At 72.6% G+C, this 113,509-nt stretch carries 103 protein-coding genes, 1 pseudogene and 1 riboswitch (2 of these 105 running past the window's edge); of the genes and pseudogenes, 60 read left to right on the top strand and 44 right to left on the bottom strand.

The window, feature by feature from the left end; translation table 11 throughout:
- A protein-coding gene (gene pyrF, locus OG514_RS37455) for an orotidine-5'-phosphate decarboxylase (RefSeq protein ID WP_266902628.1) crosses the window boundary here: on the top strand, positions 1-484 show its 3' portion. 212 nt of this gene lie to the left of the window's left edge; only the last 484 of its 696 coding nucleotides appear in the window; its start codon lies beyond the left edge, outside the window; its stop codon occupies positions 482-484.
- Between the two features lie 21 nt (positions 485-505).
- On the opposite strand, the gene OG514_RS37460 is transcribed toward pyrF, so the two are convergent.
- The 4 genes from OG514_RS37460 to OG514_RS37475 all read right to left on the bottom strand — a co-directional run bounded on the left by OG514_RS37460 (position 506) and on the right by OG514_RS37475 (position 5,622).
- Entirely contained in the window at positions 506-1,627 is a 1,122-nt protein-coding gene (locus tag OG514_RS37460; RefSeq protein ID WP_323181690.1) for an IS630 family transposase, read from the bottom strand.
- Positions 1,628-1,713: 86 nt separating this feature from the next.
- Complete coding sequence (locus OG514_RS37465; protein ID WP_266902632.1) at positions 1,714-3,783, bottom strand: iron ABC transporter permease; 2,070 nt, start codon at positions 3,781-3,783, stop codon at positions 1,714-1,716.
- 4 nt (positions 3,784-3,787) lie between these two features.
- Positions 3,788-4,765: an iron-siderophore ABC transporter substrate-binding protein gene (locus tag OG514_RS37470; protein WP_266902634.1), complete on the bottom strand. Its 978-nt coding sequence runs from the start codon at positions 4,763-4,765 to the stop codon at positions 3,788-3,790.
- Positions 4,762-5,622 (bottom strand): ABC transporter ATP-binding protein, encoded by an 861-nt coding sequence (locus OG514_RS37475; protein ID WP_266902636.1) that lies wholly within the window; start codon positions 5,620-5,622, stop codon positions 4,762-4,764. Before OG514_RS37475 ends, OG514_RS37470 begins: the two co-directional genes overlap by 4 nt.
- A 433-nt stretch (positions 5,623-6,055) precedes the next feature.
- Here OG514_RS37475 and OG514_RS37480 point away from each other — a divergent pair, with 433 nt between their 5' ends.
- The 5 genes from OG514_RS37480 to OG514_RS37500 all read left to right on the top strand — a co-directional run bounded on the left by OG514_RS37480 (position 6,056) and on the right by OG514_RS37500 (position 11,116).
- Positions 6,056-6,928, top strand: coding sequence for an ABC transporter permease (locus tag OG514_RS37480; protein WP_266902638.1), 873 nt, complete (start codon positions 6,056-6,058; stop codon positions 6,926-6,928).
- Positions 6,901-7,632 carry an ABC transporter ATP-binding protein gene (locus OG514_RS37485; protein ID WP_266902640.1) on the top strand — a complete coding sequence of 244 codons (732 nt, stop codon included), beginning with the start codon at positions 6,901-6,903 and terminating at the stop codon, positions 7,630-7,632. Before OG514_RS37480 ends, OG514_RS37485 begins: the two co-directional genes overlap by 28 nt.
- 34 nt (positions 7,633-7,666) lie before the next feature.
- On the top strand, positions 7,667-8,701 hold the full coding sequence (locus OG514_RS37490) for an ABC transporter substrate-binding protein (protein WP_266902642.1): 1,035 nt from the start codon (positions 7,667-7,669) through the stop codon (positions 8,699-8,701).
- On the top strand, positions 8,698-9,909 hold the full coding sequence (locus OG514_RS37495) for an LLM class flavin-dependent oxidoreductase (protein WP_266902644.1): 1,212 nt from the start codon (positions 8,698-8,700) through the stop codon (positions 9,907-9,909). The genes OG514_RS37490 and OG514_RS37495 overlap by 4 nt, the downstream gene beginning before the upstream one ends.
- A 100-nt stretch (positions 9,910-10,009) precedes the next feature.
- Positions 10,010-11,116, top strand: coding sequence for an NAD(P)-binding domain-containing protein (locus OG514_RS37500; RefSeq protein WP_266902646.1), 1,107 nt, complete (start codon positions 10,010-10,012; stop codon positions 11,114-11,116).
- 6 nt (positions 11,117-11,122) lie between these two features.
- Here OG514_RS37500 and mltG read toward each other — a convergent pair whose 3' ends face one another.
- A complete protein-coding gene (mltG, locus tag OG514_RS37505) occupies positions 11,123-12,019 on the bottom strand; it encodes an endolytic transglycosylase MltG (protein WP_266902648.1) in 897 nt (298 codons plus the stop codon).
- Between the two features lie 306 nt (positions 12,020-12,325).
- Positions 12,326-14,194, bottom strand: coding sequence for an ABC transporter ATP-binding protein (locus tag OG514_RS37510; protein ID WP_266902650.1), 1,869 nt, complete (start codon positions 14,192-14,194; stop codon positions 12,326-12,328).
- A 90-nt stretch (positions 14,195-14,284) separates the two neighbouring features.
- Between OG514_RS37510 and OG514_RS37515 the strand changes: the two genes are divergently transcribed.
- From OG514_RS37515 to OG514_RS37525, 3 genes are all read left to right on the top strand, one after another.
- Positions 14,285-14,767 (top strand): MarR family winged helix-turn-helix transcriptional regulator, encoded by a 483-nt coding sequence (locus OG514_RS37515; protein WP_266902652.1) that lies wholly within the window; start codon positions 14,285-14,287, stop codon positions 14,765-14,767.
- A 39-nt stretch (positions 14,768-14,806) separates the two neighbouring features.
- Positions 14,807-17,731 (top strand): FAD-binding and (Fe-S)-binding domain-containing protein, encoded by a 2,925-nt coding sequence (locus OG514_RS37520; RefSeq protein WP_266902654.1) that lies wholly within the window; start codon positions 14,807-14,809, stop codon positions 17,729-17,731.
- A 225-nt stretch (positions 17,732-17,956) separates the two neighbouring features.
- Complete coding sequence (locus OG514_RS37525) at positions 17,957-19,363, top strand: Gfo/Idh/MocA family protein (RefSeq protein ID WP_266902656.1); 1,407 nt, start codon at positions 17,957-17,959, stop codon at positions 19,361-19,363.
- Between the two features lie 51 nt (positions 19,364-19,414).
- Here OG514_RS37525 and OG514_RS37530 read toward each other — a convergent pair whose 3' ends face one another.
- Positions 19,415-21,031: a peptide-N4-asparagine amidase gene (locus OG514_RS37530; protein ID WP_266902658.1), complete on the bottom strand. Its 1,617-nt coding sequence runs from the start codon at positions 21,029-21,031 to the stop codon at positions 19,415-19,417.
- A 307-nt stretch (positions 21,032-21,338) separates the two neighbouring features.
- On the opposite strand from OG514_RS37530, the gene OG514_RS37535 reads away from it, so the two are divergent.
- The gene (locus OG514_RS37535) at positions 21,339-23,189 is read left to right on the top strand and encodes an ABC transporter ATP-binding protein (RefSeq protein ID WP_266902660.1); all 1,851 of its coding nucleotides are present in this window, start codon (positions 21,339-21,341) and stop codon (positions 23,187-23,189) included.
- Positions 23,186-24,967 carry an ABC transporter ATP-binding protein gene (locus tag OG514_RS37540; protein WP_266902662.1) on the top strand — a complete coding sequence of 594 codons (1,782 nt, stop codon included), beginning with the start codon at positions 23,186-23,188 and terminating at the stop codon, positions 24,965-24,967. The genes OG514_RS37535 and OG514_RS37540 overlap by 4 nt, the downstream gene beginning before the upstream one ends.
- Positions 24,968-25,049: 82 nt before the next feature.
- Here OG514_RS37540 and OG514_RS37545 read toward each other — a convergent pair whose 3' ends face one another.
- Entirely contained in the window at positions 25,050-25,757 is a 708-nt protein-coding gene (locus OG514_RS37545; RefSeq protein WP_266902664.1) for an NAD(P)-dependent oxidoreductase, read from the bottom strand.
- Positions 25,758-25,880: 123 nt separating this feature from the next.
- On the opposite strand from OG514_RS37545, the gene OG514_RS37550 reads away from it, so the two are divergent.
- Positions 25,881-26,636, top strand: a complete 756-nt coding sequence (locus OG514_RS37550) for a TetR/AcrR family transcriptional regulator (protein WP_266902666.1) — start codon at positions 25,881-25,883, stop codon at positions 26,634-26,636.
- A gap of 28 nt (positions 26,637-26,664) precedes the next feature.
- On the opposite strand, the gene OG514_RS37555 is transcribed toward OG514_RS37550, so the two are convergent.
- A complete protein-coding gene (locus tag OG514_RS37555; RefSeq protein WP_266902668.1) occupies positions 26,665-27,705 on the bottom strand; it encodes a hypothetical protein in 1,041 nt (346 codons plus the stop codon).
- A gap of 23 nt (positions 27,706-27,728) precedes the next feature.
- A complete protein-coding gene (locus OG514_RS37560; protein ID WP_266902670.1) occupies positions 27,729-28,520 on the bottom strand; it encodes a metal-dependent hydrolase in 792 nt (263 codons plus the stop codon).
- Positions 28,521-28,590: 70 nt separating this feature from the next.
- Here OG514_RS37560 and OG514_RS37565 point away from each other — a divergent pair, with 70 nt between their 5' ends.
- Both OG514_RS37565 and OG514_RS37570 read left to right on the top strand, forming a co-directional pair.
- On the top strand, positions 28,591-31,164 hold the full coding sequence (locus OG514_RS37565) for an RNA helicase (RefSeq protein ID WP_266902672.1): 2,574 nt from the start codon (positions 28,591-28,593) through the stop codon (positions 31,162-31,164).
- 14 nt (positions 31,165-31,178) lie between these two features.
- Positions 31,179-32,042 (top strand): acyl-CoA thioesterase II, encoded by an 864-nt coding sequence (locus OG514_RS37570; protein ID WP_266902674.1) that lies wholly within the window; start codon positions 31,179-31,181, stop codon positions 32,040-32,042.
- A gap of 76 nt (positions 32,043-32,118) precedes the next feature.
- Here the strand turns inward: OG514_RS37570 and OG514_RS37575 are convergent, their stop codons facing one another.
- The gene (locus tag OG514_RS37575) at positions 32,119-33,189 is read right to left on the bottom strand and encodes an RNA ligase (ATP) (RefSeq protein ID WP_266902676.1); all 1,071 of its coding nucleotides are present in this window, start codon (positions 33,187-33,189) and stop codon (positions 32,119-32,121) included.
- Between the two features lie 145 nt (positions 33,190-33,334).
- Between OG514_RS37575 and OG514_RS37580 the strand changes: the two genes are divergently transcribed.
- Entirely contained in the window at positions 33,335-34,078 is a 744-nt protein-coding gene (locus OG514_RS37580; protein ID WP_266902678.1) for a hypothetical protein, read from the top strand.
- On the opposite strand, the gene OG514_RS37585 is transcribed toward OG514_RS37580, so the two are convergent.
- Positions 34,067-34,294 (bottom strand): DUF6011 domain-containing protein, encoded by a 228-nt coding sequence (locus tag OG514_RS37585; protein WP_266902680.1) that lies wholly within the window; start codon positions 34,292-34,294, stop codon positions 34,067-34,069. The genes OG514_RS37580 and OG514_RS37585 overlap by 12 nt on opposite strands.
- Before the next feature lie 36 nt (positions 34,295-34,330).
- Between OG514_RS37585 and OG514_RS37590 the strand changes: the two genes are divergently transcribed.
- Together OG514_RS37590 and OG514_RS37595 are read left to right on the top strand one after the other, a co-directional pair.
- A complete protein-coding gene (locus OG514_RS37590) occupies positions 34,331-34,813 on the top strand; it encodes a glutathione peroxidase (protein ID WP_266902682.1) in 483 nt (160 codons plus the stop codon).
- Positions 34,806-35,594, top strand: a complete 789-nt coding sequence (locus OG514_RS37595) for a putative protein N(5)-glutamine methyltransferase (RefSeq protein WP_266902684.1) — start codon at positions 34,806-34,808, stop codon at positions 35,592-35,594. The genes OG514_RS37590 and OG514_RS37595 overlap by 8 nt, the downstream gene beginning before the upstream one ends.
- A 12-nt stretch (positions 35,595-35,606) precedes the next feature.
- On the opposite strand, the gene OG514_RS37600 is transcribed toward OG514_RS37595, so the two are convergent.
- The gene (locus OG514_RS37600; protein ID WP_266902686.1) at positions 35,607-37,004 is read right to left on the bottom strand and encodes a cytochrome P450; all 1,398 of its coding nucleotides are present in this window, start codon (positions 37,002-37,004) and stop codon (positions 35,607-35,609) included.
- A gap of 143 nt (positions 37,005-37,147) precedes the next feature.
- On the opposite strand from OG514_RS37600, the gene OG514_RS37605 reads away from it, so the two are divergent.
- Together OG514_RS37605 and OG514_RS37610 are read left to right on the top strand one after the other, a co-directional pair.
- Positions 37,148-37,615: a VOC family protein gene (locus OG514_RS37605; protein WP_266902688.1), complete on the top strand. Its 468-nt coding sequence runs from the start codon at positions 37,148-37,150 to the stop codon at positions 37,613-37,615.
- Between the two features lie 82 nt (positions 37,616-37,697).
- Positions 37,698-38,369: a DNA alkylation repair protein gene (locus OG514_RS37610; protein WP_266902690.1), complete on the top strand. Its 672-nt coding sequence runs from the start codon at positions 37,698-37,700 to the stop codon at positions 38,367-38,369.
- A gap of 76 nt (positions 38,370-38,445) precedes the next feature.
- On the opposite strand, the gene OG514_RS37615 is transcribed toward OG514_RS37610, so the two are convergent.
- A complete protein-coding gene (locus tag OG514_RS37615) occupies positions 38,446-39,663 on the bottom strand; it encodes an acyl-CoA dehydrogenase family protein (protein WP_266902692.1) in 1,218 nt (405 codons plus the stop codon).
- A 163-nt stretch (positions 39,664-39,826) separates the two neighbouring features.
- Here OG514_RS37615 and OG514_RS37620 point away from each other — a divergent pair, with 163 nt between their 5' ends.
- Positions 39,827-40,474 (top strand): TetR family transcriptional regulator, encoded by a 648-nt coding sequence (locus OG514_RS37620; protein ID WP_266902694.1) that lies wholly within the window; start codon positions 39,827-39,829, stop codon positions 40,472-40,474.
- A gap of 39 nt (positions 40,475-40,513) precedes the next feature.
- Here OG514_RS37620 and def read toward each other — a convergent pair whose 3' ends face one another.
- Positions 40,514-41,074, bottom strand: coding sequence for a peptide deformylase (def, locus tag OG514_RS37625; protein WP_266902696.1), 561 nt, complete (start codon positions 41,072-41,074; stop codon positions 40,514-40,516).
- Positions 41,075-41,200: 126 nt separating this feature from the next.
- Between def and OG514_RS37630 the strand changes: the two genes are divergently transcribed.
- The 5 genes from OG514_RS37630 (at position 41,201) to OG514_RS37650 (ending at position 45,841) form a co-directional block, all read left to right on the top strand.
- Positions 41,201-42,448: a MurT ligase domain-containing protein gene (locus OG514_RS37630; RefSeq protein ID WP_266902698.1), complete on the top strand. Its 1,248-nt coding sequence runs from the start codon at positions 41,201-41,203 to the stop codon at positions 42,446-42,448.
- 19 nt (positions 42,449-42,467) lie between these two features.
- Entirely contained in the window at positions 42,468-43,196 is a 729-nt protein-coding gene (locus OG514_RS37635) for a type 1 glutamine amidotransferase (protein WP_189803859.1), read from the top strand.
- A gap of 170 nt (positions 43,197-43,366) precedes the next feature.
- Complete coding sequence (locus OG514_RS37640) at positions 43,367-44,392, top strand: 6-phosphofructokinase (RefSeq protein ID WP_266902701.1); 1,026 nt, start codon at positions 43,367-43,369, stop codon at positions 44,390-44,392.
- A gap of 103 nt (positions 44,393-44,495) precedes the next feature.
- Complete coding sequence (locus tag OG514_RS37645; protein ID WP_266902703.1) at positions 44,496-45,446, top strand: cytochrome c oxidase assembly protein; 951 nt, start codon at positions 44,496-44,498, stop codon at positions 45,444-45,446.
- A gap of 182 nt (positions 45,447-45,628) precedes the next feature.
- Positions 45,629-45,841 carry a hypothetical protein gene (locus tag OG514_RS37650; protein WP_266902705.1) on the top strand — a complete coding sequence of 71 codons (213 nt, stop codon included), beginning with the start codon at positions 45,629-45,631 and terminating at the stop codon, positions 45,839-45,841.
- Positions 45,842-46,024: 183 nt separating this feature from the next.
- Here the strand turns inward: OG514_RS37650 and OG514_RS37655 are convergent, their stop codons facing one another.
- Together OG514_RS37655 and OG514_RS37660 are read right to left on the bottom strand one after the other, a co-directional pair.
- Positions 46,025-47,821 carry a SpoIIE family protein phosphatase gene (locus OG514_RS37655; RefSeq protein ID WP_266902707.1) on the bottom strand — a complete coding sequence of 599 codons (1,797 nt, stop codon included), beginning with the start codon at positions 47,819-47,821 and terminating at the stop codon, positions 46,025-46,027.
- A gap of 112 nt (positions 47,822-47,933) precedes the next feature.
- Positions 47,934-48,965 (bottom strand): DUF3048 domain-containing protein, encoded by a 1,032-nt coding sequence (locus OG514_RS37660; protein WP_266902709.1) that lies wholly within the window; start codon positions 48,963-48,965, stop codon positions 47,934-47,936.
- Between the two features lie 79 nt (positions 48,966-49,044).
- Between OG514_RS37660 and OG514_RS37665 the strand changes: the two genes are divergently transcribed.
- Both OG514_RS37665 and OG514_RS37670 read left to right on the top strand, forming a co-directional pair.
- Positions 49,045-49,734, top strand: a complete 690-nt coding sequence (locus OG514_RS37665; RefSeq protein WP_266903085.1) for a 1-acyl-sn-glycerol-3-phosphate acyltransferase — start codon at positions 49,045-49,047, stop codon at positions 49,732-49,734.
- 100 nt (positions 49,735-49,834) lie between these two features.
- A complete protein-coding gene (locus OG514_RS37670; protein WP_266902711.1) occupies positions 49,835-50,872 on the top strand; it encodes an NAD(P)-dependent oxidoreductase in 1,038 nt (345 codons plus the stop codon).
- A gap of 52 nt (positions 50,873-50,924) precedes the next feature.
- Here OG514_RS37670 and OG514_RS37675 read toward each other — a convergent pair whose 3' ends face one another.
- The 8 genes from OG514_RS37675 to OG514_RS37710 form a co-directional block, all read right to left on the bottom strand.
- Positions 50,925-52,505 (bottom strand): alpha/beta hydrolase, encoded by a 1,581-nt coding sequence (locus OG514_RS37675; protein WP_266902713.1) that lies wholly within the window; start codon positions 52,503-52,505, stop codon positions 50,925-50,927.
- A 179-nt stretch (positions 52,506-52,684) separates the two neighbouring features.
- Positions 52,685-53,428: an urease accessory protein UreD gene (locus OG514_RS37680; RefSeq protein ID WP_266902715.1), complete on the bottom strand. Its 744-nt coding sequence runs from the start codon at positions 53,426-53,428 to the stop codon at positions 52,685-52,687.
- On the bottom strand, positions 53,425-54,102 hold the full coding sequence (gene ureG, locus OG514_RS37685; RefSeq protein ID WP_266902717.1) for an urease accessory protein UreG: 678 nt from the start codon (positions 54,100-54,102) through the stop codon (positions 53,425-53,427). Before ureG ends, OG514_RS37680 begins: the two co-directional genes overlap by 4 nt.
- Before the next feature lie 19 nt (positions 54,103-54,121).
- Positions 54,122-54,787 (bottom strand): urease accessory protein UreF, encoded by a 666-nt coding sequence (locus OG514_RS37690; RefSeq protein ID WP_266902719.1) that lies wholly within the window; start codon positions 54,785-54,787, stop codon positions 54,122-54,124.
- The gene (locus OG514_RS37695; RefSeq protein WP_266902721.1) at positions 54,787-56,508 is read right to left on the bottom strand and encodes an urease subunit alpha; all 1,722 of its coding nucleotides are present in this window, start codon (positions 56,506-56,508) and stop codon (positions 54,787-54,789) included. Before OG514_RS37695 ends, OG514_RS37690 begins: the two co-directional genes overlap by 1 nt.
- Positions 56,501-56,884, bottom strand: a complete 384-nt coding sequence (locus OG514_RS37700; protein ID WP_266902723.1) for an urease subunit beta — start codon at positions 56,882-56,884, stop codon at positions 56,501-56,503. Before OG514_RS37700 ends, OG514_RS37695 begins: the two co-directional genes overlap by 8 nt.
- A 13-nt stretch (positions 56,885-56,897) precedes the next feature.
- On the bottom strand, positions 56,898-57,200 hold the full coding sequence (locus OG514_RS37705; RefSeq protein WP_266902725.1) for an urease subunit gamma: 303 nt from the start codon (positions 57,198-57,200) through the stop codon (positions 56,898-56,900).
- 181 nt (positions 57,201-57,381) lie between these two features.
- Positions 57,382-57,999, bottom strand: coding sequence for a TetR/AcrR family transcriptional regulator (locus OG514_RS37710; RefSeq protein ID WP_266902727.1), 618 nt, complete (start codon positions 57,997-57,999; stop codon positions 57,382-57,384).
- A gap of 105 nt (positions 58,000-58,104) precedes the next feature.
- On the opposite strand from OG514_RS37710, the gene OG514_RS37715 reads away from it, so the two are divergent.
- Positions 58,105-59,112 carry an ABC transporter permease gene (locus OG514_RS37715; protein ID WP_266902729.1) on the top strand — a complete coding sequence of 336 codons (1,008 nt, stop codon included), beginning with the start codon at positions 58,105-58,107 and terminating at the stop codon, positions 59,110-59,112.
- Between the two features lie 147 nt (positions 59,113-59,259).
- On the opposite strand, the gene OG514_RS37720 is transcribed toward OG514_RS37715, so the two are convergent.
- Positions 59,260-59,538: a type II toxin-antitoxin system Phd/YefM family antitoxin gene (locus tag OG514_RS37720; RefSeq protein WP_266902731.1), complete on the bottom strand. Its 279-nt coding sequence runs from the start codon at positions 59,536-59,538 to the stop codon at positions 59,260-59,262.
- Between the two features lie 58 nt (positions 59,539-59,596).
- Here OG514_RS37720 and OG514_RS37725 point away from each other — a divergent pair, with 58 nt between their 5' ends.
- The 3 genes from OG514_RS37725 (at position 59,597) to OG514_RS37735 (ending at position 61,534) form a co-directional block, all read left to right on the top strand.
- The gene (locus OG514_RS37725; RefSeq protein ID WP_266902733.1) at positions 59,597-60,220 is read left to right on the top strand and encodes an ATP-dependent Clp protease proteolytic subunit; all 624 of its coding nucleotides are present in this window, start codon (positions 59,597-59,599) and stop codon (positions 60,218-60,220) included.
- A gap of 7 nt (positions 60,221-60,227) precedes the next feature.
- On the top strand, positions 60,228-60,533 hold the full coding sequence (locus OG514_RS37730; RefSeq protein ID WP_266902735.1) for a hypothetical protein: 306 nt from the start codon (positions 60,228-60,230) through the stop codon (positions 60,531-60,533).
- Between the two features lie 390 nt (positions 60,534-60,923).
- Positions 60,924-61,055: riboswitch (cyclic di-AMP (ydaO/yuaA leader) on the top strand.
- A 2-nt stretch (positions 61,056-61,057) separates the two neighbouring features.
- Positions 61,058-61,534 carry a C40 family peptidase gene (locus OG514_RS37735; RefSeq protein WP_266902737.1) on the top strand — a complete coding sequence of 159 codons (477 nt, stop codon included), beginning with the start codon at positions 61,058-61,060 and terminating at the stop codon, positions 61,532-61,534.
- Between the two features lie 141 nt (positions 61,535-61,675).
- Here OG514_RS37735 and OG514_RS37740 read toward each other — a convergent pair whose 3' ends face one another.
- Positions 61,676-62,113: an ATP-binding protein gene (locus tag OG514_RS37740; protein ID WP_266902739.1), complete on the bottom strand. Its 438-nt coding sequence runs from the start codon at positions 62,111-62,113 to the stop codon at positions 61,676-61,678.
- Positions 62,114-62,275: 162 nt separating this feature from the next.
- Complete coding sequence (locus OG514_RS37745; protein WP_266902741.1) at positions 62,276-63,463, bottom strand: 8-amino-7-oxononanoate synthase; 1,188 nt, start codon at positions 63,461-63,463, stop codon at positions 62,276-62,278.
- Positions 63,464-63,606: 143 nt separating this feature from the next.
- On the opposite strand from OG514_RS37745, the gene bioB reads away from it, so the two are divergent.
- From bioB to mug, 11 genes are all read left to right on the top strand, one after another.
- Positions 63,607-64,821, top strand: coding sequence for a biotin synthase BioB (bioB, locus tag OG514_RS37750; RefSeq protein ID WP_266902743.1), 1,215 nt, complete (start codon positions 63,607-63,609; stop codon positions 64,819-64,821).
- Between the two features lie 5 nt (positions 64,822-64,826).
- On the top strand, positions 64,827-66,107 hold the full coding sequence (locus OG514_RS37755; protein WP_266903087.1) for an adenosylmethionine--8-amino-7-oxononanoate transaminase: 1,281 nt from the start codon (positions 64,827-64,829) through the stop codon (positions 66,105-66,107).
- 20 nt (positions 66,108-66,127) lie between these two features.
- On the top strand, positions 66,128-66,862 hold the full coding sequence (bioD, locus tag OG514_RS37760; RefSeq protein WP_266902745.1) for a dethiobiotin synthase: 735 nt from the start codon (positions 66,128-66,130) through the stop codon (positions 66,860-66,862).
- Positions 66,863-66,923: 61 nt separating this feature from the next.
- On the top strand, positions 66,924-67,268 hold the full coding sequence (locus tag OG514_RS37765; RefSeq protein ID WP_266902747.1) for a VOC family protein: 345 nt from the start codon (positions 66,924-66,926) through the stop codon (positions 67,266-67,268).
- Positions 67,269-67,278: 10 nt separating this feature from the next.
- The gene (locus OG514_RS37770) at positions 67,279-67,944 is read left to right on the top strand and encodes a class I SAM-dependent methyltransferase (RefSeq protein WP_266902749.1); all 666 of its coding nucleotides are present in this window, start codon (positions 67,279-67,281) and stop codon (positions 67,942-67,944) included.
- 74 nt (positions 67,945-68,018) lie between these two features.
- Complete coding sequence (locus tag OG514_RS37775; RefSeq protein WP_266902751.1) at positions 68,019-68,444, top strand: GNAT family N-acetyltransferase; 426 nt, start codon at positions 68,019-68,021, stop codon at positions 68,442-68,444.
- Between the two features lie 246 nt (positions 68,445-68,690).
- Positions 68,691-70,034: a hemolysin family protein gene (locus OG514_RS37780; protein WP_266902753.1), complete on the top strand. Its 1,344-nt coding sequence runs from the start codon at positions 68,691-68,693 to the stop codon at positions 70,032-70,034.
- Positions 70,031-71,050, top strand: a complete 1,020-nt coding sequence (locus OG514_RS37785; RefSeq protein ID WP_266902755.1) for a hemolysin family protein — start codon at positions 70,031-70,033, stop codon at positions 71,048-71,050. Before OG514_RS37780 ends, OG514_RS37785 begins: the two co-directional genes overlap by 4 nt.
- 108 nt (positions 71,051-71,158) lie before the next feature.
- A complete protein-coding gene (locus OG514_RS37790; protein WP_266902757.1) occupies positions 71,159-71,941 on the top strand; it encodes an SGNH/GDSL hydrolase family protein in 783 nt (260 codons plus the stop codon).
- 108 nt (positions 71,942-72,049) lie between these two features.
- Entirely contained in the window at positions 72,050-73,492 is a 1,443-nt protein-coding gene (gene purB / locus OG514_RS37795) for an adenylosuccinate lyase (RefSeq protein WP_266902759.1), read from the top strand.
- 62 nt (positions 73,493-73,554) lie between these two features.
- Positions 73,555-74,046, top strand: a complete 492-nt coding sequence (gene mug, locus OG514_RS37800) for a G/U mismatch-specific DNA glycosylase (protein ID WP_266902761.1) — start codon at positions 73,555-73,557, stop codon at positions 74,044-74,046.
- A 30-nt stretch (positions 74,047-74,076) separates the two neighbouring features.
- Here the strand turns inward: mug and OG514_RS37805 are convergent, their stop codons facing one another.
- Complete coding sequence (locus tag OG514_RS37805; RefSeq protein WP_266902763.1) at positions 74,077-74,493, bottom strand: hypothetical protein; 417 nt, start codon at positions 74,491-74,493, stop codon at positions 74,077-74,079.
- Positions 74,494-74,667: 174 nt separating this feature from the next.
- Here OG514_RS37805 and OG514_RS37810 point away from each other — a divergent pair, with 174 nt between their 5' ends.
- Positions 74,668-75,825: an ROK family transcriptional regulator gene (locus OG514_RS37810; protein ID WP_266902765.1), complete on the top strand. Its 1,158-nt coding sequence runs from the start codon at positions 74,668-74,670 to the stop codon at positions 75,823-75,825.
- 65 nt (positions 75,826-75,890) lie between these two features.
- Here the strand turns inward: OG514_RS37810 and OG514_RS37815 are convergent, their stop codons facing one another.
- Both OG514_RS37815 and OG514_RS37820 read right to left on the bottom strand, forming a co-directional pair.
- Positions 75,891-76,631 carry a GntR family transcriptional regulator gene (locus OG514_RS37815; RefSeq protein WP_266902767.1) on the bottom strand — a complete coding sequence of 247 codons (741 nt, stop codon included), beginning with the start codon at positions 76,629-76,631 and terminating at the stop codon, positions 75,891-75,893.
- Between the two features lie 282 nt (positions 76,632-76,913).
- On the bottom strand, positions 76,914-77,807 hold the full coding sequence (locus OG514_RS37820) for an RNA polymerase sigma-70 factor (protein WP_266903089.1): 894 nt from the start codon (positions 77,805-77,807) through the stop codon (positions 76,914-76,916).
- 131 nt (positions 77,808-77,938) lie between these two features.
- Between OG514_RS37820 and OG514_RS37825 the strand changes: the two genes are divergently transcribed.
- The gene (locus tag OG514_RS37825) at positions 77,939-78,772 is read left to right on the top strand and encodes an alpha/beta fold hydrolase (RefSeq protein ID WP_266902769.1); all 834 of its coding nucleotides are present in this window, start codon (positions 77,939-77,941) and stop codon (positions 78,770-78,772) included.
- A gap of 480 nt (positions 78,773-79,252) precedes the next feature.
- On the opposite strand, the pseudogene OG514_RS39435 reads toward OG514_RS37825, so the two are convergent.
- A pseudogene (locus OG514_RS39435) lies at positions 79,253-79,657 on the bottom strand (EamA family transporter); the annotation flags it as partial.
- A 197-nt stretch (positions 79,658-79,854) separates the two neighbouring features.
- Positions 79,855-80,820 carry a helix-turn-helix domain-containing protein gene (locus OG514_RS37835; RefSeq protein WP_266902771.1) on the bottom strand — a complete coding sequence of 322 codons (966 nt, stop codon included), beginning with the start codon at positions 80,818-80,820 and terminating at the stop codon, positions 79,855-79,857.
- A 109-nt stretch (positions 80,821-80,929) separates the two neighbouring features.
- Between OG514_RS37835 and OG514_RS37840 the strand changes: the two genes are divergently transcribed.
- Complete coding sequence (locus OG514_RS37840; protein ID WP_266902773.1) at positions 80,930-81,961, top strand: trans-acting enoyl reductase family protein; 1,032 nt, start codon at positions 80,930-80,932, stop codon at positions 81,959-81,961.
- Positions 81,962-81,982: 21 nt separating this feature from the next.
- Here the strand turns inward: OG514_RS37840 and OG514_RS37845 are convergent, their stop codons facing one another.
- Positions 81,983-83,143 carry a pentapeptide repeat-containing protein gene (locus OG514_RS37845; RefSeq protein ID WP_266902775.1) on the bottom strand — a complete coding sequence of 387 codons (1,161 nt, stop codon included), beginning with the start codon at positions 83,141-83,143 and terminating at the stop codon, positions 81,983-81,985.
- 300 nt (positions 83,144-83,443) lie between these two features.
- On the opposite strand from OG514_RS37845, the gene OG514_RS37850 reads away from it, so the two are divergent.
- From OG514_RS37850 to OG514_RS37870, 5 genes are all read left to right on the top strand, one after another.
- Positions 83,444-84,997: a PLP-dependent aminotransferase family protein gene (locus OG514_RS37850; protein ID WP_266902777.1), complete on the top strand. Its 1,554-nt coding sequence runs from the start codon at positions 83,444-83,446 to the stop codon at positions 84,995-84,997.
- 172 nt (positions 84,998-85,169) lie between these two features.
- A complete protein-coding gene (locus OG514_RS37855) occupies positions 85,170-86,762 on the top strand; it encodes an alkaline phosphatase (protein WP_266902779.1) in 1,593 nt (530 codons plus the stop codon).
- 104 nt (positions 86,763-86,866) lie between these two features.
- Complete coding sequence (locus OG514_RS37860) at positions 86,867-88,288, top strand: SWIM zinc finger family protein (protein WP_266902781.1); 1,422 nt, start codon at positions 86,867-86,869, stop codon at positions 88,286-88,288.
- Between the two features lie 59 nt (positions 88,289-88,347).
- On the top strand, positions 88,348-90,990 hold the full coding sequence (locus tag OG514_RS37865; protein ID WP_266902783.1) for a DUF6493 family protein: 2,643 nt from the start codon (positions 88,348-88,350) through the stop codon (positions 90,988-90,990).
- 88 nt (positions 90,991-91,078) lie between these two features.
- Positions 91,079-92,518 carry a GNAT family N-acetyltransferase gene (locus tag OG514_RS37870; protein WP_266902785.1) on the top strand — a complete coding sequence of 480 codons (1,440 nt, stop codon included), beginning with the start codon at positions 91,079-91,081 and terminating at the stop codon, positions 92,516-92,518.
- Here the strand turns inward: OG514_RS37870 and OG514_RS37875 are convergent.
- Positions 92,430-93,656 carry a PLP-dependent aspartate aminotransferase family protein gene (locus tag OG514_RS37875; protein ID WP_266902787.1) on the bottom strand — a complete coding sequence of 409 codons (1,227 nt, stop codon included), beginning with the start codon at positions 93,654-93,656 and terminating at the stop codon, positions 92,430-92,432. The two genes, OG514_RS37870 and OG514_RS37875, sit on opposite strands and share 89 nt — an antisense overlap.
- 59 nt (positions 93,657-93,715) lie before the next feature.
- Between OG514_RS37875 and OG514_RS37880 the strand changes: the two genes are divergently transcribed.
- The 3 genes from OG514_RS37880 to OG514_RS37890 all read left to right on the top strand — a co-directional run bounded on the left by OG514_RS37880 (position 93,716) and on the right by OG514_RS37890 (position 96,486).
- Positions 93,716-94,213, top strand: a complete 498-nt coding sequence (locus tag OG514_RS37880; protein WP_266902789.1) for an Lrp/AsnC family transcriptional regulator — start codon at positions 93,716-93,718, stop codon at positions 94,211-94,213.
- Positions 94,214-94,262: 49 nt separating this feature from the next.
- On the top strand, positions 94,263-95,966 hold the full coding sequence (locus OG514_RS37885) for a DUF885 domain-containing protein (RefSeq protein ID WP_266902791.1): 1,704 nt from the start codon (positions 94,263-94,265) through the stop codon (positions 95,964-95,966).
- 70 nt (positions 95,967-96,036) lie between these two features.
- Complete coding sequence (locus OG514_RS37890) at positions 96,037-96,486, top strand: Lrp/AsnC family transcriptional regulator (protein WP_266902793.1); 450 nt, start codon at positions 96,037-96,039, stop codon at positions 96,484-96,486.
- A 49-nt stretch (positions 96,487-96,535) separates the two neighbouring features.
- On the opposite strand, the gene OG514_RS37895 is transcribed toward OG514_RS37890, so the two are convergent.
- The 4 genes from OG514_RS37895 to OG514_RS37910 all read right to left on the bottom strand — a co-directional run bounded on the left by OG514_RS37895 (position 96,536) and on the right by OG514_RS37910 (position 103,169).
- Positions 96,536-99,574, bottom strand: coding sequence for an SMC family ATPase (locus OG514_RS37895; RefSeq protein WP_266902795.1), 3,039 nt, complete (start codon positions 99,572-99,574; stop codon positions 96,536-96,538).
- Positions 99,571-100,749 (bottom strand): exonuclease SbcCD subunit D, encoded by a 1,179-nt coding sequence (locus OG514_RS37900; protein ID WP_266902797.1) that lies wholly within the window; start codon positions 100,747-100,749, stop codon positions 99,571-99,573. The genes OG514_RS37895 and OG514_RS37900 overlap by 4 nt, the downstream gene beginning before the upstream one ends.
- 217 nt (positions 100,750-100,966) lie before the next feature.
- The gene (locus OG514_RS37905) at positions 100,967-101,593 is read right to left on the bottom strand and encodes a YigZ family protein (RefSeq protein WP_266902799.1); all 627 of its coding nucleotides are present in this window, start codon (positions 101,591-101,593) and stop codon (positions 100,967-100,969) included.
- A gap of 55 nt (positions 101,594-101,648) precedes the next feature.
- Positions 101,649-103,169 carry a CdaR family transcriptional regulator gene (locus OG514_RS37910; RefSeq protein ID WP_266902801.1) on the bottom strand — a complete coding sequence of 507 codons (1,521 nt, stop codon included), beginning with the start codon at positions 103,167-103,169 and terminating at the stop codon, positions 101,649-101,651.
- 186 nt (positions 103,170-103,355) lie between these two features.
- On the opposite strand from OG514_RS37910, the gene OG514_RS37915 reads away from it, so the two are divergent.
- From OG514_RS37915 to OG514_RS37925, 3 genes are all read left to right on the top strand, one after another.
- Entirely contained in the window at positions 103,356-104,867 is a 1,512-nt protein-coding gene (locus tag OG514_RS37915) for a long-chain fatty acid--CoA ligase (RefSeq protein ID WP_266902803.1), read from the top strand.
- A gap of 49 nt (positions 104,868-104,916) precedes the next feature.
- Complete coding sequence (locus OG514_RS37920) at positions 104,917-106,392, top strand: carboxylesterase/lipase family protein (protein ID WP_266902805.1); 1,476 nt, start codon at positions 104,917-104,919, stop codon at positions 106,390-106,392.
- Between the two features lie 79 nt (positions 106,393-106,471).
- Positions 106,472-106,912 (top strand): CoA-binding protein, encoded by a 441-nt coding sequence (locus OG514_RS37925; RefSeq protein ID WP_266902807.1) that lies wholly within the window; start codon positions 106,472-106,474, stop codon positions 106,910-106,912.
- A 16-nt stretch (positions 106,913-106,928) separates the two neighbouring features.
- Here OG514_RS37925 and OG514_RS37930 read toward each other — a convergent pair whose 3' ends face one another.
- Entirely contained in the window at positions 106,929-107,492 is a 564-nt protein-coding gene (locus OG514_RS37930; protein ID WP_266902809.1) for a YbaK/EbsC family protein, read from the bottom strand.
- A 132-nt stretch (positions 107,493-107,624) separates the two neighbouring features.
- Positions 107,625-108,197 carry a helix-turn-helix domain-containing protein gene (locus OG514_RS37935; protein WP_266902811.1) on the bottom strand — a complete coding sequence of 191 codons (573 nt, stop codon included), beginning with the start codon at positions 108,195-108,197 and terminating at the stop codon, positions 107,625-107,627.
- Positions 108,198-108,301: 104 nt separating this feature from the next.
- Here OG514_RS37935 and OG514_RS37940 point away from each other — a divergent pair, with 104 nt between their 5' ends.
- On the top strand, positions 108,302-109,165 hold the full coding sequence (locus OG514_RS37940; protein ID WP_266902813.1) for a DMT family transporter: 864 nt from the start codon (positions 108,302-108,304) through the stop codon (positions 109,163-109,165).
- 72 nt (positions 109,166-109,237) lie between these two features.
- On the opposite strand, the gene OG514_RS37945 is transcribed toward OG514_RS37940, so the two are convergent.
- Positions 109,238-109,984 (bottom strand): acyltransferase, encoded by a 747-nt coding sequence (locus OG514_RS37945; RefSeq protein ID WP_266902816.1) that lies wholly within the window; start codon positions 109,982-109,984, stop codon positions 109,238-109,240.
- 131 nt (positions 109,985-110,115) lie between these two features.
- Between OG514_RS37945 and OG514_RS37950 the strand changes: the two genes are divergently transcribed.
- The gene (locus OG514_RS37950; protein WP_266902818.1) at positions 110,116-110,643 is read left to right on the top strand and encodes a gamma carbonic anhydrase family protein; all 528 of its coding nucleotides are present in this window, start codon (positions 110,116-110,118) and stop codon (positions 110,641-110,643) included.
- A gap of 80 nt (positions 110,644-110,723) precedes the next feature.
- On the opposite strand, the gene OG514_RS37955 is transcribed toward OG514_RS37950, so the two are convergent.
- Both OG514_RS37955 and OG514_RS37960 read right to left on the bottom strand, forming a co-directional pair.
- A complete protein-coding gene (locus OG514_RS37955; protein WP_266903091.1) occupies positions 110,724-111,377 on the bottom strand; it encodes a DedA family protein in 654 nt (217 codons plus the stop codon).
- Positions 111,378-111,584: 207 nt separating this feature from the next.
- Positions 111,585-112,022 carry a DUF4442 domain-containing protein gene (locus tag OG514_RS37960; protein WP_266903093.1) on the bottom strand — a complete coding sequence of 146 codons (438 nt, stop codon included), beginning with the start codon at positions 112,020-112,022 and terminating at the stop codon, positions 111,585-111,587.
- A gap of 122 nt (positions 112,023-112,144) precedes the next feature.
- Between OG514_RS37960 and OG514_RS37965 the strand changes: the two genes are divergently transcribed.
- Together OG514_RS37965 and OG514_RS37970 are read left to right on the top strand one after the other, a co-directional pair.
- Positions 112,145-113,320, top strand: coding sequence for a hypothetical protein (locus OG514_RS37965; RefSeq protein WP_266902820.1), 1,176 nt, complete (start codon positions 112,145-112,147; stop codon positions 113,318-113,320).
- Between the two features lie 160 nt (positions 113,321-113,480).
- On the top strand, positions 113,481-113,509 hold the start of the coding sequence (locus OG514_RS37970; protein WP_266902822.1) for an MFS transporter. 1,315 nt of this gene lie beyond the right edge of the window; only the first 29 of its 1,344 coding nucleotides appear in the window; its start codon is at positions 113,481-113,483; its stop codon lies off the right edge, out of view.

The raw sequence follows: 113,509 nt of genomic DNA on the forward strand, positions 1-113,509 counted from the left end.
TGCCGGGGCAGTTCGCGCCGCGGGAGCATTGGGCGTGTCCATGGTCACCGTGCACGGCATGGGCGGCATCAGCATCATGTCCGCCGCGGTCGACGCTGCCCGCGACTTCCCCGGACTGCGCATCCTTGCCTTGACCGTGGTCACCAGCATGACCGACGCGGATCTTACTGACATCGGTGTCGGCGGTACGGTGGACGAGCAGGTGCTCCGGCTGGCCCGCCTCGCGCAGAAGGCCGGCTGCCACGGCGTGATCGCCTCGCCGCAGGACGTTGCGGCCTTGCGCAGCACCCTGGGCCCCGACGCCCTGATCGTCACTCCGGGAGTCGCGCTGCCTGGTGAATCCCCGGCCGAGCACGCCCGTCCCGGGACACCACGTGCGGCGATCACCGCTGGGGCCTCGCACGTCGTCGTCGGCCGGACGGTCACTCGTGCCGCTGACCCGACGGCCGCATTCCGTCTCGTCCGGGCGAGTCTGGCTCCGTAGCAGACGCGCCCCGACCAGGGGTCAGACAAGCGCGGGGAGGGAGCGGCCGCCCCAGCGGATGCCCCTCTCGCTGCGTATACGAGCGCGCTCCTTCCGCTGGGCGGCGAGGACGTCCGGGTGACGCGCATTCTTGTTGCGCCAGCGCAGGTAGGCGTGCAGAGCCCGGGTCTGGACGGTGTGGTTGCGGTGGTTGGAGTTCGCGACGGTGAACTGTCGCAACGGCCCGAAGTGGGCCTCGATCGGGTTGGCCCAGGACGCGTAGGTCGGGGTGAAGCACAGCTCGACCCGGTTCTTCCTGGCCCAGCGCCGGATGGTCTCGCCCTTGTGAGCGGACAGGTTGTCCAGGAGGACGTAGATCGGGGCGCCGTCAGGGCGGGCCGCGCGGATCGACCTGAGCGCGGCCAGGGTGTTCGAGGCACCCTTCTTGCGACGGTTGACGCCCCACAGGGTGTCGTCGCCGATTGAGTAGCAGCCGTGGAAGTACCGGACGCCGTGAGTGCGGTGGTAGGTCGCCGGGTGTCGCTCAGGGCGACCGGCAGGGGCCCAGCCCGATCCGGCGGTCGGGCGGATGCCGAGCGGGCCGAACTCGTCGAACGCGAAGACGCGGCCGGGAAAGCGGTCCAGGACGTGCTCGATTCGGTCGAGCTTGGTGTCACGGTCGGGGTCCGGGGACTCCTTCCAGGTCTTGGTGCGTTGGAAGGTGACGCCGCGGCGGGCGAGCAGGGCTCGTAACGCCTCACGGCCGATCCGGATGACGCGGCCGTGCACTTTGCGCAGGTAGGCGGCGAGTTTGCGGATGGACCAGCGGGTGAAGGGCTGGCCGAGTTTGGTCGGACGGGTGGTGGCCGTCTGGACGACGAAGTCCTCGTCGTCAGGACTGAGAAGGCGGGGACGGCCTCCCGCCCATTGAGGGTCCAGGCATGCCAGGCCGATCTCGTTGAACCGGTGGATCACGTCGCGGACGGTGTCCTCCGCGGCCTGGACCAGTTGCGCGATCACAGGGACCCCGTTCCCACCGGCCGAGGCCAGCAGCATCATCGCGCGCCGGTACCGCACCGAACTGGTGCTGCCCCGGCGCACGATCCGCTGCAGCTTCTGCCCCTCCTGGTCGGTCAACCTGCGCACACAGACAGGCTCAGCCACCACACCCCCAGCGATCGGACGGACGGACGTCACCGCACATCCAACCGCCACGACCACCAACCCGGCGAACCTTCCCGGTCAAAGCACTAGCCGCGACGGCTCCGTACCAGGAGGTAGAGGAAGTACGGCGTGCCGATCACCGCCGTCATCAGGCCCGCGCCGAGCTGGGCAGGGGCGATCACCGTGCGGCCGACGAGGTCGGCGACGCAGACGAGGACTGCGCCGATGAGGACGGCGACCGGCACCACGCGCGCGTGCTGTCGGCCGACCAGGGCGCGGGCCGCGTGGGGTGCGACGAGGCCCACGAAGCCGATCGTGCCGGCGGCGGCGACGGCGGTGGCGCTGAGGAGGACGGCGAGGGCGAGGAAGCCGAGGCGGCCGCGGCCCAGGTTCAGGCCGAGGAGGCGCGGGGTGTCCTCGTCGAGCGACACCAGGTCGAGTTCGGTGCGCCGGGCTGCCGCGACGACCACGCCCACGGCGAGGACCGCCGCGAGGGGCACGACGTCGGGCAGGGTCCGCCCGTACGTGGAGCCCGAGAGCCAGGTCAGCGCCTTGATCGCGTTGAACGGGTCGGTGAGGATGATGAGCAGGCTGATCAGGGCCGATGCGCCGGTCGCGACGCCGAAGCCGACCAGGACGAGCCGGTTCTGCCGGAAGCCGTCCTTCGCGGCGAGCCCGAAGACGAGGACGGAGCTCGCGGCGGCACCCGCGAAGGCGGCGCCCGCCACACCCCACGACCCCGCCATCGGCACGGTCGTGACCAGGAGGACCGCGCCGAGCGCGGCTCCGCCGGAGACGCCCAGGATGCCGGGTTCGGCGAGGGGGTTGCGGGTCACGGCCTGGACGAGGGTGCCGGCCAATGCCAGGGCGGCTCCCGCCAGGAGCGCGGCGAGCACGCGGGGCACGCGTGTGTCGAGGACGAAGGCGGTGGTCCGGCCTGCCCGTCCCTGCGCCCAGTTCAGGACGTCGCCGAGCAACAGCTTGGCGTCGCCGAGGAGCAGGGCCGCGATCACCACGCCGACGAGGACGACGACCAGGACGGCGGTGGTGGTGAGGAAGACGCCCCGGCTGCGGATCCGCAGCCGGTCGGTCTCGGCTGCCGCCGCCGTGTCCCGGGTCCGGGTGGCCATGACGACGAGGAAGAGCGCGCCGACGAGGCTCGTCACGACTCCGGTCGGGACGGCGACGGCCACGTCCGAGGGGACGAGGACGCGCAGGACCACGTCGGAGCCGAGGACCAGGGCCGCGCCGGTGAGGCCCGCGAGGGGCAGGCTGCCCCGGGTGCGGGTGAAGCCGCGGAAGCGTCGGGCGAGCGGCCGGACGAGCGCGGGCGCGCACAGGCCGACGAAGCCGATGGGTCCGGCGAGGGTGACCGCGGCCGTGGAGAGCAGGGCGGCGAGCACCACGGCCGTGAGCCGGGTGGCGCGGACGGGGACGCCGAGCCCACGGGCGGCGTCGTCGCCGAGGGCGAGGGCGTCGATCCGGCGGGCGAGGAGCAGCAGTCCGACGAGTCCGACGACGGCGACCGGCAGCATCTGGAGGACGCCGTCGAAGCCGTTCTGGGCGATGCTGCCCTGGTTCCAGTGGTAGATGCCGTCGGTCTGCTGGGGGAACAGCAGGAGCAGGCCCTCGGTGACGGCGGTGAGGCCGAGGGTGAGGGCGCTGCCCGCGAGGACGAGCCGGACGGTGCCGGTGCCGAGGCCGGAGAGGCCGAGGACGACGGCGGCCGCGGCGAGCCCGCCGACGAACGCGAGGCCGGAGGAGGCGAGCAGGGGCAGCGAGACCCCGGTGACGGAGGCGAGCCCGAGGACGAAGTAGGAGCCCGCGTTGACCGAGAGGGTGTCCGGCGAGGCGAGGACGTTGCGGCTGACGGCCTGGAGGGCGGCGCCCGCCATGCCGAGGACGGCGCCGACGAGCAGGCCCGCGGCCATCCGCGGCAGCCGGGAGGCGACGACGACGGACGCGTCGGCCGGGTCGGCCCGGCCGGTGAGCGCCTTCCACACCTCCGGGGCGCCGACCGCGGCCGTGCCCTGGGTGATGTCCACGACCGCGAGTGCGATGACGAGAAGGAGGAGGGCGGCCGTCACCGGGGCCGCGCCCGGCCGGGACGTGGCCGTCGGCGGACGGGTGGCGGGGGTGGTTGCGGTGACGGCCATGGTGTTACTTCGTCAGGGCGGCGACGACGGAGTCGACGTACTTGTTCATCGAACCGGGACCGCCGAACATCCAGACGCCGTCGGGCAGACGGTGGACGTTGCCCTTCTTGACGAACGGCAGGGAGGTCCACACCTTGTCCTTGGCGAGGACACCCGCGAACGGGTTGCTGGAGGCGTCGCCGTCGTTGCCGATGTAGGCGAACTGCACGTCACCGATCTTGGTGAGGCCCTCGACGTCGGTGGCGCCGAGGCCGTAGGCCGGGTCGCCCTTGACCGTCCAGGCGTTCTTCAGGCCGAGCTTCTCGTTGACGGCGCCGATGAGCGAGCCGCTGGTGTAGGGGCGGATCGAGACCTGGTTGGAGACGACGTATCCGTCGGCGAAGGCGTACTTCGCGCCGGCCAGCTTCGCGTCGGCCAGGGCCTTCCTGCCCTCGTCGAGCTTCGCCTCGAACTGATTCTTGAGCTCCGTGGCCTTGTCGGTGGTGCCGGTGGCCTTGGCGATCAGGTCGAGGTTCTCGGTCATCCGGCCGATCGGGTCGGCGGCGTCGGCGGCCTTCACCTCGAGGACCGGGGCGATCTTGCGCAGCTGCTTGACGGCGGCCGGCGGCAGGTCGGAGGTCGCGAGGATGAGGTCGGGCTTGAGGGCCGCGACGGTCTCCATGCTCGGCTCGCCGCGGGTGCCGATGTCCTTGGGCTCGTTCTTCAGCGGGATGGCCGTGTCCCAGGTCTTGTAGCCCTTGACGTCGGAGACGCCCACCGGGTCGACGCCGAGCTCGATGAGGTGCTCGACGACGTTCCACTCGGTGCCGACGACCTTCTTGGCGGGGCCGTCGAGCTCCACCTTGGTGCCCGTGGCATCGGTGAGGGTGATGCGCTCGGCGGTCTTCTTCGCGTCGTCGGCGGCGGGCTCGGTGGTGCCGCAGGCGGTGAGGGTGAGGGCCGCGGTGGTGGCGACCGCCGTGGTGAGGAGGAGGCGTCTCATGAGGTGGTGCTGAGCCTTTCGCTTCGCGAGTGGTGCCGACCTATCGCACGGGTGCGCAGCCGGCCGGTGAGGGGATCGGTGTCGACCTCGATGCGGATGCCGTACGTGTCGGTCAGCCGTTCGGGCGTCAGGACGTCCGAGGGGCTGCCGTCGGCGACTACGCGTCCCGTGTCGAGCAGGACGATCCGGTCGGCGACGGCCGCCGCCTGGTCGAGGTCGTGGAGGACGGCGCCGACGGCGATGCCGTGGTCGTCCGCCAGGTCACGCATGAGGTCGAGGAGTTCGACCTGGTAGCGCAGGTCGAGGTAGGTGGTGGGCTCGTCGAGCAGCAGGACGCCCGTCTGCTGGGCGAGGCAGCCGGCGAGCCAGACGCGCTGGAGCTGTCCTCCGGAGAGGTGCTCGGCGCCGCGCCCGGCGAGTTCGGTGACGCCCGTCATGCCGAGCGCGCGGTCCACCGCGGCCCGGCCGTCCGGGTCGGCCTTGCCCCAGCGTCCCCGGTAGGGGTAGCGGCCGAACTCGACCACGTCCCGCACGGTCAGACCACTGGGGGTGGGGCGTCCCTGGGTGAGCAGCGCGACATGGCGCGAGAACTCACGGTGGCTCAGCGCGAGGCCGTCGGTGGCGCCGTCGAGGAGGAGCGTGGCGGTCCGCGGCTGCTGGAGCCGTGCGAGGGTGCGGAGCAGCGTCGACTTGCCGCTGCCGTTGGGCCCCACGAGGACGGTCACTTCGCCGGGGCGCAGCGTCATGGAGGCGTCGTGGACGACATCGACGCCTTCGTACGCCACGGTGACACCCGTAGCCGAGAGTTCATGACCGTGGGGACGGGGAGTCGCGGCGGTCTCTTCACCTGCTTGCACGTCGCAGAGGTTAGCCTAACCTTAGTGATTGGCAAAAGAGGGCCCCGCGAGCCGGGCGCAAGACGGATTCAGGCCAAGCCGACACCCTGCCTCGCTCCGCCACTTCGAGTCCGACGCACGTCCACGCTCCGAGACACCGTTGACCCGGCGCGCGGCCACCGCTACCTTCGCGCCATGTTGCGTACAGCCCTGCTCACCACGCGCGGTCACATCGACCTGCTGCGGGTGGCCTCCGCCGCGTGTCGCCGCGGCTGCTGACGCCCTTTCACGTCTTCGACGCCCTTTCGCCTTTCCGACGCCGCGTGCCCGCATGCTCGGGCGCGCGCCGTACCGGTACCCCCGCTGACGCTCTGACCGCCGTGTGCCCGCGCTCGCCCCGCGGCGCCCACGGTCACTGACGCGCACCCACGCCTCCCCTCCCCGGAGTCCCGCCATGACGGTCGGTCATGCCCCACCCCCTTCCCTGCCCCATCCCCCGCCCGACATATCGCCTTTGCCCGATGCCGAGTCCCTGACTCCCGACGGCGGGCGCGGTCGCGGCCCCGCCGTTCCCCGCTGGCTGCGCCGCACCGTGGGGCCCCTCCTGCTCCTCGCCCTCTGGCAGACCCTCAGTACGACGGGAGCACTGCCGGCCGACGCGCTCGCCTCGCCGGGGACGATCGCCCGCGCCGGTGGTGAGCTGATCGGCGACGGGACCCTGCCGACCGCGATGGGCGTCTCCCTGCGGCGCGTCGCCGCGGGACTGGTCATCGGCGGATTCGTCGGCACCGCGCTCGCCCTGCTGTCCGGTCTCTCCCGGCTCGGCGAGGACCTCGTCGACGCACCCGTGCAGATGCTGCGGACCGTGCCCTGGGTGGGCCTGATCCCGCTCCTCATCATCTGGCTGGGCATCGGGGAGGCACCCAAGGTGGCGCTCATCGCGCTCGGCGTCGCCTTCCACCTCTATCTGAACGTGTACGCCGGAATCCGCGGCGTCGACGCCCAACTCGTCGAGGCGGGACAGTCCTTGGGGCTCGGACGCTGGGGTCTCGTCCGGCACGTCGTGCTGCCGGGGGCGCTGCCCGGGGCCATGACCGGGCTGCGCTACTCCCTCGCCACGGCCTGGCTGGCGCTGGTCTTCGGCGAGTCCATCAACGCCGACGCAGGCATCGGCTTCCTCATGAACCAGGCGCGGGAGTTCTTCCGCACGGACGTGATCGTCGTCTGCCTGGTCGTCTACGCCTTCCTCGGGCTCCTCGCCGACTCCGTCGTCCGCACTCTCGAAAGGCTGCTGCTGCAATGGCGACCGACCTTCACCGGGCAGTGACCGTCCAGGGTCTCACCCGCTCCTTCGACGGACGTCCGGTCGTCGACGGGCTCGATCTGACCCTGGGCGCCGGGCAGTTCACCGCCCTGCTCGGCCACAGCGGCTGCGGCAAGTCCACCCTCCTCCGGGTCCTCGCGGGGCTCGACCGGGAGATCTCCGGCACCGTCCTCGTCCCTCGCCGCCGCGCCGTCGCCTTCCAGGCACCGCGTCTCATGCCGTGGAAGCGGGTCTGGCGCAATGTGCTCCTGGGGCTGCCCGGGAAGCCGGGCCGGGCGGTCGCGGAGCAGGCCCTGGCGGAAGTCGGGCTCGGCCACCGCTCGGGTGCCTGGCCGAAGACCCTCTCCGGCGGCGAGGCCCAACGGGCCTCCCTCGCACGCGCCTTGGTAAGGGACCCGGATCTGCTGCTGCTCGACGAACCGTTCGGCGCGCTCGACGCGCTGACCCGGATCAAGGCCCAGCGGCTCGTGGCCGAGCTGTGGCAGCGGCGCGGCTGCACGGTCCTGCTCGTCACCCACGACGTGGACGAGGCGCTGCTGCTCGCCGACCGCGCGCTCGTCATGCGGGACGGCGTCATCGCGTACGACACCGCCGTCGACCTGGACCGGCCCCGCTCCCCCGGCGATCCCGCACTGGCCGCGCTCCGCACCCGCCTGCTCGCCGAACTCGGGGTCGAAGAAGCCGAGTTCGCCGGACAGCCGACCTGACCCGCGCCACCCCCTGCCTCCAGGAGAGATATCCGTGAAGTCCTTCCGTCTGTCCACCGCGGCACTGCTCGTGCCGCTCGCGCTCCTCGCCTCAGCCTGCTCCGGCGCCTCGGCGGCCGGCCAGTCCTCGAACACGGACGGCAAGGGCTCCCTCGTCCTGAACGTCGGCGACCAGAAGGGCGGCGCCGAAGCCCTGCTACGGGCCGCCGGTGAGCTGGACGACCTCCCGTACCGGATCACCTGGTCGACCTTCACCTCAGGCCCACCCCTTCTCGAAGCGGTGAACGCCGAGGCCGTCGACATCGGTTCCGTCGGCAACACCCCGCCCGTCTTCGCCGCGGGCGCCGACTCGAAGATCACCGTGGTCTCCGCGACGCACGGCGACTCGGCGGGCGAGGCGATCCTCGTCGCCAAGGACTCGCCGCTGCGCTCCGTGGGTGACCTGAAGGGGAAGAAGGTGGCCGTCGCCCAGGGAAGCTCCGCCCACTTCCAGCTGATCGCCTCGCTCGGGAAGGCCGGACTGAAGCCGTCCGACGTCCAGGTGACCCTGCTCCAGCCGGCCGACGCCCTCGCCGCGTTCACCAGCGGCAAGGTGGAGGCGTGGGCGGCCTGGGACCCGTACACCTCGCAGGTCCTGCTGAGCGGCAAGGGCCGGATCCTGGCCGACGGGCGAGGGCTGGTCAACGGCCTCGGCTTCCAGGTCGCCGCCCCCTCGGCGCTCGCCGACCCCGCGAAGTCGAAGGCCATCGGCGACTTCGTCGAACGCTTCAGGCGCGCCCAGGGCTGGGTGTTCGGCCACCCCGAGGCATGGGCGACGGTCTGGGCGAAGGAGACCGGACTGCCGTACGAGGTCGCCCTCGCCGCCGTGAAGCGCAGCAACGGCACCCGGATCCCGGTCGCCGTCGACGACGCGGCGATCGCCTCCGAGCAGAAGATCGCCGACACCTTCGCCGCCCTCGGGCTCATCCCCCGCACGTTCCGCTTCGCCGACTACGTCGACACCCGCTTCAACAAGGACCTGCCGCCGTCCACCACCCCGGCGCGCAGCTACGGAAAGGCCTCCTCATGACCGTCCATCTGCACTGGTTCCTGCCGACCGGCGGCGACGGCCGGACCCTCGTCGACCGGCACGCCTACACGGACGGCGGGATCACCCGCGACCGCGCCGTGTCCGGGGTGCGCGCGCCCGACGTCGACTATCTGATCCAGATCGCCAAGGCGGCCGAGCAGTTGGGGTTCGAGGCCGTACTGACCCCGACCGGGACGTGGTGCGAGGACGCCTGGCTCACCACGGTCGCGCTCGCGCAGCACACCGAACGGCTCAAGTTCCTGGTGGCGTTCCGGCCGGGGGTGATCTCGCCGGTCCTCGCGGCCCAGATGGCGTCCACGTACCAGCGGATCACCCGCGGCCGGCTCCTCCTCAACGTGGTGACCGGCGGCGACTCCGCCGAGCAGCGCCGCTTCGGCGACCACCTGGACCACGACCGCCGGTACGCGCGCACGGCCGAGTTCCTGTCGGTCGTGCGGGGCGCCTGGAGCGGCCGGCCGTTCGACTACGAGGGAGAGCACTTCCGCATCGAGGGCGGTCTCACCGCGCTGCCGCCGGACCCGCTGCCCGAGATCTTCTTCGGCGGCTCGTCCGCCGCGGCCGGTCCGGTCGCGGCGGAGCACGCTGACGTCTATCTGACCTGGGGCGAGCCTCCGTGGCAGGTCAAGGAGAAGATCGACTGGATCCGGGGCCTCGCCGAGGAGCGGGGCCGGACGGTCCGCTTCGGGGTCCGGCTGCACACCATCTCCCGGGACTCCGCGCGCGAGGCCTGGGCGACGGCCGACCGACTGCTCTCCGATCTCGACGCCGAGACGGTCGCCGCCGCGCAGCGGGTCCTCGGCCGGAGCGAGTCGGTGGGCCAGCAGCGGATGCTCGCCCTGCACGAGGGCGGCTCCCTCGGCCGCGACCGGCTGGAGATCTCGCCGAACCTGTGGGCCGGGGTGGGGCTCGTCCGGGGCGGGGCGGGCACGGCGCTCGTCGGCAGCCACGCCGAGGTCGCGGACCGGATCGAGGAGTACCACGACCTGGGAGTGGAGCACTTCGTCCTGTCCGGCTACCCGCACCTGGAGGAGGCGTACTGGTTCGGCGAGGGCGTGCGGCCGGAGCTGGCGGCGCGCGGCCTGCTGCCGTCCGTCCTGCCGTCGCCGCTGCTCGGCGTCCCGGCGGCGAACGGCCGCCCGGCCTCGGCTCCGGGAGGCGCGCCGCTGCTGGTGTCCGGCGGGCGGTAGGCCCCAGGGCACAGAAGCCGGGGCGGGGCGCGGGAAGATCCGCGCCCCCACCTCGGTTGGTAGAACCGTGAACGATTACGGGGTCGAAGAAGCCGGGACCGTGACAGTGGCGGAGGGGCCGACGTCGGTGGACGTCGTCGTCATCGGCGCCGGACAGGCGGGGCTCTCGGCCGCCTTCCACCTGCGCCGCGCGGGCCTTGAGCCCGACCGGGACTTCGTCGCCCTCGACCACGCCCCGCGGCCGGGCGGCGCCTGGCAGTTCCGCTGGCCCTCGCTCACGTACGGCAAGGTCCACGGGATGCACGCGCTGCCCGGTATGGAGCTGACCGGCGCCGACCCCGCCCGCCCGTCCTCCGAGGTGATCGGCGCGTACTTCGACACGTACGAGCAGACCTTCGACCTGCGGATCCACCGCCCCGTCGACGTCACCACCGTCCGGGAGGGGGACGACGGGCGGCTCCTGGTCGAGACCTCCGAGGGCGCGTACGCCACTCGTGCCCTGATCAACGCCACCGGCACCTGGGACCGCCCCTTCTGGCCGCGCTATCCGGGCCAGGAGACGTTCCGGGGGCTCCAGCTGCACACCGCCGGATACCCCGGCCCGGAGGCGTTCGCCGGGAAGCGGGTCCTCGTCGTCGGCGGCGGGGCCTCCGGCACCCAGCACCTCATGGAGATCGCGGACGTCGCCGCCGAGACGTTCTGGGTGACCCGGCGCGAGCCGGTGTTCCGCGAGGGCCCCTTCGGGGAGGCGGAGGGCCGGGCGGCCGTCGCACTCGTCGAGGAGCGCGTACGGCAGGGGCTGCCCCCGAAGAGCGTCGTCTCGGTCACCGGACTCCCGCTCAACGACGCGATCCGCGCGGCACGCGCGCGCGGGATCCTGGACCGCCTGCCGATGTTCGACCGGATCACCCCGACCGGGGTGGCCTGGGACGACGGCCGCCCCACCCACGTGGCCGTGGACGTGATCCTCTGGGCCACCGGTTTCCGGGCGGCGATCGACCATCTGACCCCGCTGCGGCTGCGCGAGCCGGGTGGCGGGATCCGGGTCGAGGGCACGCGCGCGCTCCGGGACGAACGAGTCCACCTCGTCGGTTACGGTCCCTCGGCGTCGACGATCGGCGCCAACCGGGCCGGGCGGGCGGCGGTCTCGGACATCCGGCGTCTGCTGCGCCGCTCGCCGGCCGACGCGGTGACCGCCCCGGTGTGACGGGACTCAGCTCTTCTCGGCGCCCCGGTTGGCGTTGAACTCGGCCACGTTCTCCTGGTGGGCCGCGTAGTCGGCGGTGAAGCGGGTGTCTCCCGGGGCCACCGTGACGAAGTAGAGCCAGTCGCCGTCCGCCGGCCGGATCACCGCGTCCACGGCCTGGTCCCCCGGGTTGCCGATGGGTGTCGGCGGCAGACCCTTCCGCTCGTAGGTGTTGTACGGGCTCTTGATCCGCGTGTCCTCGAACGTCGTGTCCACGGTGCTGCGGCCGAGCGCGTAGTTGAGGGTCGAGTCCATCTGGAGGGCCATGCCCCGGGCGAGCCGGTTGTGGACGACCCGGGCGACCTTGGCCATGTCCTCCGGATTGTCGGCCTCGGCCTGGACGATGCTGGCCGCGATCACCGTCTCGTACACGCTCATGCCGTGCGCCTTCGCCCCCTCGACGATCCGCGCGGCCCCGAAGCGCTTGCCGGCCGTGTCGACCATGAAGCGGAGCAGCCCGTCGGGGGTGGTGGCATGGAGCACGGGATACGTCGCCGGGAAGAGGTAGCCCTCGGGGTTGCCCCCGGCCTCCGCGGGCAACGGGAGGGCGGTGGCGGATGCGGTCGCCGTCTTCCGTGCCGTGCCTTCGGGCAGTCCGAGCGCCCGGTCGAAGGCCGTGTAGACCTGACCGGCCCGCCAGCCCTCGGGAACGAGCAGCGGCCTGGGCTGTTCGACGGCCGGTTCGTCCCGCGTCAGGAGCAGCGGGAGGGTGATCGCCGCGGCCACCGCGACGACGGCCCCGAGCAGCAGCGCGAAGCGCCCGCGACGGGTGAGCCGGGGACGGCGGCGGGACGGCCGGAGGCCCCGAGGAAGGGAGGGGCGGCGGCGTGGGGGTGCGTACGGGGACGGCGGCCGGTACGTCATGGCCGCACGCTAACCCGCCGCGCAGGGGAATCCCGGGAACCCGCGCACGCGGCGGCGCCGCCGGTCCCCTGGGACGGGGAACCGACGGCGCCGGGGCACTGCGATCGTCAGACGAGCCAGCCCAGGAAGTGGACGACGCCGGCGAGCAGGTTGGTGATGACGTTCATGGTGGTGCTTCTCCTCGTACAGGTACATCAGTGGGACTGACGCTTCAGTGGGACCGCGCGGTCACGGTCTGCAGCCCGTCGATCGCGCACCGCAATCATCCGACGCCGTAGGGGAGCTGAGCAACGAATCCCGGCACGATCACACGTTCTGGGGAACAACCGATCCCACGTTCGCCTGTTCGGCCTTGGTGGTGAGGTCCACGACCCTCCTGGCGTCGCGGCGGACCAGGGCCGCGTACTTCCCGTCCCGGGCGAGCAGCTCGTCGTGCGTGCCGCGCTCCGCGATCCGGCCCGCCTCCAGGACGACGATCTGGTCGGCGTCACGGACGGTGGAGAGCCGGTGGGCGATGGTGATCGTCGTGCGGCCCGCCGACAGGGCGTCGATGGCCTGCTGCACGGCGTGCTCCGTACGGGTGTCGAGGGCGCTGGTGGCCTCGTCGAGGATCAGTACGGGCGGGTCACGCAGGATGGTGCGGGCGATGGCGAGGCGCTGCTTCTCACCGCCCGAGAAGCGGTAGCCACGCTCGCCGACCAGGGTGTCGTACCCCTCGGGCAGCGAGGCGATGTGCTCGTGGATCTGGGCGGCGCGGGCGGCGGCCTCGATCTCCTCGTCGGTGGCGTCCGGCTTGGCGAAGCGGAGGTTGTCGGCGACGGAGGCGTGGAAGAGGTACGTCTCCTGGGAGACGACGCCGACCGCGCGGGCGAGGGTGTCGAAGTCCAGGTCGCGGACGTCGACCCCGTCGAGGGTGACGCGGCCGCCGGTGACGTCGTACAGCCGGGGCACCAGGTAACTGAGGGTCGACTTGCCGGAGCCGGTGGGGCCGACGACGGCCAGGCTGCCCCCGGCGGGGACGGTCAGCTCGACGGTGTCGAGGGTCGGGCGGCCCGCGCCCTCGGGGTCGTAGTGGAAGTCGACCTTCTCGAAGGCGACCTCACCGCGCACCTCGCGGAGCCGGACGGGCTCGGCGGGCTCGGTGATGTCCACGGGCAGGTCGAGGTACTCGAAGATGCGCTGGAAGAGCGCGAGGGACGTCTGCATCTGCACGCCGGTGGAGAGCAGGCTGACGGCGGGCCGGAAGAGGCCCTGCTGGAGCGAGACGAACGCGACGAGGGTGCCGAGCGAGATCGCGGCCCCGCCGGAGCCCAGGGCGATGCCGGCGGCCCAGTAGATCAGGGCGGGCATGGCGGCCATGACGATGCCGATGGTGGACATCCGCCACCGTCCGGCCATGGAGGAGCGCACTTCGAGGTCGACGAGGCGCTCGGACTCCTCGGCGAAGGACTTCGTCAGGGAGTCGGCGCGGCCCATGGTGCGGCCGAGCAGGATGCCGCTGACCGAGAGGGACTCGGTGACGGTCGCGGCCATGGCGGCCATCTGCTTCTGGCGCTGGGTGGTGATCCGCTTGCGCTCGCGGCCGACGCGCCGGCTGATCCAGACGAAGACCGGCAGCAGGAGCAGCGAGACGAGGGTGAGGCGCCAGTCGAGGGCGAGCATGGCGACGACCGTCGCGACGACGGCGGTGAGGTTGGAGACCAGGGAGGTGGCCGTGGAGGTCACGGTCGCCTGCATGCCGCCGATGTCGTTGGCGATGCGGGACTGGACCTCGCCGGTACGCGTGCGCGTGAAGAACGCGAGGGGCATCCGCTGGAGCTGCTCGTAGACCCCGGTGCGCAGGTCGTGCATGACGCGCTGGCCGACGGTGGTGGAGATCAGGGTCTGGAGCACGCCGAAGACGCTGGTCAGCACGGCGGTGGCGATCATGCCGAGGGCGAGCAGGCTGAGCAGCCCGGTGCGGCCCTGGGGGATCGCGGTGTCGAGGATCTCCTTGAGCAGAAAGGGTGAGGCGACCGTGACGAGCGAGGCGGCGCCGACCAGGAGGCCGACGAGCACCAGGCGGGCGCGGTAGGGGCGGAAGAGCCGCAGGATGCGCCGCAGCTGCGCGGGCTCCTTCGGCTGCGAGGAGTCGCGGGGCGGGGGCGTCCAGTCGGACTGGTCGTGGGGGCGCATGGGCTCCTTCGAGGGTTCGGCGATGTCGATGAGAGCTTAGCTCATTGTTACCTATGCTCACAATGAACCAGGTCCTGATATTGTTCCCGCATGAGCACCTCCGCCGTCCCGACCGGCCCCGGCGGCCGTTCGGGGGAACTCGACGCCGACGGCCTCCTCGCCGAGCAGCTGCTGCGCCTCACCCGGCGGCTGCACCGCATCCAGAAACGCCACCTGGAGCCGGTCGGCATCACGCCCGCCCAGTCCAGGCTGCTCCGCACGGTCGCGCACTTCGGCGAGCCGCCCCGGATGGCCGACCTCGCGGCCCGGCTGGAGGTCGTCCCGCGCGCGGTGACCAGTCTCGTCGACGGCCTGGAGGCCGGCGACCGGGTGCGCAGGGTGCCCGATCCGAGCAACCGCCGGGTCGTGCGGATCGAGCTCACCGACGTGGGCCGCGCCACGCTGCGAGAGCTGCGCAGCGCGCGCCGGGCGGCCGCAGAGGACATCCTTGCTCCATTGACCGCCGCACAGCGCGAGGTGCTCGGGGGTCTGCTGACCGCCCTGGTCGACCCCGGCCCGGAGGGCGGCTGCTGACCCCTCGGGCACGGGGACGCGCCGAAGGGGAGCCGTGACATGCCGTTGTTCGAGCCGAACCCGCAGGCCCTTCGCCCCGGTACGAAGCGGAGTCCGGCCCCGGACCGCGTGCCGGAGCTCCAGGCGCGGGGAACGCCGAAGCGGCTGCGCCAGGAGCTCACCGAGCTCCTGGGTCCGGAGAAGGTCCTCTCCACGATCTCGGACCTCGTCCGGTACGCCTCCGACGCCAGCCCCTACCGCTTCGTCCCGCAGGTCGTCGTGGTCGCCGAGGACATCGACGACATCTCCACGATCCTGTCGTACGCGCACGGCAAGGGCCGCGAGGTGGTCTTCCGGGCCGCCGGGACCAGTCTCAACGGACAGGCCCAGGGCGAGGACATCCTGGTCGACGTGCGCCGCCACTGGGCGGGCGTCGAGGTCCTGGACGGCGGCGCGCGCGCCCGGATCCGTCCCGGCACCACCGTCGTACGGGCCAACGCCGCGCTCGCCCCGCACGGGCGGGTCCTGGGTCCCGATCCGGCCAGCGCCATCGCCTGCACGATCGGCGGAGTCGTCGCCAACAACGCCTCGGGCATGACGGCCGGGACGACGAGGAACTCGTACCGGACGGTCTCCTCGCTCACCTTCGTGCTGCCCAGCGGGACCGTGGTCGACACCGCCGACCCGGCCGCCGACGAGGAGCTGGCGCACGCCGAGCCCCGGCTCTGCGCCGAGCTGATGGAGCTCAGGGCGGAGATCGAGGCGGACACCGAGCTGACCGACCGGATCCGCGCCAAGTACGCCATCAAGAACACCAACGGCTACCGGCTCGACGCCTTCCTCGACGGCGACACCCCGGTGAAGATCCTGCGCGGCCTCATGGTCGGCTCCGAGGGCACCTTCGGTTTCATCTCCGAGGTCGTCTTCGACACGCTGCCGCTGGACCGCCAGGTGTCCTCGGCGCTGCTCTTCTTCCCCTCGCTGCCGGCGGCGGCGGAAGCGGTGCCCCTGTTCAACGGGGCGGGTGCGCTCGCCGTGGAGCTGATGGACGGCAACACGCTGCGGGCCTCGGTGAGCGTGGCCGGCGTCCCCGCCGACTGGGCGGAGCTGCCCAAGGAGACGGCGGCGCTCCTGGTCGAGTTCCGGGCCCCGGACACGGTGGCCCTCGACGCGTACGAGGGGGCCGCGCAGGAGGTCCTCGCGGGGCTCGACCTGGTGGCCCCGGTGGCCTCCGTGGAGAACGCGTTCACCCGCGACCCGAAGAGGATCTCCGGCTACTGGAAGGCCCGCAAGGCCTTCGTGACGGCGGTCGGCGGCTCGCGCCCCTCCGGGACGACCCTGATCACCGAGGACTTCGCGGTGCCCCCGGCCCGGCTCGCGGAGGCCTGCGCGGCGCTGCTCGACCTGCAGGCCCGGCACGGCTTCGACGCGGCCGTGGCCGGTCACGCGGCCCACGGCAACCTCCACTTCCTCCTCGCCTTCGACGCGGGCGACCCCACCGACGTTGAGCGGTACGCGGGCTTCATGGACGAGTTCTGCAAACTGACCGTGGAGCGCTTCGACGGCTCCCTGAAGGCGGAGCACGCCACCGGCCGCAACATCGCGCCGTTCCTGGAGCTGGAGTGGGGGACGAAGGCGACCGAGCTGATGTGGCGGGTCAAGGAGGCCATCGACCCCGACGGGGTGCTGGCCCCGCGGATCGTCCTGGACCGCGACCCGCACGCCCATCTGCGGGGACTGAAGACGATTCCCACGGTGGAGCGGATCGCCGATCCCTGCATCGAGTGCGGTTTCTGCGAACCGACCTGTCCCAGCCACGACCTGACGACCACTCCGCGCCAGCGGATCGTGCTGCGCCGGGAGATGATGCGGCAGAGCGACGGCTCCCCGGTCGAGGCCCGGCTCCTGGAGTCGTACGGCTACGACGCCGTCGACACCTGCGCGGGCGACTCCACCTGCAAGCTGGCCTGTCCGGTCGGGATCGACACGGGCGCCCTGATGAAGGAGTTCCGGCACGAGCGGCACACCTCGCGCGAGGAGCGGATCGCCGCCCTGGCCGCGAAGAACTTCCGGGCGGCCGAGGCGTCCGCGCGGCTCGCGGTCGCCGCGGCGGACCGGATCGGCGACCGGGTCCTGGCCTCGGTGACGGGCCTGGCACGCCGGGCGGTCAGCACCGACCTCGTACCGGAATGGCTGCCGGAGATCCCCGGCGCGGCAGCACGGCGGCTGCCCCGCACCCACCGCCCCGCGGCGGCCGCCGTCTACTACCCGGCCTGTGTGAACCGGATCTTCGGCAATCCGGACGGCGAGCGGGGCCCCTCGCTCCCGGAGGCCGTGGTCGCCGTGTCCGCGCGCGCGGGGAAGCCGGTGTGGATCCCGGACGACGTGGCCGGAACGTGCTGCGCGACGATCTGGCACTCCAAGGGGTACGAGCGCGGCAACGAGGTGATGGCGAACCGGATCGTCGAGGCGGCCTGGGGCTGGACCGCGGGCGGGACGCTGCCGCTGGTCGTGGACGCCTCCTCGTGCACGCTCGGCATCGCGCACGAGGTCGTGCCGTATCTGACGGAGGAAAACCGGGCACTGCACGCCGAGATGAGGGTGGTCGACTCGCTGGTGTGGGCGGCGGACGAGCTGCTCCCCCGGCTCGACGTACGCCGCCGGGTCGGCTCCGCCGTGGTCCATCCGACGTGCTCGATGCGCCACCTGGGCGACGAGGACAAGCTGACGGAACTCGCGCGGGCCTGCGCCGACGAGGTCGTCGTCCCGGCCGACGCGGGCTGCTGCGCCTTCGCGGGCGACCGGGGCATGCTGCACCCGGAGCTGACGGCCGCGGCGACGGCCCGTGAGGCGGCCGAGGTGACGGCCCGCCCGTTCGACGCGCACTTCTCGGCCAACCGGATGTGCGAGATCGGGATGGACCGAGCGACGGGCCGGAGCTACGGGTCGGTGCTCCTGGCTCTGGAGCACGCGACACGGCCCTGACGCCTTTCGTGTTCCTGACGGCCCCTCACCCCTTGTGGTGAGGGGCCCTTCGTACGTTCGAGTGAGGGTCGGCGCCCGGTACGGCTCGACGCGAGATCCGGAACAGTAAAGTCCAACTACCCGTCGCAAGAGTCCTATCAGCATCCTTGCGCACCATCGGCCACCGGGGTCAGGGTCCTGTGCGGGATTCATGAAACAGCCGTGCCCACAGCTCCGGGAGGTTCCATGAACGAGCAGTCACCGCACGACCCGAGCCGCCGCACCGTCCTCAGGACCACCGCCACCGTGGCAGGGGCGGGACTCGGCATCGGCGCCCTCGGCGTCCCGGCCGCCGAGGCGGCGACCCCGGCGGCCGGGGTCGCGGCCGCGGCCGCGCCGAAACGCCTCGGAGCCACCATGGCCGGGGTCCCCTTCGGCGTCCGCTCCACCGTCCGGGTCGGCATCGTCGGCTTCGGCAACCGGGGCGCCAGCATGATCGGCCACTTCCTGTCGCACCCCTGGGTCCGGGTGAACGCCGTCTGCGATCCCGTGCGCGAGAAGGCCGAACGGGCCGCGGCTCAGGTCGTCGCCGCCGGGCAGCCCGCGCCCGCCGTCTACGCGAACGGCGAGAACGACTACGAGAAGCTCTGTGCCCGCACCGACCTCGACCTCGTGTACGTGGCCACCCCCTGGGAGACCCACTTCCCGATCGCCCGCGCGGCGATGCTGAACGGCAAGCACGTCGGCGTGGAGTGTCCGGTCGCGATGCGGCTCGACGAACTGTGGGAGCTCGTCGACCTGTCGGAGCAGACCCGTCGCCACTGCATGCAACTGGAGAACTGCTGCTACGGCCGGAACGAGATGCGGGTGCTCCGGATGGCGCACGCCGGCAAGTTCGGCACGCTGCTGCACGGCGCGGGGGCGTACAACCACGACCTGCGCGGCCTGATGTTCTCCCCGACGTACTACGAGGGCCCCTGGCGGCGCCTCTGGCACACGCAGCTGAAGGGCGACCTCTATCCCAACCACGGCTTCGGTCCCGTCGCCAACTACATGGACGTCAACCGGGGCGACCGGGCGGTGAGCATCAGCAGCTTCGGCACACCGGCGCTCGGCCTCGCCGAGTACCGCGCGGAGCACATGCCGACCGGCGACCCCAGCTGGAAGGAGTCGTACATCGGGAGCGACCGGACGATCAGCCTGGTCCAGACGGCCAAGGGCCGGGTCATCCGCCTGGAGCACGACGTCTCCACCCCGCACCCGTACAGCAGGATCAACAGCCTGGGCGGCACCCGTGGCGTCTTCGAGGACTACCCGGCCCGAATCTATCTGGAGCCGGACCACAAGGACGACCAGTGGGCCGACTTCTCGGCGTACGCGGCCGAGTTCGACCACTGGCTCTGGAAGGAGCACGCCAATCCGCCGGGCGGTCACGGCGGCATGGACTACATCATGATCTACCGCCTGATGCAGTGCATGCGGCTCGGTCTCGTGCCGGACTTCGACGTGTACGACGCCGCGACCTGGACGGCGCCGGTGCCGCTGAGCCACGCGTCGATCAAGGCGCAGGGCGCGCCTCAGGAGATCCCCGACTTCACGCGCGGCGAGTGGCGCAAGGCCCGCTCGGGCGTGGACTCGGCGAAGCCGGCCTGACGGACGAGGTGCCCGGCCCCTCTGTACGGGGCCGGGCACCGCCGTGTTCGGTCAGCAGCGCCGAAGGTCCCGGGTGACCGTGCCCTGAACGGTCGTCAGGCTCCGGTCGTGGCAGCCCTCGGAGCCGTACAGCCGGTAGCGCTCGTTCGTGGTGCCGACCGCGTGCCGCTGGTCACGCGGGACACCGGTGGTGTACGTCGCGTCCCCGGTGTACGTGTCGTCGAGCCGCGACCAGGAGAGCCGCCGTCCGTCGCGCAGGACGCTGGTGTCGGCGCGGTCCCCGAGGGTGAGGACGGTCCGCAGCCGGTCGCCCGCGCCGATCGTCGTCTCGCCGTCCATCGTGTACGTCCGGTCGGCGCGGGTGACGGTCCGGCCGCTGGTCACGGTCTCCCGGTCGGTCCAGCGCGCGGTGAACGCGTCCGGGTTCTCCCCCTCGCCCCAGCGGTGCGCGGAGCTGTGGGCGACGGTCCGGTCGACGGTGGTGGTGACCCGTCCGTGCGAGGTGTTCAGGTGTCCGGCGACGGTCAGGCGGTGCCCGGCGTCGGTGTCGAGCCGGTGGAGGGAGTCCGCGGTGGCCGCCGTGTAGACGGAGGAGTTGCGCGGGGCGGTCTCCTCGTGGCGGTCGAGTCCGCCGGTGACGACCCGGCTGCCCTCGTCCTGCCAGAGCAGCACGTTGGTGGGGGTGGACCAGCCCGCCTGCCCGGCCGGGACCCCGGCGACGGTGACCTCCACGCGGTGGGCGCGGCCGTCGTTGAGGACGGCGGCGAACGGGGTCAGGTCGTAGAGGATCGGCTGGACGTCGAAGGCGCGCGGTCCGGGGGTGACGTACCAGAGGAAGGGGTTGGACCAGCCGCCGGTCCAGACCGTGGGGAAGGGCGCGGCGATGCCCGCGAGGCGTCCGTCGACGGAGACCCGGACCTCACGGTGCGGTCCTTCGCCGGCCCGGCAGGAGTAGGGGGCGGCCTCGGGGACGGAGAGGTACCAGTACTCCTCGCAGCCGCCGCCGGAACCGGTGGCGTACACCTCGGCGAGGACGCGTTCGGTGTTGCGCGGGGTGGTGAGGGTGGAGCCGGTGAGCGGGATCACCCGGTCGGGCGTACCGGCGGCGGGCTTCACCCGGCCCTGGGCGGTGTGGAAGGTGAGGGTGACGCGGACGTCGAGGACGCCGGTGTACGTCTCGTTCACGACATTGCCGATGAGCATCTCGACGGCGCCCGGGCGGCTGAGGGTGTCGCGGTAGCGGGTGACGTCCTTCTCCACCGACCAGGTGATGCCGTCGGGCGAGGGCTGGGGCGTGGAGGTGCGGAGGATCTCGACGCCGCCGACGGCGAGGTACCCGAGACGGTCGTACTGGCGGCCCTTCACGTTTCCTTCGAGGCGCAGGACGACCTTGTTCCAGCGGGTGCCGCACTCCTTCGGCGGGGCGTAACTCCCCTGGTAGGGGGTGAAGTCGCGGAACTGGGCGGCGGCCAGGGCCACCTCGCAGCTGCGGGTGCCGGGGGTCTCGACGGGTGGGGCGGCGGTGACCGGGTCGTGCCAGTCGGAGGTGAACTCGGCCGGCGGCGTCGGGCCGTTCGGATCCTCGGCGGCGGCCGGGTGGGCGGTGAGGAGCGCGCCCGCGGCGAGGACCAGACCGCTGAGCATGCTCATGATCTTGAGTGATCTCATGGGGCTGGAGTGAAGCGCGCTCGGTGCCGTGCGGTCCAGAGGACGATGAGCGGACATGGCGCGATCTGTTCCCTCGTGGGGAAAATCGATTGCCGCCCCCGGGCGAAAAAGCGAACCTTGCACGGTTTCCCCCTGCCGTCGCACCCGCTCGCCGTCACACACGCCTGCCTTCGCGCATCCCCGCCTTCACACCCCCCGCGTTCGCACATCCCCGCCTTCACTCCTTTTTTCCGCCGTCGCACGCCCTCGCCGTCGCACACCCCCGGCGCGCGTTCCCCCAGACAAGACCCGGAGACCCTGGGACGCCATGCAGATTCGAGATCTTCCCTACGCCGACCCCGGGGTCCCCGATGTCCGCTCGGGCACCCGGTTCCTCGTCTGGCTCGGCCGACAACAGCTCGGCGGGCAGGTGAAGTCCATGCTGTGGGGGCTCCTGCACCACCTGGGCATCGCCGGACTCCCGATCGGCATCGGCATCGCCGTACAGTCGGTCGTGGACCGCGACGGCGGGCGACTCGCGCTCGCCGGAGGCCTGCTCGTGGTCCTCGGCGCCGCGATCTCGGCCGGTGACGTGATGCTGCACCGCACCGCCGTCACCAACTGGATCACCGCGGCCGCCCGGGTGCAGCAGCTCCTGGCCCGCAAGACCGCCGAACTGGGCTCGGTCCTCACCCGACGGGTCGCCGCGGGCGAGGTCGTCGCCGTCTCCACCGGAGACGTCGAGAAGATCGGCTGGTTCGTCGAGGCCCTGTCGCGGTTCGCCGCGGGCGCCGTCGTGCTCGTCGTCATCTGTGTGGGCCTCGTCGTCTACCAGCCCGCCCTGGGCGTCGTCGTGGCCGTCGGCATCCCGATCCTGGCCCTGGCCGTCCTGCCGCTCCTCCCCCGCGCGACCCGCCGGGCGGACATCCAGCGCGAGAAGGCGGGCAAAGCCACCGAGCTGGCCTCCGACACCGTCGCGGGACTCCGCGTGCTGCGCGGCATCGGCGGCGAGGAGCTGTTCCTCGGCCGCTACCGCGCCGCCTCCCAGGAGGTCCGCAAGGCCGCCGTCCGCAGCGCGCGGATGTGGGCGATGATCTCCGCGATCCAGGTCGTGCTGCCCGGCATCCTGCTCATCGTCGTCGTGGCGTACGGGGCGCGGCTCGCGTTCGACGGGCGGATCACCGTCGGCGAACTGGTCACCGTCTACAGCGCGGTGGCCCTCACCTACCACCCGCTGCGCAACTTCGAGGAGATCGCCATGGCCTTCTCCTTCTCCCGGCCGTCCGCGAAGCGGGCCGCCCGGGTCCTCGGCCTCGCCCGTACGACCACCACCGCCGCGGACGCGGACCGGGACGAGGACCGCAAGGCCACCGGTGACCTGTACGACCCGCTGTCCGGGCTGCGGGCTCCGGCGGGGCTCTTCACCGCGGTCGTCTGCGGAGACCCGGACCTGGCCGGGCGGCTCGCCGACCGGCTCGGCGGCCACCCGGCCGAACCGGGCGAGGACCACACCTCGGTCCTCCTCGGCGGAGTCCCCCTGGACGAACTGCCGCTGGGGTCCGCCCGTACGGCCGTCCTCGTCCAGGACAAGGACCCGGTCCTGCTCTCGGGCACGCTCAGCGAGCTGCTCGACGTGCCCCGCTCCGGCGAGGTGCCGCCGGATCGGGCCCTGGCCGCCGCCCGGTGCGAGGACGTCCTCGACGCGCTCGCCCAGGCGTCCGTGGACACCGACGGCGATCCGATGCGCACCCGGATCACCGAGCGGGGCAGGTCGCTCTCGGGCGGCCAGCGCCAGCGGCTCGCCCTCGCCCGGTCCCTGGTGACCGATCCGGAGGTGCTCGTCCTCGACGAGCCCACCTCGGCGGTCGACGCGCACACCGAGGCCCGGGTCGCCGCGGGCATCCGCGAACTGCGCGAGGCGAGGACCACCGTGGTGCTCGCCTCCTCACCGCTGCTGCTGGACCGCGCCGACCGGGTCGTCCTGATCGACGAAGGCCAGGCGGTCGCCGTCGGCACCCACCGCGAGCTGCTCGCCCGGGAGCCCCGCTACCGCGCGGTCGTCACCCGCGAGACCGACGAGGAGATCGCCGCGGCGGCGCCCCGGGGCGGCACGGCCGCAGCGGTGGACGACGTCGAAGCCGTCGGCGAACTCGAAGCACTGGAAGGGGAATCGGCATGATCGGCCTGGCGCCACCGGAGTACGACCCGGCGGCCCCGACGACGGCGACGACACTGCCCGTCGCCGCCAACGCAACCGTCCGCACCTATGTACGCGAGCTGCTGAGCCGCCACCGCCGGGCGTTCGCGCTGCTCATCGGGGTGAACGCGGTCGCCGTGATCGCCTCGATGGCCGGCCCGTACCTCCTCGGTTCGCTGGTGGACGAGCTGGCCACGGGCGCGCGTGAGCTCCATCTGGAGCGCACGGTCGTGCTGTTCGCGGTCGCGCTGCTCGTCCAGACCACATTCGTGCGGCTCGTCCGGCTGCGCGGGGCGATGCTCGGCGAGGAGATGCTCGCCGATCTGCGGGAGGACTTCCTCGTCCGCGCGGTCGGCCTGCCGCCCGGCGTGCTCGAACGGGCCGGCACGGGTGACCTGCTGTCCCGCATCACCACGGACGTCGACCGGCTCTCCAACGCGATGCGCGAGGCCGTGCCCCAGCTGGCCATCGGCGTCGTGTGGGCCGGTCTGCTGCTCGGCGGCCTCGCGGTCACGGCGCCGCCGCTGGCGCTCGCCGCGCTGCTCGCGGCGCCGCTTCTCGTCGTGGGCTCCCGGTGGTACTTCCGGCGGGCGCCGGCCGCGTACCGCTCGGAGTCCGCGGGGTACGCGGCGGTGGCCGCCGCCCTCGCCGAGACGGTCGACGCGGGCCGCACGGTCGAGGCGCACCGCCTCGGCGGCCGCCGGATCGCCCTGTCGAACCGGCGCATCTCGGAATGGGTCGCATGGGAGAGGTACACCCTCTTCCTGCGCTCGGTGCTCTTCCCCGTCGTCAACATCACCCATACGACGGTCCTCTGTTCCGTGCTGCTGCTCGGCGGGGTGTTCGTGCTCCAGGGCTGGATCGACGTCGGTCAGCTGACGACGGGCGCCCTGCTCGCGCAGATGCTGGTGGACCCGATCGGGATCGTGCTCCGCTGGTACGACGAACTCCAGGTCGCGCAGGTGTCGCTGGCCCGGCTCGTCGGTGTCCGTGACATCGAGCCGGACGCGGGCGACAAGGAGGTGCGGCCGGAGGGCCGGGCCGTCCGGGCGGATGAGGTCCGGTTCGGCTACCGCGAGGGCGTCGACGTGCTGCACGAGGTGTCCCTGAAGGTGGCGCCCGGCACCCGGCTCGCCCTGGTCGGCCCGTCCGGCGCGGGCAAGTCCACCCTCGGCCGCCTCCTCGCGGGCATCTACGCCCCGAGGACCGGCTCGGTCACCCTCGGCGCGGCCGAGCTTGCGCGGATGCCCGCCGAGCGGGTCCGTGAGCACGTGGCCCTGGTCAACCAGGAGCACCACGTCTTCGTGGGCTCCCTCCGGGACAATCTGCTCCTCGCCAAGAACGGGGCCACGGACACCGAGCTGTGGGCGGCACTGACGGCGGTGGACGCCGAGGTGTGGGCCCGTGGGCTCGACGAGGGCCTGGACACGGAGGTCGGCTCGGGCGGCCACTCGCTGACCCCTGCGCAGGCGCAGCAGATCGCACTGGCCCGGCTGGTCCTCGCGGACCCGCACACGCTGGTCCTGGACGAGGCGACCTCGCTGCTCGACCCGCGGGCGGCCCGGCACCTGGAGCGCTCCCTCGGACGCGTCCTGGACGGCCGTACGGTCGTGGCCATCGCGCACCGGCTGCACACCGCGCACGACGCCGACCTGATCGCGGTGGTCGAGTCCGGCCGGATCAGCGAACTCGGCAGCCACGCGGAACTGGTCGCGGCGGACGGGGCGTACGCGGCGCTGTGGAGGTCGTGGCACGGCTGACACCGGACCGGACCGGACCCGAGCGGGCCGGGTCGGGGCGTCGTACGACGTCTCGGCCCGGCCCGCTTCCGTCGGGTTCGGCTCAGTAGCCGATCGTGAACCGGCGCTGGACGAAGCGGGGCAGTTCCGCCTCATCGACGAGGGCCACGGCCGCGTCCTCCGCCGAGACGCGGCTGCGCCCTACGGCGTCGCGGACCGGCTGGTCCTCGCCGATGCGGAAGCGGGCGGTGCGCTCGCCGGGTGCGATGTCCTCGGCGGGGCTGAAGTAGGTCCAGCGGCGGTTGGAGGTGCGCAGCACGTTCAGGGCGTCGCGGTGGCCCCGTACCGCCGCCGCGTAGGCACGAGGCAGGCCGACGCCGTCGAGGGTCTCGTGGAGGCGTTCCTCCGCGTCGGCGAGCACCACACCCGGCTCGATCTCCAGGCTGCCCGCGCCGCCGATCACGATGAGCCGGGTCCTGGGGTGGCTCTCCAGTGCCTTGAGCAGGGCGCGGGCCGCGGTGGCGTAGATCCCGGCGTCGGCGATCGAGCGCCGGACGGTGTCCGCCATGTCCTGGGCGGCGTTTCCGGGCTGGAAGGCGCTGATGAGGACGTCCAGTCCGGGCAGGACGGACGCGATGCCCGCGGGGTCGAGGACGTCGAGGCTCGCCCAGGTGATGTTCTCGCGGGTCTCCCCCGCGGCAGCCTCCGTGGCATCACGGCTGAAGGCCCTGATGTGGTGCCCGCGCTCCAGGGCCTCCGCGACGACGCGACTGCCGATGGTGCCGGTGGCTCCGATGACTCCGATGTGCATGGCTCTCCCCCTGTGATCACAGCGTTGACGCGTCATGAAGTGACGCCGTGCGAAAACTATACGCCGTGAAGTTCACGCCGTGCAGTTTCCGTACACCCACCAAGGCAGCGATAGGCTGCGCGCATGACCGGGACATCGGAAGCACGAACAGAGGCGGCTCCGGCCGGGCGCGGGCGCCGTGAGCGGCTCCGGGCCGAGACCACGGCCGAGATCAAGGACACGGCCCTGCGCCTGATGGCCTCGGGCGGTCCCGACGCGATCACCCTGCGGGCCATCGCCCGCGAGATGGGCATGACGGCCAACGCCATCTACGGCTACTTCGCCACCCGCGACGACCTGGTCACCACGCTCATCGACGACGTGTACTCCGCGCTCGCCGACGCCGTGGAGACGGCCTGGGCAGACACCCCCGCCGAGGACCCCGCAGCCCGGATCCTCGCCTGGGCGCGCGCCTTCCGCACCTGGGCCCTGACCAACCCCGAGGGCTTCCGGCTCGTCTACGGCGACCCCGTGCCCGGCTATCGGGCCCCCGAGGAAGGCGCCGCCCCGGACGCCGCCCGCCGCGTCTGCACCGGCCTCGCGGGCCTCGCCGCGGCGGCCTGGCCGTACGCCGAACCCCTCTACCGGGACAGCGCGTTCACCTGGGCCGACTTCGACGCCGGCCTCCTGGACAAGGTCCGCCCCGCCTTCCCCGAGCTGCCGCCGGCCGGTGTCGCCCTCGCGCTACGCCTTTGGGGACACCTGCACGGGCTCGTCGCCCTGGAGGTGTACGGACACCTCGGACGCCAGACGGCCAGCCCGGACAAGCTCTTCCAGGAGGAACTCTCCCGGCTCGTGACGACGCTCGGCGTCCCGCGCCGCGCGGACGGCGAGGACTGACCCCGGCCCCGAGCCGACCGGAACCGGATCAGGCGGTCGTCCACCGCCGCACCGTGTCCTCGTCGTAGGTGAGCCATGTGCCGTCGCCGAGCGGCACGGCGGTCACTCCCGGCGGCCGCGGGTAGTCGAGCTCGGCGAGGGGCCTGAGCGTGCGGGCGTCGAGAAGGAGGTGGATGCCCTCCTCCGCCCACTGTTCCTCGGCCGTCACGACCAGGATCCGCCGGTCGTCGACGAAGCCCGGGGTGTAGCCGATGAACATCCGGTCCGGGGGCAGGACGGCGCCGGCCTCCACCAGAACCTCGTCGGTTCCGTCCTGGGTACGGATCAGGTATCCGCCGCCGACGTCCTGGATGACCAGCGCTCCCTCCGAGCCGACGCCGACACAGGCTTCCGTGACGGTGCCCGTCGCACGGACGCCGAGGCGGCCGTCCGTGCGGGTGACCAGGAAGCACAGGGTGCCGTCCTGTCCCATGGAGGCGGTGAGCAGGACCTCGGGGCGCCCGTCGGGAAACCCCTGGAACTCGTACGCCGCGACGCGGGACGGCAGGACGTGCTCGCCGAGCACCTCGCCGGTGGCCAGGTCGAGGGCGCGGCAGACGTCCCCCGCGTACGGTCTGCCGGGGTCGAGGGGCCCGGCCGTGGCCACCAGGAGGACCCGGCCGGCCGGGTCGGGCGTGCACGCGCCGGAGGAGTCGGACGCATGCGACCGGCCCCCGTGTCGGTGCTCCCAGCGGACGGCCCCGTCGGCCTCGTGCACGGTGACGGTCTCCGGGCCACTGATGGCCATGGCGCCGCCGGGCAGGGGCGAGCAGTACGTGCCGGGCGTGTTCGGATCCGGGTGTGTCCACGTCGCACGGTCTCCGAGCACCCGGGACGGATCGGCGTCGACCTCGCAGATGGTGATCGTGCCCTCGCGCCGGATGACGAGCCAGTGCGCCCCGTCGCGCCGCATCGAGCCGTCCAGGTTCCCGAAGGCCTCGGCGACCCCGGGTACGAGCTCGCTGGCGAGCAGCCTTACGGGTACGCGGGGGCAGGACCCCGAGATGCCGGTCGCATCGGCGCGCGTCACGGAACGCTCCCCTCGGACAGGCCCTAGAAGAAGCCGAGCGCCGAAGCGCCGCCCACTCCGCCGAGCACCATGAACGCGGGCATCAGGACCTTCAGCTCCACCCAGCTGCCGGCGCGGAAGCGCATGCCCTTCGGCGGGCCGATCGGGTACCAGCGCTTCCGGCCGACGGGGATGGGCCAGAGGATCGGGCAGCCGGAGACGGTCAGGGCGTCGCCGATGTCGTGGACGAGGGCGCCGAGCACGATCGGCAGCCCGAGCCACAGGTACTCCTGGCCGGGGCCGGTGAAGAACCAGTCCGAGCCGTTGCCGGGCTTGTCGAGGACGCCCGCCAGGATCCAGGCGCTGGTCGCGCCGAGCAGCCAGACCAGGACGTCGCTGGACATCCGGGCGGCCCGCCACAGCAGGCCTTCCACGGCGAGGACCAGGTGCACGAAGAGGATGGCGAGCACCGCCCACCGACCGCCGGTGATCGCCGCGACGGAGGCGCCGCCGCCGATCAGGACCGCCCAGAGCCAGGTGTGGGTGAGGGTCCGGTGGCCGCCGGACCTGCGGGGGTCCGCGGAGGAGCGGGTCGCCTTGTAGACGGCGTACGACAGCTTGTCGACGATCTCGCACAGGCCCTTGGAGACCGGTCCGAAGGCGCGCGAGATGGTCGCCGACTTGTGGTCCAGGTCGGGGGCGAGGGCCGCGCCCGCGCAGATGAGCGCGCCGACGACGAGAACCGGCCACGGCATCGGGCGGTCGAAGGCCGCCGCTGCCGCTCCGACACCCAGCCAGGCCGCCGCTCCGGACAGCGAGTGTGCCGGTCCCATCATGGTTGGCCCGCCCCGTTTCTCCCCTGCCGGCGCTCAGTTGACGACCGGTCGACGGACGAGCCTATCGTCCGTGATCTTCGTTCCGGTGGCCGGTTCCCTCATCCGAGCGGAATCCAGGCAAGATGGGGGCGTGACCCTTATCGATCAGCTGCCGCCGACCGCCGACCCCGACGCCCTCTTCGAGGCCTTCTCCTCCTGGGCCGAGGACCGGGGCATCACGCTCTACCCGGCCCAGGAAGAGGCGCTGATCGAGGTCGTCTCCGGGGCCAACGTGATCTTGTCCACGCCCACCGGATCGGGAAAGTCGCTGGTCGCCGCGGCCGCGCACTTCACCGCGCTCGCGAACGACCAGGTGACCTTCTACACCGCGCCGATCAAGGCACTGGTGTCGGAGAAGTTCTTCGACCTCTGCAAGATCTTCGGAACCGAGAACGTCGGCATGCTGACCGGCGACGCCTCCGTGAACGCGGACGCGCCGGTGATCTGCTGTACGGCCGAGGTGCTGGCCTCGATCGCGCTGCGGGACGGCAAGTACGCGGACATCAACCAGGTCGTGATGGACGAGTTCCACTTCTACGCCGAGCAGGACCGCGGCTGGGCGTGGCAGATCCCGATCCTGGAGCTCCCCCAGGCGCAGTTCATCCTGATGTCGGCGACGCTCGGCGACGTGTCGATGTTCGAGAAGGACCTGACCCGGCGCACGGGCAAGCCGACCTCGGTGGTCCGCTCGGCGACCCGGCCGGTGCCGCTCTCGTACGAGTACCGGCTCACCCCGATCACGGACACCCTGACGGAGCTCCTGGAGACCAAGCAGGCGCCCGTCTACATCGTGCACTTCACGCAGGCACAGGCCGTCGAGCGCGCGCAGTCGCTGATGAGCATCAACATGTGCACGCGCGAGGAGAAGGACAAGATCGCCGAGCTGATCGGCAACTTCCGCTTCACCACCAAGTTCGGCCAGAACCTCTCGCGTTACGTCCGCCACGGCATCGGCGTGCACCACGCGGGCATGCTGCCGAAGTACCGGCGGCTCGTCGAGAAGCTGGCGCAGGCGGGTCTCCTGAAGGTGATCTGCGGGACGGACACCCTCGGCGTGGGCGTGAACGTACCGATCCGTACGGTGCTGTTCACGGCGCTCACCAAGTACGACGGCACCCGGGTGCGCACGCTGCGCGCCCGCGAGTTCCACCAGATCGCGGGCCGGGCCGGCCGGGCCGGCTTCGACACGGCCGGCTACGTGGTCGCGCAGGCCCCCGAGCACGTCATCGAGAACGAGAAGGCGCTCGCGAAGGCCGGCGACGACCCCAAGAAGCGCCGGAAGGTGGTCCGCAAGAAGGCCCCCGAAGGCTTCGTCGCCTGGAGCGACACCACCTTCGACCGGCTCATCGACGCCGAGCCGGAGCCGCTGACCTCCCGCTTCAAGGTCACCAACATCATGCTGCTCTCGGTGATCGCCCGCCCGGGCAACGCCTTCGAGGCGATGCGCAAGCTCCTGGAGGACAACCACGAGCCGCGCAAGGCGCAGCTGCGGCACATCCGCCGGGCCATCGCCATCTACCGCTCGCTGCTCGACGGCGGGGTGGTGGAGCAGCTGGACACCCCGGACGCCGAGGGCCGCACGATCCGCCTGACGGTCGACCTCCAGCAGGACTTCGCGCTGAACCAGCCGCTGTCGACGTTCGCACTCGCCGCCTTCGACCTGCTCGACCCCGAATCCCCCTCGTACGCCCTGGACATGGTCTCCGTCGTCGAGTCGACGCTCGACGACCCGCGCCAGATCCTCGCCGCCATGCAGAACAAGGCGCGCGGCGAGGCGGTCGGGCAGATGAAGGCGGACGGCGTCGAGTACGAGGAGCGGATGGAGCGGCTCCAGGACATCTCGTACCCGAAGCCGCTGGAGGAGCTGCTCTGGCACGCGTACAACGTCTACCGGACGTCGCACCCGTGGGTCGGTGACCACCCGGTGTCGCCGAAGTCGGTCATCCGCGACATGTACGAACGGGCGCTGACCTTCACCGAGTTCACCTCCTGGTACGAGCTGGCGCGGACCGAGGGCATCGTCCTGCGCTACCTCGCGAGCGCGTACAAGGCGCTCGACCACACCATCCCGGACGACCTGAAGACCGAGGACCTGGAGGACCTGATCGCCTGGCTGGGCGAGATGGTGCGCCAGGTGGACTCCTCGCTGCTCGACGAGTGGGAGCAGCTGGCCAACCCCGAGATCCAGACGGCCGAGGAGGCCCAGGAGAAGGCCGACCAGGTCAAGCCGGTCACGGCCAACGCCCGCGCCTTCCGGGTCCTGGTGCGCAACGCGATGTTCCGCCGGGTGGAGCTCGCGGCCCTCGACAACGTGGCCGCGCTCGGCGAGATGGACGCCGAGGCCGGCTGGGACGCGGACGCGTGGGGCGAGGCGATGGACGCGTACTGGGACGAGTACGACGACCTCGGTACGGGCCCCGACGCGCGCGGCCCGAAGCTGCTCGCCATCGAGGAGGACGCCGCCCACGGCCTGTGGCGCGTCCGGCAGACCTTCGCCGACCCGAACAACGACCATGACTGGGGCATCAGCGCGGAGGTGGATCTCGCGGCCTCCGACGAAGAGGGCCGCGCGGTCGTCCGCGTGACGGCCGTCGGACAGCTGTAGAGGAGAGACCTGACGTGACCAACCCCGCCGAGAGGCTCGTCGATCTGCTCGACCTGGAGCAGATCGAGGTCAACATCTTCCGTGGGCGGAGCCCGCAGGAGTCGCTGCAGCGGGTCTTCGGCGGGCAGGTCGCCGGGCAGGCCCTCGTCGCGGCCGGCCGCACCACCGAGGGCGGCCGGCCGGTGCACTCGCTGCACGCCTACTTCCTGCGGCCGGGCCGGCCGGGCGTGCCGATCGTCTACCAGGTGGAGCGGGTGCGGGACGGGCGCTCGTTCACGACCCGCCGGGTCACGGCGGTGCAGGAAGGGCGGACGATCTTCAATCTGACGGCCTCCTTCCACCAGCCCGAGGAGGGTGCCTTCGAGCATCAGCTGCCGCCGAGGCACCTGACGGACCCGGAGAGCCTGCCGAACCTCGCGGACGAGATCCGCGAGCACCTGGGGGCGCTGCCCGAGGCCCTGGAGCGGATGGCTCGTCGGCAGCCGTTCGACATCCGTTACGTGGACCGGCTGCGCTGGACCCAGGACGAGGTCAAGGGCGCGGACCCGCGCTCCGCGGTGTGGATGCGGGCCGTGGGGCCGCTGGGCGACGACCCGCTGATCCACACCTGCGCCCTGACGTACGCCTCGGACATGACGCTCCTGGACGCGGTACGCATCCCGGTCGAGCCCCTGTGGGGCCCGCGGGGCTTCGACATGGCGTCGCTCGACCACGCGATGTGGTTCCACCGGCCGTTCCGCGCGGACGAGTGGTTCCTGTACGACCAGGAGTCCCCGATCGCGACGGGCGGCCGGGGACTCGCGCGGGGCCGGATCTACGACCGCGAGGGGCAGCTCCTGGTGTCGGTGGTCCAGGAGGGCCTGTTCAGGAAGCTCTGAGCGGGACGTGGCCGGGCCATGCATGGCCCGGCCACGTCCGCCCCGGTCCGCCCCGGTCCGCCCCGGCCCGGCCCGGTCACTCGTACTCGGTGCCGCCCTTCCGCGTCAGGTAGGCCGGGCTGACCGCCTTGGCGATGGCCCGGCCGCCGACGACCGGGCTGTACCGCTCGGTCGCGGGCCGGATCACGACGCCCTCCCGCAGGTGCGCCTCCCGCCCGGAGACGGTCTCCCGGCCGCTGGCGTGGACGAGGACCGTGTCCAGGTCGTACGGGCCGGAGTACAGCCGCGGTACGAGCGGGACCTCACCGTCCGCCAGGACCTCGGCCGGGTCCAGCCACTCCACGCGGCCGTCGATCTCGGCCGACACGTCGAAGAGCGCGTACCCGACGGTCTCGGACCGGGCGTCGGCGCCGTACGCGAGGTCCTGCACCCCGGAGCCGTACACCTCGCCGAAGAACCCGACCCGGCGGGCGCCGAGACGTTTCGCCAGCCGCTCGGCGACGGCGGGCAGCCCGTGACCGTGGACGGCCCGCCAGTACAGGTTGCGCGGGTCCTCCTGGAGGGCCAGGCCCTTCGAGCCGAAGCCCTTGGACGAGACCTGGACGCGGCCCTCCTCGGCGAGGTAGGTCATCAGACAGGCCGTGCCGTGGAGCTTCTCCGTCAGCACGACGTGCTCGCCGGGCTCGAAGATCTCCGGGTAGCGCTGGAGGTTCTCGATGTCGACCCAGGGCAGCAGGTCGGGCGCGACCTCCACGTCACCGCTCATGGTCGGCGGTATCGGCGGCACCCACTTGGTGATCCCCAGCGCCTCCGCGAAGTCGGCGCCGTCGGCGGCCGCCCGCGCCAGGTCGGTGCCGGCCAGCGCGCCCGGACGACAGACGATGCCCTGGGACAGCTCCCCGCGCAGCCGCACCGCCTTGACCCGGTCCGACTTCCCGCCGGCGAGCCGCCCGGTGAGCCCGAGCTCCTCGATGAGTTCGGCGGGCAGCACCGCCTGCTCCGGGATGTAGACGGCGGCATCGCCGGTCCGATAGGCACCCTTGGCGACGACGGCGCGGTAGAGGCCGACCTGGGCCAGCTCAAGGGCATCGGCGTTGGGGTGGGGATGGACGGTCAGGACTTCGGCGGTGACGCGCAGGGTCGACATATCAGCACTCCGGATGCTCGGGTTTCCTTCTCATCGCGGGTCACTGTGCCGGGCCACGAATCAGTTGGCCCAATGGTTTTGACGGCTGATAGCGTCGTGATCTTCGCCGGGCGGTGTCCCGTCGGAGTCACGTCGGGATCCGCTCATGACCTCTGCCGTCCCCTCCCCCGCTCTCGCCTCCGCGCTCCGCCGCGTCGAGGCCGTCTTCGGCGGGATGACAGCACCCGCCGAAGGGTGCCTGCGCTGCTACACGGAGGACGAGCTGGCGCTGCTCGCGGTGCCACGGGCTCCGCTCGGCGACCAGCTGCTGCGGGAGCTCTTCCACGAGGGGCAGGACCACTTCCCCGACCATGCGGCGGTGCTCCGGCGGATGGTGCCGGAGTTCTTCGCCTACGTCGCCTCCGGGCGGTTCTCCGGGATGGGGTACCTGCCCGGCGGACTCGGCCGCACGGCCTGGAGGGAGTGGCCTGCGGAGCAGGCGGCGGCGATCGGGGGTTTCCTCGACGCGTGGTGGCGGGCGACGCTCGCCGATCCGGCGCCCGTGGACGGGGTGGAGGCCGTCTGGGAGCTGTGCCTGGAGAGCCACGGCGCGCTCGCGCCGCTGCTCGACGTCTGGGCCGCCGCGCCACGGGGTGGGACGGAGGACCGGCACCTCGCGGAGTTCGTGGAGTGCTGGATCGATCAGCTCCTCCGGGACGACGGTTCGAGCGTCCTCGGCTCGGCGGACGAGTCACTCCTCCCCGAACTCCAGGCCTGGCTGGCCGAGCACGCCGTGGACCGTCTCGCCGAACATCCCGATCCACTGCTCGCACGGAGGACGGCGCTCCTCGCGCTCGGGCACGAGGAGCGATGGGCCGCGCACGCCGAGCTCATCGCCTCAGCCGGCTGAGGGGTCCAGGCCCGGCAGCGTGTCCTGGTCCACCTCGTGGCGGCGGGTTCGGATGTCGGGGGCCGGCGGGTGGAGCTTGGCGTCACACGTCGGGCCGAGGCCGGTGCGGCGGGAATCGGCGCCGGTGAGCGGGCGCCCACAGAGACGGCAGCTGATCCGGCGCGGTCCTTCCTCAGGTGCGGAATCGATCGAGATTGCCAGTGGTTCATCTCCCATGCTGAGATCAAACCTCATTCCGACGAGGAGCTGTCCATGAGCCTGTACGAGATTCCGCTGAAGACGCTGACCGGTGAGCCGGTCTCCCTTGCCGACTACCGGGACCGCGCGGTCCTGGTCGTGAACGTCGCCTCCAAGTGCGGCCTGACCCCGCAGTACGCGGGTCTGGAGAAGCTGCAGAAGGAGTTCGGCGACCGCGGCTTCACCGTGCTCGGTGTGCCCTGCAACCAGTTCGCGGGCCAGGAGCCCGGCAGCGCCGACGAGATCCAGACCTTCTGCTCGACGACGTACGGCGTGTCCTTCCCGCTCCTGGAGAAGATCGACGTCAACGGCGAGGCCCGCCACCCGCTCTACACCGAGCTGGTCAAGGTCGCCGACGCCGAGGGCGAGGCCGGTGACGTGCAGTGGAACTTCGAGAAGTTCCTGATCGGCCGCGACGGCCAGGTCACGCGCTTCCGTCCGCGCACCGAGCCCGACGCTCCCGAGATCGTCTCCGCGATCGAGGCCCAGCTTGTCTGACGTCGTCAGCGGTGCGGGGGTCGTCGAGCGGCTGCGGGCCGCGGGCTGTGTCTTCGCCGAGGAAGAGGCGGAGATGCTGCTCGCGGCGGCGGCCGGACCCGCCGACCTCGACCTGATGGTCGAGCGGCGGGCCTCGGGCCTGCCGCTGGAGCACGTCGTGGGCTGGGCCGAGTTCGCCGGGCTGCGCATCGAGGTCGACAGCGGGGTGTTCGTCCCCCGGCGGCGTACGGAGTTCCTGGTCGGGCACGCGGTGGACCTGGCCCGTCCGGGAGCCGTCTGCGTCGACCTGTGCTGCGGCTCCGGCGCGGCGGGCGCGGTGCTGCTCGACCGGGTCGGGGGCGCGGAGGTGCACGCCTCGGACATCGAGCCGGCGGCGGTGCGCTGCGCCCGCCGGAACGTCGAACCGCGCGGCGGCCAGGTCTACGAGGGCGACCTCTTCGCCCCGCTGCCCGCGGAGCTGCGGGGCCGGGTCGAGATCCTGGTCGCCAACGTGCCGTACGTACCGACCGGGGACATCGGGCTGCTGCCCCCGGAAGCACGCGACCACGAACCGCACGTCACGCTCGACGGCGGCCCGGACGGTCTGGACGTGCTGCGGCGGGTCGCCGCCGAGGCGCCGGAGTGGCTGGCGCCGGGTGGACGCCTCTTCGTGGAGACGAGCGAGCGGCAGGCCGAGCGGGCCGTGGAGGCCGTCGCGGAGGAGTCCGGGGGCATGCTGGCGCCCGAGGTGATCACCTCCGAGGAGTGGTGGGCGACGGTGGTCGTCGCGCCCCGGCGGTAGAGGACCGCGCTCCTACGCCTCGGCTCCGGGCGAGCTCGGGACCGCCCGGGGCTTGAGACGGCAGCGGGCCGGGCCGGCCGCCTGGAGGGTGATCGCGGGGGCGACGGGCACCACGGTGTCGACGGCCTCGAACGCGTGGCGCTGGAGGATCATCGCCAGCGCGATCACGGACTCCAGCATCGAGAAGTGCTGGCCGATGCACGCGCGCGGGCCGCCGCCGAACGGGAACCAGGCGTAGCGGGGGCGGGCGGCCTCCGCCTCGGGCGTGAAGCGGTCGGGGTCGAAGCGCTCCGCGTCCTCCCAGTAGTCGGGGTGGCGGTGGGTGACCCAGGGAGCGACGATGACGTCCGCGCCGGCCGGGATGGTGACGCCGCCGATCTGCGTGGCGACGACGGCGCGGCGCCCGATGGCCGGGGCGGCCGGGAAGAGCCGCATGGCCTCCTTGAGGACCTGGGTGACGTAGGGCAGCGCGTCGAGGTCGGCGGCGCCGGGCGTACGGCCTCCGAGGACCCGGTCGACCTCTTCGTGGGCCCGCTTCTGCTCCTCCGGGTGGAGGGCGAGGAGGTGGAGGGCGAAGCCGAGGGAGGTGGCGGTCGTCTCGTGTCCGGCGAGGAGGAAGACGAGGACCTGCTCGCGCAGTTCGGTCGCGTCGAAGCTGCCGTCCTCGGCGCTCTCGGCCTCGACGAGGAGGGTGAGCAGGTCGTGGCCGTCGCCGGAGGCCTCGCCGGAGGTCCGCCGCTGGGCGATGATGCGGTCGCAGACCTCGTACAGCGCCTGGTGGACGGCGTCGGCGCGGCGGTTGCCGGGGGTGGGCCAGTCCCGGGGGACGTTGAGCGGGGAGTAGCCGCGGCGCAGGACGTAGGCGCCGAGTTCGGGGAAGCTCTTCTCGACGATCTCGACGGCCGCGTCGACGTCCGTGCCGAAGAGGATGCGGGCGACGGCGCGCAGGGCGAGCCGGGCCATGTCCTGGAGGACGTCGACGGATTCGGCGCCGCCGTCCCGCCACTCCTCGGTGAGGGTGGTGACCTCGGCGGCGATGGCGGAGGCGTAGCCGTCGACGCGGCGGCGGGTGAAGAGGGGCTGGACGAGCCGGCGCTGGCGCAGGTAGTCCTCGTCCTGGCTGGTGAGCAGCCCGTTGCCGAAGGACTCGCGGATCTCCTGGTAGAAGGCGTTGTCCTTGCGGAAGTTGGCCGACTCCCCGGCGAGGACCTGCTGGACTCCGTCGGCGGAGAAGACGCCGTAGACGGTGGCGCGGATACCGGGCGGTCCCGCGGTGATCCGTACGACGTCGCCGTGCTCGCGTTGGGCGCGCAGGAAGGTGCCGAGGGAGTCGTTCTTGAGGTCGAACATGGAGCCGAGCAGCGGAAGTCCCGCGAGTTCGGGCGCTTCGGTTCCGGTGGTGATGGTCATGAACGGTTCCCCTCGATCGTCACCTGACGCGTGATTGTCCCCCAGGAGGTGACCCACGGGTAGGGATGCCCGAACGGCCGACCGGTTCGGGCCTTGTTGGCTCGAATCGGCCGACTGTCAGTGGTGTCTGGGAGGCTCGTCGCATGGAACGCCCCGAGCTCACGCTGCAACTGACCATCGACTGCGCCGACCCCCAGCGGCTCGTGCCGTTCTGGCTGGAGGCCCTGCGGTACGTCCCCGACCCGCCGCCCGAGGGCCACACCACCTGGCGGGCGTACTGGGAGGCGATCGGCGTCCCCGAGGACGAGCTGGGCGAGCACGCCGGGGAGCTTCCGGAATCCATCGTGGACCCGAAGGGCGTGGGCCCCCGGGTCTGGTTCCAGGCCGTCCCGGAACCGAAGACCGTCAAGAACCGCGTCCATCTGGACCTCAAGGTCGGCGGCGGCCGCGGGGTGCCGCTCGCCCTGCGCCGCGAGCGCGTGGACGGCGAGGTGTCCCGGCTGACGGCGATCGGCGCGACGATCCTGTACTCGATGGACGAGCCGAACGGCATGGACTACTACGCGGTGGTCCTCCAGGACCCGGAGGGCAACGAGTTCTGTCTCGTCTGACATCCCGCCCGGCAGGGCCGGCCGAGGTCCGTGGCGGACCGCGTCGCGCGGGATCGCGCGGGTGAGAGGAACGGGAGACAAGGTGGCCGAGACGACGGTGGCCGAGGTGATGGCCGAGCTGGCCGCGCTGGAGGACCCGAAGGCGCGCGCGGTGAACGAGAGACACGGCGACGACCATGGGGTGAACCTCGGCAAGCTGCGCGCGCTCGCGAAGCGGCTGAAGACGCAGCAGGACCTCGCGGAGGACCTCTGGGAGACGGGCGACACCGCGGCGAGACTGCTGGCGATCCTGATCTGCCGCCCGAAGGCCTTCGGGCGGGACGAGCTGGAAGCCATGCTCCGCGGGGCGCGTACGCCCAAGGTGCACGACTGGCTCGTGAACTACGTGGTGAAGAAGAGCCCGCACGCCGAGGAGCTGCGTCGGGCGTGGATCGCCGACCCGGATCCGGTGGTCGCGAGCGCCGGCTGGGCCCTGACCACCGAGCGGGTGGCGAAGAAGCCCGAAGGCCTCGACCTCGACGCGCTGCTCGACGTCGTCGAGGCGGAGATGAAGGACGCCCCGGACCGTCTCCAGTGGGCGATGAACCACTGTCTGGCCCAGATCGGGATCGAGCACCCCGAGCAGCGCGCCCGGGCGCTGGGCATCGGTGAGCGCCTGGAGGTCCTCAAGGACTACCCGACGCCCCCGGGCTGCACGTCTCCGTTCGCGCCCGTCTGGATCACCGAGATGGTGCGCCGCCGGGAGGGTCCCTAGCGCGGTCCGGGCCGGCCGGCTCTGCGGTGGCCCGGAAGGGCAGGACCCTCCGCAGAGCCGGATCGGCCTCGGGCGGTTACTTGGCGATGGCCCGGCTGATCACCATGCGCTGGATCTCGCTGGTGCCCTCGAAGATCGTGTAGATGGCCGCGTCGCGGTGCATGCGCTCCACCGGGTACTCGCGGGTGTAGCCGTTGCCGCCGAGGATCTGGATGGCCTGGGCCGTGACCTTCTTGGCGACCTCGCTCGCGTACAGCTTGGACATGGAGCCCTCCGCCGCGGTGAAGGGCTTGCCGGCCGTCGCCATCCAGGAGGCGCGCCAGACCAGGAGGCGGGCCGCGTCGATCTGGGTGGCCATGTCGGCGAGCTGGAAGGCGACGCCCTGGTTCTCGATGATCGGGCGGCCGAACTGGACACGCGTCTTCGCGTAGTCGAGGGCGACCTCGTACGCGGCGCGGGCGGTGCCGACGGCCATGGCGCCGACCGCCGGGCGGGAGGCCTCGAAGGTGGCCATGGCGGCGTTCTTCACGCGCTCGCCGCCACCGGCCTTGGCCTTCTCACGGGCCCGGGCCAGGCGCTCGTCCAGCTTCTCCTTGCCGCCGAGGAGGCAGTGGCCGGGGACGCGGACGTCCTCCAGGACGACCTCGGCGGTGTGGGAGGCCCGGATGCCGTGCTTCTGGAACTTCTGGCCCTGGGAGAGACCGGGGGTGTTCGGCGGCACGATGAAGGACGCGTGGCCCTTGGAGCCGAGCTCGGGGTCGACGACGGCGACGACGACGTGGACGTTGGCGATGCCGCCGTTGGTCGCCCAGGTCTTGGTGCCGTTGAGCACCCACTCGTCGGTGGCCTGGTCGTAGACGGCGCGGGTACGCATCGAGGCGACGTCCGAGCCGGCGTCGGGCTCGGACGAGCAGAACGCGGCCACCTTGACGTCGTTGGCGTCGCCGTACATCTGCGGGACCCAGGTGCCGATCTGCTCCTCGGTGCCGTTGGCGAGCACGCCGACGGCGGCGAGGCCCGTGCCCACGATGGAGAGCGCGATGCCGGCGTCGCCCCAGAAGAGCTCCTCCATCGCCATGGGGATGCCGAGGCCCGTCGGGTCGAAGAACTGCTGGGCATAGAAATCGAGAGAGTAGATGCCGATCTTGGCCGCTTCCTGGATGATCGGCCAGGGAGTCTCCTCACGCTCGTCCCATTCGGCGGCCGCGGGGCGCATCACATCGGCGGCGAAGCCGTGGAGCCAGTCGCGGACCTGCTTCTGGTCATCGTTGAGTTCGAGCGTGAACTCGCCCATATTCCCTCCCAGCTGTACGTTACTTGCGGTAACACCAGTGTGTTACCGGCGGGTACAAGCTGTCAACCTGCGGGGAAGCGGTTCGGCCCGACCGGCACCGAGGACCGGCCGGGTGTTACGTTGCGACAGCCTCACGGAATCGCACGGGCGGGGAGACACGCTTATGGACATCGCACACCGGACCACCGACCAGCAGACGCCCGCCGAACAGCGGCGCCGCGAACTGCTGGAGGCGGCGGACCGGGTGGTGCTCCGGGACGGCCCCAAGGCGTCGATGAACGCGATCGCGGCCGAGGCCGGCATCACCAAGCCGATCCTCTACCGCCACTTCGGCGACAAGGGCGGCCTCTACCGCGCCCTCGCCATCCGGCACACGGACGCCCTCCTCGCCGCCCTGCGGGCCGCGCTCGACGCGCCCTCCGACCGCCGTCGCCGCGTCGAGTCCACCCTCGACACCTACCTCGCCTCGATCGAGGCGATGCCCCAGGTCTACCGCTTCCTCATGCACCCCGCGGAGGAGCCGCACCAGACCGAGCAGGGCTTCGACGTGGGCCGCCACTCCGCCCCGCTGCTCCGGCGGATGGGCGAGGAGCTCGGCCAGGTCATCGCCGAACGCGTCGACCTCGGCCCCGGCGCGGAGGCCCAGGCCCGGATCTGGGGACACGGAATCGTCGGCATGATGCACGCGGCCGGCGACTGGTGGCTCGGCGAGCGCCCCTGCTCCCGCGCCGACCTCGTCCGCAGCCTGGCGGACCTCCTGTGGGGCCGGCTCGCCCAGGCACCGGACCTCCCGGGCGGCCCCGGGTTCTAGGGAGTGAGGCCTCCGGGCCCCTCGGACTTCCGGCCCCCGTCAGCCCTCCAGCACCCCGACTCCGCTCCCCCACGGCTGCTTGCGGATCGCGCGGATCAGACGTGACTTGCGCCACCCCGTGACGTGGTCCGCGTAGACCCCGCCCTCCAGGTGATCGGTCTCGTGCTGGAGGCAGCGGGCGAAGAAACCCGTGCCCTCCACCCGTACCGGAGTCCCGTCCACCCGTACGCCCTCGACCACCGCACGGTCGTAACGAGGCGTCGGGGCCTCAAGGCCCGGCAGGGAGAGGCAGCCCTCCGCACCCCGGAACAGGTCGCCGTCCGCCTCCACCAGGCGCGGGTTCACGACATGTCCCAGGTGGCGGGTCTCCTCGTCGTCGGGGCAGTCGTACACGAAGACGCGCAGGCCCACGCCCACCTGGTTCGCCGCCAGGCCGACGCCGTTCGCCGCGTACATCGTGGCGAACATGTCCTCGACGAGCAGGGCCAGTTCGGGCCCGAAGTCGGTGACGGGCGCGCAGGGAGTGTGCAGCACGGGGTCGCCGAGCAGAGTCATCGCTCGGACCTGACCGGAACTGCCGGGGATGGGGCGGTTTCGCATGGCGGTAAGGGTACGGTCCGCCGTGACCTGGCTGTTTCGCGCGGCCGCTCGGCGGTGCCGCTGTTCGGGCTGCTGGCCGGATCTCGATAGGCTGAGCCCGGACCGACGCAAGGAGGAACAAGAACGATGTCAGGACACCCCGGTAATCCAGAGCCGCTGTCGCCGCGCGCCAAGCTGGCCGTGACGGCGGGCAGGGCCGCGGCCGCGGTGTCGCGTGCGGCGGGACGCGGCAGCGGATCGGTGATCGGCGGCAAGGTGGCGCTGAAGCTCGACCCCGACCTGCTCGGCCGGCTCGCACAGCATCTGGACGTCGTCCTGGTGTCGGCGACCAACGGCAAGACGACGACGACCCGGCTGATCGCGGAGGCCCTGCGCGCCGCCGGCCCCGTCGTCTCGAACGCCCTCGGCGCCAACATGCCCGCCGGCATCACCTCGGCGCTGGCCGGCGGCTCGGACTCCAAGTTCGGCGTCATCGAGGTCGACGAGAAATACCTCGCCGGCGTCGCCCGTGACACCACGCCCAAGGTGATCGCGCTGCTCAACCTCTCGCGCGACCAGCTCGACCGTGCCGCCGAGACCCGGATGCTCGCCGAGAAGTGGCGCGAGGGTCTCAACGGCACGAAGGCCGTCGTCGTCGCGAACGCCGACGACCCGCTCATCGTGTGGGCCGCCTCCTCCTCCCCGAACGTGGTGTGGGTGGCAGCGGGCCAGGAGTGGAAGGACGACGCCTGGTCGTGCCCCGCCTGTGGCGGCGTGATGCAGCGACCGGGCGACGACTGGTTCTGCGGCGAGTGCGGCTTCCGCCGTCCCGCGCCGAGCTGGGCGCTCAGCGGCGACCACGTGCTCGACCCGCACGGTTCGGCCTGGCCGATCCGTCTGCAGCTGCCCGGCCGCGCCAACAAGGCGAACGCCGCGACCTCGGCCGCCGTCGCCGCCGTCTTCGGGGTGCCGCCGCAGGTGGCCCTGGAGCGCATGTACCAGGTGCAGGCCGTCGCCGGACGCTACGACGTCGTGTCCTTCCAGGGCCGTGAGCTGCGTCTGCTGCTCGCGAAGAACCCGGCCGGCTGGCTCGAAACGTTTTCCCTCATCGACGGGCCGCCCGCTCCGGTGATCCTCTCCGTCAACGCGCGCGGCGCCGACGGCACGGACACCTCCTGGCTGTGGGACGTGGACTACGGCCGGCTCGCCGGCCACCCGATCATGGTGATCGGCGACCGGAAGCTGGACCTCGCGGTCCGCCTGGAGGTCGCGGGTGTGGACTTCCGCGTCTGCGAGACGCTGGACGAGGCCGTCGCGATGGCCCCGCCCGGGCAGATCGAGCTGATCGCCAACTACACCGCCTTCCAGGACGTCCGCCGCCGCGTCGGCAACTGACCCGTAGAGGACTTGCAGCATGAGTGACAGCAGCCTGCGCCTGGTCTGGGTCTACCCGGACCTGCTCAGCACCTACGGCGACCAGGGCAACGTCCTCGTCGTCCAGCGCCGTGCCGAACAGCGCGGCCTCAGCGTCGAGCGCGTCGACGTCCGAAGCGACCAGCCGGTGCCGACCTCGGGCGACATCTATCTGATCGGCGGCGGCGAGGACCGTCCGCAGCGGCTCGCGGCCGAGCGGCTGCGGCGGGACGGCGGCCTGAGCCGGGCCGCCTCCAACGGCGCGATCATCTTCTCGGTCTGCGCCGGGTACCAGATCCTGGGCCACGAGTTCATCAACGACCTCGGCGAGCGCGAGGCCGGTCTCGGCCTCATCGACGTGATCTCGACGCGTGGCGAAGGCGCCCGCTGCGTCGGCGACGTCCTCGCGGACATCGACCCGCGACTGGGCCTCCCCCAGCTGACGGGCTTCGAGAACCACCAGGGCATCACCCATCTCGGCCCGACGGCCCGGCCGTTCGCCCGGACCGTCTTCGGCAACGGCAACGGGACCGGCGACGGCACCGAGGGCGCGTACAACGACACCGTCTTCGGTACGTACATGCACGGCCCCGTCATGGCCCGAAACCCGCAGATCGCGGACCTGCTCCTGAAGCTGGCCCTCGATGTGAACGCGCTGCCGCCGACCGACGACCGCTGGTACGAGGCACTGCGCGCCGAGCGCATCGCGGCCGCCACGCAGCCCGCCTAGGACAGGTCCGAAGGCAACACACGCACCGCCGTTGGTCCCTCGTACGAACGTACGTTGTCCACTGTGCGGACATCCGGTTCGGCCCCGCCACCCTGCGGCGATAGGGTGGCGGGGATCCAGCCGGACGACGTGGTCCGGGAGTCGGCCCACGTTGCAAAGGTTTTTGGGCTATGCGCATTGGCGTGCTCACCTCCGGCGGAGACTGCCCCGGTCTGAACGCTGTCATCCGTTCCGTCGTGCACCGAGCCGTCGTCGACCACGGCGACGAGGTCATCGGCTTCCTCGACGGGTGGAAGGGCCTGCTGGAGTGCGACTACCGCAAGCTCGACCTCGAAGCGGTGGGCGGCATCCTGGCCCGTGGCGGCACCATCCTCGGTTCCTCGCGGGTCCAGCCCGCGCACCTGGTCGACGGCGTCGAGCGCGCCCGCGGCCATGTCGCCGACCTGGGACTCGACGCGATCATCCCGATCGGCGGCGAGGGCACCCTCAAGGCGGCGAACCTGCTGTCCGAAGCGGGCCTCCCGATCGTCGGTGTCCCGAAGACCATCGACAACGACATCGCCTCCACCGACGTCACCTTCGGCTTCGACACGGCCGTGACCGTCGCCACCGAGGCCCTCGACCGGCTGAAGACCACCGCCGAGTCCCACCAGCGGGTCCTCGTCGTCGAGGTCATGGGCCGTCACACCGGCTGGATAGCGCTGCACTCCGGCATGGCCGCCGGCGCGCACGCCGTGGTGGTCCCCGAGCGTCCCTTCGACATGGACGAGCTGACCGCCCGGGTCGGCGAGCGGTTCGAAGCCGGCAAGCGGTTCGCGATCGTGGTCGTCGCCGAGGGCGCGAAGCCGCGTGAGGGCTCGATGGAGTTCAAGACCGCCGGCACCGACATCTACGGCCACGAGCGCTTCACCGGGATCGCCAACCAGCTCTCCGTGGAGCTGGAGCGGCGGCTCGGCAAGGAGGCCCGTCCGGTGATCCTGGGTCACGTCCAGCGCGGCGGCACCCCGACCGCGTACGACCGGGTCCTCGCGACCCGCTTCGGCTGGCACGCGGTCGAGGCCGCGCACCGCGGCGAGTTCGGCATGCTGACGGCGCTGCGCGGCACGGACATCACCATGGTCCCGCTGGCCCAGGCCGTGGAGAGCCTCAAGACGGTCCCCGCCGACCGCTACGCCGAGGCCGAGTGCGTGATCTGAGCCACGCCCGCGCGTGACACCGCCCCCGGTCGCAGTCGCGGCCGGGGGCGGTTCTAGTCTGGTGCGGACAACAAGCGCGAATCGGGCTCCAGGAGTGCACACGATGGATCACAGCGGGCACGGCATGACCACGGATCTGCCGCCGTTCACGCTGGGACGGGGCCTGGAGTTCTCTCCCGACCTGTTCTTCCTGATCGGTTGCCTCGCGGCGCTCGGTCTGTACGGCTGGGGCGTGGCGCGGCTGCGGCGGCGCGGGGACGCGTGGCCGGTGAGCCGGACGGTGTTCTTCGCGGTCGGCGTGCTGACCATCGCGCTCGTCATGTGCACCAAGCTCAACGACTACGGCATGGTCATGTTCAGCGTGCACATGGTCCAGCACATGGTGATCTCCATGCTGTCACCGATCCTGCTGCTGCTCGGTGCGCCGGTGACGCTGGCCCTGCGGGCGCTGCCGGTGGCGGGCCGGGGCTCGACGGGGCCGCGCGAGCTGCTCCTGAAGCTGCTGCACAGCCGGTACATGAAGGTGATCACGCACCCCGGCTTCACGATCCCGATGTTCATCGCGAGCCTGTACGCGCTGTACTTCACGCCGCTCTTCGACTTCCTGATGGGCTCGAAGCCGGGCCACATCGGGATGATGGTCCACTTCCTGATGGTGGGCGTGGTCTTCTTCTGGCCGATCATGGGCGTCGACCCGGGTCCGCACCGGCCGGGCTACGTGATGCGGATGCTGGAGCTGTTCGCGGGCATGCCGTTCCACGCCTTCTTCGGCATCGCGCTGATGATGGCCTCGGAGCCGATGGTCAAGACGTACCAGAGCCCGCCGGTCTCGCTGGGGATCGACGCCCTCACCGACCAGAACGCGGCGGGCGGCATCGCCTGGGCGTTCAGCGAGATCCCGTCGGTGCTGGTGCTGATCGCGCTGGTCTACCAGTGGTACCACTCCGAGCAGCGACAGGCGGTCCGTCTGGACCGGGCCGCCGACCGGGACGGGGACAAGGAGCTGGAGGCGTACAACGCGTACCTCGCCTCGCTCCGGACCGGTGGTCGGTGACGATCCGCGCGCGGTGAGCGGTCCTTTGCCGGGCCCGGTGTCGACCTCGTACGAGGTCGACACCGGGCCCGGTTCCGTTTCCGGCGCACGCCGGAGCGTCCGGGGAGTAGCGCGCGCCCCTCTCGGGGGGTGACCATGGCCTGGACGGCTTCCACGATCTCGGTCGGGAGGAGGGCGGACTGATGTCCGGTGGCACGAAGACGATGGCGGTGCTCACCTGCGCCGCGGTGGTGCTGACCACGGCCTACACGGTGGCGCTCGGCAGCAGCGGCTGGCTCTGGTTCGGCTCGGTGGTGCTCGCCGTGGCGACGATCGGCCTGGCCGCGTCGGACAGCGCGACCCCGTCCGGTCCGCAACCACGGCCACCGGCCGGCCCGGGGGCCGCACGCCCTTAGGGATGTCCCTGGGCGGTCCGGCGAGGTGGGTGTCCCCGGGCGGACCCTGAGCGGACCGGCGAGGCCGACTCTGCCCCGGCGGCCCGGTCGGGCCATGGGCGCCGAAGGTCACGTCCGGCCGTCCGGCGCCGAAGGTCACGCCGGACCGTCCGGCGCGAAGGTCATGTCCGGCCGAGGTCCGCCTCAGGACGGCAGGTTCTGCTCCGCCCAGACGACCTTGCCCGAGACCGTGCGGCAGGATCCCCATCTGCGGCACAGCATGTTGATCAGCTGGAGGCCCCGGCCACCCTCGTCGCTGAGGTCCGCGTGCTGGATCTGAGGCAGGTCGGGGCCCGTGTCCGAGACCTCCACGACGAGCCGGTCACCGCGCAGCAGCCGGAGCTCACCGGGGCCGTTGCCGTAGCGCAGCGCGTTGCCGACCAGCTCGGAGACGACGAGCTCACACACGTCGGCCAGCTCCGCGAGGCCCCACGCGGCGAGCTGGTCCGTGACCAGGCCCCGCGCCACGGACGCGGCCCGACCCTCCTGGGGCAACCGCCAGACACGGAGGTCGGCCGGGTCGGCCGGGGTGGTCGTCGCTCCGAGGAGCACCGCCTCGTCGAAGCGCGAGGCACCGGCCGGCGCCTGCTCCACTAGTCCGCCGCTCTCCAGGGCTGCGGGCCCCAGGCCGCGCGCCGCTGTCCGCAGGAGGTCCAGTTGATGGTCCAGGTCCGCGTGGCGGGACTTGACGAGGCCGTCCGTGTACATGACCAGATGGGCACTCTCCGGCACGGTCAGGCGCACCGGGTCGTACGGGATGACACCCGCGCCGAGCGGGGCGCCGACCGGCACGTCCACGAAGTCGGCGCCGCCCCGTCCGTCGAGCAGCAGCGGCGGCAGATGACCCGCGCTGGCGAGCGTGTACGTGGAGTCGACCGGGTCGTAGACCGCACAGAGGCAGGTGGCGACCTGCTCGTCCTCCAGGTCCCGGGTGGCGAGGTCGAGCCGGGCCAGGACGCGTTCGGGAGCCATGTCCAGGGCGATCAGGGTGCGGCCGACCGCGCGCAGCCGCCCCATCGTCGCTGCGGCGGCCAGACCGTGCCCCATGACGTCGCCCACCATGAGGGCCGTACGGCCGCTGGGCAGGGCCATCACGTCGTACCAGTCGCCGCCCACCCCGTGCTGGGCCGCCGAGGGCGCGTACTCGGCGTTCACGCGTAGTCCGGGGGTGACCGGCGTCGCGCGCGGCAGCAGGCTGCGCTGCAGCGCGACGACGTGGGCGCGCTCGCGCCCGTAGAGCCGAGCGTTGTCGATGAAGACGGCGGCCTGCGAGGCGAGCTGCTCCGCGAGCGCCAGGTCCGTGGAGGAGAACGGGGGCGTCCCCGGACCGCGCACGAAGTCGGCGCTGCCCAGGAGCAGCCCGCGGGCGATCAGCGGCACCGCCAGGTAGCTGTGCACCCCGGCGGCCCGCATCTTGTCCGCGGCGCTCCGGGTCGGCGCGACCTTGATGAAGTCGTCCTCCCGCATGCGGCTCAGGAGGACCGGTCTCCCCTGCCGCAGGCAGTACCGGTGGAGCAGCGTCTCGTGCTGCTCCACGCGGACGACGGAGGTCTCGCCCACGGGCGTGGGCTCCAGGGAGGTCAGCGACTCGATGGCAGAGATGGCGGTCGCGCGCGTCGGGGGGATGCCGGTGCCCGTCCACCGGGAGCCCTCTTCGCCCCGCAGGACGTCCTCCAGGATGTCCACGGCGGCGCCGTCGGCGAAGTCGGGGACGGTGAACTCGGCCAGCTCCTGGGCGGTGCGTTCCAGGTCGAGGGTGGTCCCGATGCTGGCGCTGGCCGAATTCAGCCAGGCGAGCCGTCCGCGGGTGGAGAGCGGGTCGAAGCCGGCTCCTTCGCCGTTCCGGCCGGGCCTCCCGCGACGCACGGCCGAGCGCAGCGCCGCGCTGCTTCCGGCCGTGGCCCTGCTGGTCAGGCGCCGTCGCCGGTTGCCGCCGTACACTCTCTCGGCCTCCAGACGGGTACGTGACGCATCGTGATGCACAGCATGCACCGGAAGGGGCCGTTGTGCACAGACATACGGATTGGCCGGTATTCGTTTGGCCCCTCGTCGTCTACGGCCGCGGCGCGAGGACCACCCAGACCTGGCCCGGGGCGAAGGTCATCGGCGCTCCGCTCGGGGTCGTGAACGTCGTGCCCGCCGTTGCCGAGGACCGCGACCAGCGGGCCTCGTGGGCGCGCCCGTCGCGCAGGACGAGCGCGGTGCCGCTGCCGACGGTCTCGGTGTACGGGGAGACGTTGCCGAGGAAGTCGTGGAAGCGCGAGGGGTGGATGTCGACGTACTGGACCACGACGGTCGCCGGCTTCAGCGGCCCGGCGTCGGTGGTCCGGGCCGGGCGGCCGTCCATCGCGACCCGCCAGGCCTTGTCCGCCGGAGCCCAGGTGAAGGTGTACCGGGCGGCGGGATAGCGCACGGTGCGTTCGTGGACCGGGGTACCGCCCTCGGGAGCCGGGCCGAAGCGGAAGCCGATGTCCTGGGCCAGGCCGGCTCCGGGGGCCGCCGCGAGGGCCCGTCCGGGCAGCAGGTACAGGTTGTGGGGTGCGGGCCGGGCCGCGCTGCGGGCGAAGGCCCGGGGCGCGTCCTCCGGGGGCAGTGCGTGCAGCGGCGCCGCCTTGAGCAGCGGTTTGAGGGCGGTCTGGGAGCCGGAGTAGGCGAGTGCCGGGTCGTCGAACTGTGCGAGCAGCTCCATGTCGGACTCGCGGGCGCTGCGGACGGGACCTGTCCGGTCCGGGAGCTGGGAGGAGAAGACCGCGAGGAGCCTCGTCTGGCCGCCCTCGACCTGCTCGACGTAGACCAGGTCGGCCGCGTCGAGTCCGGTGTGGGGGCGGGCGGCGGCCACGTTGTCGATCTTGACGGCGAGGACGGGGGCGGGTCGCGCCGGGAGCCCGGTGAACGGGGAGAGGCCGGTCGGGGCGGGTGTCGTGGTGGCGGGCGCGGGGCTCGTGGTGGCCGGCACGGGAGTCGGCGTGGGGGCCGGTTCCGGCGGGCCCGAGTCGGAGCAGCCGTACAGCCCGGCCGCCGCCACCGCGCACAGCAGCGCGGTGATGACGCGGCCGGGGCGCCTGGTTCCGCGCTCGCCCGTCATGATGACGCTCCCCCACCAGTGGACCACGGGCCCTCGCACGGATACAACGGGCTTGACGGACGACGAACGGGGGTCGCGGGTGTTCTACCACCTGATGAAGCACGTACTGCTCGGACCGCTCCTCAAGCTGCTGTTCAGGCCGCGGATCGAGGGTCTTGAGCACATCCCGGAGGAAGGTGCGGCGATCGTCGCGGGCAATCACCTCTCCTTCTCGGACCACTTCCTGATGCCGGTCGTCCTCGACCGGCGGATCACGTTCCTCGCGAAGCAGGAGTACTTCACGGGGCCGGGGATCAAGGGCCGGCTGACGGCCGCCTTCTTCCGGGCGGCCGGTCAGATCCCGGTCGACCGCTCGGGCAAGGAGGCGGGGAAGGCGGCGATCCGGGAGGGCCTCGGTGTGCTCGACAAGGGCGAGCTGCTCGGCATCTACCCGGAGGGGACGCGCTCGCACGACGGGCGGCTCTACAAGGGGAAGGTGGGCGTCGCGGTGATGGCGCTGACGGCCGGGGTGCCGGTGGTGCCCTGCGCGATGGTGGGGACCTTCGAGATCCAGCCGCCGGGGAAGGTCGTGCCGAGGATCCGCCGGGTCACGATCCGGTTCGGGGCGCCGCTGGACTTCTCCCGGTTCGCCGGGTCGGCGGGTGAGCGGGCGGTGGTCCGTGCGGTGACGGACGAGATCATGTACGAGATCCTCCGGTTGTCCGGCCAGGAGTACGTGGACGACTACGCGGCGGTGGTGAAGGCGGCGGAGGCGGAGGCGGAGGGCTGAGCCGTGGCGGGAGAGTTCCCGCGCCCCGGACGCTGTGAGCGGATCCGCGCTCGGCGCAAACCCCTGGGCCGCCGCACCGGGCGGCCGTAGCGTCACGATCATGACCAAGGGAACCGCGTTCGTTCTGGGTGGATCGGGACAAGTGGGGCGGGCGGCCGTGCGGGCGCTCGTCGCGGACGGCTGGGAGGTGACGGCCGCTTCACGGGGCGGCGGCAGGGACGAGAGGTGGCCGGACGAGGTCCGGTCGGTGGCGCTCGACCGGACCGGGGAGGGCGCGCTCGCGGCGGGCCTGGGCGAGGGTGTCGACGTGCTCGTCGACATCGTCGCGTACGACGCCGGGCACGGGCGGCAGCTGACGGGGCTCGCGGACCGGATCGGTTCGGCGGTGGTGGTGTCCAGCGGCGCCGTCTACGAGGACGCGCGGGGGCGCAGCTTCGACACCCAGGACCGGCCGGACGGCTTCCCCGACTATCCGCTGCCGATCCCGGAGGACTGGCGGACGGTGGCGCCCGGCGACGGCACGTACGGCACCCGGAAGGTGGCCCTTGAGCGGGAGTTGCTCGCGGCGGGCGACGCGCTGCCGACGACGGTGCTGCGGCCGGGTGCGATCCACGGGCCGTACTCCCCGGGTCCGCGCGAGCTGTGGTTCGTGAAGCGGGCGCTCGACGGGCGGCCGGTGCGCCTGCTCGCGTACGAGGGCACCTCGCGCTTCCACCCGGTGCACGTGGACAACCTCGCGGAGCTGGTCCGGCTGGCGGCGGCGAACCCGGGCAGCCGGGTGCTGAACGGCGGGGACCCCGAGGCGCCGACGGTGGCGGAGATCGGGGCGGCGATCGACGCGGTCATGGGTGTCAGCAGCGAGACGGTGCTGATCGAGGGCGCACCGCCGCAGGACATCGTGGGATCCACCCCGTGGACGGCGCCGCGTTCCGTGGTCTACGACATGGCGGCGGCGGAGCGGGAGTTGGGGTACAGGCCGGTGGTGTCGTACGCGGATTCGCTGCCGGAGACGGTCGCGTGGCTGACCGAGCGGGTTCTGGGCCGTGAGTGGCGGGAGGCGTTCCCCAATCTGGCGAAGTACGGGGTGGATCTCTTCGACTACGCGGCGGAGGACGCCTGGCTGGCGTCGCGGGGGTGACACGGATGAGGGGAGGGACGGCTGTCCCTCCCCTCACCGGGCCGTCAGCGTGTTACGGCTTCGGGGTGGCGTGCGGGGCGCAGGTCTGGTCCGTGGCGTCCAGCTTGCCGGTCAGCAGGTAGGCCTCGACCTTGGTGTTGAGGCACGGGTTGACCAGGCCGGTGATGCCGTGCGAGCCGGCGTCCTTCTCCGTGATCAGGCGCGAGCCCTTGAACCGCTTGTGCAGCTCGACGGCGCCGGCGTACGGGGTGGCGGCGTCGCGCTCGGACTGGGCGATGAGCACCGGCGGCAGGCCCTTGCCGGTCTTCACCTCGGTCGGGCGCTGGCGCGGCGCGGACCAGGTGGCGCAGGGCAGGTTCATCCATGCGTTGGCCCAGGTCATGAAGGGGTACTGCTGGTGGAGCCGGCTGTTGTCCCGGTCCCACTTCTTCCAGCTGGTCGGCCAGGAGGTGTCGGCGCACTCGACCGCGGTGTAGACGGCGTTGCCGTTCTCCGAGGCCGCGTTGCCGACGGTGTCGGTCGGGTCCGAGGCCGCGTTGTCGATGAGCGGCTGCGGGTCACCCGCGGCGTACGCGCTCCAGGCCTCGGCCACCGGGGCCCACATGGAGTCGTAGTAGGGGGCGTTCTGGAAGAAGCCGATGAGCTCGGCCGGGCCGACCTTGCCGCCGAGGGGCTCCTTCTTGGCGGCGGCGCGCAGGGTCACCCACTGCTGCTGGACCTCCGCCAGGGTGTCGCCGAGGTGGTAGGTGGCGTCGTTCTGGGCGACCCAGGTCATCCAGTCCTTGAGCCGGCCCTCGAAGGCGATGTCCTGGTCGAGGTTGACCTCGTACCAGACCTTGCGCGTCGACGGGTTGACGACGCTGTCGAGGACCATGCGGCGGACGTGGGTCGGGAAGAGGGTGCCGTAGACCGCGCCGAGGTAGGTGCCGTAGGAGACGCCGACGAAGTTGAGCTTCTTCTCGCCGAGGGCGGCGCGGATGACGTCGAGGTCACGCGCGGTGTTGCGCGTGTTGATGAAGGGCAGCATGTCGCCGCTCTTCTCGGCGCAGCCCTTGGCGTACTCGGCGGCGAGCTTGCGCTGCGCCAGCTTGTCGGCCTCGCTGTCGGGGACCGGGTCGAGCTTGGGGCCCTTGACGAACTCGGCCGGGTCGACGCAGGAGATGGGGGCCGACTTGCCGACGCCGCGCGGGTCGAAGCCCACGAAGTCGTAGGCCTTGGCGGCGCCCGCCCAGATCGCGTTCTTGGTGGTGACCCGGCGCGGGAAGCGCAGGCCGGAGCCGCCGGGGCCGCCCGGGTTGTAGAGGAGCGCGCCCTGGCGCTCGGCGGGGGTGCCGGTGGCGTTGATCCGGTCGACCGCGATCTTGATCTTCTTGCCGTTGGGCTTGGCGTAGTCGACGGGGACGGTGACCCAGCCGCACTGGATCGGCTTCTCCAGGCCCCAGTCGGCCGGGCAGTCCTGCCAGTCGATGCCGGCCTGGGCGGCCCGCGACGCGGCGACGGTGACGCCGATCGCCTCGGCGTCGCGCAGGTGACGGTTGCTGTCGGCGTTCGCCGCCGGGGCCGCGAGCGCGCCCAGGACGAGCGTGCCCGATATCAGAGTGCCGGCCGAGCCGAGCACTGCCGTTCGTCTCAAGTGTTCTCCCCCAAGATGGGCGCCACCCCCCGTGGCGGCGCTGTGTGTTGGCTGTCCGGGGGATCCTTTCGTTCCGGAGGCTCTCGATGAAAGGGCGAACGCGTGTTTCTTTGCCGAACCAATAACCGGTGAACGGTGTACCGCTGAGCGGATACCTCTCGGCGGCCGCACAGGTCCGGTCAGAACGGGGCGAGTTCGGACAGAGCGATGTCGAGCAGGCGCCGCACCGTGAGGGCGTCCGGGGCGACGGCGGTGGCGAGGACCGCCGGTCCCGCGAGCGGCGTGACGGCGGCGTACTCCCCGAGCAGCCGTGGCTCCACCGGCTTCCCCTCGAACGCCGGGTCGACGACGAGGAGCTGTCCGGTGGCCCGGTGGCCGCCGAGGACCGCGCCGCCGTCCCAGCCGCCGGGAGCGCCGGGGCCGAAGGCCAGCTCCTGGTCGAGGAGGGGGCGCCCGGCCCGGTGAACGGTGAGGCGGGTGACGAGGGTGCCGGGCGGTTCGCCGTGCCGGCCGAGGATCTGCTCCTCGCGCAGGACCAGCCGTGCCGTGGCGGCGAGTTCGACGACCGTACGCATCCGCAGCTCCGAGCCGTGCACGGAGACCAGCTGTTCGGGCAGCCAGCGGAGCACTCCCTCCTCCCCGACGGTGATCCGGACGTCGTACGCGGCGGGCTCGGCGCTCCGGCCCGGCAGGGCGAGGGTGGCGGCGGCCGAGTCGACCAGGAGCCGGGCCCCGTCCCGTACCTCGGTCTCGATCGCGAGCCGGTCACCGCCGAGCGGGGCGCTCATCGCCCCGACGACGGTGACCCGGGTGTACGGCCCGGAGGCTCTGGTACGACGCAGGGCGAAGGGCCCGTCGCTCACCAGGAGCGGCAGCCCGCCGTCGGCGTCGGCGGCGATCCGGGCGGTGGCGCGCAGGCTCACGCGGTCCATGCTCCGAGCTGGGCCCGGACCCAGTCGGCGACCGGGGCGACGCCGTTCTCGGCGCGCAGCGAGGTGAAGGCGACGGGCAGTTCGCCGCGCTGCTCCTCGGCGTCGCGCGCCATCCGCTCCAGGTCGGAGCCCACGTAGGGGGCGAGGTCGGTCTTGTTGACGACCAGGAGGTCGGCGGTGGTGACGCCGGGGCCGCCCTTGCGCGGGATGTCGTCGCCGCCGGCCACGTCGATGACGAAGATCTGGGCGTCGACGAGGCCCTTGGAGAAGGTGGCCGTGAGGTTGTCCCCGCCGGACTCGACGAGGATGAGGTCGAGCGGGCCGACGGTGTCCTCCAGCTCCTCGACGGCTTCGAGGTTGGCGGAGATGTCGTCGCGGATGGCGGTGTGCGGGCAGGCGCCGGTCTCGACGGCCTGGATGCGCTCGGGCGGCAGGACAGCGTTGCGGAGCAGGAACTCGGCGTCCTCGCGGGTGTAGATGTCGTTGGTGACGACGGCGAGGGAGAGGGAGTCGCGCAGGACCCGGCAGAGGGCGGCGACGGTGGCGGTCTTGCCGGAGCCGACGGGTCCGCCGAGTCCGATCCGCAGGGCGCGGCGGGTGCCGTCGGGGCGGTGGGCGTCGGCGGAGACGGCGCCGAGGTGGTCGTGGGAGTGGTCGAGGTGCATGGGGCGGCTCCAGTGGTTCTCAGGATGCGAAGAGGCGGACGGGCCAGGCCGCGTGCTGCTCGGCGGTGATGTCGAGGAGGGGCGCGGAGGCGGCGGGCAGGGCGTCGACGCCCTGCCGGGCGGCGGCGGCGGCTTCCTCGGCGACCAGGTCCATGGCGGGGGCGAGGCGGGCGAGGACGGCGGTGGCCTGGAAGGGGTCCAGGCTCAGCAGCCGGACCGTGGCGGTGGCGGGGCCGCTGACGGTCTCGTACGCGACGCAGTGTGCGGCGTCCTCGGGGCCGAGCCCCGCGGCGCGGGCGGCGGTGCCCAGGACGACGGGCTGGTGGGCGCCGCGCGGGAACGCGGCTGCGAGCGCGTCGAGTTCTGGGCAGGGCCAGGTGGCGCGGGCCGCACGCATCATCTGCCGGCCGAGCTTGCGGGCGGCTGCGCGCAGGGCGGGTGAGGGGGTGCGGGCGTCGGCGGCCGCGTCGAGCGCGTACGGGTCGTGCCCGAGCGCGGCCGCGGCGGCGAGGGCCGCCGCGGTGAGACCGGTGGTGTGCAGCCTGCCGCGGCAGAACGCGGCGAGGCTCGCCGCGTCGGTGATCCGGCCTGCCTTGACGGCGGCCTCGGCCCCGCCGGAGTGGGCGTGCCCGCCGGCGGGGAACCGCCCGTCGGCGAGCACGAGGAGGGCAGCGCGACTCGTCATCAGAAGAGGAAGTAGCGCTGGGCCATGGGCAGTTCGGCGGCGGGCGCGGGCTCGACCGGTTCGCCGTCGATCGTGACGGTGAAGGTGTCGGCGTCGACCTCGACCCGGGGCAGCGCGTCGTTCTCCCGCATGTCCGCCTTGGTCACCCGCCGGGTGCTGCCGATCGCCGTGAACTGCTTGTTCACGCCTACCCGTTGGGCGATGTCGTCCTCGATCGCCGCCTGGGCGACGAAGTTGACCGAGCCGGCCGCCGCGGCCTTGCCGAGTGCGCCGAACATCGGGCGGGGCAGCACGGGCTGGGGGGTGGGGATGGAGGCGTTGGCGTCACCCATCTGCGCGTAGGCGATCTGGCCGCCCTTGAGCACGGTGAGCGGCTTCACCCCGAAGAAGGCGGGCTCCCAGAGGACCAGGTCGGCGAGCTTGCCGGGTTCGACCGAGCCGATGAGGTGGTCCATGCCCTGGGCGACGGCCGGGTTGATCGTGTACTTGGCGACGTAGCGGCGCGCGCGGTGGTTGTCGGCGCGGCCGTCCCCGGGCAGGGCGCCGCGTCGCTTCTTCATGACGTGCGCGGTCTGCCAGGTGCGCATGATCACCTCGCCGATGCGGCCCATGGCCTGGGAGTCGGAGGAGATGATCGAGATGGCGCCCAGGTCGTGGAGGACGTCCTCGGCGGCGATGGTGGAGGGCCGGATCCTGGACTCGGCGAACGCGAGGTCCTCGGGGACGGCGGGGTTGAGGTGGTGGCAGACCATCAGCATGTCGAGGTGTTCCTCGATGGTGTTGACGGTGTGCGGCCGGGTCGGGTTGGTCGAACTGGGCAGGATGTACGGCTCCGAGACCACCGTGATGATGTCGGGGGCGTGCCCGCCGCCGGCGCCCTCCGTGTGGTACGCGTGGACGGTGCGCCCGGCGATGGCGGCGAGCGTGTCGCCGACGAAGCCCGCCTCGTTCAGGGTGTCGGTGTGGATGGCGAGCTGGGCACCCGTCTCCTCGCAGACGCCCAGGCAGGCGTCGATGACGGCGGGGGTGGCGCCCCAGTCCTCGTGGATCTTGAATCCGAGGGCTCCGCCGCGCAGTTGGGAGTGCATGGCCTCCCGGGACATGGTGTTGCCCTTGCCGAGCAGACCGATGTTGACGGGGAAGGTGTCCAGGGCCTCGAACATCCGGGCCGTGTGCCAGGGGCCGGGGGTGACGGTGGTCGCCTTGGTGCCCTCGGCCGGTCCCGTACCGCCGCCGACCAGGGTGGTGACGCCGGTCGCGAGGGCCTGCTCGACGACGGTCGGCGAGATGAAGTGGACATGGGCGTCGACGGCGCCGGCGGTGACGATCCGGCCGTTGCCGACGATGATCTCGGTCTCGGGGCCGATCACGAGGTCGGGGTGGACCCCGTCCATGGTGTCGGGGTTGCCCGCCTTGCCGAGGGCGGTGATCCGGCCGTCCCGGATGCCGATGTCGGCCTTGACGACGCCCCAGTGGTCGATGATCACGGCGCCGGTGATCACGGTGTCGGGGGCGCCCTCGGCGCGGGTGGTGCGGGCCTGGCCCATGGACTCGCGGATGACCTTGCCGCCTCCGAAGACGGCCTCGTCACCGGCGCGGCCGGGCCCGCCGCTGCGGTCCTCCTCGATCTCGACGAGCAGGTCGGTGTCGGCGAGCCGGATGCGGTCGCCGGTGGTGGGGCCGAACAGGTCGGCGTAGACGGCGCGGTGCAGCTCAGGCACGGTCGGCCCCCTTGGTCTCGTCGGCTTCGCAGGGCTCGTGGGCGACTTCGCCGGCCTCGTCGCCGGACGCGTCGAGCGGGCCCGCCGTCTCGCCGCGCAGGCCGGGCACGATGCGGCGGCCGGCGAGCGGGACGAGTTCGACCTCGACGGGGATGCCCGGTTCGAAGCGGACGGCGGTTCCGGCGGCGATGTGCAGCCGTCGGCCGTGCGCGGCGGCGCGGTCGAAGTCCAGGCCGGGGTTGACCTCGGCGAAGTGGTAGTGGGAGCCGACCTGGACGGGCCGGTCGGCGGCGTTGAGCACGGTCAGGCGCGTGACGGGGCGGCCCTCGTTGAGGGCCACGGGGCCGTCCGCGTACAGGATCTCTCCGGGGATCATCGGCGCGGCCCGTTCAGAGGATGGGCTCGTGGACGGTGACGAGCTTGGTGCCGTCGGGGAAGGTGGCCTCGACCTGGACGTCGTGGATCATCTCGGGGATGCCGTCCATGACCTCGTCGCGGGTGAGCACCTTGCGCCCGGAGGCCATCAGCTCGGCAACAGTGCGGCCGTCGCGGGCGCCTTCCAGGATGTGGGCGGTGAGGAGGGCGACGGCCTCGGGGTGGTTGAGACGCAGACCCCGGGCCCGGCGCTTCTCGGCGACGTCCGCCGCCACATGGATGAGCAGGCGTTCCTGTTCGTGCGGGCTCAGTTGCACTCTTCCACCTCACAGTCGTCGACCGGGACACCCGGACAGCTGCGGACCCTACCGACCTTCAACACCTTGTTGAACTGCGGAGATGCGGCTCGCGGCCAGACATTGCACGTTAGGGCGGAAGTTTTTCCGGCTCGTTAACTCCGGCTTTGCGATTTCATGATCGCCGGACCTCGCCCGGTCGTCAGACCGGGTCGACCGACATGGACATCAGGCCCCGGAGCCCGTCCTCCAGTACGTCGACGGCGACGTCGCCGAAGAGGGCCTGCTGGGCGATGAAGCCCTGGACGACGGCGATCAGGGTGCGGGCCACGTAGTCGTCGGGGACGTCGGCGGACAGGATGCCGCTCTCCCGGTAGACGGCGACCAGATCCGCCCAGACGACGCGCATCCCGTGGTAGCCCTCGGAGAGGGTCTTCGCCAGCTGCTCGTTACGCAGGGTCTCCGTCCACACCTGGATGATCAGGCGAGCGAAGGCCTGCCGGTCGGCACCCTCGATCCGCTCCTCCAGGAAGAGCCGGAGCACCCCGCCGATCAGCACGTCGGGGGTGGGCGGCGGCGTGGTCCTGGACGCCTCCTCGAAGGCGCCCCGGATACCGGCGAAGGCCTCGGTCGCGATGGCCGCGATGATCTCGTCCTTGCCGCGGAAGTACCGGTAGACCGCACCGGCCGACAGGCCGACCTCGCTCAGCACGTCCTGCATCGAGGTGGCATGGAAGCCGTTGCGGGCGAAACAGCGCGCCGCGCCGTCGAGGATCTGCCGCCGCCGGGCGTCGAGGTGTTCCTGGGAGACACGAGCCATGACCCGAACTTAAAACGAATATTCATTCTTGACAACTTCCGACTCCCGCAGGACAGTGAGGCCCATATAAAAACGAACGATCCTTCTCTTTGAATCGAGGACACCATGTCCGCCAACGCCACCGCCGTCGACGCGGGGCGCAGGACCATCGCGGTGATGGTGCTGATCCCCGTCGTCGTCGCCCTGACCCTCTGGGCCTTCGCGTGGCCCGCCTCGCGGACGGCACCCCGCGACCTGCCGATCGGCGTCGCGGGTCCCGCCACGGTGGTCACGGCCCTGGAACAGGGCTTCTCCCGGCACGAGGGGGCCTTCGAGGTCCACCGTTACGAGGACGAGGCGGCGGCCCGCGCCGCGATAGAGAACCGGAAGGTATACGGAGCGGTGATCGTGACCCCGGGCGGTACGGAACTCCTGACCGCCTCGGCGGCGAGCCCCGTGGTGGCCGGACTGCTGCGGGAGGCCGTGACCGCACAGGCCCCGGAGGGCACGAAGGTCCTGGTCACGGACGTGGTCGCCGCCCCGGCGGGCGACCCGCGCGGGGCCGTGCTCGCCTCCAGCCTGCTGCCGCTCGCCCTGGCCGGAGCGGCGGCGGGAGTCCTCGCGACCCTCCTCGGCCTGCGCGGCGGGCGCGCGGTGGCCGCACTCGTCGGCGCCGCCGCGCTCGCGGGCGCCGTCGGCGCGGCCCTCGCGCACAGTTGGCTCGGCGCGCTCGGCGGGAACTGGTGGGCCGAGGCGGGCGTGCTCGGCCTCACCGTCCTGGCGATCGGGTCGACGTTCGCGGGGCTCGCGGCGCTCGTCGGCAAGCCGGGCCTCGGGCTCGGGGCGCTGCTGATGATCCTCCTCGGCAACCCCTTCTCAGGGGTGTCGAGCGCACCGGAACTCCTGCCGACCGCCGTCGGCACCCTCGGCCGCTGGCTGCCGCCGGGCGCCGCCGGCTCGGCCCTCCGGTCCGTCTCCTCCTTCGAGGGCGCGGCGGCGGGCGGGCCGCTTCTCGTCCTCGCGCTCTGGGCGACGGCCGGCCTCACCGCGACCGTGCTGGGGTCCCTGCGGCGGCGCACGGAACCCACGGAACCGGACACCGCGGTGACCCCGATTCCGGCGCGCGCGGGCTGAGCCCGGTCCACCGAGCCCGTACGCGCGAAGAAGACGGCCGCGTGCCCCCGCTGTAGCGGACGGGGGCACGCGGCTTTTCCGTCTGCGCCCGTGAAAGAGGAGGGGCCGACGGGCGGGCGCGCTGGGGGGCTCCCGGCAAGGCGCCCTTTAGGAGACGCCGGGCTCGCGGTGGTGGGCGGCGATGCCGAAGCGGCGCTGTTCGCCGGTAGCGGAGTCCAGGGGGTGGAGGCCGGAGACGGAGCTGATCACCTGCTCGTCGGCGGGCTTCTCTGCCGCCTCGAGTTCCTCCAGGTCAGCGGCGGAGACCAGGGCGACGAGGGGCTTCCCGTGGCGGGTGACGACGACGCGCTCACCGCCGTACACGACGCGGTTGATCAGGTCGGCGAGCTCGGCTCGCGCTTGCGTCACCGGGATCTCGTAGGTCATGCTCCCCATCTTACGGGTTGTACGTCCTGTACATTTTTTACAGATGGAGGTACCCGCCATGGAAGCGCGCCACGTCCTGCCCGAGTTCACGGAGCGGACCAGCTACGGAACCCGGACCCTCGACCCCTACTCCAAGCTCCTCGCGTCCCGGATCGTCTTCCTCGGGACGCCGATCGACGAGACGTCGGCCAACGACGTCATCGCCCAGTTCCTCTACCTGGACCACGCGGCACCGGACCAGGACATCTCGCTCTACATCAACTCCCCCGGCGGCTCGATCAGCGCCATGACCGCGATCTACGACACGATCCGCTCGCTCCACTCCGACGTGGAGACCACCTGCCTCGGCCAGGCCGCGTCCACCGCCGCCGTCCTGCTCGCCGCCGGCACCCCGGGCAAGCGCATGGTCCTGCCCGGCGCCCGGATCACCCTCCAGCAGCCGACCGTGGACGAGCCGGTGCAGGGCCAGCTGAGCGACCTCGACCTCCAGGCCCGCGAGATCCTTCGGCTTCGCGCCCTGGTGGCCGGGATGCTCACCGAGCACACGGGGCAGGACCGGGAGCGCATCGACGCCGACCTCGACCGCCTCACGGTCCTGGACGCGCCGGCGGCCGTCTCGTACGGCCTGGTGGACCACGTGATCACGAACCGGCGCTCGGGCGCCGGCGGCACGGCGGGGTGAGCCGGCCATGGTCCCCGAGCTGCCGCCGCTGCCCGCACTGACCCGCGCCGAGAGTGAACTCGTCGACGCCTACCTCGAAGTCGTCGACCTCCTCGGGAAGATCAACCCATCCAGAGGTGCGCATACCTATGGAGCACTTCGCGCGGCACAGGCCCTGGTGGGGCGGACGGAGGCGCTCCTCCAGGCCCTGACGCTCATGCATATGCGGGGCGAGAGCGAGGTGCACGCGGACACCTTGGCGCGCGCCCTCAGGGTGCTGGACGGGGAGCGCAGAGCACACCGCGTCACCGTCCCGCGAACTCGGGCGAGTTGACATTTCCGCGTGTCGTGTCGAGGCCCGGACGGCCGACACGCACCGCAGAATCGCTCCCCCGTTCGGCGTAGTAGACGAGTCGTCAAATGTGTCGGACGAGTTGCGCAACAGATGTACGCATTTGGCGGAATGAGGCGTTCCGCCGCTGGTGCGAGGCTCATAGGCCAAACCTCCGAAGATCACAAAGGCTGCCTGTCCACCCGAACGGATCAGTCGTGAGGAGCCTCACATATCGCCGTTTCAACTCGGATTTCGACCTTGGTGTGGGTCAAGATCCCTGTCGACGACAAGCCCCCGCCACCACGGCGGGGCGGTCCGGGCGGACGCCGAGTCCTGCCGCTGTCCCGGACGTCTGGTCGACAGGATTGGATCGGCAGGAGTGGAGGACCCGATTTTTACGGGACGTACGCGCTGCTCCGGCAGCGGGGCCGTCCCTTGGGGTGAAGCCGCGTCAGCGGCCGGGCATCTTCGCCAGCCCGAACCCGACAGGTCATCCTTCGCAGGCGGCTGACGAAGGGTTGCGCATGACCGCGCAGATGCACGTCCCGTCCCTGCTGTCCCGGGCCGGAGCCGTCTCGGCTCTCACCCTCGCCGCCGTCGGCGGCACGTTGTTCGCACCCGGTGCGGCGACGGAGGCCCAGGCAGCCACCACGCACGCGAACAAGGCACTGAGCGTCGCCGCGTCCAAGAAGGGAGCTCCGTACCGGTACGGGAGCACCGGACCCACGAGGTTCGACTGCTCCGGTCTGACGCTCTACGCGTACAAGAAGGCGGGCAAGTCGCTGCCCCGCACCGCGCAGCAGCAGTACAACAAGACCCGGCACATCTCCGCCTCCACCAGGCAGAAGGGGGACCTGGTCTTCTTCCACTCCGGCGGGAGGGTCTACCACGTGGGCATCTACGCCGGCAACGGCAAGGTCTGGCACTCACCCAAGACGGGCTCCTGGGTGAAGCTCGACAGGATCTGGTCGTCGAAGGTCTACTACGGCCGCGTCCGCTGATCAGGCAGCGGTAGCGGTTCGTCCGTGAGGGGTGCGGTGGCGCCGCCGTACCCCTGACCGGCAGGACGGGGCACCCCCTGGGACGTGTCCGGAACGTCCCGCCCGGCCCGCGGGCGGACGGCGCTGCCTTCCGGACACGACCTAGCAGCTGGCCACGGGGGCGACCGTCCACGGAAGAGTGATCCAGACCGTCTTGCCGCCGTCGTCGGTCGGTGTGACGGACAGCCGGCCCCCGGCCTCAGCCGCCAGGACGCGAATGATGACCATGCCCCGCCCGTTGTCCTGCTGGACGGCCGCCGGGAGGCGCCGCGGCCGGCGCGGATGGCTATCGGTGACGCCGATGCGGAGCCGTTCCTCCCGCTCCAGACGCACGTCGACCGTGAAGGTGGGCGACTGGCCGAGAGTGTGCAGGACGGCGTTGGTGGCGAGTTCGGAGACGATCAGACGGATCGCGTCCGCGATCTCCGCGGCATCGTCGAGGCCCCAGCCGGTGAGGACGTCCGCGACGTACCGCCGGGCCGTGGGGACCGAGGCGGGATCGCTCGGCAGGGTGACGGATGCTTCCTGGTGATCTGCCATGGCGACGCTGTCCCTTTCCCGCCGGGGCGGCTGCCCCGGATTGCGCTTCGCGTCAGAGTGCCACCGATCGTGCCGCGCCGGGCGGCGTTCCACCAAGATATGTCCCCATCTGTCGCCCGAAGCGGTGAACTCTGGGTCCCCGAAACGCTCTTGAGCGTCTCGTCAGTCCTGCCGGCCGGCCGACGCCGTGCGCAGAATCGTCCCCACCGCGCGCTCGATCTGCGCGTCCGTCAGATCGGCGCGGGCGGTGAGCCGGAGCCGCGAGATGCCGTCGGGTACGGACGGCGGCCGGAAGCAGCCGACCGCCAGGCCCTGTTCGCGGCAGTCCGCCGCCCAGCGCAGCGCCGCCTCCGGGGAGGGCGCGCGCACCGAGACGACGGCCGCGTCGGGCCGGGCGGCCGTGAGGCCGGCCTCCGTGAGCAACCGGTACAGCGTGGTCGCGACGGTGCGGGCCCGCTCGGCGAGGCCGGCCTCGGCCCTGATGAGGCGCAGGCTCGCGAGCGCACCGCCCGCGGCGGCCGGGGCGAGCCCGGTGTCGAAGATGAAGGTGCGGGCCGCGTTCACCAGGTGCTCGATCACCCGGGCGGGGCCGAGGACGGCACCGCCCTGGCTGCCGAGGGACTTGGAGAGGGTCAGCGTGGCGACGACGTCCTCGTCACCCGCGAGGCCCGCCTCGTGGAGGGCGCCGCGGCCGCCCTCGCCGAGGACGCCGAAGCCGTGGGCGTCGTCCACGACGAGTCCGGCGCCGTGCGCGCGGCAGGCCGTGGCCAGCTCCGGCAGCGGGGCCTTGTCGCCGTCGACGGAGAAGACGGAGTCGCTGACGACCAGGGCCCGGCGCCCGGGATGGGCGTCCAGGGTCTTGCGTACGGCCTCGGGGTCGGTGTGCGGCACGACGGCCGTCTCGGCGCGCGCGAGGCGGCAGCCGTCCACGATCGAGGCGTGGTTCGAGGTGTCGGAGACGATCAGGGAGTCCCGGCCGCCGAGCGCGGTGAGCGCGGCCAGGTTGGCGGTGTAGCCGGAGGAGAAGACGAGGGCCGCCTCGAATCCGCAGAACTCGGCGAGCTCGCGCTCCAGCCGGGTGTGCAACCGGGTGGTGCCGGTCACGAGCCGTGAGCCGGTGGAACCCGCGCCCCAGCTCCTCGCCGCCTCGGCCGCCGCTTCGGTGACCTCCGGGCGCCGGGTGAGGCCGAGGTAGTCGTTGCTCGCCAGGTCGAGCAGGTCCGACTCGGCCGCCCGGGGCCGCAGCGTACGGACGAGACCGGCGTCCGCCCGGCGGCGCGCCTCGGCGTCGGTCCAGTCGAACGCGGTCCGGCGCGGGCCCGCGGCCCGTGCGTCGTCGGCCTGTGGCATGCGGCGATCCTTTTGTAGGCAGCGCACAGACCCTAACCAAAGGATGCCGAGGTCGGGATGTGGTCATCCACACACCTCTATCGGGGGCGTTTGTTCGGATCCTCCTTGGCCAGGGGGTGGGCGGTAGGCGAGGATCAACGCTTATGGACCTGCTGAACACGCTGGTGGAGAAGGGGCTGCGGCGCGAGCTGCCGACCCGTGAAGAAGCGCTCGCCGTCCTGGCGACCTCCGACGACGAACTGCTCGATGTGGTGGCGGCGGCCGGCAAGGTGCGCCGTCAGTGGTTCGGGCGGCGGGTGAAGCTCAACTACCTGGTGAACCTGAAGTCGGGGCTCTGCCCCGAGGACTGCTCGTACTGCTCGCAGCGGCTCGGCTCCAAGGCCGAGATCCTCAAGTACACCTGGCTGAAGCCGGACGAGGCCTCCCAGGCCGCCGCCGCGGGTGTCGCGGGCGGGGCGAAGCGGGTCTGCCTGGTGGCGAGCGGCCGCGGTCCGACGGACCGGGACGTGGAGCGCGTCGGCAGGACCATCGAGGCCATCAAGGAACAGAACGAGGGCATCGAGGTGTGTGCCTGCCTCGGTCTGCTGTCGGACGGACAGGCGGAGCGGCTGCGGGACGCCGGCGCCGACGCGTACAACCACAACCTGAACACGTCCGAGGCGACGTACGAGGGGATCACCAAGACCCACACGTACGCCGACCGGGTGGACACCGTGCAGAAGGCGCACGCCGCCGGCCTGTCGGCCTGCTCGGGTCTGATCGCGGGCATGGGCGAGACCGACGAGGACCTCGTCGACGTCGTCTACGCGCTGCGCGAGCTCGACTCCGACTCGGTGCCGGTCAACTTCCTCATCCCCTTCGAGGGCACGCCGCTCGCCAAGGAGTGGAACCTCACCCCGCAGCGCTGCCTGCGGATCCTCGCGATGGTGCGGTTCGTCTGCCCCGACGTCGAGGTGCGGATCGCCGGCGGCCGTGAGGTGCACCTGCGCTCGATGCAGCCGCTCGCGCTGAACATCGCGAACTCGATCTTCCTCGGCGACTACCTGACGAGCGAGGGCCAGGCCGGCCAGGCCGACCTGGACATGATCGCGGACGCGGGCTTCGAGGTGGAGGGCGCGGGCACGACCACGCTCCCGAAGCACCGCGCGGACGCGCTCGCCGCGGCGGGCGGCGGCTGCGGTTCCCAGGCGTCGGCGGGCTGCGGCTCGCACGACGCGGCGGGCGGCGGCTGCGGTCCGTGCGGGGGCCACGCACCGGTCGCCGCCGACGAGACGGAGGCCGCGGCGAACCAGGCGCGGACCGACCTGGTCGCCGTGCGTCGCCGTGGCGCCGGTACGGACCTCGCGCCGAACGCGTGACCGCCGTGCGCAACGACGAACTGATCGCCCTCGACCGGGCCCACGTCTGGCATCCGTACGGCCCCATGCCGGGCCGTACGGATCCGCTGGTCGTCGAGTCCGCGTCCGGCGTACGCCTCCGGCTCGCCGAACCCTCCGAGGGTCAGGCCGAGTTGATCGACGGCATGTCCTCCTGGTGGTCCGCGGTCCACGGCTACAACCACCCCGTGCTCAACGAGGCGGTGCGCGGCCAGCTGGACCGCATGAGCCACGTCATGTTCGGCGGGCTCACCCATGAGCCGGCCGTCCGGCTCGCCGCCCGGCTCGTCGAGATCACCCCCGAGCCGCTGCGGCACGTCTTCCTCAGCGACTCGGGGTCGGTCTCCGTCGAGGTGGCGGTGAAGATGTGCCTGCAGTACTGGCGTTCGCTGGGCCGCCCCGAGAAGCAGCGCCTGTTCACCTGGCGCGGCGGCTACCACGGGGACACCTGGCAGCCGATGTCCGTGTGCGACCCCGCCGGCGGGATGCACGAGCTGTGGACCGGAGTGCTCCAGCCCCAGGTGTTCGTGGACGCCCCGCCGGCCGCGTACGAGGAGTCCTACGCCGAACTCCTGCGGACCGAGATCGGAAAGCACGCCCACGAACTGGCCGCCGTGATCGTGGAGCCGGTGGTGCAGGGCGCGGGCGGGATGCGCTTCCACGACCCGGAGTACCTGCGGGTGCTGCGCGAGGCCTGCGACGCGCACGACGTGCTGCTCGTCTTCGACGAGATCGCCACCGGGTTCGGGCGTACGGGCACGCTGTTCGCCGCCGACCAGGTGGGGGTCTCCCCCGATGTGATGTGCCTGGGCAAGGCGCTGACCGGCGGCTATCTGTCGATGGCGGCGACGCTCTGCACGAGTCGGGTCGCCGACGGGATCTCACAGGGCGAGGTCCCGGTCCTGGCCCACGGGCCGACCTTCATGGGCAACCCGCTGGCCTCCGCGGTGGCCCTCGCCTCGATCGACCTGCTGCTCTCCCAGGACTGGCGGGTCGAGGTCAAGCGGATCGAGGCAGGACTGCGGGAGGGTCTCGCCCCCGCCGCCGACCTCCCGGGCGTCCGCGAGGTGCGGGTGCTCGGCGCCATCGGCGTCGTCCAGCTCGACCACCCGGTCGACATGGCGGCGGCGACGCGCGCCGCGGTCCGGGCGGGCGTGTGGGTACGCCCGTTCCGCGACCTGATCTACACGATGCCGCCGTACGTGACGGACGACGAGGACCTGGCCCGGATCTGCGCCGCGGTGTGCGCGGCGGCGGCCGCGGGCTGACCGGAAGAGCGGGGAGAACAGTGGGAATCATCGTCGTCAGCGGTACGGGCACGGAGATCGGCAAGACCGTCGTCACGGCCGCCGTCGCCGCGATCGCCACGGCCGCCGGACGGTCGGTCGCCGTCCTGAAGCCCGCGCAGACCGGCGTCGGAGCGGACGAGCGCGGTGACGCGGACGAGGTCGTCCGGCTCTCGGGCGCCGTGGGCTCCGCCGAGCTGGGCCGTTTCCCGGAGCCGCTGGCCCCGGGGACCGCGGCCCGGCGGGCCGGGCTCGCCCCGGTCGGGCCCGCGGAGGTCGCCGAGGCCGCCGGGAAGCTGGCCGCCGAGTACGACCTGGTGCTCGTGGAGGGGGCGGGCGGGCTGCTCGTCCGCTTCGACGAGGACGGCGGCACGCTCGCGGACGCGGCGGCGCTGCTCGGCGCACCCGTCCTGGTGGTGGTCCCGGCCGGTCTGGGCACGCTCAACTCGACGACGCTCACGGCGGAGGCGCTGCGGGCGCGCGGGATCGAGCAGCTGGGCGTCGTGATCGGCAGCTGGCCGGACGCGCCGGACCTGGCGATGCGCTGCAACCTCGCGGACCTGCCGCAGGAGGCGGGCGCGCCGCTCCTCGGGGCCGTACCGGAGGGGTCGGGTTCGCTCGGCCCGGCGGAGTTCCGGGCGGCGGCGGGCGGCTGGCTGGGCCCGGTCCTGGGGGGTACGTGGGACGCGGAGGCGTTCCGGGAGCGGTTCCTGGAGCCGTACGCGGGAGCTTCGTAGCGAGGGACGCGGGGGCCTCGTAACGAGGGACGCGGAGGTCTCCACTCCGTAGGCTGGGGGCATGCGCGCTCACGTTCAGGAGATCGTCTTCGACTGTGCCGATCCGGCCGCACTCGTCCGCTTCTGGGCCGGGCTGCTCGGCGGTGCTCCGGTCGACCGGAGCACCGACTGGTCGTACGTGGACCCGCCGGGGTTCGTCCGGCTCGCCTTCCAGCAGGTGCCGGAGGGCAAGTCGGTGAAGAACCGCGTCCATCTCGACCTGGAGGTCCTGGACCCGGTCGTGGCCGCCGACGAGGCCGTGACCGCGGGCGCGTCCCGGGTCGGCGACCTCGTCAAGGACGAGCAGGGCTCCTTCCAGGTCATGTGGGACCCGGAGGGCAACGAGTTCTGCTTCGTGACGGGCTGAGGAGGCTCCGATGACACCGCCGAGCTCTTCCCCGCCCCTGCCGCCCCGTGTCCACCATCCGCTGTTCGCCCGCTTCTATGCCTGGTTCAGTGTGTCCGCCGACGCCAAGGGCGGGCTCGGTGACCTACGGGAGGAGCTGCTCGCCGGGCTGTCCGGACGGGTGATCGAGATCGGGGCCGGCAACGGGCTGAACTTCGCGCACTACCCGGCCGGGGTCACCGAGGTGGTGGCCCTCGAACCGGAGTCCCGGCTCCGCCGGCTGGCCCAGGAGGCCGCGGTCCTGGCCCCGGTCCCGGTGACGGTCCTCCCGGACACGGCCGAGGCGCTGCCGTTCGAGGACGCGTCCTTCGACGGGGCGGTGGCCTCGCTCGTCCTGTGTACGGTACGGAATCTCCCGCAGGCCCTCGCCGAGCTGCACCGGGTGCTTCGTCCCGGCGCCGAGCTGCGCTTCTTCGAGCACGGTATGGCGGACACGCCCGGCCTCGCGCGGGTGCAGCGGGGTCTCGACCGGACGGTCTGGCCGCTGCTGTTCGGCGGCTGCCACACCTCCCGGGCCCCGCTCGCGGCGATCGAGGCGGCCGGATTCGCCCTGGGCCCGTACCGCTCGTTCGACGTTCCCGAGAAGGGCCCGCGGCTGCCGTCCTCCCCTTGTGTGCTCGGCGCGGCCCGCCGGTAGCGCCGCCCTCCCGCAGACCGTCCCACGTACCGGAAGTCCTGGCGACGACTCGGCCCGCGTGATGGGATCCGATCATGATCGATCTGCAGATACGTGCCGCCACCCCCGACGACGCCGAGGCCGTGCTGGCCTTCTGGAAGGAGTCCGCCAAGGGGACGTCGATCTCGGACGACGTGAACGGGGTGACCCGGCTCGTCGAGCGCGACCCCGAGGCGCTGCTCCTCGCCTTGGCCGACGGCCTGGTCGTCGGGTCCGTGATCGCGGGCTGGGACGGCTGGCGCGCCCACGTCTACCGGCTCGCCGTGCTGCCGTCCCACCGTCGGCGTGGCATCTCCACCGCCCTTCTGCGAGCGGCCGAGAATCGTTTCGTCGCGCTCGGCGGGCGGCGTGCGGACGCCATGGTCCTGGAGGCGAACGAGACGGGACAGGGGCTGTGGACGGCGGCCGGGTACGGGCGCGAGGACCACTGGCGCCGCTGGGTGAAGCCGCTCACCGGCTGAGCCACGAACGAAGCCCCGAACCGGGCCGTGGTGACCGGACCCCGGACCGGCCACCACACCGTTTTGCCGATCCTTTACCATGGTCTCTCATCCAGACGACCCGACGACCGAAAGGTGTGAGCGTCCGCCCATGGGCGAGCCTCCCAGTAGTACCGATTTCCGTACTGCTTCCGAAAGCACCGGCTCCGACAGCCGACATCGAGCATTCCCCCTCCCCCTGACTGATCATGGGACGGAGGTGAACCGATGACCGAAGTGCTTCTGCTCCTCCTGGCGCTCCTCCTCTCCGTCGCGTGCGGTGCCTTCGTCGCGGCCGAGTTCTCGCTGACCACGGTCGAGCGCCGCGAGCTCGAAGACGCCGTGGAGCGTGGCGAGCGCGGTGCGGCGGGAGCACTCAAGGCCGTCAGGTCGCTGACCTTCCAGCTCTCCGGCGCCCAGCTGGGCATCACCGTCACCAATCTGGTCGTCGGCATGCTGGCCGAGCCCTCGATCTCCAAGCTCATCCGGGGCCCGCTCGAAGACCTCGGCCTCTCCTCCTCCGTCGCCTCGTCCGTGGCGCTGGTCCTGGGCACCGCCCTGTCGACCGTCGTCCTGATGGTGGTCGGCGAGCTGGTCCCCAAGAACTGGGCGATCTCCTCGCCCCTCGCGGTCGCGAAGGTGGTCGCCACCCCGCAGCGGGTGTTCACCGCCGCCTTCAAGCCGCTGATCAGCCATCTCAACAACACCGCGAACCGGATCCTGCGCCGCCTCGGCATGGAGCCGACCGAGGAGCTGGCGTCCGCGCGCTCCCCGCAGGAGCTGGTGGCACTCGCCCGACACTCCGCGAAGGAAGGCGCCCTGGAAGCGGACACGGCCGAGCTGTTCGTCCGCACCCTCAATCTCGCGGAGCTGACCGCCGAGAACGTGATGACGCCCCGCGTACAGGTCACCGCCCTGGAAGTGCAGGCCACCGCCGAGGACGTCGCCAACGCGACCCGCGCGACCGGCCTGTCCCGCTTCCCCGTCTACCGGGGCAACCTGGACTCGGTCGTCGGCATCGCGCACATCAAGGACGTCCTCGCCATACCGGCCGAGGAGCGGCCCCACCGCCGGATCGGCGAGCTGCTGCGCGAGCCGCTGCTCGTCCCCGAGACGCTGACCGTGGACCGACTCCTGGACCGGCTGTCCGGGAAGCAGACGATGGCCGTCGTCATCGACGAGTACGGCGGTACCGCCGGGGTCGCCACCCTGGAGGACATCGTCGAGGAGGTCGTCGGCGAGGTGCGCGACGAGCACGACCCGCACGAGACGCCGGACCTGGCGCGGGCGGGCGAGGACGCGGACGGGCGTGAGCTCTGGTCCGCCGACGGCGCGGCCCGTACCGACCAGTTGGAGGCGATCGGCCTCCGGGTGCCGGACGGCCCGTACGAGACGCTCGCGGGCTTCGTCGCCCATGAGCTGGGCCGTATCCCGGCCGTCGGCGACAGCGTGGAGCCGGCCGGCTGGCGGCTCGACGTCGTGGACGCCTCGGGCCGGCGCGCCGCGCGCGTACTGCTCCACGCGCCCCTGACGCACGAGCACCAGGACAAGACCGGGGAGGCCGGCCGATGATCGTCATCCAGCTGTTGATCGGCTTCCTGACCCTGGTCGTCAACGCCTTCTTCGTCGGCGCCGAGTTCGCCCTGATCTCGGTGCGCCGCAGCCAGATCGAGCCGCTGGCCGAGGAAGGGGACCGGCGGGCGCGCAGCGTCATCTGGGGCCTCGAACACGTCTCCGCGCTGCTCGCCGCGGCGCAGCTCGGCATCACGCTCTGCACCCTGGTGCTCGGCATCGTCGCCGAGCCGGCCATCGCGCACCTGCTGGAGCCGGTCTTCGACGCGGTCGGCGTGCCGCACGGCCTGGTCCACCCGATCTCGTTCGTGATCGCGCTGAGCGTGGCCACGTACCTGCACATGCTGCTGGGCGAGATGGTGCCGAAGAACATCGCGCTCGCCGAGCCGACGCGCACGGCGCTGCTGCTCGGCCCGCCGCTCGTGAGCTTCGCGCGGGCGCTGCGGCCGGTGATCTTCACGATCAACGCCTTCGCCAACGCACTGCTCAGGCTGCTGCGGGTGGAGGTCAAGGACGAGGTCGCGGCGACCTTCTCGGACGACGAGCTGGCCCGCATGGTCACCGACGCAGGCGACGCCGGACTTCTGGACGACCGGGCCGCCGAGCGGCTGCACGACGCCCTGGAACTGGGCCGACGTCCCGTACGGGATGTCGTGATGCCGGCGGAGAAGGTGGTGTACGCACAGGTCGGCACCACTCCCGAGGAGTTGGAGGCGCTGGCGGCACGGACGGGCTACTCGCGTTTCCCGGTGGTCGACGAGGAGCGCCGGATCCTGGGCTATCTGCACGTCAAGGACGCCCTGGACGTCTCCCCGCGCGACGAGCCGTTCCCGGTGTCCGCGCTGCGGCCGATCGCCCGGGTCCGGGCGGCCACGCCGCTGGACGACGTCCTGACGGCGATGCGCCGCAGCCGGACGCACCTGGCGGCGGTCCTCGACGAGGACGACAAACCGGCCGGACTCGTGACGATGGAGGACGTGCTGCGGGAGCTGGTCGGCCGCCCGACGGCGCCGTAGCACCGGGTGACGCACGGGAGGGCCCCGGGAACGCGACGTTCCCGGGGCCCTCCCGCGTCCGGGCTCCGGCGGAACGTTGCGCATACCGCACGGTATGATCGCTCCGCCATGGAGATCAATGCCACGTACAACAGTTTCGTCGCCCTCGGCGACAGCTTCACCGAAGGCATGTCGGACCGGAAGCCCGACGGTTCCTACCGGGGCTGGGCCGACGTCCTCGCGGACCGGCTGGCCGCCCGCACGCCCGACTTCCGGTACGCCAACCTCGCCGTACGCGGCAAGCTCATCGGCCAGATCGTCGAGGAGCAGGTCGACACGGCCGCCGCGATGAAGGCCGACGTCGTGACACTCGTCGGCGGGCTCAACGACACCCTGCGGCCCAAGGTCGACATGGGACGGGTGCGCGGGCTGCTCACCGAGGCCGTCGAGAAGCTCGTGCCCTCCTGCGGGCAGCTGGTCCTGATGCGCAGCCCCGGCCGGAACGGGCCGGTCCTGGAGCGCTTCCGCCCCCGGATGGAGGAGCTCTTCACGCACGTCGACGAGCTCGCCGCGCGGCACGGGGCCCTGGTCGTCGACCTGTACAGCGCCCCCTCGCTCGCCGACCCCCGGCTGTGGGACGTCGACCGGCTCCACCTCACCGCCGATGGGCACCGCCGGGTCGCCGAGGCCGTGTGGCAGACGCTCGGTCTGGCGCCCGAGGAGGACTGGCGGACGCCGCCGCCCCCGACCCCGCAGCCGGGCTGGGCGAGCCGCCGGGTGGCGGACGCCCGCTTCGCCAGGGAGCACCTGGGACCGTGGATCGGGCGGCGCCTCACGGGTCGCTCGTCGGGCGACGGCCGCGCGCCCAAGCGCCCGGAGCTGCTGCCGTACGAGCCGTCGACGGAGCCGTAGGCCCGGCGGGCACGGCTCGGGAGCGGCGCCCGTGAGCTGCGTCTCGTAGCAAGCTCCAGGTCGGACCGTGGCGCTGGCCTGCAGAAACCGCCAGTAGAATCTGTCCACGTGACTGCTGTGACTGCGAAGCCCCGTATCCCCAACGTCCTGGCCGGCCGCTACGCCTCCGCGGAGCTCGCCGTCCTCTGGTCCCCCGAGCAGAAGGTGAAGCTGGAGCGTCAGCTCTGGCTCGCCGTGCTGCGTGCGCAGAAGGACCTCGGGATCGAGGTTCCGGACGCCGCGCTCGCCGACTACGAGCGCGTGCTCGACCAGGTCGACCTCGGCTCGATCGCCGAGCGCGAGAAGGTCACCCGGCACGACGTGAAGGCCCGGATCGAGGAGTTCAACGCCCTCGCCGGTCACGAGCACGTCCACAAGGGCATGACCTCGCGCGACCTCACCGAGAACGTCGAGCAGCTGCAGATCCGGCTCTCCCTGGAGCTGATGCGGGACCGTACGGTCGCCGTCCTCGGCCGCCTCGGCAAGCTGTCCGCCGAGTACGCGGAGCTGGTCATGGCCGGCCGCTCGCACAACGTCGCCGCCCAGGCCACCACCCTCGGCAAGCGTTTCGCGACCGCCGCGGACGAGCTGCTCGTGGCGTACGCCCGCCTGGAGGAGCTGCTCGGCCGCTACCCGCTGCGCGGCATCAAGGGCCCGGTCGGCACCGCCCAGGACATGCTGGACCTGCTCGGCGGCGACGCCGGCAAGCTGGCCGACCTGGAGCAGCGGATCGCCGGTCACCTCGGCTTCGCCCACGCCTTCACCTCGGTCGGCCAGGTCTACCCGCGCTCGCTGGACTACGACGTGGTCACCTCGCTGGTGCAGCTGGCCGCCGCCCCCTCGTCGATCGCCAAGACGATCCGTCTGATGGCGGGCCACGAGCTGGTCACCGAGGGCTTCAAGCCCGGCCAGGTCGGCTCCTCCGCGATGCCGCACAAGATGAACACCCGCTCCTGCGAGCGCGTCAACGGCCTCATGGTCATCCTGCGCGGCTACGCGTCGATGACCGGCGAGCTGGCCGGCGACCAGTGGAACGAGGGCGACGTGTCCTGCTCCGTGGTCCGCCGGGTCGCGCTGCCCGACGCGTTCTTCGCGCTCGACGGTCTCCTGGAGACCTTCCTCACCGTGCTCGACGAGTTCGGCGCCTTCCCCGCCGTCGTCGCCCGCGAGCTCGACCGCTACCTGCCCTTCCTGGCGACCACCAAGGTCCTCATGGGCGCCGTGCGCGCCGGGGTCGGCCGCGAGGTCGCCCACGAGGCCATCAAGGAGAACGCCGTCGCCTCCGCCCTCGCGATGCGCGAGCAGGGCGCCGAGCGCAACGAGCTGCTCGACAAGCTGGCTGCCGACGAGCGGATCCCGCTGGACCGGGCGCAGCTCGACGAGCTGATGGCGGACAAGCTGTCCTTCACCGGCGCCGCCGCCGACCAGGTCGCGTCCGTGGTCTCCCGTATCGAGGAGATCCTCAAGCAGCACCCCGAGGCCGCCGCCTACGCCCCCGGCGCGATCCTCTGACCGGGACTCCCCGGTTCACCAAGGAGCAGCTGGAGGCCGCCCGCGACCGCGTCGTTCCCGACGTGGTGGCGGGCGGCCTTTCGGTGCTGTTCTGCGGGATCAACCCGGGTCTCATGACCGCGGCGACGGGCTTTCACTTCGCCCGTCCCGGCAACCGGTTCTGGCCGGTGCTCCATCTGTCCGGGTTCACCCCACGGCAGCTGCGGCCGGACGAGCAGGAGGAGCTCCTGTCGCACGGTCTCGGGATCACGAACGTGGTGGCGCGGGCGACCGCGCGGGCCGACGAACTGACACGTGAGGAGTACCGCGAGGGCGGGCGGATCCTGACCGGGAAGGTGGAGCGGCTCGCGCCCCGCTGGCTCGCGGTCGTCGGTGTGACCGCGTACCGCACGGCGTTCGGCGAGCCCAAGGCGGCCATCGGGCCGCAGGAGCGCATGATCGGATCCACCCGGGTCTGGGCGCTGCCCAACCCGAGCGGCCTGAACGCGCACTGGACCGCGGCGACGATGGCCGAGGAGTACGCCCGCCTCCGAGAGGCCGCGCAGGCTCCCTGAGGAGGCTGGGGCGTCACCCAGGCCCTGGACTCACCGTCCCTCGGGCGGTTCCACCGTGGTGGCCACGGCGAGAAGCTGGAACGGCAGCTCCGTGTCCCACTGGGAGACGCCGAGGCCGATCCAGTACCCGTCGACCCGCCACAGCCACAGCTCCGGGGTGTGGGCACTGAGCGACGCCCAGGGCTCGAGTATCGGCTCCCCGTCCAGGCTCCTCTCCAGGACGGGCCCCAGGTCGAGATCCCGGGGCGGGCCCCAGCGCGCGGTGAGCAGGGCGGCGAGCCCGTCCCGTTCCGCTTGGTACTGGTCCTCGACGATCTCGCGGCGCGTGCCGTCGTCCTCCCAGAACTCCTCGCTCGTCGCGAGCTCCGCCAGGTGGAAGTCCGGTCCGCCGTCGAACCCCCGGGCCCGAAGCACGTCGATCGCCGCCAGTTGGCCTGCCGTGGTCATGAACCCAGTAAAGCCCCCACCACTGACAGTTGGCGCCGCGTCAGGAACGGCGGACCGACGGCGGCGGGCCCCGGGCCGGGGGCGGATCCGGTGCGTGGTGGGGGCGGCACTCGCCGCGACCGTGCCCATTGAGTACCATCCGCCGAAGAGGTGCACGAGCTGGGAGGACACACTGTGGGGCGGCTGACCGGCGGGGATCCGTCTCTGCTGCGGCGGATCAACTCCGCGGTGGTACTCCATGCGCTGCGTGGCGCCGACGCGCCCACGCTCACGGACCTGACCCGGATCACGGGCCTCTCACGGCCCACGGTCGAAGGGGTCGTCGAGGGACTCATGGAGGGCGGTCTCGTCGTCGAGGCGGCGCCCGAGGAGGGCGAGGCCCGACGGCAGGGGCGTCCGGCGCGGAGGTTCCGCTTCCGCGCGGAGGCCGGTCATCTGCTCGGCATCGAGATCGGCCCGCACCGGGTCGCCGCGCTGCTCTCCGGTCTGGACGGGCGCATCATCGGCGCCGGGTCGCGCGAGGTGTCGGAGACGGCGCCCGAGGACGAGCGCCTCGACCGGGTGCGTACGGTCGTCGCCGACGTGCTGCGCAGGGCCGGGGTCGCCCGGTCCAATCTGCGGGCGGTCGGCGTCGGCACCCCCGGCATCGTGGAGGCCGACGGAACGGTCCGCCTCGGTACGGCGCTGCCGGGCTGGACGGGTCTCGCGCTCGGCGAGCGGCTGCGGCGCTCCTTCAAGTGCCCGGTGATCGTGGAGAACGACGCGAACGCGGCGGCCGTCGCCGAGCACTGGAAGGGTGCCGCGACCGACTCCGACGACATCGTCTTCGTACTGGCCGGGCTGAGCCCGGGCGCTGGTTCGCTGATCGGCGGCCGGCTGCACCGCGGCTTCGGCGGCGCGGCCGGGGAGATCGGCGCCCTGCACCTGCTCGGCCGGGGCGTGACCCCCGAGCATCTGCTGTCGACGACGGACGAGCCGCTGCACCCGCTGGACGAGCAGGCGGTCGCCGAGGTGTTCGCGCTGGCCCGGAAGGGCGACGCGCGCGCGGAGGCGGCGGTGGAGCGGTTCATCCAGCGGCTCGTGCACGACGTGGCGGCCCTGGTGCTCGCGATCGACCCCGAGCTGGTGGTCGTCGGCGGCTGGGCGGCCGGCCTGGACGGCGTGCTCCAGCCGCTCCGGGAGGAGCTGGCCCGGTTCTGTCTGCGGCCGCCGCGGGTGGTGCTGTCCCTGCTCGGCGAGGCCGCCGTGGGGACGGGTGCGCTGCGGCTCGCCCTCGACCACGTCGAGGAGCAGCTGTTCGCGGTCGACGGCACGGTGACGGCCCGCCGCTAGGGGGTGTCTTGGGGATTCCCTCGCGACGGGCCGTCGGCCGGTGTTCGGTGTTCGTGGGAGGGGCGCTACGAGGCCATCACCAGGTCGACCGAGTCGCCGAAGGTGAGGCGGCAGGTGTCGGCGCGGTAGGTGGCCACGGAGACGGCGGCGGTACGCCCTCCGGAGAGGTAGCGGGTCGTCACGACGAGCACGGGCGCACCCGGCAGCCGGTCGAGCTCCTTGGCGTCGTCGGCGCGGGCGGAGCCGAGCTCCACGGAGCGGTCCTGGCCGTCGAGGGCGAGGTGCTGGAGTTCGCGGAGCACGGCACGGGCGCGGGCGGCCCCGGCGGGCGCGTCGATGGCGCTGAGGCCCGGGACGGAGCCGGCGGGCACGTACAGCAGCTCGGCGGCGACCGGCTGGCCCTGGCTGACGCGGATGCGGCGGACGATGTGCACCCGCTCCTCGGCGCCGCTCTCCAGGACGCGCGCGACGGCGGCCGGGGCCACGTCGGCGGCGGAGTCCAGGGACTGCCAGGCCTCGTCCCCGACCCCCGGCCAGGCGTGCTGGGTGGTGGAGACGTCGACGCCGACGCGCGGCGGGGCGACCGTGGTGCCGACGCCGCGACGGCGCTGTAGACGGCCTTCCAGCTCCAGCTGCTCCAGGGCCTGGCGGAGCGTGGCACGGGCGACGCCGAAGCGTGCCGCCAGCTCGCGCTCGTTGGGGAGGATCTCCCCGACCGCGAAGTCCGAGTCGAGTGCTTCGCCGATCACTGTCTTGAGGTGCTGGTACTTCGGCTCCGGTACCGATGCCAGCTGCGTGGTCCCCACCCTGATCCTCCGCAATTCGCCGTGTCCCGCGGCGTTTTTCCGCGCCCTTGTTTATTAAAGGTTCCTGCACTAACTCTGCGACCATAAGGCGAGCCAATCCCTTGGTCAAGACCAATCCTCTGTCGAACGCCCCTGAATGTGACCCTCTGACCTAGATCGTTCACAGGACGTTCGCATCCCCGTGAGCCCCGCGCAGCGAAAAACCCCGCCTCCCGGGGTGGGAGGCGGGGCAAGTTCCGGCCGATCGGCGTGATCGGTTCGGTCGAGGCGGTCCTTCGGACCTCAGAGGGCCGCGGCGTCGGCGAGGCCCTGGAGCTTGTCGGGGTTGCGGATGATGTAGACGCACTGGACGCGCCCGTCGAGCACCTCGATCTGGAAGACGGAGTCCGGCTTTCCGTCGGCGAGGGCGAGGAGGGCGGGGGCGCCGTTGAGTTCGACGAAGCGGAACTCGAACCGCTCGTCGGCACCTTGGGCGGTGGCGTGGAGGAAGCGGCCGACCTTGTCGGCGCTGTCGATGATCCGCAGCGGCGCCTTGGACTTGCCGCCGCTGTCGCCGACGAGCCGTACGTCCGGGGCGAGCAGGGCGAGCAGGCCGGCGAGGTCGCCGCCCGCCGCGGCGGAGAGGAAGCGCTCGGTGAGGTCGCGGCGCTCGGTCGGGTCGACGTCGTAGCGCGGCTTGCCCTCGTCGACGTGGCGGCGGGCGCGCCCGGCGAGCTGGCGTACGGCCGCCTCGGAGCGGTCCAGCGCCGTGGCGATCTCCCCGTACGGGAAGCCGAAGGCCTCGCGCAGCACGAAGACGGCCCGCTCCAGCGGGGAGAGGGATTCGAGGACGACGAGGACCGCGAGCGAGACGGAGTCGGCGAGCAGGGCACGCTCGGCCGTGTCGGGCGCGGTCGGTCCGAAGTCGGTGACCACGGGCTCGGGCAGCCAGGGGCCGACGTAGGACTCGCGGCGCGCCTGGGCCTGCCGGAGGCGGTCGATGGCGAGCCGTGTCGTGATCCGTACGAGGAAGGCGCGGGGCTCGCGGACCTTGGCACGGTCCTCGGCGGTCCAGCGCAGCCAGGCCTCCTGGACGACGTCCTCGGCGTCGGCCGCGCGGCCGAGCATCCGGTAGGCGACGCCGAGGAGCATCGAGCGGTGCTCCTCGAAGAGTTCGGTCAGGGTGTCGGTCGCAATGTCAGGCACCTGTCCATCCCAGCCCACGTTCGGCTGTCTGTCCAGTTTCGGCCGGGGGTCTTGAACTCCAGGCTACTGATCGGTAATTCTCACTGACAGGACGTCTAAAAGCTTCAGGACAGGGAGTCCGCATGCCCGAACGGATCGCGTTCACGATCGAGACCCCGGCGGGCCCCCGCACGGCCTCCCTCACGTACGAACGCCGCGGCTCCGGTGAACCGCTGCTCCTCCTGCACGGCATCGGGCACCACTGGCAGGCCTGGGAGCCCGTCCTCGACATCCTGGCCGGCGAGCGGGACGTGATCGCCGTCGACCTGCCCGGCTTCGGCGCATCGGACAAGCTGCCCGACGGCTGCCCCTACGACCTGTCCACCGTCGGGAGCGTGCTCGGCGCCTTCTGCGAGGCCATCGGGATCGAGCGCCCGCACGTGGCGGGGAACTCGCTCGGCGGGCTGCTCGCCCTGCAGCTCGGCAGGGAGAAGCTGGTGCGCTCGGTCACCGCCCTCTCCCCCGCCGGCTTCTGGTCGGAGGGCGAACGGCGGTACGCCTTCGTGACGCTGCGGGCCATGCGGGGCGCGGCGAGGTCGCTGCCCGTACCGGTGATCGAGCGCCTCTCCCGTACGTCCGCCGGGCGCGCGGTGCTCACCAGCACCATCTACGCACGCCCGGGGCGCCGTTCACCCTCGGCCGTCCACGCCGAGACGCTCGCGCTGCGCGGGGCCACCGGCTTCCGGCAGACCCTGGCCGCCGGCGGGAGCGTGCGCTTCCGCGACGACCTCCCCGCCGTGCCCGTCACCGTGGCCTGGGGCACCCGCGACCGGCTGCTCCTGCCCCGGCAGGGCATCCGCGCCAAGCACACCATTCCCGCCGCGCGGCTCGTCCGGCTGCCCGGCTGCGGTCATGTGCCCATGAGCGACGACCCGGCTCTCGTCGCGCGGGTGATCCTGGACGGCAGCAGCCTCTGACGCCTCCCCGGGCCGTCGCGCGAACAGGCCGGTGCCCACCGCGGCACCGGCCCCCACGAGCAGGCTGCCGACCGCCTGCGGGAGGCCGAAGGCGGCACCCGCGACCAGGGCGGCACTCAGCGCGGCGGCGACCGGGATCGCGCCGGTGAAGAGGGTGGCCCGCTCCATGCCGACCCGCTGGACGCCCATGTAGAACAGGACGAATCCGACCACCGTGGCCATGGCCGCCTGCCAGACCAGGGCGCCCGCTTCCACCGCCGTCGGCATCCGGACGAGACCCGCCCCGTCCACCACCAGGCCCACGAGCGTCGCCTCCGCCGCGCCGACCCCGCACACGGCGGCCGTCAGCAGCTTCGGCCCGAGCAACCGGAGCACCGGCACGGCGAGCACGGTGAACCCCACCTCGCCCGCGAGCGCGGCCACCGACCAGCCGATCCCCGCCCAGTCCGTACGCCCCCAGCCCTGCACGGTGAAGGCACCCGCGGCGACGAGCAGCGCCCCGTACAGCACGGCGGGGGCGGGCCTGCGGCCCTCGGTCAGCGGGACCAGGACGGCGACGACGACCGGGGCACAGCCGACCAGGACGCCGGGTACGGCGGGCTCGGCGGTCCGCTCGGCGGCGAGGATCGCCAGGTTGAAGCCGACCATGCCGACCCCCGCGAGGGCGGCGAGCCGCAGCCAGTGACGGACGGTCAGGGTCCGCAGCGGGGCGAGCCCGGCACGGCCGAGCAAGGGCAGGAGAAGCAGGCAGGCGGCCCCGTAACGCAGGGCCTGGCCGCCCGCGTACGGATACGCGCCGAGCAGGCTGTTCGCGGTGAAGGAGGCGCCGACGAGGGCGTAGGCGAGGGTCACGAGGAGGGCCCCTCGCAGGGCGTTCGCGTTCATGCCTCCGACGCTAGGAAGCCGCGCGGCCCCGGTTAAGGTCCACTTCTGTCACGCCATCGGGGACCACTTCTCGGTCACGCCGTCGGGAGCCAGCCGTCGGAGGGCGGCGTCTCCGTCACGCCGTCGGGAGCCAGCCGTCGGAGGGCCGCGTCTCCGTCACGCCGTCAGGAGCACGCCGTCGGAGGGCCGCTGCTCGGTCAGGCCGCCGGAAACCGCTTCGGACCGGTTCGTGAGCGGAAGGTGCGGCGGTAGGTGTCCGGGGGCACGCCGACGGTGCGGTTGAAGTGCCGGCGCAGGGTTGTGGCAGTGCCCATGCCGGTGGCCGTCGCGATGCCCTCGACGCTCTCGTCGGTGGCCTCCAGCAACTCCTGCGCGTGGCGGATCCGCTGGGTCAGCAGCCACTGCAGCGGGGTCGTACCGGTCACCGACCGGAAGTGCCGGCCCAGGTTGCGCGAGCTCATCCGCGCCTGGCGGGCCAGGTCCTCCACGGTCAGCGGCTGGTCGAGGCGCTCCATCACCCAGGGGAGCAGGTCGCCGAGCGGGTGGTCGTCCCGTTCGGGCACCGGGGTGGTGACGAACTGGGCCTGGCCACCCGCGCGGTGCGGCGGTACGACCAGGCTGCGGGCGATGGTGTTGGCGACCGCCGAACCGTGGTCGAGGCGGACGAGGTGCAGGCACAGGTCCATCGCGGCGGCCTTGCCCGCGGAGGTGAGCACCTGGCCGTCGTCCACGTAGAGCACGTCCGGGTCGACCTCCACCAGGGGGTGGCGGGCGGCGAGTTCCTCCGTGTGGGCCCAGTGCGTGGTCGCGCGCCTGCCGTCGAGGAGGCCGGCGGCGGCCAGCACGAACGCTCCGGTGCAGAGCGAGGCCACGCGCGCGCCTGCCTCGTGGGCGGCGCGCACCGCCTCGACGAGATCCGCGGGCGGGGGCTCGTCGGCATCGGCGAGGGCGGGGACGATCACCGTGTCGGCGCGCGCCAGCCGGTCGAAGCCGCCGTCGGGCTCCACCCGGAACCGGCCGATCCGCACGGCCTCCGGTCCGCAGAGGGCGACCTCGTACCAGGGCTCGGTGACACCGGCGGGGGCGGGACCGAAGACCTCGTACGCAACGGACAGCTCGAAGTGCCGCATTCCCTCGGTGACGGCCAGCGCGACAGTACTCACGTCCGTAATTGTACGCATGATGTCGTTCCAGACACTCGTGTGCGCGACGCGTGCGGGCCAGGATTGCCACAACAGATCAGCGAAAACGGTTCGAGAGCAGGGGAAATTCATGGAATCGGGTCTCACTGTCGCGGTGTTCGGCGCCTACGGACACACCGGGCGGTTCGTGGTGGCGGAGCTCCTCTCCCGCGGGTTCGTCCCGGTGGCCTCCGGTCGCGACGCGGAGAAGCTCCGGGCTCTCGCGGCATCCCGTCCGGGGCTCGACGTCCGCCCCGCGTCGATCGACGACCCCGCGTCGCTCGACCGCGCGCTGGCCGGTGCCGCGGCCGTGATCAACTGCGCCGGACCCTTCGCCGCGACCGGCGCCCCGGTGATCGAGGCGGCGCTGCGCGCCGGGATCCCGTACGTGGACGTGGCCGCCGAGATCGAGGCCAACGTCGACACGTTCGCCCGGTTCGAGGACCGTGCCCGGGCCGCGGGCACGGTGATCGTCCCCGCGATGGCCTTCTACGGCGGCCTCGGCGACCTGCTGGCCACCACGGCCATGGGCGACTGGACGACGGCCGACGAAGCGCACGTCGCGTACGGGCTGAGCAGCTGGCACCCCACCGCCGGGACCCTCGCCGCGGGCAAGGTGTCCCGCGAGCGGCGGAACGGCCGGCACGTCCGCTTCACCCAGGGGCAGCTGGAGTACCACGACGACGAGTTCGCGATCCTGGACTGGCCCTTCCCCGCCCCGATGGGCACCCGGCCCGTCATCGGCGAGTTCACGATGGCCGACGTCGTCACCATCCCGAGCCATCTGAAGGTGCCCGAGGTCCGCACGTACATGGCGGTCGACGCTGCCCAGGACCTGTCCGCGCCGGACGCGTCGGCACCGGCCGCGGTCGACGAGCACGGCCGGTCCGCGCAGACCTTCCTCGTGGACGTCGTCGTGCGCTCCGGCGGCGCGGAACGACGGGCCGTCGCCGTGGGGCAGGACATCTACGCCGTCACCGCGCCGCTCGCGGTGGAAGCGGTCGGACGGATCCTCAGCGGCCGGACCCGTACGACCGGCGTCGCCTCGGCCGGGGAGCTCTTCGACGCACCCGACTTCCTGCGCGCGCTGTCCCCGCACATCTCCGTCGAACTGCACCGGTGACGGACGCCCGGCCGGCTCGGCTCACTCCGAAGGGGCCGGCGAGGGGAGCCCGCGGGCCCCTTCGGTCCTGGCCCCGGTGAGCTTCGCCCCGGTCAGGCGCGCGCCTCGGAGGTCCGCGCCGGTGAGGTTCGCGCCCGTCAGATTCGCGCCGGTCAGGTTCGCGTCGCGCAGGTCCGCCTCCGTCAGATCGGCTCCGGTCAGGTCCGCGTCCGTCAGGTTCGCGCTCTTCTCGATGACTCCGGAGACGATCTTGGCCTGCAGGGACGCGTCGGCCGCGCTGAACTTGGCGCCACGAAGTCGGGTCTTCACCAGTGACGCGCCGGTCAGGTCGGCATCGACCAGGATCGCCCCCGTCAGGTTCGATCCGCCGAGATTCGCCTCGGTGAGGTCCGCGTCCCACAGCACGGCGCGGGACAGGTCGGACGGCTTGACGTACAAGGGTGCGCCCGTGTCCGTCCCCAGGAACGTGCCCCGCAGGATCGCGCCGCCGAGATCCGCTTCGGTCAGGTCCGACCCGAGGATGTTGGCCTCGGTCAGGTCGGCCGAGCTCAGATCGGCCTCGCGGAGATCGGTCCGCAGGAGCTGCGCCTGCCTGAGGTTGGCCTCGTTGCAGAAGGCACCCCGCAGGTCCGCTCCGAACACGTTGGCGTGACGCAGGTCCGCACGTTCGAGGTTCACGTACGCGAAGGGGGCTCGTGTCCGGGGGAACGCGCCGCTCTCGGGAATCCTCGCGATGTCCCCGGAGGCCCAGGCGGTCAGGACCAGACCCCGGAGGTCCACCTGGTTCCAGTCGACCTGCGCGTCTCGGTCGTGGCGAGGGGCGCGGCGTGCCAGCACGTCCACCACAGCCGCCACGTCCGTGGCCGGATGACGGAGGACGGGTGACTCCTCGCTCTCCCCCGCCCGCTGCGGCTCTTTCGCGAACCCGGTCGCCGGAACGCTCGCGTGGCGTCGTACGTACGCCGAGAGGACCAGGACGATCCTGGGCTGGTCGCGCGGAGAGTCCTGCATGATGCGCTCCAGGGCGTAGATCCCGCCGAAGCGCACGTCCAGGGACGGGGAGCCGAGATTGGTGATCGCGTCGTTGAACCGGCTCGTGAGCTGGCCCTGTTCGGCGACCCGGACCTCCCGCCAGGTGAAGAGCAGGGCGACTATCGCGGCAAGACCGGGCAGGACTGCCACCAGGAGGACGGGCCACTGCGAGCGGCCCCGGGCGGGCGCGCCAGGAGTACCCGTGACGCGGCGACGGCGCCTCCGCCGGGCCTCGCGCCGGTACGCGATCCGAGCAAGCCATCCGCCGCGCGTGCGTCCCCTCACCGGTCCATGGCAGTCGACGGACCCCGAGACGGGCCGACGCCACACCGTCGAGGCACCCGATCGACGTAGAGGACGCGTCACGGGCCTCGGCATCATGGGCCTCGGCCCGGACAGGCCGGGGAAGCACGACAGCGGACAGCGGACAGCGAGATGGGGCCACACGGAATGAGCAGCCACGGACAGGCGGCCTGGGAGCTGCTCCTGCCGGCCGTCGGAGCCCCGGCGCGGCGGCGGGGCCGGGTCCTCCAGGAGGCGCTGCGCGAGGCGGTGCGCTCGGGCCGGCTCGCGGCCGGAACGCGGCTGCCGTCGACGCGCGCGCTCGCGACCGACCTGGGTGTGTCCCGGGGCCTGGTGACGGAGGCGTACGAGCAGCTGACCGCCGAGGGGTACCTGCGCAGCGACCGGGGCGCGGGCACCTGGGTGGGTGACGCGGCGAGGGGGCGCCTCACCGGCCGGAACGGGGCGGCGGTGGGGAGCACCGGGTCGGCGGGCCCCGGCCGGACCGGGGCGGCGGAGGGGAGCGGCGGGCCGCGCCCGCTCGGGGGTACGCACGCGCGTGGAGCGCGAGGGGCCTCCTTGGGCGCGTACCCGCATCGTGCCCACGGCCCCGCCCCGGGGGCGCCCGGTGTCCTGGTGGACTTCCATCCGGGGACCCCCGACCTGTCGCTCTTCCCGCGGGCCGCCTGGTCGGCGGCGCAGCGCGCCGTCCTGGCCCGGCTGGCCCACCCGGCGCTCGGCTACCCGGACCCGCGCGGGCTGCCCGAGCTGCGGGAGGCGCTGGCCGGGATGCTGACCCGGCGGCGGGGCGTGGTGGCCGATCCGGAGCGGCTCGTGGTCTGTTCGGGTGTGGCGCAGGCATCGACGCTGCTCGGTTTCGTCCTGCGGGCGCGGGGTCTTGACGCGGTCGGCATCGAGGATCCCGGCAGCCCGGAGCACGGGCGGCTGTTCGCCTCGACCGGTCTGGACACGGTGTGGCTGCCCCTGGACGAGGAGGGGCTGTGCCCGGCGCCGCTCGCGGCCTCCGGGGTACGGGCGGTGGTCGTGACGCCTTCGCACCAGTTCCCGTCCGGGATCAGCTGGTCGGCCGAGCGCCGTGCCGCGCTGCTCGACTGGGCGCGGGCGGTGGACGGGTACGTCCTGGAGGACGACTACGACGGCGACTTCCGGTACGACCGGGCTCCGGTCGGCGCGCTCCAGGGGCTCGACCCGGAGCGGGTCGTCTACGCGGGCTCGGTCAGCAAGTCGCTCGCCCCGGGGCTCCGGCTCGGCTGGATGCTCGTCCCCGAGGCACTGCTCGGCGAGGTCGTCGAGCGCAAGCGGACGATGGACCTCGGCAATCCCGTACTCGACCAGGCGGTGCTCGCGGAGTTCGTGACGCGGGGCGGGTACGACCGGCAGCTGCGCCGCTGCCAACGCGCCTACCGGGAGCGGCGGGACGCCCTGCTCGCCGCGCTCGCGGAGCACCTGCCGGGGACCGGGGTGAGCGGCATCGCGGCCGGGCTGCACGTCATCGCGCGCGTACCGGCGCGTTACGGTCCGCCGGAGCGGTTCCTGGCGCGGGCGGCGGAGGCCGGGGTGGCGCTGCGGCCGCTTGAGGACTACGGAACGGCGCGGCCCGGGGACGGGGACGTGCGGCTCGTCATCGGGTACGCGCATCTGACGCCGTCCGCCGTGACGACCGGGGTTCGGCTGGTGGCGGAGGCGGCCGGCCGGGAGTGATCCGTTCGAGCGATCGGTCCGGATGATCCGTCCCGGTGATCGGTCCCGGTGGTCTGCTCAAGCGATCGGTCCCGGTGATCTGTTCACGCGGGGTTCGTGTGGACGCCGCCCCCGGCCGTTAGGCATGGGGCGACGCACCGCCCCCGCCCGGACGCCCCTCGGAGGCCCTTCCATGTCCCAGTCCGTACCCGGTAGTTCCCCCTCCCCGGCCCGACGCAGCGTGCTGCGCGGTTCGCTGGCCGCCTCGGCGGCGCTCACCCTCGGCGGTGCCGGTCTCGCGGCCCCGGCGTTCGCCCTGTCGGGCCGCCCCCGCGCCGAGTGGGGTGTGCAGACGGGTGACGTCACCACGTCCTCCGGTCTGGTGTGGGTGCGCTCGGACCGGCCGGCACGCATGCTCGTGGAGACCTCGGCGAGCGAGTCGTTCCGGCGGGTACGCCGCCACCACGGGCCGCTGATCGGCGCGGGCACGGACTTCACCGGGACCACCTCCCTGCGCGGGCTGCCGGCCGGCGAGCAGATCCACTACCGGGTCACCCTCGCGGACCCGGACGATCCGCGCCGGACCGGCGAGCGGATCGTCGGCACCTTCCGTACCGCCCCCGACCGGCGTCGTGACGGCGTCCGGTTCCTCTGGTCGGGTGACATCGCCGGGCAGGGCTGGGGCATCAACCCGGACATCGGCGGCTTCCGCGCGTACGAGGAGATGCGCCGCCTCGACCCGGACTTCTTCCTGTGCAGCGGGGACTCGATCTATGCCGACGGGGTCATCCAGCCGAGCGTGACGCTGCCCGACGGACGGGTCTGGCGGAACGTCACGACGCCGGAGAAGTCGAAGGTCGCGGAGACCCTCGACGAGTACCGGGGCAACTTCCGCTACAACCTCCTCGACCACAACGTCCGGGCGTTCAACGCGCAGGTGCCGTCGGTGGTGCAGTGGGACGACCACGAGGTGCGCAACAACTGGTACCCGGGCCAGATCCTGGACGACGCGCGCTACACGGAGAAGGACGTGGACGTCCTCGCCTCGCGCGCGCTGCGCGCCTTCGGCGAGTACACGCCGGTGTCCACCCTCCACGCGCGCGGTGGCGGTCGCGAACGCCGGATGCACCGCGTGGTGCGGTACGGGCCGCTGCTCGACGTGTTCGTGCTCGACATGCGCTCGTACCGGAACGCCAACTCCCCCGGCCGCCAGGCCGACGACACCACCGGCATCCTCGGCGCCGAGCAACTGGCCTGGCTGAAGCGGGAGCTGGCCGGTTCCACCGCGGTGTGGAAGGTGCTCGCGGCGGACATGCCGCTCGGCCTGGTCGTACCGGACGGCGCGGCGAACATCGAGGCGATCGCGCAGGGCGATCCCGGCGCGCCGCTGGGCCGTGAGCTCCAGATCGCGGAGCTGCTGCGGTTCGTCAAGCACCGGCGGATCACCGGCACGCTGTGGCTGACGGCGGACGTGCACTACACCTCGGCCCAGCACTACGCGCCGGAGCGGGCGGCCTTCCAGGACTTCGCACCGTTCTGGGAGTTCGTGTCCGGGCCGCTGGCCGCGGGCGGCTTCCCGGCGAACGCGCTCGACGCGACCTTCGGCCCGGAGCGGGTGTTCGTCCGGGCGCCGGAGCGGGCAAACCTGTCGCCGATGGAGAGCCCGCAGTACTTCGGGGAGGTCGACATCGACGGCCACAGCGGGGAACTGACGGTCCGTCTGCGAGCCGAGGGCGGGACGGTGCTGTTCAGCAAGGTGCTGCGGCCGGGTCGCGTCGGACAGTAACGCCTGATCGGAAGCGGTGCGGGAGCCGGGTCCCGGCGGTCGTGAAGGCCGGACGGGCCCCGGCTCCCCAGTGATTGTCAGTGCCGGGTCCTAACGTCGTTTCCATGACGCGATCCGTACAGGCACTCGCCTATGTCCGCCCTTCCGCGCTGGAGTCGACCGGCTCCGGCCGGCTGCTCGGGCTGGAGACGGCGGGGGGTCTCACGCCCCGGGGGGTCGAGGCCCATCCCCGCTTCTTCGCCGGCTTCCTGGCCTCGCCGCAGGTCGCGGCCCGCGGTCTGCTCGCGGTCGCCGACGTGGCCGCGGCCCGCTACCACCAGCGGATACGGCCGGGGTCGCTCGACCCGGTGGTGACGGGGAACGGGGACCGGCTGCGTTTCGAGTCGTTCTCCGGCTGCGGCGGGGTGTACGCGCGCCTGGACGTCCTCGACGAGGGCCTCGGCGGTACGGAGACGGGGCACGGAACGACCAACGTCGACGTCAACAACCCGCTGCGCGAGGCACTGTCGCGCATGACGGGGGACGATCCGCTGCATCTCCGGGTGGGTCCTGAGGAGATGGCGGTGACCACGCTCGCGGGAGCGGTCGTGGAGAAGAAGGTCCCGCTGCCGGACCGCTGGCTGCGGGGCTTCGCCGAGGCGCAGGTCGCCTCGGCCCGGTTCGATCTGCGGGCCGAGCTGAGCGGGGCGGAGGCCGTGCGTTTCCTCCGGTCCCTGCCGCGCAACCAGGCCCGTGGACGCGGGCCGATGTGGATCACGCAGTCCGGCCGGACCCTGCGGCCGACGACCCGGCCGGGCGCGGGCGCGGTGTGCCTGCCGGGACCCGACCGGCTCGTCGCCCTGGAGAGGGTGCTGCGGCACGCGACGGGGCTCCGGGTGTACGGGCCGGTGCCGGACGGCACCCTGGCCACGGCGAGCGCCTGGGAGGTGGTCCTGCCGGGCATGCGGCTCACGCTGACGCTGTCGCCGGACCTCGCGCGGGGCTTCTCCGGCGAGGGCGGGGTCCTGGAGGCCCTGGCGACGGAGGAGGCCGCGCAGGACGCCGAGCTGATCGCGGTCCTCCTCGCCTGGGAGCCGCGGATCGATCCGGCCGATCTCGCGGCGCAGGCCGGGCTCACGATCGGCCGGGTGCGGGCGGCGCTGACCCGGCTCGGCACGGCCGGGCGGGTGGGGTACGACGTGGCGGACGCGGCCTACTTCCACCGGGAGCTGCCGTACGACGCGGACCGCGCCGAGCGGCACAACCCGCGCCTGGTGAGCGCCCGCCGACTGGTGGCGGAGGGGGCGGTGGCCCTCGAAGGCGAACCGGCGACGGTGGCCTCGGGCGAACGGCGGTACCGGGTGCGGGAGTCGGACGGGGTGCTGAGCTGCACCTGCCAGTGGTGGGCCGACTACCGGGGCAGGCGCGGCCCGTGCAAGCACGCGCTCGCGGTGCGGATGGTCCGAAGGGGCGGGACGGTCGCCGAACCGGCGGGGCAGACCGCTCCGGGCACGGGAGCGGAAACGGCGGCGGGAGGGGCCCGATGAGCGGGCACGGTCGCGAGGAACGGGAAGCGGAACACAATCGCGGGGGGACGGAGAACACCATGGGGATCGAGAACCTGGTCGAGGCGGTGCGCGGAGGAAAGGTCTCCGAAGTTCCCGCGCTGGTGAAGCCGCTGGACGCGGCCGAGCGGAGGACGGCCCTCGCGCGGCTCAAGGAGCTGCGCACCGAGATGCGCCGGAGCGGCGTGCCCCGGGTCCAGCACGCGCTGTATGTCGCGGGGGCCGGCTGTCATCCGGGGGCGGCAGCCGCGGCGACCTGGCTCGGCGGTCGCGATCTGTTGCCCTGGCGCTCGGAGGGCAGCGCCCTGGTGCTCGACGTGGTCGCCGACCGCACTCCGGAGTGGATGGCGGACGTGGCGGTCCGGCTCGCCGCGCGCCCCTCGGTGGCGGAGCACAGCTACAAGGTGATCCGGGGACTGGTCGAGCGGTCCGGCTGCGCGGTGCCCGCGACGGACGGCTACGTCCTCGCCTGGGCCTGGGAGCTCGGCGTCGCCCGTCGGTACGGGCGGAAGGCCGAGGGACCCGCGCTCCTGCAGCGTCTGCGGCAGGACCCGCAGACGCCGGCCCTGCTGGTCCACGCCCTGTCGATGCCGCAGACGCCCGAAAAGCTCACCTGGGCGGTCGAAGACGACTCCCCGGAGCACTGGCCCACGGCGGTGGTGGCGCTCGTCGGGGAGAAGGTGCTCGACCGCACCGAGGTCGTGGACGCCGCCGTCTCCCGGCTACTGCGGGGCGGCCGACTCCATGACCTGCGGTTCCCGCTGGAGGTACTGCGGCTGGTGGAACCGGCCGCGGAGGAGTTCCGGGAGCGGGTCCCCGACTTCGTCGGCATGGCGGCGGACGCGCCGTCGCCGGTCGCGGGGTACGCGCAGGAGGTTCTGGGCGGGCTCGCGGCGGACGGTGCGCTGTCGACGGCCGAGCTGGCCGAGATGACGGGTGCGGTCCTGTTCCGTACCGAGAAGAAGCTGGTGCGGGCCCAGTTGACGATGGTCGGGAAGGTCCTGGCGCGGGAGCCGGGCTCGGCGGGCGAGCTGCTGCCCGTCCTGGCGGAGGTCTTCGGGCACGAGGACACCGACCTCCAGGAACGGGCGCTGAAGCTGGTGGCCCGCCATCTGTCCGACGTGGACGGCTCCGTACGACGTGAGCTGGTCGAGCAGGCCCGTGAGTTGAGCCCGGTGCACCGGCGGACGGCCGAGGAGCTGTTCGGTGAGCCGCTCGGTGCCGGGGGCGGAATTCCGTACGAGGAGATCCTGCCGCCCGTCCCCGAGCCCCGGCGGGCCGAGGCTCCGGTGTCGACGATCGAGGCGCTGGTGGAGGAGATGCTGGCGAAGGGGGTGTCCGACGACCCGGTGCGGTTCGAGCGGGCGCTCGACGGTCTGGTGCGGCACGCGCACCGGGACCGGGCGGGGCTGACGCGGGCGATACGGGAGGCGTTCAGGATCGACGACTGGCAGCAGCCCCATCACTTCACGCACCACAGCCATGGGCTCCACGCGGTGCTCGCCGCGCTGCTCGGCCTCCTCGACCGGTCGTGGGTCGAGGCCAGGGCCGTGCGGGGACCGGAGGCGACGGCCTGTCCGCACGAGGCGTTGACGGGGATCACTGACGCGCGGCTGTGGGAGGCCGGCTCGCTGATCGGCACGGACGCGTTGCCCTACCTGCTCGCCACGCCGACCCTGAGCACCGGCGGCATCGAGCCGCTGGTGCTCGTGGAGCGGCTGCGGGGCTACCGCGAGGCGGACATCGAGCCCGCACCGGTGGACCTGGCCCAGGCCCTGCTGCGGGTGCTGCGGACCGACCCGGACGCCGCACGTGCGGCCGAGGACGCGGCGACCCTCGACACCGCGGCCGGGCGGCGGCTCGCCGTGTGGCTGCGGACGGCGGAGCCCGTGGCTGCGAGCGTGCGGTTCCTGAGGCGGGAGGAGGACCGGACGCTTGAACAGTGGTCGCTGCGCAACCGTGTGGTGGTCGAGATCGCCGACCGCGCAGTGGTGCGGGAGGAGTTCCCGCCCGCCTTCCGGTGGCTGGGCGGTGCTCTGGAGGCGACGCCCCGCCGTTGCTACCACTGGGTCGACGGCGATGAGCACTGGGCCGCGGTGCTGCCGGCGGATCGCGAGGTCCTCGCAGCCTGTGTCCTGCCGTCGCTCGCGCGCGCCGTCGACGGGAACCGGGAGGGGACCGAGTCGCTGACGGGCATGGCCGAGGCGGAGGGACGGGACGGCCGGGCCGTCTCCCTCGCCCTCGCCCTCGGTCTGGGCAACGGGGACGCGGACGACCGGCTGCGCGCGATCGACGCGCTGCTCGTCCTCGCGTCCCGGGGCGACCTGGACGGGGTGCGGCTCGGCACGGAGCTGGCGTGGCTCGTCGCGGAGGGCTCGGTGAAGCCGAACCGGCTGGCGGACGCCCTCCGGACGACGGCTGCCACGGGAGCGTATGCCACGGTCTGGACGGTGCTCGGGGCTGCGCTGCCGGAGCTGCTCGGCGCGGAGAAGCCGGTCCGCGGCCTGGGCGAGGTGCTCGCGGTCGCGGCGGACTGTGCGGAGCGGTGCGGGGCCGGCGGCGAGGTGCCGGGGCTCGACACGGTGGCCTCGACGCGGGGTACCTCTCAGTTCCTCGTGCAGGCGAGGCGGTTGCTTGGCGCACTCCGTCAAGGGGCCGATCAGGCTCTGACAGAAACGGCCTGAATCGTTCTTTAAGCCGCTAGATGGGCGCTTAACCCGTCAGTCACAAAGCGTTCGTGATCACGCAACACCACTGGGTCACAGTGAGGTCATGACCGATGTGACGTCTTCGAAGAGCGCCCGCCGTCCGCACCACTGGCGGCACGACCTGATCGAGCTCGCCGCCCTGTTCACCGCGGTGGTGGTGGCCGACACGATCGCCAAGAGCATCGTCAAGGGGCCGGACGGCCCCTACCTCCTGGTGTTCTCGGCGATCGCGCTGGTCGCCACCGCTGCCTTCCACACCTGGTGGGCACGGAGGCCCAGTCATGCGAGCCATGCTCCGCCCGCCGGTGACACCGGCGGGCCCTCCACCCTGACCGTCCCGGCGAAGGCCGAGGAGGAGCACGGAGAGACGGAGCCCGATGTGCCCGTCGAGACCGCGCTCTGGCGGATGCGGACCACCGTCGCGGACACGCCGGGCAGCCTCGCCGCGCTGTGCACCGTCCTCGCCCGCCTGGGCGTGGACATCCTCACCCTCCAGACGCACCCGCTCGCCGACGGCACGGTCGACGAGTTCCTGCTGCGCGCCCCCGCCGATCTCTCCGCCCACGCCCTCTCCCGTGAGACGGCGGCGGCCGGCGGCCGCGACACGTGGACCGAGCGGGCCGACGCCCACGACCTGGTGGACACTCCCACCCGCGTCCTCGGCCTGGCCACCCGTACGGCGCTCGACGCGGCCGAACTGCCGCTCGCGCTGCGCCAGCTCCTCGGCCGCTGCACCCTGCACTCCGTGCCCGCCGTCTCGCTCACCGGCCGCCCCACCGGCGAACACGCCCCGGTCGAAGGCGTCCTGGAGGAGACCGTGATGCGACTGCGCGACCCCAACGGGGGCACGCTCATCGTGGAGCGGCCCTACCTCCCCTTCACCCCCACCGAGTTCGCCCGGGCCCGCGCCCTCGTCGAGCTCGACGCGCGGCTCGGCCCGCGCGTCCCGCGCAGCCAGGACGTGCTGACCCTCCCCGAGGGCAACGAGATCACCGTCCGCCGCGCCGACCAGCGCGACCTCGCCGCCGCGCGCGCCATGCACGACCGCTGCTCGCCCCGCACCCTCGGTCTGCGCTACCACGGCCCGGTCGGCGACGCGGACCGCTACCTCGACCATCTGCTCAGCCCCCGCTTCGGGCGCACCCTGGCCGTGCAGACGACCTCCGGCCGTCTCGTCGCCCTCGGACATCTGCTCTGGGACGGCGACGAGACGGAGGTCGCACTGATGGTGGAGGACGACTGGCAGCGGCGCGGCATCGGCTCCGAGCTCCTCGGCCGGCTCGTGGCGATGGCGGAGGAGGCCGGCTGCGCCAGCGTGTACGCCGTGACGCAGTCGTCCAACACCGGGATGGTGGCCGCGATGCGGGCGCTCAACCTGCCCCTCGACTACCAGATCGAGGAGGGCACCCTGGTGATCACAGCCCGACTGGCCGCGGCACCGCGACCGGCCGCCCGGCCGCAGCAGGAGCAGCGGCACGAAGGGATCCGGCGGGCGGAACGCTGAGCGCCTGGGTCAGATCGCGCCAAAGGTCCTCGACGTCCTCGAGACCGACCGACATCCGCAGCAGGCGGTCGCTGACGCCCGCCGAGCGCCGGTCGCCCTCGGCCACGATGCGGTGGCTGATGGAGGCCGGGTGCTGGATGAGGGTGTCGACGCTGCCGAGGCTCACGGCGGGAGTGATCAGACGGACGCCGGCGATGACGTCGTGCGGGTCGCCGTAGACCTCGAAGGCGATCATCGCGCCGCCGATCCGCGGGTAGTGGACCCGCGCGATCCGGGGATCGGTGGCGAGCCGCCGTACGAGCTCCGCCGCCGTGCCGGACGCCGCCCGGACCCGTACCGGCAGGGTGGACAGACCACGCAGCAGCAGATAGCCGGCGAGCGGGTGCAGCACTCCGCCGGTGGCGAAGCGGACCTGACGGAGGGTGCGGGCGAACTCCTCGTCGCAGGCGACGATGCCGCCCATGACGTCACCGTGGCCGCCGAGGTACTTGGTGGCGCTGTGCAGCACGATGCGGGCGCCCTGCTCGATCGGGCGCTGGAGCACGGGCGTGGCGAAGGTGTTGTCGACCAGGAGCGGCACGGATCCGCAGGAGTGGGCGAGGGCGCGGATGTCCGCCTCGGCCAGGGTCGGGTTGGCGGGCGACTCCACCATGACCAGGCCGGTGTCGGGCCGTATCGCGTCCGCGACGCCCGCCGGGTCGGTCCAGGTCACCTCGGTGCCGAGCAGTCCGGCGTCCAGGAGGTGGTCGCTGCAGCCGTACAGCGGTCGGACCGCGACCACGTGGCGCAGACCCTGGCTCGCCCGGGCGAGGAGGACGGCGGTGAGGGCCGCCATGCCGCTGGCGAAGGCGACGCCCGCCTCGGCGCCCTCGAGGCGGGCGAGGGCCTCCTCGAAGCGGGCGACGGTGGGGTTGTCGAGCCGGGCGTAGACCGGCGGTCCGTCGAGCCGGGCACCCGTGGTGGCGAACTCGTCGATCCGGGCGGCCTCGGCCCGGGCGTCGTACGAGGGGTAGGTGGTGGACAGGTCGAGCGGCGGGGCGTGCAGTCCGAGCGAGGCGAGGTCTTCGCGGCCGGCGTGCACGGCTTCGGTGGCGAGGGCTCTCGGGGTGACCGAGGAGCCGTAGTCCATGGCGTCCATGGCGGCACTGTGAACGGATACCGGGAAGTAGCGGGAAATCGCCGTGCTACGTTCGCCAGATGGCCGATTCTGTCGTACTGGACGCGGTCGATCTGCACATTCTTCGCCTCCTGCAGAACGACGCCCGGACCACCTACCGCGAACTCGCCGCCGAGGTCGGAGTGGCACCGTCCACCTGCCTCGACCGGGTGGCGCGGCTGCGCCGCACAGGCGTGATCCTCGGACACCAGCTACGACTGGATCCGGCCAAACTCGGCCGAGGGCTTGAAGCGCTCCTTCTCGTCCAGGTCCGGCCGCACCGGCGGGAACTGATCGGTCCGTTCGTCGACCGGATCCGGGCCCTGCCGGAGTCCCGGGCGCTGTTCCATCTGACGGGACCCGACGACTACCTGGTGCACGTGGCTGTAGCGGACCCCGCCGACCTGCAACGACTCGTTCTCGACGAGTTCACGTCGCGCCGTGAGGTGGCCCGGGTCGAGACGCGGCTGATCTTCCAGGAGTGGGAGTGCGGCCCGCTTCTGCCGCCCGTTTCGAGCCCCTCCAAGTCAGCCGACTGACCCTCGACGAGGGTGACGCGGGCCTGCCGGACGCGCCAGGATGACCCCCATGCCAGAGACTTCCAGCAGCGCGCTGCCCCGCCAGGTCGCCGACGAACACGTCGACGCACTCATCGCCCTCGACCCGATCACCGGTACGTACCTGGGAGTCAAGGAGAGCGCCGGACTGCTGCCCGACTTCTCGCCGGCCGGCCAGCGGGCCGTGGCCGACCTCGCCCGCCGTACGCTCGCCCGGCTCGACGAGGCGGAGCGCGCCCCGGGCGCGGACAGCGAGGCCGAGCAGCGCTGCGCCCGTCTGCTGCGGGAGCGCCTGACGGCGGAGCTCGCCGTGCACGAGGCCGAGGAGGGGCTGTGCGCGGTCAGCAACATGCGCTCGCCCGCGCACAGCGTCCGCATCGTGTTCACCGTGATGCCGACGGAGACCGAGGAGGACTGGGCGGCGGTCGCCGCCCGGCTGCGGGCGGTCCCGGCCGCCCTGGAGGGCTACCGGTCCGCGCTCGCGCTCGGTCTTGAGCGGAAGCTGTTCGGCGGGCCGCGCCCCACGGCCACCTTCGTCGAACAGCTCACGGAGTGGGCGGGCGCGGAGAGCGGAGGGCCGGGCTGGTTCGAGGAGTTCGCCGCCGCGGGCCCGGCCACCCTCCCCGAGGACCTGCGCGTCGGGCTCGCCGAGGCGGGCCGGGCCGCCACCGAGGCCGTCGTGGCGCTGCGGGACTGGATGCGGGACGTGTACGCCCCCGCCGTCGCGGACGCCCCGAACACGGTGGGCCGTGAGCGCTACCAGCGCTGGACCCGCTTCTTCAACGGCACCGACCTGGACCTCGACCAGGCGTACGCGTACGGCTGGACCGAGTACCACCGATTGCTCGGTGAGATGCGGACCGAGGCCGAGCGGATCCTGCCGGGCTCCGACCCCTGGGAGGCGCTGGCCCACCTCGACGAGCACGGCACGCACATCGAGGGGGTGGAGGAGGTCCGGGTCTGGCTCCAGGAACTCATGGACGAGGCCATCGAGGTACTCGACGGCACCCACTTCGAACTCGCCGACCGGGTACGGCGGGTGGAGTCCCGGATCGCCCCGCCGGGCGGCGCCGCCGCGCCGTACTACACCGGCCCGTCCGAGGACTTCTCGCGCCCCGGCCGCACCTGGCTCCCGGTGGACGGCACGACCCGTTTCCCGGTCTACGACCTGGTGTCGACCTGGTACCACGAGGGCGTTCCCGGCCACCACCTGCAGATCGCGCAGTGGGTGCACGTCGCCGACCGTCTCTCCCGCTACCAGGCGACCATCGGCAAGGTCAGCGCCAACTCCGAGGGCTGGGCGCTCTACGCGGAGCGGCTGATGGACGAACTCGGCTTCCTGCCGGACGCGGAGCGGCGCCTCGGCTACCTCGACGGGCAGATGATGCGCGCCTGCCGGGTGATCGTGGACATCGGCATGCACCTGGGCCTTGAGATCCCGGCGGACTCGCCGTTCCACCCGGGCGAGCGGTGGACCCCCGAGCTCGCGCAGGAGTTCTTCCAGCGGCACAGCAGCCGTCCGCCGTCCTTCGTGGAGAGCGAGATGACCCGCTATCTGTCGATGCCGGGCCAGGCCATCGGCTACAAACTGGGCGAGCGGGCCTGGCTGCTCGGCCGCGCCAACGCGCGGGCGGCGCACGGCGACGCGTTCGACGCGAAGGCCTGGCACATGGCCGCCCTCTCGCAGGGTCCGCTGGGCCTCGACGACCTGGTCGACGAGCTCTCGCGCCTCTGAGGGCAGCAGGGATGAGATTCCCCGGCCGACCGCTTGATCGGCCGGGGAATCCCCTGCTATCTGTGGCCGTATGACCACCGAGTACACCGCCGACGCCACCGACTGGCGCATTCTCCAGGCCCTCCAGTCCGAGGGCCGCGCCAGTTTCGCCGAGCTCGCCCGCACCGTGTCGATGTCACCGTCCGCGGTGACCGAGCGGGTGCGGCGCCTGGAGGAGGCCGGGGTGATCACGGGGTACGCGGCGATCGTCGACCAGGACCGGCTCGGGCTGCCGATCCTGGCCTTCGTACGGCTCCGCTATCCGCACGGCAATTACAAGCCGTTCCACGATCTGCTCGACACCACGCCGGAGGTCCTGGAGGCGCACCACGTCACCGGCGACGACTGTTTCGTCCTCAAGGTCGCCGCGCGGTCGATGAAGCACCTGGAGGCGATCTCCGGGAAGATCGCCACGCTCGGCTCGGTGACGACGAGCGTCGTCTACTCCTCGCCGCTCCCCCGGCGTTCGCTCAGCCGCTGAGGGCGAAACCGCCCGCGTCCGAGCCGCTGGGGGTCACGCCGCACGGGCCTCAGCCGCTGAGCGCGTCCGCGCCGGTGCGCAGCCGTACCGCCGAGCCCTGCCGCGCCTTGACGACCTCCAGCTGGGCCGGGATCCGGCGGCGCAGATCGCCGACGTGACTGACGATGCCGACGCTGCGGTCGCGCTCGCGCAGCGAGTCGAGGACGTCGAGGACCTCGTCGAGCGTCTGCTCGTCGAGGCTGCCGAAGCCCTCGTCGATGAAGAGCGTGTCGAGCCGTACGCCCCCCGCCTCGTCCGTGACGACGTCGGCGAGGCCGAGGGCGAGCGCGAGGGAGGCGAAGAAGGTCTCGCCGCCGGAGAGCGTGGCGGTGTCGCGCTCGTTGCCGGTCCAGGCATCGACGACGTGCAGGCCGAGGCCGGCCCGCTTGCCTCCGGAGCGCGCGTCGGAGTGGACGAGGGTGTAGCGGCCGGAGGACATCCGCTGGAGACGCGCGGTCGCGGCGGCCGCGACCTGTTCGAGGCGGGCGGCCAGGACGTACGACTCCAGGCGCATCCGGCGCTCGTTCTCCGCGGAGGTGCCGGCGGTGAGGGCGGCGAGGCGGGCCACCCGGTCGTACTCCTCGCGGAGCGGACCCAGGCGGCGGGCCTCGGTGAGGGCCTGCCGGGAGAGTCCGGCGAGGCCGGTCGCGCGTTCGCGGGCGGCGGCCAGGACGGCGTCGGCCTCGCGGAGCGCGCGGTCGGCCGCCGCGTGGTCGGCCCCGATCGCCGCGGGGTCGGCGGGCGGAAGGGTGGCGGCGGCCGCGGTGCCGGGCTCGGCGAGCCGATCCGCGACGGCGGCGGCCTCGGCCTGCCAGGCGTCCACGCGGTGCTGGTGGTCCCGGCGCTCGCCCTCGCGCAGGAGTGCGGCGGCGGCCTCGGCGGGGGTGGTGAAGCCCGCGCGGTAGGCCGCGTCGGCGAGCCGGTCGTCGGCCTCCTTGAGGTGCTGGGCTGCGAGCTCTGCGGTGCGTACGGCGCCGGTGGCGTCGACCAGGAGGCCGATCCGCCGTTCGAGGAGGGTGGCGTGTTCGGCCACGGTGGCGAACGCGCCGCGTCCCCGGGTCAGTTCCTCGTCGAGGGCGTACTGTTCGCGGTCGAGGGCCTCGCGCCGCGAGGTCCGCGCGGCGACCCGCCGCTCGGCCTCCCGCTGCGCGCCGACCCGCTTCTCGTGCTCCCGCTCGGCCCGCGCGAGCGTCTCCCGCGCGCCGTGGGCCTGTCCGGCGAGCGCGTGCGCCTCAGCATGGAGGCGGGTCAACTCCTCGACTTCGAGAGCGAGTTCGTCGGCGGTCGGCTCGGGCGAACCGGCCGGGGCGCCCGCCTGGACCTCGGCACGGGCCGTGGACCAGGACTCGTGGGTGACGGCCAGGTCGCGTTCGGCGGCCGTACGGGTCTCCTCGGCGCGGGTGTAGGAGGCGTAGGCGGCGTCCTCGGTGGCCCGGTCGACATGGTCGGCGCCGGTGCGGGCGGGGGCCGGGTGGGCGGTCGAGCCGCAGACCTGGCAGGGGTCGCCCGGGGCGAGGGTGACCGCGAGTTCGGCGGCGATGCCTTCCAGGCGCCGTGACTTGACGTCCAGCCAGCTCTCGTGGGTGATGTTGCGTCGCTCCCGTGCGTCCGCGAGGCGCGCCTCGGCCGCCCGGGTGTCCTCGGCGAGGGCGTCCCGGCGGCGCGCCGCGTCGAACCGGCGGCGGGCGGGATCGAGGCGGCCCGCGAGGTGCTCCGCGCGGGCGGCGGCGTCCCGGGCGGCCTCGACGTGCTCGGTGAGCGCCGTCCGGCGCGGTTCCCAGCCGACGAGCCAGTCGGCGGCGTCCCGGAGGACGTCGTCGTCGGCGCGCGCCTCGCGCACGAGGACGGCGCGTTCCCCGGCGATCGCGGCGGCGCGGCGCTCGGCGCGACGTGCCGCCTCCAGGCCTCCGAGTTCCTCGCGCAGCCGGTGTTCGAGGGCCGAGAGCTGCTCCGCCCCGGCGTCGGCGAGGTCCGGGGGCAGCTGGGCGCGGGCGCGTTCGCGGGCGGCGTGCGCGGTGGAACGCTCGCGCTCGGCGTCCTGGCGCAGTCCCAGCGCGGGGGCCACCCGGTCCGCCTTCAGACTGCGGTCGAGGGCGGCCTGGAGCCGGTCCTTCTCCGGTGCGTGGGCGGTGAGCCGCTCCTGGCGGAGGAGCGCGTCGGCGTGCCGGGCCTGGCGGGCGGCCAGGTCGTTCTCGGCGTCGAGCGCGGCGCGCGCCGCGCCCTGCCGGGCCTCGGCGGCTTCGAGCCGTACGCGCGCGATGTCGAGGGCCTCGCGGGCCTCCGTACGGGCGACGGCGGCCCAGGTGAGGACCGTGTCGGCGAGACCGGGGTCGCCGGGCCGTCCCTCGACGGAGGTACGGGCGACGGCGAGGCCCCCGGCGGCCTGGCCCATGCGGTGGGCGAGGGCGAGGAGCCGCTCGTCGCCGTCCTCGACCTGCTGCTGCGCGGTCCGCCGCAGGTCGGCGAGGCGCTCTTCGACGGCGGCGAAGCGGCGGGTGTCGAAGAGGCGGCCGAGGAGCTTGCCGCGGGCCTCGGCGTCGGCACGGAGGAAGCGGGCGAAGTCGCCCTGCGGGAGGAGGACGACCTGGCAGAACTGCTCGCGGCTCATGCCGACGAGTTGGGTGATCTCCTCCCCCACCTCCTGGTGGGAGCGGCTCAGGCCGTTCCACGCGCGCGTGGCGGGGTCGTACTCACGCAGCCAGGTCTGGGCCTTCTCGGTGGTGAAGCCACCGCCGCGCTTCTTGGGCCGCTGCTGGGCCGGGCGCCGGGTGATCTCCAGGCGCCGGTCCCCCACGGTGAGTTCGAGGACGACCTCGGTGGACGTGCCGACAGGGGCGTGGTCGCTCCGCAGGGAGCCGCCCGGGGTCTGGCGGACGCCGGGCACGCTCCCGTACAGGGCGAAGCAGACCGCGTCGAGGACGGAGGTCTTGCCGGCGCCGGTCGGCCCGTGGAGAAGGAAGAGCCCGGCGGAGGAGAGGGCGTCGAAGTCGACGGTCTGCGTGTCGCCGAAGGGGCCGAACGCGGTGATCTCCAGTCGGTGCAGCCTCACCGGCCCACCTCGCGCTGGGCAGTGTCGACCCGTACATCGTCGAAGGCGCCGTACAGGATCGTCCGCTCGGCCCCGTCGAGGGCCGTGCCGGCGCGCACATGGGCCACGAAGTCCTCCGCGATCTGCTGGTCGGTGCGGTCGCGGAGCCGCTGGGCGTAGGAGGCGCCGGGGTCGTCCCCGGTGCGCTCGGGGTCGAAGACCAGGTTCAGGGTGTGCGGGAAGCGTTCGGTGAGCCGGGCCATGGGCTCGGCGGGGCGGACGGGGTCGGTGAGCGTGGCCTCGACCCAGGACTGCTCGTGGGGCGTGAGCGCGGGGTCGGCGAGGAGGTCGTCGAGCCGCCCCCGGATCCGGCCGAGGGGGCGCGGGACGGGGCAGTCGAGCCGTTCGGCGCCGGTGATCGCCCCGTCGGGGCCGGTCGGGCCCAGATCGACGAGCCACATCGTCTTGCGGTGGTCGGCCTCGGAGAAGGAGTAGGCGAGGGGGGAGCCGGAGTAACGCACCCGCGGGGTGAGGGTCTGGCTGCCGTGCAGGTGCCCGAGGGCCACGTAGTCGACGCCGTCGAAGATCCCGGTGGGGACGGCGGCGACGCCGCCGATGGTGATGTCCCGCTCGCTGTCGCTGGGCGCGCCGCCGGCGACGAAGGCATGGGCGAGGACCACGGAACGGGTTCCGGCGGGGCGGCCCGCGAGGTCGGCGCGGACCCGGCCCATCGCGGCAGCGAGCACGGCTTCGTGCCCGGCCTTCTCGGCGCCGAGCTGTTCCCGGACGAGGGCCGGTTCGAGGTAGGGCAGGCCGTACAGGGCGATGTCGCCGTGGGCGTCGGTGAGGACGACGGGGGTGCCGATTCCGGCCGGGTCGGTACGCAGATGGATACCGGCGCGCTCCATGAGTCCGGCGCCGACGCCGAGGCGTCGGGCCGAGTCGTGGTTGCCGGAGATCATGATCGTGGGCACCCCGGCCTCGGCGAGGCGGTGCAGGGCGGTGTCGAACAGCTCGACGGCGGGGAGCGGGGGCACGGCCCGGTCGTAGACGTCACCGGCGACGAGGACGGCGTCCACCCGGTGCGCGTGGACGGTCGCGACGAGGTGGTCGAGGAAGGCGGCCTGGGCTTCGAGGAGGCCGACGCGGTGGAAGGACCGGCCCAGGTGCCAGTCCGAGGTGTGCAGGAGCCTCACGATGCCGTCCCACCCCGCATGTGCGCCGCTCCTCGCCGCTGGTTCCCGTACGTGTGCGCCCACCACGCTATCCCGCCGGGGGGTGTGGTCGGGGCCGTACGGGACGGGAGCCGGGGCGGTGGGGAAGGGAAGCCCGGCCGTCCGCGCTTCGCCGTCAGAGGGCGCCGATCAGGCCTCGACCGTCACAGGTCAGGCGTCACAGTTCAGGCGTCACACCTCAGGCGTCCCCGTACGCCTCGCCGCCGAGTTCGAACGAGGCCGTGCCCGCCGTGGCGTCCGCGAGCCAGGCGCGGAAGGCGGGGACGTCCGAGTCCGGGAGGCCGATCTCGATCGTGACGGCGTCGGTGTACCGCACGTCACGGACGGCGCGCCCGGTCGCCCGCAGGTCGTTCTCCAGCTTGCCGGCCCGCTGGTGGTCGACGGTGACGGTGGCCAGCCGGAAGCGCTGCCGGGTCACCGTGCCCAGCGCGTCGAGGGCCTCGCCGACCACCCCGCCGTACGCGCGGATGAGGCCGCCCGCGCCGAGCTTCACACCGCCGTAGTAGCGGGTCACGACGGCGGCGACGTACCGCATCTCGCGGCGCAGGAGCATCTGCAGCATCGGGACGCCCGCCGTGCCGCCGGGCTCGCCGTCGTCACTCGCCTTCTGGACGGATGCGTCGGCTCCGATGACGTAGGCGAAACAGTTGTGGCTCGCGGTCGGGTGCTCCTTGCGGATGCGCGCGACGAACTCCTGCGCCTCCCGCTCGTCGGCGACGGGTGCGAGCGCGCAGAGGAAGCGCGAGCGGTTGATCTCGGTCTCGTGCACACCTTCGTGGGCCGGCGTGCGGTACTGCTCCTGCATCCGCCCAGCCTACGTTCCGTGGGCCCCCTGCCACTCCGGCGGCCGACGACACCCCCTAGGTCCCCTCGGCCTCGCGCTCCCCGGCGGCGGGTTCGGGCGGGGTGGCGAGCCCGGCGTACGGCAGGGCGCGCAGGGCCAGGGCCCAGCCGAGGCGGGCCTCGCCCGACTCGCTGGAGCGGCCGGTGAGCTCGGAGATGCGGCCGATGCGGTTGAGGACGGTGTTGCGGTGGCAGTAGAGCTGGTCGGCTGCCCGGGAGGCCGAGCAGCCATGGTCGAGCCAGGCGCGGAGGGTGGTGAGGAGCGCGGCGCGTTCACCGCCGGTGGCGAGGACAGGGCCGAGGTGGACGGTCACGATCCGCTCGGCGATGTCGGTGCGCCCGCTGAGCAGCACCTGGGCGAGCCGGTCGTCGAAGACGCCGACCTCGCCGCTGCCGGCGGGGAGGGTACGGAGGGTCTGCTCGGCGAGCCGCAGGGCGCGCCCCGCCTGGGAGAGGCGCTCGAACTCCGGCGAGACCCCGGCGGTGGCCCCGGTCCGCTCGCGCAGCGCCGCGAGCAGCGCACGCGTGGCGGGGTCGGCTCCGCCGCCGGGACGCGCCGAGGGAGTCCGCCCGGCGGGCGCGTCGCGGCGGGGCAGCCGGACGATGCCGGCGTACCGGCCGGAGCGGGGCCGCCAGTACGACCACATGCCCTGGGCCTCCAGGACCGGCGAGGGGTGCGGCGGAGCGGCGGGATCCTGGGCGGCGACCACGACCACGTAGCGGTCGACCGGAGGGACGCCGAGCGCGGCTGCGGCGGCCGAGGCGACGGCGGGGTCGTCGGCGCGGCCGTCGAGCAGCGCCTCGAAGAGGGCGACGCGCCGGGTGTCCTGGCGGCTCTGGAGTTCCAGCTGGGCGATCCGGTACGCGTCGGCCATCGCGACCGAGAAGCGGTCGATGGTCTCCCAGACGCCGCTCGCCATGTCGAGCTCGATGTCCCGGCTGTCGGACTCGCGCCCGGCCCGGACCCGGAGGTACTCGGCCATGACCTGCCAGAGGACCCGGCCGCCGCGCCGGTAGGCCTGGAGCACGGTTTCCAGGGGCACCCCCTGTTCGGCGCGGCGGCGGCCGGTCTCGCGGGCCGCCCACTCGAAGTCGCCGCCGGTCGGGGCGAGGCCGCCGAAGTCCTCCAGGGCACGCAGCAGGTTGTCGCGGCAGATCTCCCAGAGGTCCTCACGCGTGACGGGCGCGCCGGACGCGTACGTACCGGAGTGGGCACGGATGTCGTCGACGGCACGGTCGGTGAGCCGGTCGACGTCGGCGAGCATCGTCGTGGCCAGGGCGCGGCGCAGCGCGCCGGAGCCGCCGGTGCCGCTCAGCGGAGTGTGGACTCCGCCGGAACCGCCGGTGGAACCCAGCGGGGTGCGGGACCCGCCGGAGCCGGTCAGCGGGGTGCGGAGCCCACTGGAGCCGCCGGAGCCGCTGGATCCGGCCAGCGGAGCGCGGGGCCCGCCGGAGCCGCCCGCGCGGCCCTGGGAGGTGCGGCTTCCGCCGGAGCGCGCCCCCGGGGGCTCGCCGGGTGCGGCCGAGCTGTGCGTCATGGCTCGCACCGTAGCTCCGTCATTTGGCGAATGCCACGGGTCGGGCGCGACGGCGGGGCCGCTGCCCAGCTCGCCGGCCCACATGGTGGGCACCTGCACATGGCGTCCGGGCGAGGTCGCGGCGGATTCTGGGCCGTGTCACCGATCGTCAACAGAGCTGTTGACTCCGCGTACCTGGAGCGTGCCATGTCACTGAGCGTCGCCGGCGTCCTCGGCGAGTCCGCCCGCCACTTCCCCGACCGGATCGCGATCGTGGAGGGCGGGGCCCGGCTCACCTACGGGGAGCTGTGGACGGAGGCGCTCCGCTGCGCCGCCGGGCTGCGCGAGGCCGGGGTGAAGCCGGGCGACCGGCTCGCCGTGCTGCTGCCGAACACCATCGAGTTCCTCCGGGTGTACTACGGGGCGCTCGCGGCCGGCGCGACGGTCGTCCCGGTGCACGCCCTGCTCGTCGCCGACGAGGTGCGGTACGTCCTGGAGCACAGCGGCGCGGTGGGCATCGTGAGCGGCGGTCCGCTGTGGGCGGTCGCCGACGAGGCGGCGCGCGCGGCCGGGGTGCGCGCCTTCCACGGGGCGCCCGCGGCGGCGGAGCCGCTGGCCGCCGCCGAGCCGGCCGAGCCCTCGGACACGGCGGTGATCCTCTACACGAGCGGGACGACGGGCCGCCCGAAGGGGGCCCTGCTCACCCATCTCAACATCGTCATGAACGCGTCGGTGACCTCGCAGGACCTGCTCGGTCTCGGCGCGGGTGACGTGGTCCTCGGCTGTCTGCCGCTCTTCCACAGCTACGGCCAGACCTGCGCGATGAACGGGACGCTCCGGCAGGGCGCGACCCTCGTGCTGATGCCCCGGTTCAGCGGTCCGACCGCCCTGCGGGTGCTCGCCGACGAGGGCGTGACGGTCTTCATGGGCGTACCGACGATGTACCACGCCCTGGTGGAGGCGGCGGCCGGGTCCGACGTACGGCCGGAGGCCCTGCGGGCCGCCGTGTCGGGCGGGGCGGCGCTGCCGGTCGCCGTCCTGGAGCGCTTCGAGGAGACCTTTCGTACGCAGGTCCTGGAGGGGTACGGCCTGACGGAGACCTCACCGGTCGCGACCTTCAACCAGCCGCACATCGGCCGCCGGCCCGGCACCGTCGGGCACCCGGTCTGGGGTGTCGAGGTGGGCATCGCGGACGCGGCCGCGGACGCCGGGATCCTGCTGCTCGCGGACGGGGAGACCGGGGAGGTCGTGGTGCGCGGGCACAACGTCTTCGCCGGTTACCTCGACGATCCGGAGGCGACGGCGGCGGCGGTCGTCGACGGCTGGTTCCGCACGGGTGACCTGGGCGTACGGGACGAGGACGGTTTCCTGCGGATCGTGGACCGGAAGAAGGACCTGGTCATCCGGGGCGGCTTCAACATCTACCCGCGCGAGGTCGAGGAGGTGCTCGTGCGCCACCCCTCGGTCTCGGAGGTCGCGGTGATCGGGATCCCCGACGAGGCGAAGGGCGAGGAGGTGTGCGCGGTCGTCGTACGCCGGAAGGGCGCGGCGGCGCTCGCCGAGGAGGAGCTGGTCGACTGGTCGCGCGAGCGCCTCGGCCGCCACAAGTACCCCCGGATCGTGCGGTTCGTCGAGGAGCTGCCGCTCGGCCCGACGGGCAAGGTCCTGAAGCGCGCGCTCGTGGCGCAGTCACAGGCATGGACGCGGCCACGGCCATAGCTGTAGCCGTAGACCTGCATGACCGACGGCCCGAGGAAGGGTGGCATCGATGACGGAGCGGGGACCTGAGGTCCGCACGCGGTACGGAGCGCTGCGGGGCTCCCTGAAGGACGGCGTGGCCGCCTTCCTGGGGGTGCCCTACGCGCAGGCCCCGGTGGGCCCGCTGCGGTTCCGCGCGCCGGAACCGGTCGACCCCTGGGACGGGGTACGGGAGGCCACGGCCTTCGGTCCGACGGCGCCGAAGCGCCCGTACGCCCCGCCGCTCGACGCCCTGCTCCCCGACCCGGACATCGCGGGCGACGACTGCCTCAACCTGAACGTGTGGGCGCCGTGGGGCGACGGACCGGAGTCCGCGACGCCGGACGGCGGGCGCCCGGTGATGGTCTGGATCCACGGCGGTTCGCTGATCCACGGCTCCTCGGCGGTCCCCGTCTACGACGGCACCGCCTTCGCGCGGGACGGGGTCGTCCTCGTCTCGGTCAACTACCGGCTGGGAATCGAGGGCTTCGGGGTCTTCCCCGACGCTCCCGGCAACCTCGGCCTGCGCGACCAGATCGCCGCGCTGACCTGGGTGCGGGACACCGTCGCGGACTTCGGCGGGGACCCTGAGCGCGTGACGGTGTTCGGCGAGTCGGCGGGCGCGATCTCGATCACCGCGCTGCTCGCCTCGCCGCTCGCTAAGGGGCTGTTCCGGCGGGCGGTGGTGCAGAGCGGGGCACCCATCGCGCAGCCCCTCGGCAAGGCCCGCCGGACCACCGAAGCGGTGGCCGCCCGGCTCAAGGTGCCGGCCACGGCGGAGGCCTTCGCGCGCGTGGACCGGGAAAAGCTGCTCACGGCGCAGACGAAGGTGACCGGCAAGGGCTCGCCGCTGACCGGCGGGCATTCCTTCCAGATCGTCGTCGACGGCGAGGTGGTGCCGCGCGATCCGGCGGAGGCGCTCGCGGACGGCGCCTCCGCCGAGGTGGACCTGCTGATGGGCACGACCACGGAGGAGTACCGGCTGTGGTTCGTGCCGAGCGGGGTCACGGACAGGGTGGGTCCCCTGGTCCAGCGGCTCCTGCTGTGGAAGGCGAAGGTGCCGTCCCGGGCGGCCCGGGTGTACCGCGCGGGCCGTCCGCAGGAGAAACCGGGCGAGATCCTGGGCGCGCTCGCCACTGACAAGCTGCTGCGGATCCCGCTGAACACCCTCGCGGACGCCCGGCTGCGCTCCGGCGCGCGGGCGGGAACGTATCTGTACGAGTTCGGCTGGCCCTCCCCCGTGCTCGGCCTCGGTGCCTGTCACGCGCTGGAACTCGGTTTCGTCTTCGACACGCTGGACCTGCCGGAGACGCGCGCCCTGACAGGTCCGGACGCGCCCGGCGAGCTGGCGGCGGCGATGCACGCGGCCTGGGTGTCCTTCGCCGCGACGGGCGACCCGGGCTGGCGGACCTGGGACCCGGCCCGTCCGGTGATGACCTACGGCCGGGGTGTCCCGTCCCTGATCGAGGCGCCGCGGGAGGCCGAACGGCGCGCCTGGGACGTCTGAGGCCGCCGGCGGGAATCAGGTCAGGTGGTGGCCCGTTGACGAGGATGACGGGCCACATCGAAGAGAGGCAGCGAGCGCGATGAGCGTCGAGACCACGACCGCCGAACCGACCGGCTACTCCGCGGAGGAGACGGTACGGCGGATCCTCACGTCCACGGGCGACACCTGGGCGGTGGTCGGCCTGTCCACGAACCAGGCGCGGGCCGCGTACGGGGTGGCGGCCGTCCTCCAGCGCTTCGGGAAGCGGATCGTCCCGGTCCACCCGAAGGCGGAGACCGTGCACGGCGAGCAGGGCTACGCGTCCCTCGCCGACATTCCCTTCCCGGTCGACGTCGTCGACGTGTTCGTCAACAGCGAGCAGGCGGGCGGGATCGCGGACGAGGCGGTCGCGATCGGCGCGAAGGCGGTCTGGTTCCAGCTGGACGTCATCGACAACTCCGCCTTCGCCCGCACGCGCGCGGCGGGCCTGGACATGGTCATGGACCGCTGCCCCGCGATCGAGATCCCGCGCCTGGGCTGAGGCCCTCGCGGGATCCTCAGCCGACCGGGACGCCGAGCCCCTCCAGGACGACCGCCCCCGGCAGTTGGGCGAAAGCCTTCCCCGGCAGGATCAGCTTGCCGCGCCTGCGGCCGCTGCCGACCAGGACCCACTCGGCGTCGACCACGGCGGCGTCCACGAGCAGGGGCCAGTCGGCCGGCAGGCCGATGGGGGTGATGCCGCCGTACTCCATGCCGGTCTCGCCGGTCGCGGTGTCCATCGGCGCGAACGAGGCCTTGCGGGCACCGAGGTGCTTGCGTACGACCCCGTTGACGTCGACCCTCGTCGCCGACTTCACCACGCACGCGGCCAGGGTCGTCGTCTCGCCGCGCTTGCCCGCGACGACCACGCAGTTGGCGGAGTCGTCGAGCAGCGCGGGCCCGTGGTGCTCCACGAAGACGGCGGTGTCGGCGATGGCCGGGTCGGTGTCCACGTACAGCAGCTGATCGGCCGGTACGGGCCCGGTCCAGGCCCGGACGGCCGCGGCGACGGGGCCGGTCAGCAGGCCGAGGCAGTCGGGGGCGGGCCGGGCGTCGTCGAAGTTTCCGATGGGTGCGCGCATGCGCCTCACGCTAACAACCACCGCCCGGTGCGCGGCCGCTCGTCTCAGCGTGCGGGCGACGGCGGCCGCGGGCAGGGCGGGCATCGGTACGGGCAGGACGTCAGCGTACGGGCGGGATGCAGTCGGCGATCGTCAGCGTACGGGCGGGATGGAGACGGCCATCGTCATCGCGGCGGGCTCGTCGCCGTCGTTGCGGTACTCGTGCGCCGTGTTGGCCTCGAAGACGGCGGAGGTGCCGGCCGGCAGGGTGTGCTCCTCGCCGTCGACGACCAGGGTGAGGACTCCCGCCGTGACGTTGAGCAGCTCGACGGTGCCGTCGGGGTGGGGGTCGGAGGCGCTGCCGTCGCCCGGCATGAGCGTCCAGGACCACAGCTCCAGGGGGCCGCGGGCCTCGGTGCCGACGAGGAGCGTGGTGTGGCTGCCGGTGGAGGTGGACCACATGCGGACGGCCTGGTCCTGCGGGACGATCCGGACCTGGGGGCCCTGCTCGTAGTCGAGCAGGGTGGTAATGGAGACGCCGAGGGCGTCGGCGAGCTTCACCGTGGTGCCGACGCTGGGGTTCGTCCGGGCCTGCTCGATCTGGATGATCATGCCGCGACTGACGCCCGCCCGTACGGCGAGGGCGTCCAGGGTGAGTCCCCGCTCCTTGCGCCAGCGCTTCAGGTTCCGTGCGAGCGACTGTGTGAGCTGATCGAGGTCCGACACATTCCGTCCAATATTTTGGATGACAGAGTTCAATGAACTGAACTACGGTGAGGTGTACCCGATTGTTCACTGCACTGTACTGCCGTCCGTGACTGTGAGGACCCATGACCGCCCTGTTCGCCCTGGCCACCAGCCTTCTGTGGGGCCTCGCCGACTTCGGCGGCGGGCTCCTCACGCGCCGCATCCCGGCCCTCACGGTCGTGGTGGTCTCCCAGCTCCTCGCGGTCGTCGTCCTCGGCGGCATCGTCCTCGCGACCGGCGCCTGGACCGAGGCGGGGCCGCAGCTCTGGTACGCGGTCGGGGCCGGCGTCGTCGGCCCGGCAGCCATGCTCGCCTTCTACAAGGCGCTCGCGCTCGGCCCGATGGGCGTCGTCTCCCCGCTCGGCTCGCTCGGTGTCGTCGTCCCCGTCTCGGTCGGCCTCCTCGTCGGCGACCGACCCGGTCTCGTGCAGTTCGCCGGGATCGGCGTGGCGATCCTCGGCGTGGTCCTCGCCGGCGGGCCGGAGCTGCGGGGCGCGCCCGTCCAGCGCCAGGCGGTCCTGCTCACCCTGGTCGCGGCCTTCGGTTTCGGCTCGGTGATGGCGCTGATCGCCGAGGCCTCCACGACGGTCACCGGCCTCTTCCTCGCGCTGTTCGTCCAGCGGGTCACCAACGTCCTGGTGGGCGGCGGCGCGCTGTACGCCTCGGTGAAGCGGGGCGGCCTGGCCCTCCCCGAGGGCGGCCCGCAGGTGATCCGCGCGGCCCTCCCGGCCCTCGCCTTCGTCGGCCTCGCCGACGTCGCCGCGAACGGTACGTACGCGATCGCGGCCCAGCAGGGCCCGGTCACCGTCGCCGCCGTCCTCGCCAGCCTCTACCCGGTGGTCACGTCACTCGCGGCCTACGGCGTCCTCAAGGAACGCCTGCGCGCCGTCCAGGCGGCGGGCGCGGGCCTCGCCCTGGTGGGCACGGTCCTGCTCGCGACCGGCTAGGGGGTGTCCGACCCCGCTCCGCCGGACAGGCCGTAGCGTCGCGGGAGGGGCCACCGGGGCGGTCGCGGGGGCTCAGCCCGCCCGCTCGACCTCCCACTTGGCGAGCGCCGCGAGCTGTTCCGACGTCACGTGCTCCGGGATCGGGACCGGGGCGGGGGTCCGCAGCGGCGGCTGCCAGCCCTTCTCCGGGTCCCAGCTCCGTACGACCCTGGCCGGGGCGCCCGCGACCACCGAATGGTCCGGCACCTCGCCGCGTACGACCGCGCCCGCCGCGACGACCACGTTCCGGCCGAGCCGGGCGCCGGGGAGGATCACCGCGCCGGTGCCGAGCCAGCAGCCGGGGCCGATGGAGACCGGTTCCGAGCGGGGCCACTGGCGGCCGACCGGCTCGTCCGGGTCGTCGTAGCTGTGGTTGGTCGAGGTGATGTAGACGTACGGACCGCAGTACGTGTCCGAGCCGATGCTCACCTTCGCGTCGGCGATCACATGGCTGCCCCGGCCGAGGACGACCCCGTCGCCGAGCGTCAGCACCGTGTCCGCCCCGAGGTCCAGGCCCGGCAGCATCCCGGCCGTCAGCGTGACCTGCTCGGCGAGGATGCAGCACTCGCCGATCTCGATCCACCGCTCGCCGAAGACCGTGCCCTGCGGGAAGGCCAGCCGGGTGCCCGCGCCGAGCCGACGGAAACGGAGCTTCCCCGGGTGCTCGGCGGTGACGGAGCCGGTCTCCTGCACCCAGCGCCAGCCGCCCTGTACGGCACGGTTGAGCATCCGGCGCCGCCAGGCGGCAAGGGACGAGAACGTGTTTCTGTTCCTGGGCACCCGGACACCGTAGTCGGCACCGTCGTGCCTGATCAGTGCGGTGCGCTGTGATGTCCGTCATGAGCACGGCATAGGCTGCGGCCGGGGGCACCCCCGGGCGTGACACGACGGCTGACGATCAGGAGCGAACCATGACAGAGGCGTTGATCAAGGGTGTGGGCGGCAAGGAGCCGCAGATCGACCCGACCGCCTTCACCGCCCCGACCTCCGTGGTGCTCGGCGAGGTGACGCTCGGCGCCCGCGCCAGCATCTGGTACCACGCGGTGCTGCGCGCGGACTGCGGTCCCATCGCGATCGGCGAGGACTCCAACATCCAGGACAACTGCACCGTCCATGTCGACCCCGGTTTCCCCGTCTCGATCGGCGACCGCGTGACCGTCGGCCACAACGCCACCGTGCACGGCTGTGTCATCGAGGACGACGTGCTCGTCGGCATGGGCGCGACCGTCCTCAACGGTGCGCGGATCGGTGCCGGTTCGCTGGTCGCCGCGCAGGCGCTCGTCCCGCAGGGGATGGAGATCCCGCCGGGGTCGCTCGTCGCGGGCGTCCCGGCGAAGGTCCGCCGTCCGCTGACCGAGGAGGAGAAGGCGGGCATCCAGCTGAACGCCGAGATGTACCTGCTGCTCGCCAAGGGCCACGCCGAGGCGTTCGAGGACTGAGCCGAACGGCCCCGGTCGGTCATGGCGAGGAGGGCGGTACCCGTCGACGGGTACCGCCCTCCTCCACGTGATGTCGGCGGTCAGTCCGCGACCGCGACCGGCTCCGCCTCGGGGGCGTCGGACCGCTCCGCCGCCGCCTTCTTCGCGCGGTTCTTGATGATCAGCATCGAGGCGACGCCGATCAGCACGGCGAGGACGAGCCCCAGCCACGAGAAGCGCTTGAGCCAGGCCTCGGCGACGATGCCGACCGAGTAGATGACGGCCGTCGTGCCGCCGGCCCACAGGATGCCGCCGAAGACGTTGGCGACGAGGAACTTCCAGTACGGCATGTGCAGCACGCCCGCGAGCGGCCCGGCGAAGATGCGGAGCAGGGCGATGAAGCGGCCGAAGAAGACCGCCCACATGCCCCACTTCTCGAAGGAGCGCTCGGCGAGCCCGATGTTGGCCTCGCTGAAGTGCTTGGGGAACTTCTTCCCCAGCCAGGCGAGCAACGGCCGACCGCCCTTGCGGCCGATCGCGTAGCCGATCGAGTCGCCGATGATCGCACCGGCGGTGGCGCAGGCACCGAGCACGTACGGATTGATGTCACCGTGCTGCGAGGCGAGCAGCGCGGAACTCACGAGCACGATCTCGCCGGGCAGCGGGATGCCCAGGCTCTCCAGCCCGATCACCACCGCGACAAGGACGTAGACGGCGACCGCGGGAATCGTCTCCAGCCACTCCTGGACGTGCAACGCGGCTTCCTCCCGTTTCGACTGCTCTGCCGCGCCGGGCCCGTGGTCGGGGGCCGTGGCGCCGGCGTGCACCGCGGCGGGCACGCCGGGGCAGCCTACCCGGTCAGGGGATACGCCCTCCCCCGTCGGCCGCCCGGAACGCGGCCGCCCCCGCACCCGGGACGGGATACGGGGGCGGCTCGCGACGTCCGAGGTCGGGCGTGCGGGTCAGGCGTTCGGGCGCAGGGTCCAGACGACGGTCATCTCGCCGGTCACGGCGCCGTCCTCACGGGTGATCTCGATCCGCACCGGGAACTCCGGGCGCTCCCCCGCGTCGAGTTCGGCGACGACCTCGGCGGCCGGGCGGCCCAGGGTGGCGGTGGCCGTGACGATGCCCATGGCGAGCTTCTTGTAGCCGATCTCGGCCTTGACGGCGAGCGGCACGGCGCGGCTCAGCTGGTCGCCGAAGGCGGCGAGCACGATGGCGCCGCTGGCGGACTCGGCGAGCGTGAACATCGCTCCGGCGTGCGGGCCGCCGACGTGGTTGTGGTAGGCGGGCTGGTCCGGCAGGCGCACGACGGCGCGCTCGGCGGTGGTCTCCAGGAACTCGAGGTTCAGGGTTCCGGCCATGGGGACCGTGGCGGCGAGCATCTCGCCGACGGTCATCTGGTCTGCGCTCATGGACCGTGATGTTACCCACGAGTAGCAGCCTTGGCCATACCCTCCCGCGCACACGGTCCGGGGGCGGACGTGGTCGAGCCGCCTCCGCACCTCTATGGTTACTGGCCATGTGGCCAGGACAGCAGCCGCCCGGGGGCGAGCAGAACCCGCAGGACCAGAATCAGAACCCCTACCAGCAGTCGGGGTACCAGCAGCAGCCGAACCCGTATCAGCAGCCGCCTGCCCAGCCCGGGTATCCGCAGCAGCCGCCGACACAGCCCGGCTACCCGCAGCAGCCGCCGACGCAGCCCGGCTACGGACAGCAGCCGCCCGCGCCGCCCGGATACCCGCAGCAGGGTTACGGGCAGCAGCCGGGTTACGGCCAGCCGAACCCGTACCAGCAACCGACCGTGGCGCAGCAGTACGCGGTGCCCGGACCGGGTCAGCCCGGCGGGCCCGGCGACGGGAAGAAGAAGCAGACGACGCTCGTGGCGATCGTCGCCGCGACCGCCGTGGTCGTAGCGGCCGGTGTCACCGGCTTCCTGGTGCTCAGCAAGGACGACGACAAGAAGCAGGTCGCCGACGACCCGAAGCCGCCCGTGACCTCCGCTCCGGTGGACCCCTCCACCGACCCGTCGACGATTCCCTCGACCGACCCGAGCGACAGCCCGTCCGGGATCGACAACCCGCGCGACGGCGCCGCCCAGCAGCCGACGATCCCCGGCTGGAAGGTCGTCTACAACCCGAAGTACGGCACCCTCTTCGACGTACCGCCGGAGTGGGAGGTCCTGAAGCCGGGAATGATCACCTTCTTCGAGGACGAGAAGAAGAACGACGGCAGCCCGCTCGTCACCATGTCGTCGCCGACGCGTCTCAAGAGCGAGTGGTGCACGTACGACACCGACAAGAACGGCACCAACGAGACCTGGGGCCTGAGCACCGCCGGCACCAAGGGCGGCCAGGGCGCCAAGAACACCTCGGACGCCGCGCGGAGCGAGGCCGGTACATGGGTGTGGGGCGGCTACGCCCAGCACATGCCGCAGAGCACCATCAAGATCTCCAAGCCCGTGGCGTACAAGACGAAGTCGGGTCTCACCGGCCATATGGCGACCGCGACGGCGCCGGGCGTGAAGAAGCGCAACAAGTGCGAGTCGGACGGCAAGTCGATCGCCTTCACCTTCAAGAACGCCAAGGGCGACTTCACGACCTGGGTGCTCTACGGGGCCGACGGCGTCAAGGACGAACTGCCGGACGCCACCATCAAGCAGATCCTCTCGACGGTCCGCCTCGCGCCGGCCTCCTGACCGTCCGACTGCCCTGACCGACCGGGCCCCGGCGCATGGTTCGTCCACGCGCCGGGGCCCGACCCGTCCGGCCACCGGCCTGCCCGCCCACCCGAGCCCCGGGTCTCTCCGTCCGGATATGGGTTTGGCATCCGAGCGGCCCGCCAGGGATAGTCCCGGGGTGAACAATCCCGCCGCCTCCCCGCACCG

The sequence above is a fragment of the Streptomyces sp. NBC_00572 genome (genome assembly GCF_026341815.1).
Taxonomy (GTDB): domain Bacteria; phylum Actinomycetota; class Actinomycetes; order Streptomycetales; family Streptomycetaceae; genus Streptomyces.

Bases quoted from the DNA above. Each gene is read 5' to 3' on its own strand.
- OG514_RS37465 (WP_266902632.1), bottom strand. From the start codon at position 3,783: ATGGCCGTCACCGCAACCACCCCCGCCACCCGTCCGCCGACGGCCACG.
- OG514_RS37470 (WP_266902634.1), bottom strand. From the start codon at position 4,765: ATGAGACGCCTCCTCCTCACCACGGCGGTCGCCACCACCGCGGCCCTC.
- OG514_RS37480 (WP_266902638.1), top strand. From the start codon at position 6,056: ATGACGGTCGGTCATGCCCCACCCCCTTCCCTGCCCCATCCCCCGCCC.
- OG514_RS37485 (WP_266902640.1), top strand. From the start codon at position 6,901: ATGGCGACCGACCTTCACCGGGCAGTGACCGTCCAGGGTCTCACCCGC.
- OG514_RS37495 (WP_266902644.1), top strand. From the start codon at position 8,698: ATGACCGTCCATCTGCACTGGTTCCTGCCGACCGGCGGCGACGGCCGG.
- mltG (WP_266902648.1), bottom strand. From the start codon at position 12,019: ATGACGTACCGGCCGCCGTCCCCGTACGCACCCCCACGCCGCCGCCCC.
- OG514_RS37510 (WP_266902650.1), bottom strand. From the start codon at position 14,194: ATGCGCCCCCACGACCAGTCCGACTGGACGCCCCCGCCCCGCGACTCC.
- OG514_RS37515 (WP_266902652.1), top strand. From the start codon at position 14,285: ATGAGCACCTCCGCCGTCCCGACCGGCCCCGGCGGCCGTTCGGGGGAA.
- OG514_RS37520 (WP_266902654.1), top strand. From the start codon at position 14,807: ATGCCGTTGTTCGAGCCGAACCCGCAGGCCCTTCGCCCCGGTACGAAG.
- OG514_RS37525 (WP_266902656.1), top strand. From the start codon at position 17,957: ATGAACGAGCAGTCACCGCACGACCCGAGCCGCCGCACCGTCCTCAGG.
- OG514_RS37530 (WP_266902658.1), bottom strand. From the start codon at position 21,031: ATGAGATCACTCAAGATCATGAGCATGCTCAGCGGTCTGGTCCTCGCC.
- OG514_RS37535 (WP_266902660.1), top strand. From the start codon at position 21,339: ATGCAGATTCGAGATCTTCCCTACGCCGACCCCGGGGTCCCCGATGTC.
- OG514_RS37540 (WP_266902662.1), top strand. From the start codon at position 23,186: ATGATCGGCCTGGCGCCACCGGAGTACGACCCGGCGGCCCCGACGACG.
- OG514_RS37545 (WP_266902664.1), bottom strand. From the start codon at position 25,757: ATGCACATCGGAGTCATCGGAGCCACCGGCACCATCGGCAGTCGCGTC.
- OG514_RS37550 (WP_266902666.1), top strand. From the start codon at position 25,881: ATGACCGGGACATCGGAAGCACGAACAGAGGCGGCTCCGGCCGGGCGC.
- OG514_RS37560 (WP_266902670.1), bottom strand. From the start codon at position 28,520: ATGATGGGACCGGCACACTCGCTGTCCGGAGCGGCGGCCTGGCTGGGT.
- OG514_RS37575 (WP_266902676.1), bottom strand. From the start codon at position 33,189: ATGTCGACCCTGCGCGTCACCGCCGAAGTCCTGACCGTCCATCCCCAC.
- OG514_RS37580 (WP_266902678.1), top strand. From the start codon at position 33,335: ATGACCTCTGCCGTCCCCTCCCCCGCTCTCGCCTCCGCGCTCCGCCGC.
- OG514_RS37585 (WP_266902680.1), bottom strand. From the start codon at position 34,294: ATGGGAGATGAACCACTGGCAATCTCGATCGATTCCGCACCTGAGGAA.
- OG514_RS37590 (WP_266902682.1), top strand. From the start codon at position 34,331: ATGAGCCTGTACGAGATTCCGCTGAAGACGCTGACCGGTGAGCCGGTC.
- OG514_RS37600 (WP_266902686.1), bottom strand. From the start codon at position 37,004: ATGACCATCACCACCGGAACCGAAGCGCCCGAACTCGCGGGACTTCCG.
- OG514_RS37605 (WP_266902688.1), top strand. From the start codon at position 37,148: ATGGAACGCCCCGAGCTCACGCTGCAACTGACCATCGACTGCGCCGAC.
- OG514_RS37615 (WP_266902692.1), bottom strand. From the start codon at position 39,663: ATGGGCGAGTTCACGCTCGAACTCAACGATGACCAGAAGCAGGTCCGC.
- OG514_RS37620 (WP_266902694.1), top strand. From the start codon at position 39,827: ATGGACATCGCACACCGGACCACCGACCAGCAGACGCCCGCCGAACAG.
- def (WP_266902696.1), bottom strand. From the start codon at position 41,074: ATGCGAAACCGCCCCATCCCCGGCAGTTCCGGTCAGGTCCGAGCGATG.
- OG514_RS37630 (WP_266902698.1), top strand. From the start codon at position 41,201: ATGTCAGGACACCCCGGTAATCCAGAGCCGCTGTCGCCGCGCGCCAAG.
- OG514_RS37635 (WP_189803859.1), top strand. From the start codon at position 42,468: ATGAGTGACAGCAGCCTGCGCCTGGTCTGGGTCTACCCGGACCTGCTC.
- OG514_RS37640 (WP_266902701.1), top strand. From the start codon at position 43,367: ATGCGCATTGGCGTGCTCACCTCCGGCGGAGACTGCCCCGGTCTGAAC.
- OG514_RS37645 (WP_266902703.1), top strand. From the start codon at position 44,496: ATGGATCACAGCGGGCACGGCATGACCACGGATCTGCCGCCGTTCACG.
- OG514_RS37650 (WP_266902705.1), top strand. From the start codon at position 45,629: ATGTCCGGTGGCACGAAGACGATGGCGGTGCTCACCTGCGCCGCGGTG.
- OG514_RS37660 (WP_266902709.1), bottom strand. From the start codon at position 48,965: ATGACGGGCGAGCGCGGAACCAGGCGCCCCGGCCGCGTCATCACCGCG.
- OG514_RS37670 (WP_266902711.1), top strand. From the start codon at position 49,835: ATGACCAAGGGAACCGCGTTCGTTCTGGGTGGATCGGGACAAGTGGGG.
- ureG (WP_266902717.1), bottom strand. From the start codon at position 54,102: ATGCACCTCGACCACTCCCACGACCACCTCGGCGCCGTCTCCGCCGAC.
- OG514_RS37690 (WP_266902719.1), bottom strand. From the start codon at position 54,787: ATGACGAGTCGCGCTGCCCTCCTCGTGCTCGCCGACGGGCGGTTCCCC.
- OG514_RS37700 (WP_266902723.1), bottom strand. From the start codon at position 56,884: ATGATCCCCGGAGAGATCCTGTACGCGGACGGCCCCGTGGCCCTCAAC.
- OG514_RS37710 (WP_266902727.1), bottom strand. From the start codon at position 57,999: ATGGCTCGTGTCTCCCAGGAACACCTCGACGCCCGGCGGCGGCAGATC.
- OG514_RS37715 (WP_266902729.1), top strand. From the start codon at position 58,105: ATGTCCGCCAACGCCACCGCCGTCGACGCGGGGCGCAGGACCATCGCG.
- OG514_RS37720 (WP_266902731.1), bottom strand. From the start codon at position 59,538: ATGACCTACGAGATCCCGGTGACGCAAGCGCGAGCCGAGCTCGCCGAC.
- OG514_RS37725 (WP_266902733.1), top strand. From the start codon at position 59,597: ATGGAAGCGCGCCACGTCCTGCCCGAGTTCACGGAGCGGACCAGCTAC.
- OG514_RS37730 (WP_266902735.1), top strand. From the start codon at position 60,228: ATGGTCCCCGAGCTGCCGCCGCTGCCCGCACTGACCCGCGCCGAGAGT.
- OG514_RS37735 (WP_266902737.1), top strand. From the start codon at position 61,058: ATGACCGCGCAGATGCACGTCCCGTCCCTGCTGTCCCGGGCCGGAGCC.
- OG514_RS37740 (WP_266902739.1), bottom strand. From the start codon at position 62,113: ATGGCAGATCACCAGGAAGCATCCGTCACCCTGCCGAGCGATCCCGCC.
- OG514_RS37745 (WP_266902741.1), bottom strand. From the start codon at position 63,463: ATGCCACAGGCCGACGACGCACGGGCCGCGGGCCCGCGCCGGACCGCG.
- bioB (WP_266902743.1), top strand. From the start codon at position 63,607: ATGGACCTGCTGAACACGCTGGTGGAGAAGGGGCTGCGGCGCGAGCTG.
- OG514_RS37765 (WP_266902747.1), top strand. From the start codon at position 66,924: ATGCGCGCTCACGTTCAGGAGATCGTCTTCGACTGTGCCGATCCGGCC.
- OG514_RS37770 (WP_266902749.1), top strand. From the start codon at position 67,279: ATGACACCGCCGAGCTCTTCCCCGCCCCTGCCGCCCCGTGTCCACCAT.
- OG514_RS37775 (WP_266902751.1), top strand. From the start codon at position 68,019: ATGATCGATCTGCAGATACGTGCCGCCACCCCCGACGACGCCGAGGCC.
- OG514_RS37780 (WP_266902753.1), top strand. From the start codon at position 68,691: ATGACCGAAGTGCTTCTGCTCCTCCTGGCGCTCCTCCTCTCCGTCGCG.
- OG514_RS37785 (WP_266902755.1), top strand. From the start codon at position 70,031: ATGATCGTCATCCAGCTGTTGATCGGCTTCCTGACCCTGGTCGTCAAC.
- OG514_RS37790 (WP_266902757.1), top strand. From the start codon at position 71,159: ATGGAGATCAATGCCACGTACAACAGTTTCGTCGCCCTCGGCGACAGC.
- OG514_RS37805 (WP_266902763.1), bottom strand. From the start codon at position 74,493: ATGACCACGGCAGGCCAACTGGCGGCGATCGACGTGCTTCGGGCCCGG.
- OG514_RS37825 (WP_266902769.1), top strand. From the start codon at position 77,939: ATGCCCGAACGGATCGCGTTCACGATCGAGACCCCGGCGGGCCCCCGC.
- OG514_RS37840 (WP_266902773.1), top strand. From the start codon at position 80,930: ATGGAATCGGGTCTCACTGTCGCGGTGTTCGGCGCCTACGGACACACC.
- OG514_RS37850 (WP_266902777.1), top strand. From the start codon at position 83,444: ATGAGCAGCCACGGACAGGCGGCCTGGGAGCTGCTCCTGCCGGCCGTC.
- OG514_RS37855 (WP_266902779.1), top strand. From the start codon at position 85,170: ATGTCCCAGTCCGTACCCGGTAGTTCCCCCTCCCCGGCCCGACGCAGC.
- OG514_RS37860 (WP_266902781.1), top strand. From the start codon at position 86,867: ATGACGCGATCCGTACAGGCACTCGCCTATGTCCGCCCTTCCGCGCTG.
- OG514_RS37865 (WP_266902783.1), top strand. From the start codon at position 88,348: ATGGGGATCGAGAACCTGGTCGAGGCGGTGCGCGGAGGAAAGGTCTCC.
- OG514_RS37870 (WP_266902785.1), top strand. From the start codon at position 91,079: ATGACCGATGTGACGTCTTCGAAGAGCGCCCGCCGTCCGCACCACTGG.
- OG514_RS37875 (WP_266902787.1), bottom strand. From the start codon at position 93,656: ATGGACGCCATGGACTACGGCTCCTCGGTCACCCCGAGAGCCCTCGCC.
- OG514_RS37880 (WP_266902789.1), top strand. From the start codon at position 93,716: ATGGCCGATTCTGTCGTACTGGACGCGGTCGATCTGCACATTCTTCGC.
- OG514_RS37885 (WP_266902791.1), top strand. From the start codon at position 94,263: ATGCCAGAGACTTCCAGCAGCGCGCTGCCCCGCCAGGTCGCCGACGAA.
- OG514_RS37890 (WP_266902793.1), top strand. From the start codon at position 96,037: ATGACCACCGAGTACACCGCCGACGCCACCGACTGGCGCATTCTCCAG.
- OG514_RS37905 (WP_266902799.1), bottom strand. From the start codon at position 101,593: ATGCAGGAGCAGTACCGCACGCCGGCCCACGAAGGTGTGCACGAGACC.
- OG514_RS37910 (WP_266902801.1), bottom strand. From the start codon at position 103,169: ATGACGCACAGCTCGGCCGCACCCGGCGAGCCCCCGGGGGCGCGCTCC.
- OG514_RS37915 (WP_266902803.1), top strand. From the start codon at position 103,356: ATGTCACTGAGCGTCGCCGGCGTCCTCGGCGAGTCCGCCCGCCACTTC.
- OG514_RS37920 (WP_266902805.1), top strand. From the start codon at position 104,917: ATGACGGAGCGGGGACCTGAGGTCCGCACGCGGTACGGAGCGCTGCGG.
- OG514_RS37925 (WP_266902807.1), top strand. From the start codon at position 106,472: ATGAGCGTCGAGACCACGACCGCCGAACCGACCGGCTACTCCGCGGAG.
- OG514_RS37930 (WP_266902809.1), bottom strand. From the start codon at position 107,492: ATGCGCGCACCCATCGGAAACTTCGACGACGCCCGGCCCGCCCCCGAC.
- OG514_RS37940 (WP_266902813.1), top strand. From the start codon at position 108,302: ATGACCGCCCTGTTCGCCCTGGCCACCAGCCTTCTGTGGGGCCTCGCC.
- OG514_RS37950 (WP_266902818.1), top strand. From the start codon at position 110,116: ATGACAGAGGCGTTGATCAAGGGTGTGGGCGGCAAGGAGCCGCAGATC.
- OG514_RS37960 (WP_266903093.1), bottom strand. From the start codon at position 112,022: ATGACCGTCGGCGAGATGCTCGCCGCCACGGTCCCCATGGCCGGAACC.
- OG514_RS37965 (WP_266902820.1), top strand. From the start codon at position 112,145: ATGTGGCCAGGACAGCAGCCGCCCGGGGGCGAGCAGAACCCGCAGGAC.